Annotated in this window: 104 protein-coding genes, 3 tRNA genes and 1 riboswitch (2 of these 108 running past the window's edge); of the genes, 37 read left to right on the top strand and 70 right to left on the bottom strand. The window is 72.2% G+C overall.

Annotated features, from left to right (window positions below):
- The 5 genes in view from MTP10_RS10365 to MTP10_RS10345 are tightly spaced (at most 31 nt apart) and all read left to right on the top strand, a layout consistent with a single transcriptional unit that may run on beyond the window.
- On the top strand, positions 1-686 hold the 3' portion of the coding sequence (locus MTP10_RS10365) for an ABC transporter permease subunit (protein ID WP_310708884.1). 541 nt of this gene lie to the left of the window's left edge; 686 of the gene's 1,227 nt are visible here — the last part of the coding sequence; its start codon lies off the left edge, out of view; it ends in the stop codon at positions 684-686.
- On the top strand, positions 686-2,173 hold the full coding sequence (locus tag MTP10_RS10360; protein ID WP_310708841.1) for an FGGY-family carbohydrate kinase: 1,488 nt from the start codon (positions 686-688) through the stop codon (positions 2,171-2,173). The genes MTP10_RS10365 and MTP10_RS10360 overlap by 1 nt, the downstream gene beginning before the upstream one ends.
- Positions 2,174-2,204: 31 nt before the next feature.
- Positions 2,205-3,653: an FGGY family carbohydrate kinase gene (locus MTP10_RS10355; RefSeq protein ID WP_310708840.1), complete on the top strand. Its 1,449-nt coding sequence runs from the start codon at positions 2,205-2,207 to the stop codon at positions 3,651-3,653.
- Positions 3,650-4,264, top strand: coding sequence for a histidine phosphatase family protein (locus MTP10_RS10350; RefSeq protein WP_310708839.1), 615 nt, complete (start codon positions 3,650-3,652; stop codon positions 4,262-4,264). The genes MTP10_RS10355 and MTP10_RS10350 overlap by 4 nt, the downstream gene beginning before the upstream one ends.
- Positions 4,261-5,280 (top strand): 2-hydroxyacid dehydrogenase, encoded by a 1,020-nt coding sequence (locus tag MTP10_RS10345; protein WP_310708838.1) that lies wholly within the window; start codon positions 4,261-4,263, stop codon positions 5,278-5,280. Before MTP10_RS10350 ends, MTP10_RS10345 begins: the two co-directional genes overlap by 4 nt.
- 38 nt (positions 5,281-5,318) lie before the next feature.
- Here the strand turns inward: MTP10_RS10345 and MTP10_RS10340 are convergent, their stop codons facing one another.
- The 3 genes from MTP10_RS10340 to MTP10_RS10330 all read right to left on the bottom strand — a co-directional run bounded on the left by MTP10_RS10340 (position 5,319) and on the right by MTP10_RS10330 (position 8,438).
- The gene (locus tag MTP10_RS10340) at positions 5,319-6,176 is read right to left on the bottom strand and encodes a carbohydrate ABC transporter permease (RefSeq protein ID WP_310708837.1); all 858 of its coding nucleotides are present in this window, start codon (positions 6,174-6,176) and stop codon (positions 5,319-5,321) included.
- A complete protein-coding gene (locus MTP10_RS10335) occupies positions 6,173-7,054 on the bottom strand; it encodes a sugar ABC transporter permease (RefSeq protein ID WP_310708836.1) in 882 nt (293 codons plus the stop codon). Before MTP10_RS10335 ends, MTP10_RS10340 begins: the two co-directional genes overlap by 4 nt.
- Before the next feature lie 85 nt (positions 7,055-7,139).
- Entirely contained in the window at positions 7,140-8,438 is a 1,299-nt protein-coding gene (locus MTP10_RS10330) for an ABC transporter substrate-binding protein (protein ID WP_310708835.1), read from the bottom strand.
- A gap of 242 nt (positions 8,439-8,680) precedes the next feature.
- Here MTP10_RS10330 and MTP10_RS10325 point away from each other — a divergent pair, with 242 nt between their 5' ends.
- Positions 8,681-10,543: an ABC transporter ATP-binding protein gene (locus MTP10_RS10325; RefSeq protein WP_310708834.1), complete on the top strand. Its 1,863-nt coding sequence runs from the start codon at positions 8,681-8,683 to the stop codon at positions 10,541-10,543.
- Positions 10,544-10,701: 158 nt separating this feature from the next.
- Here the strand turns inward: MTP10_RS10325 and MTP10_RS10320 are convergent, their stop codons facing one another.
- Positions 10,702-12,135, bottom strand: a complete 1,434-nt coding sequence (locus tag MTP10_RS10320; RefSeq protein ID WP_310708833.1) for a penicillin-binding transpeptidase domain-containing protein — start codon at positions 12,133-12,135, stop codon at positions 10,702-10,704.
- A 36-nt stretch (positions 12,136-12,171) separates the two neighbouring features.
- Entirely contained in the window at positions 12,172-12,531 is a 360-nt protein-coding gene (locus MTP10_RS10315) for a MerR family transcriptional regulator (protein ID WP_310708832.1), read from the bottom strand.
- Positions 12,532-12,620: 89 nt separating this feature from the next.
- Here MTP10_RS10315 and MTP10_RS10310 point away from each other — a divergent pair, with 89 nt between their 5' ends.
- Positions 12,621-13,556 (top strand): aldo/keto reductase, encoded by a 936-nt coding sequence (locus MTP10_RS10310; protein ID WP_310708831.1) that lies wholly within the window; start codon positions 12,621-12,623, stop codon positions 13,554-13,556.
- 12 nt (positions 13,557-13,568) lie between these two features.
- On the opposite strand, the gene MTP10_RS10305 is transcribed toward MTP10_RS10310, so the two are convergent.
- A complete protein-coding gene (locus tag MTP10_RS10305; RefSeq protein WP_310708830.1) occupies positions 13,569-14,207 on the bottom strand; it encodes a TetR family transcriptional regulator in 639 nt (212 codons plus the stop codon).
- A 92-nt stretch (positions 14,208-14,299) separates the two neighbouring features.
- On the opposite strand from MTP10_RS10305, the gene MTP10_RS10300 reads away from it, so the two are divergent.
- Positions 14,300-15,649 (top strand): GH1 family beta-glucosidase, encoded by a 1,350-nt coding sequence (locus tag MTP10_RS10300; RefSeq protein ID WP_310708829.1) that lies wholly within the window; start codon positions 14,300-14,302, stop codon positions 15,647-15,649.
- Positions 15,650-15,671: 22 nt separating this feature from the next.
- On the opposite strand, the gene MTP10_RS10295 is transcribed toward MTP10_RS10300, so the two are convergent.
- Positions 15,672-16,568, bottom strand: a complete 897-nt coding sequence (locus tag MTP10_RS10295) for a hypothetical protein (RefSeq protein ID WP_310708828.1) — start codon at positions 16,566-16,568, stop codon at positions 15,672-15,674.
- A 301-nt stretch (positions 16,569-16,869) separates the two neighbouring features.
- Between MTP10_RS10295 and MTP10_RS10290 the strand changes: the two genes are divergently transcribed.
- A complete protein-coding gene (locus MTP10_RS10290) occupies positions 16,870-18,303 on the top strand; it encodes an aldehyde dehydrogenase (RefSeq protein ID WP_310708827.1) in 1,434 nt (477 codons plus the stop codon).
- A gap of 350 nt (positions 18,304-18,653) precedes the next feature.
- Here MTP10_RS10290 and MTP10_RS10285 read toward each other — a convergent pair whose 3' ends face one another.
- The 3 genes from MTP10_RS10285 to MTP10_RS10275 are packed head-to-tail and all read right to left on the bottom strand — an operon-like array spanning position 18,654 to position 24,327.
- Positions 18,654-19,415, bottom strand: coding sequence for an alpha/beta fold hydrolase (locus tag MTP10_RS10285; protein ID WP_310708826.1), 762 nt, complete (start codon positions 19,413-19,415; stop codon positions 18,654-18,656).
- A gap of 42 nt (positions 19,416-19,457) precedes the next feature.
- Positions 19,458-23,531 carry a LuxR C-terminal-related transcriptional regulator gene (locus MTP10_RS10280; protein WP_310708825.1) on the bottom strand — a complete coding sequence of 1,358 codons (4,074 nt, stop codon included), beginning with the start codon at positions 23,529-23,531 and terminating at the stop codon, positions 19,458-19,460.
- A gap of 52 nt (positions 23,532-23,583) precedes the next feature.
- Complete coding sequence (locus tag MTP10_RS10275) at positions 23,584-24,327, bottom strand: AMP-binding protein (protein WP_310708824.1); 744 nt, start codon at positions 24,325-24,327, stop codon at positions 23,584-23,586.
- Between the two features lie 232 nt (positions 24,328-24,559).
- Between MTP10_RS10275 and typA the strand changes: the two genes are divergently transcribed.
- Both typA and MTP10_RS10265 read left to right on the top strand, forming a co-directional pair.
- Positions 24,560-26,410, top strand: coding sequence for a translational GTPase TypA (gene typA / locus MTP10_RS10270; protein ID WP_310708823.1), 1,851 nt, complete (start codon positions 24,560-24,562; stop codon positions 26,408-26,410).
- 203 nt (positions 26,411-26,613) lie between these two features.
- Entirely contained in the window at positions 26,614-29,148 is a 2,535-nt protein-coding gene (locus MTP10_RS10265) for a hypothetical protein (RefSeq protein ID WP_310708822.1), read from the top strand.
- Positions 29,149-29,157: 9 nt separating this feature from the next.
- Here the strand turns inward: MTP10_RS10265 and MTP10_RS10260 are convergent, their stop codons facing one another.
- From MTP10_RS10260 to MTP10_RS10240, 5 genes are all read right to left on the bottom strand, one after another.
- Entirely contained in the window at positions 29,158-30,720 is a 1,563-nt protein-coding gene (locus MTP10_RS10260; RefSeq protein WP_310708821.1) for a DUF2079 domain-containing protein, read from the bottom strand.
- Entirely contained in the window at positions 30,645-31,298 is a 654-nt protein-coding gene (locus tag MTP10_RS10255) for a DUF2461 domain-containing protein (protein WP_310708820.1), read from the bottom strand. The genes MTP10_RS10260 and MTP10_RS10255 overlap by 76 nt, the downstream gene beginning before the upstream one ends.
- 42 nt (positions 31,299-31,340) lie before the next feature.
- A complete protein-coding gene (locus MTP10_RS10250) occupies positions 31,341-32,132 on the bottom strand; it encodes a polysaccharide deacetylase family protein (protein WP_310708819.1) in 792 nt (263 codons plus the stop codon).
- 61 nt (positions 32,133-32,193) lie between these two features.
- A complete protein-coding gene (locus MTP10_RS10245) occupies positions 32,194-32,499 on the bottom strand; it encodes a hypothetical protein (protein ID WP_310708818.1) in 306 nt (101 codons plus the stop codon).
- A gap of 243 nt (positions 32,500-32,742) precedes the next feature.
- Positions 32,743-33,330 (bottom strand): sigma-70 family RNA polymerase sigma factor, encoded by a 588-nt coding sequence (locus tag MTP10_RS10240; RefSeq protein WP_310708817.1) that lies wholly within the window; start codon positions 33,328-33,330, stop codon positions 32,743-32,745.
- Between the two features lie 242 nt (positions 33,331-33,572).
- Between MTP10_RS10240 and MTP10_RS10235 the strand changes: the two genes are divergently transcribed.
- Positions 33,573-34,646 (top strand): PLP-dependent cysteine synthase family protein, encoded by a 1,074-nt coding sequence (locus tag MTP10_RS10235; RefSeq protein ID WP_310708816.1) that lies wholly within the window; start codon positions 33,573-33,575, stop codon positions 34,644-34,646.
- A 4-nt stretch (positions 34,647-34,650) separates the two neighbouring features.
- Here MTP10_RS10235 and MTP10_RS10230 read toward each other — a convergent pair whose 3' ends face one another.
- The gene (locus tag MTP10_RS10230) at positions 34,651-35,643 is read right to left on the bottom strand and encodes an iron-siderophore ABC transporter substrate-binding protein (RefSeq protein WP_310708815.1); all 993 of its coding nucleotides are present in this window, start codon (positions 35,641-35,643) and stop codon (positions 34,651-34,653) included.
- A 103-nt stretch (positions 35,644-35,746) separates the two neighbouring features.
- Between MTP10_RS10230 and MTP10_RS10225 the strand changes: the two genes are divergently transcribed.
- Genes MTP10_RS10225 through MTP10_RS10215 form a run of 3 tightly spaced genes read left to right on the top strand, consistent with a single transcriptional unit; the run spans position 35,747 to position 38,627 of the window.
- Positions 35,747-36,778, top strand: coding sequence for an iron ABC transporter permease (locus MTP10_RS10225; protein WP_310708814.1), 1,032 nt, complete (start codon positions 35,747-35,749; stop codon positions 36,776-36,778).
- On the top strand, positions 36,775-37,842 hold the full coding sequence (locus MTP10_RS10220) for an iron chelate uptake ABC transporter family permease subunit (RefSeq protein ID WP_310708813.1): 1,068 nt from the start codon (positions 36,775-36,777) through the stop codon (positions 37,840-37,842). The genes MTP10_RS10225 and MTP10_RS10220 overlap by 4 nt, the downstream gene beginning before the upstream one ends.
- Positions 37,839-38,627 carry an ABC transporter ATP-binding protein gene (locus MTP10_RS10215; protein ID WP_310708812.1) on the top strand — a complete coding sequence of 263 codons (789 nt, stop codon included), beginning with the start codon at positions 37,839-37,841 and terminating at the stop codon, positions 38,625-38,627. The genes MTP10_RS10220 and MTP10_RS10215 overlap by 4 nt, the downstream gene beginning before the upstream one ends.
- Here MTP10_RS10215 and MTP10_RS10210 read toward each other — a convergent pair.
- The 7 genes from MTP10_RS10210 to MTP10_RS10180 all read right to left on the bottom strand — a co-directional run bounded on the left by MTP10_RS10210 (position 38,563) and on the right by MTP10_RS10180 (position 47,679).
- Positions 38,563-38,784: a hypothetical protein gene (locus tag MTP10_RS10210; RefSeq protein WP_310708811.1), complete on the bottom strand. Its 222-nt coding sequence runs from the start codon at positions 38,782-38,784 to the stop codon at positions 38,563-38,565. The genes MTP10_RS10215 and MTP10_RS10210 overlap by 65 nt on opposite strands.
- Before the next feature lie 3 nt (positions 38,785-38,787).
- Complete coding sequence (locus MTP10_RS10205; protein ID WP_310708810.1) at positions 38,788-40,458, bottom strand: tetratricopeptide repeat protein; 1,671 nt, start codon at positions 40,456-40,458, stop codon at positions 38,788-38,790.
- A gap of 335 nt (positions 40,459-40,793) precedes the next feature.
- Positions 40,794-41,975 carry a signal recognition particle-docking protein FtsY gene (gene ftsY, locus MTP10_RS10200; protein ID WP_310708809.1) on the bottom strand — a complete coding sequence of 394 codons (1,182 nt, stop codon included), beginning with the start codon at positions 41,973-41,975 and terminating at the stop codon, positions 40,794-40,796.
- Positions 41,976-42,160: 185 nt separating this feature from the next.
- A complete protein-coding gene (gene smc, locus MTP10_RS10195; RefSeq protein ID WP_310708808.1) occupies positions 42,161-45,838 on the bottom strand; it encodes a chromosome segregation protein SMC in 3,678 nt (1,225 codons plus the stop codon).
- 184 nt (positions 45,839-46,022) lie between these two features.
- Positions 46,023-46,217, bottom strand: a complete 195-nt coding sequence (locus tag MTP10_RS10190) for a hypothetical protein (RefSeq protein ID WP_055505123.1) — start codon at positions 46,215-46,217, stop codon at positions 46,023-46,025.
- A gap of 190 nt (positions 46,218-46,407) precedes the next feature.
- Positions 46,408-46,683 (bottom strand): acylphosphatase, encoded by a 276-nt coding sequence (locus MTP10_RS10185; RefSeq protein ID WP_310708807.1) that lies wholly within the window; start codon positions 46,681-46,683, stop codon positions 46,408-46,410.
- Between the two features lie 90 nt (positions 46,684-46,773).
- Entirely contained in the window at positions 46,774-47,679 is a 906-nt protein-coding gene (locus tag MTP10_RS10180; protein ID WP_310708806.1) for a LysR family transcriptional regulator, read from the bottom strand.
- A gap of 79 nt (positions 47,680-47,758) precedes the next feature.
- On the opposite strand from MTP10_RS10180, the gene MTP10_RS10175 reads away from it, so the two are divergent.
- Complete coding sequence (locus tag MTP10_RS10175) at positions 47,759-48,943, top strand: MFS transporter (protein ID WP_310708805.1); 1,185 nt, start codon at positions 47,759-47,761, stop codon at positions 48,941-48,943.
- Here MTP10_RS10175 and mutM read toward each other — a convergent pair.
- The 8 genes from mutM to MTP10_RS10135 form a co-directional block, all read right to left on the bottom strand.
- Positions 48,861-49,736: a bifunctional DNA-formamidopyrimidine glycosylase/DNA-(apurinic or apyrimidinic site) lyase gene (mutM, locus tag MTP10_RS10170; RefSeq protein ID WP_310708804.1), complete on the bottom strand. Its 876-nt coding sequence runs from the start codon at positions 49,734-49,736 to the stop codon at positions 48,861-48,863. The two genes, MTP10_RS10175 and mutM, sit on opposite strands and share 83 nt — an antisense overlap.
- Position 49,737: 1 nt before the next feature.
- Positions 49,738-50,457, bottom strand: a complete 720-nt coding sequence (gene rnc / locus MTP10_RS10165) for a ribonuclease III (protein ID WP_310708883.1) — start codon at positions 50,455-50,457, stop codon at positions 49,738-49,740.
- 212 nt (positions 50,458-50,669) lie between these two features.
- On the bottom strand, positions 50,670-50,849 hold the full coding sequence (gene rpmF, locus MTP10_RS10160; protein WP_033409409.1) for a 50S ribosomal protein L32: 180 nt from the start codon (positions 50,847-50,849) through the stop codon (positions 50,670-50,672).
- Position 50,850: 1 nt separating this feature from the next.
- A complete protein-coding gene (locus tag MTP10_RS10155) occupies positions 50,851-51,420 on the bottom strand; it encodes a YceD family protein (RefSeq protein ID WP_397334441.1) in 570 nt (189 codons plus the stop codon).
- Between the two features lie 53 nt (positions 51,421-51,473).
- Positions 51,474-51,950 (bottom strand): pantetheine-phosphate adenylyltransferase, encoded by a 477-nt coding sequence (gene coaD, locus MTP10_RS10150; protein ID WP_310708802.1) that lies wholly within the window; start codon positions 51,948-51,950, stop codon positions 51,474-51,476.
- Positions 51,951-51,976: 26 nt separating this feature from the next.
- Positions 51,977-52,600 (bottom strand): RsmD family RNA methyltransferase, encoded by a 624-nt coding sequence (locus MTP10_RS10145; RefSeq protein WP_310708801.1) that lies wholly within the window; start codon positions 52,598-52,600, stop codon positions 51,977-51,979.
- 296 nt (positions 52,601-52,896) lie between these two features.
- Positions 52,897-55,095: an ATP-dependent DNA helicase RecG gene (gene recG / locus MTP10_RS10140; protein WP_310708800.1), complete on the bottom strand. Its 2,199-nt coding sequence runs from the start codon at positions 55,093-55,095 to the stop codon at positions 52,897-52,899.
- A 91-nt stretch (positions 55,096-55,186) separates the two neighbouring features.
- Entirely contained in the window at positions 55,187-56,743 is a 1,557-nt protein-coding gene (locus tag MTP10_RS10135) for a DAK2 domain-containing protein (protein WP_310708799.1), read from the bottom strand.
- Positions 56,744-56,940: 197 nt separating this feature from the next.
- Between MTP10_RS10135 and rpmB the strand changes: the two genes are divergently transcribed.
- Complete coding sequence (gene rpmB / locus MTP10_RS10130; protein ID WP_253772968.1) at positions 56,941-57,126, top strand: 50S ribosomal protein L28; 186 nt, start codon at positions 56,941-56,943, stop codon at positions 57,124-57,126.
- Between the two features lie 74 nt (positions 57,127-57,200).
- On the opposite strand, the gene thiD is transcribed toward rpmB, so the two are convergent.
- The 3 genes from thiD to MTP10_RS10115 form a co-directional block, all read right to left on the bottom strand.
- Entirely contained in the window at positions 57,201-57,995 is a 795-nt protein-coding gene (gene thiD / locus MTP10_RS10125; protein ID WP_310708798.1) for a bifunctional hydroxymethylpyrimidine kinase/phosphomethylpyrimidine kinase, read from the bottom strand.
- Positions 57,996-58,103: 108 nt separating this feature from the next.
- Positions 58,104-59,972: a hypothetical protein gene (locus tag MTP10_RS10120; RefSeq protein ID WP_310708797.1), complete on the bottom strand. Its 1,869-nt coding sequence runs from the start codon at positions 59,970-59,972 to the stop codon at positions 58,104-58,106.
- Positions 59,973-60,098: 126 nt separating this feature from the next.
- A complete protein-coding gene (locus tag MTP10_RS10115; protein ID WP_397334443.1) occupies positions 60,099-61,010 on the bottom strand; it encodes a thiamine-phosphate kinase in 912 nt (303 codons plus the stop codon).
- Positions 61,011-61,120: 110 nt separating this feature from the next.
- On the opposite strand from MTP10_RS10115, the gene MTP10_RS10110 reads away from it, so the two are divergent.
- Together MTP10_RS10110 and MTP10_RS10105 are read left to right on the top strand one after the other, a co-directional pair.
- The gene (locus tag MTP10_RS10110) at positions 61,121-61,354 is read left to right on the top strand and encodes an Lrp/AsnC ligand binding domain-containing protein (protein WP_310708796.1); all 234 of its coding nucleotides are present in this window, start codon (positions 61,121-61,123) and stop codon (positions 61,352-61,354) included.
- 30 nt (positions 61,355-61,384) lie between these two features.
- Positions 61,385-61,810, top strand: a complete 426-nt coding sequence (locus MTP10_RS10105) for a DUF3515 domain-containing protein (RefSeq protein WP_310708795.1) — start codon at positions 61,385-61,387, stop codon at positions 61,808-61,810.
- A 5-nt stretch (positions 61,811-61,815) separates the two neighbouring features.
- Here MTP10_RS10105 and MTP10_RS10100 read toward each other — a convergent pair whose 3' ends face one another.
- The 4 genes from MTP10_RS10100 to MTP10_RS10085 form a co-directional block, all read right to left on the bottom strand.
- Entirely contained in the window at positions 61,816-62,913 is a 1,098-nt protein-coding gene (locus MTP10_RS10100) for a D-alanine--D-alanine ligase family protein (RefSeq protein ID WP_310708794.1), read from the bottom strand.
- A gap of 66 nt (positions 62,914-62,979) precedes the next feature.
- Positions 62,980-63,990, bottom strand: coding sequence for an NAD(P)H-dependent glycerol-3-phosphate dehydrogenase (locus MTP10_RS10095; RefSeq protein WP_310708793.1), 1,011 nt, complete (start codon positions 63,988-63,990; stop codon positions 62,980-62,982).
- A gap of 4 nt (positions 63,991-63,994) precedes the next feature.
- Positions 63,995-64,705, bottom strand: coding sequence for a lysophospholipid acyltransferase family protein (locus tag MTP10_RS10090; RefSeq protein WP_310708792.1), 711 nt, complete (start codon positions 64,703-64,705; stop codon positions 63,995-63,997).
- A gap of 126 nt (positions 64,706-64,831) precedes the next feature.
- Complete coding sequence (locus tag MTP10_RS10085) at positions 64,832-66,016, bottom strand: transposase (RefSeq protein ID WP_310708791.1); 1,185 nt, start codon at positions 66,014-66,016, stop codon at positions 64,832-64,834.
- Between the two features lie 135 nt (positions 66,017-66,151).
- Between MTP10_RS10085 and cofC the strand changes: the two genes are divergently transcribed.
- Positions 66,152-66,784, top strand: a complete 633-nt coding sequence (gene cofC / locus MTP10_RS10080) for a 2-phospho-L-lactate guanylyltransferase (RefSeq protein WP_310708790.1) — start codon at positions 66,152-66,154, stop codon at positions 66,782-66,784.
- On the opposite strand, the gene MTP10_RS10075 is transcribed toward cofC, so the two are convergent.
- Positions 66,726-67,967, bottom strand: coding sequence for an MFS transporter (locus MTP10_RS10075; RefSeq protein ID WP_310708789.1), 1,242 nt, complete (start codon positions 67,965-67,967; stop codon positions 66,726-66,728). The two genes, cofC and MTP10_RS10075, sit on opposite strands and share 59 nt — an antisense overlap.
- A 53-nt stretch (positions 67,968-68,020) precedes the next feature.
- Here MTP10_RS10075 and MTP10_RS10070 point away from each other — a divergent pair, with 53 nt between their 5' ends.
- On the top strand, positions 68,021-68,233 hold the full coding sequence (locus tag MTP10_RS10070; RefSeq protein WP_310708788.1) for a hypothetical protein: 213 nt from the start codon (positions 68,021-68,023) through the stop codon (positions 68,231-68,233).
- A gap of 60 nt (positions 68,234-68,293) precedes the next feature.
- On the opposite strand, the gene MTP10_RS10065 is transcribed toward MTP10_RS10070, so the two are convergent.
- The 4 genes from MTP10_RS10065 to leuC all read right to left on the bottom strand — a co-directional run bounded on the left by MTP10_RS10065 (position 68,294) and on the right by leuC (position 70,909).
- A complete protein-coding gene (locus MTP10_RS10065; protein WP_310708787.1) occupies positions 68,294-68,593 on the bottom strand; it encodes an HU family DNA-binding protein in 300 nt (99 codons plus the stop codon).
- A 100-nt stretch (positions 68,594-68,693) separates the two neighbouring features.
- Complete coding sequence (locus tag MTP10_RS10060; protein WP_310708786.1) at positions 68,694-68,945, bottom strand: hypothetical protein; 252 nt, start codon at positions 68,943-68,945, stop codon at positions 68,694-68,696.
- Positions 68,924-69,511: a 3-isopropylmalate dehydratase small subunit gene (leuD, locus tag MTP10_RS10055; protein WP_310708785.1), complete on the bottom strand. Its 588-nt coding sequence runs from the start codon at positions 69,509-69,511 to the stop codon at positions 68,924-68,926. The genes MTP10_RS10060 and leuD overlap by 22 nt, the downstream gene beginning before the upstream one ends.
- A 12-nt stretch (positions 69,512-69,523) precedes the next feature.
- On the bottom strand, positions 69,524-70,909 hold the full coding sequence (leuC, locus tag MTP10_RS10050) for a 3-isopropylmalate dehydratase large subunit (RefSeq protein WP_310708784.1): 1,386 nt from the start codon (positions 70,907-70,909) through the stop codon (positions 69,524-69,526).
- Positions 70,910-71,177: 268 nt separating this feature from the next.
- On the opposite strand from leuC, the gene MTP10_RS10045 reads away from it, so the two are divergent.
- A complete protein-coding gene (locus MTP10_RS10045) occupies positions 71,178-71,894 on the top strand; it encodes an IclR family transcriptional regulator (protein ID WP_310708783.1) in 717 nt (238 codons plus the stop codon).
- A 58-nt stretch (positions 71,895-71,952) separates the two neighbouring features.
- On the top strand, positions 71,953-73,686 hold the full coding sequence (locus MTP10_RS10040) for a hypothetical protein (RefSeq protein WP_310708782.1): 1,734 nt from the start codon (positions 71,953-71,955) through the stop codon (positions 73,684-73,686).
- 199 nt (positions 73,687-73,885) lie between these two features.
- On the opposite strand, the gene MTP10_RS10035 is transcribed toward MTP10_RS10040, so the two are convergent.
- The 4 genes from MTP10_RS10035 to MTP10_RS10020 all read right to left on the bottom strand — a co-directional run bounded on the left by MTP10_RS10035 (position 73,886) and on the right by MTP10_RS10020 (position 74,597).
- Positions 73,886-73,958: transfer RNA gene (locus tag MTP10_RS10035), tRNA-Glu, on the bottom strand.
- Between the two features lie 20 nt (positions 73,959-73,978).
- Positions 73,979-74,054 (bottom strand) — tRNA-Glu (locus MTP10_RS10030).
- Between the two features lie 238 nt (positions 74,055-74,292).
- The gene (locus MTP10_RS10025; protein ID WP_310708781.1) at positions 74,293-74,424 is read right to left on the bottom strand and encodes a hypothetical protein; all 132 of its coding nucleotides are present in this window, start codon (positions 74,422-74,424) and stop codon (positions 74,293-74,295) included.
- A 101-nt stretch (positions 74,425-74,525) separates the two neighbouring features.
- A tRNA-Gln gene (locus MTP10_RS10020) sits at positions 74,526-74,597 on the bottom strand.
- A gap of 150 nt (positions 74,598-74,747) precedes the next feature.
- Here MTP10_RS10020 and MTP10_RS10015 point away from each other — a divergent pair.
- Positions 74,748-76,715, top strand: coding sequence for a M3 family metallopeptidase (locus MTP10_RS10015; protein ID WP_310708780.1), 1,968 nt, complete (start codon positions 74,748-74,750; stop codon positions 76,713-76,715).
- A 133-nt stretch (positions 76,716-76,848) separates the two neighbouring features.
- Here MTP10_RS10015 and MTP10_RS10010 read toward each other — a convergent pair whose 3' ends face one another.
- Positions 76,849-77,892 (bottom strand): serine hydrolase domain-containing protein, encoded by a 1,044-nt coding sequence (locus MTP10_RS10010; protein ID WP_310708779.1) that lies wholly within the window; start codon positions 77,890-77,892, stop codon positions 76,849-76,851.
- Between the two features lie 401 nt (positions 77,893-78,293).
- Here MTP10_RS10010 and MTP10_RS10005 point away from each other — a divergent pair, with 401 nt between their 5' ends.
- The gene (locus MTP10_RS10005; protein WP_310708778.1) at positions 78,294-78,473 is read left to right on the top strand and encodes a hypothetical protein; all 180 of its coding nucleotides are present in this window, start codon (positions 78,294-78,296) and stop codon (positions 78,471-78,473) included.
- Between the two features lie 4 nt (positions 78,474-78,477).
- On the opposite strand, the gene MTP10_RS10000 is transcribed toward MTP10_RS10005, so the two are convergent.
- Positions 78,478-79,026 (bottom strand): PadR family transcriptional regulator, encoded by a 549-nt coding sequence (locus MTP10_RS10000; protein WP_310708777.1) that lies wholly within the window; start codon positions 79,024-79,026, stop codon positions 78,478-78,480.
- 55 nt (positions 79,027-79,081) lie between these two features.
- On the opposite strand from MTP10_RS10000, the gene MTP10_RS09995 reads away from it, so the two are divergent.
- A complete protein-coding gene (locus MTP10_RS09995) occupies positions 79,082-80,335 on the top strand; it encodes an MATE family efflux transporter (protein WP_310708776.1) in 1,254 nt (417 codons plus the stop codon).
- Here the strand turns inward: MTP10_RS09995 and gltX are convergent.
- Together gltX and MTP10_RS09985 are read right to left on the bottom strand one after the other, a co-directional pair.
- On the bottom strand, positions 80,229-81,602 hold the full coding sequence (gltX, locus tag MTP10_RS09990) for a glutamate--tRNA ligase (RefSeq protein ID WP_310708775.1): 1,374 nt from the start codon (positions 81,600-81,602) through the stop codon (positions 80,229-80,231). The genes MTP10_RS09995 and gltX overlap by 107 nt on opposite strands.
- A complete protein-coding gene (locus MTP10_RS09985) occupies positions 81,595-82,371 on the bottom strand; it encodes a fumarylacetoacetate hydrolase family protein (protein ID WP_310708774.1) in 777 nt (258 codons plus the stop codon). The genes gltX and MTP10_RS09985 overlap by 8 nt, the downstream gene beginning before the upstream one ends.
- Before the next feature lie 124 nt (positions 82,372-82,495).
- Between MTP10_RS09985 and MTP10_RS09980 the strand changes: the two genes are divergently transcribed.
- Positions 82,496-82,867, top strand: a complete 372-nt coding sequence (locus tag MTP10_RS09980; RefSeq protein WP_310708773.1) for an antibiotic biosynthesis monooxygenase — start codon at positions 82,496-82,498, stop codon at positions 82,865-82,867.
- Positions 82,868-82,879: 12 nt separating this feature from the next.
- On the opposite strand, the gene MTP10_RS09975 is transcribed toward MTP10_RS09980, so the two are convergent.
- Together MTP10_RS09975 and MTP10_RS09970 are read right to left on the bottom strand one after the other, a co-directional pair.
- Entirely contained in the window at positions 82,880-83,476 is a 597-nt protein-coding gene (locus tag MTP10_RS09975; protein ID WP_310708772.1) for an HD domain-containing protein, read from the bottom strand.
- A gap of 14 nt (positions 83,477-83,490) precedes the next feature.
- On the bottom strand, positions 83,491-84,903 hold the full coding sequence (locus tag MTP10_RS09970) for a hypothetical protein (RefSeq protein ID WP_310708771.1): 1,413 nt from the start codon (positions 84,901-84,903) through the stop codon (positions 83,491-83,493).
- 160 nt (positions 84,904-85,063) lie between these two features.
- Here MTP10_RS09970 and MTP10_RS09965 point away from each other — a divergent pair, with 160 nt between their 5' ends.
- On the top strand, positions 85,064-86,716 hold the full coding sequence (locus MTP10_RS09965; RefSeq protein WP_310708770.1) for a heparinase II/III family protein: 1,653 nt from the start codon (positions 85,064-85,066) through the stop codon (positions 86,714-86,716).
- Between the two features lie 66 nt (positions 86,717-86,782).
- Here the strand turns inward: MTP10_RS09965 and MTP10_RS09960 are convergent, their stop codons facing one another.
- On the bottom strand, positions 86,783-87,091 hold the full coding sequence (locus MTP10_RS09960; protein WP_310708769.1) for a hypothetical protein: 309 nt from the start codon (positions 87,089-87,091) through the stop codon (positions 86,783-86,785).
- A gap of 56 nt (positions 87,092-87,147) precedes the next feature.
- Between MTP10_RS09960 and MTP10_RS09955 the strand changes: the two genes are divergently transcribed.
- On the top strand, positions 87,148-87,690 hold the full coding sequence (locus MTP10_RS09955) for a helix-turn-helix domain-containing protein (protein ID WP_310708881.1): 543 nt from the start codon (positions 87,148-87,150) through the stop codon (positions 87,688-87,690).
- Here the strand turns inward: MTP10_RS09955 and cimA are convergent.
- The 4 genes from cimA to MTP10_RS09935 form a co-directional block, all read right to left on the bottom strand.
- Positions 87,650-89,227 carry a citramalate synthase gene (gene cimA / locus MTP10_RS09950; protein ID WP_310708768.1) on the bottom strand — a complete coding sequence of 526 codons (1,578 nt, stop codon included), beginning with the start codon at positions 89,225-89,227 and terminating at the stop codon, positions 87,650-87,652. The two genes, MTP10_RS09955 and cimA, sit on opposite strands and share 41 nt — an antisense overlap.
- A 183-nt stretch (positions 89,228-89,410) precedes the next feature.
- On the bottom strand, positions 89,411-90,055 hold the full coding sequence (locus MTP10_RS09945) for a thioredoxin domain-containing protein (RefSeq protein ID WP_310708767.1): 645 nt from the start codon (positions 90,053-90,055) through the stop codon (positions 89,411-89,413).
- Positions 90,056-90,209: 154 nt separating this feature from the next.
- Complete coding sequence (locus MTP10_RS09940; RefSeq protein ID WP_310708766.1) at positions 90,210-91,307, bottom strand: branched-chain amino acid aminotransferase; 1,098 nt, start codon at positions 91,305-91,307, stop codon at positions 90,210-90,212.
- A gap of 187 nt (positions 91,308-91,494) precedes the next feature.
- Positions 91,495-92,541 (bottom strand): 3-isopropylmalate dehydrogenase, encoded by a 1,047-nt coding sequence (locus MTP10_RS09935; protein WP_310708765.1) that lies wholly within the window; start codon positions 92,539-92,541, stop codon positions 91,495-91,497.
- Between the two features lie 98 nt (positions 92,542-92,639).
- Positions 92,640-92,785: riboswitch (cyclic di-AMP (ydaO/yuaA leader) on the top strand.
- A 1-nt stretch (position 92,786) separates the two neighbouring features.
- Here MTP10_RS09935 and MTP10_RS09930 point away from each other — a divergent pair.
- Complete coding sequence (locus tag MTP10_RS09930; RefSeq protein WP_310708764.1) at positions 92,787-93,488, top strand: C40 family peptidase; 702 nt, start codon at positions 92,787-92,789, stop codon at positions 93,486-93,488.
- 174 nt (positions 93,489-93,662) lie between these two features.
- Here the strand turns inward: MTP10_RS09930 and MTP10_RS09925 are convergent, their stop codons facing one another.
- Entirely contained in the window at positions 93,663-93,785 is a 123-nt protein-coding gene (locus tag MTP10_RS09925; RefSeq protein ID WP_310708763.1) for a hypothetical protein, read from the bottom strand.
- Between the two features lie 319 nt (positions 93,786-94,104).
- Positions 94,105-95,694, bottom strand: a complete 1,590-nt coding sequence (gene serA, locus MTP10_RS09920; protein WP_310708762.1) for a phosphoglycerate dehydrogenase — start codon at positions 95,692-95,694, stop codon at positions 94,105-94,107.
- 234 nt (positions 95,695-95,928) lie between these two features.
- Between serA and MTP10_RS09915 the strand changes: the two genes are divergently transcribed.
- Together MTP10_RS09915 and MTP10_RS09910 are read left to right on the top strand one after the other, a co-directional pair.
- Entirely contained in the window at positions 95,929-96,786 is an 858-nt protein-coding gene (locus MTP10_RS09915) for a hypothetical protein (protein ID WP_310708761.1), read from the top strand.
- An 83-nt stretch (positions 96,787-96,869) separates the two neighbouring features.
- Positions 96,870-98,231, top strand: coding sequence for an MFS transporter (locus tag MTP10_RS09910; protein WP_310708760.1), 1,362 nt, complete (start codon positions 96,870-96,872; stop codon positions 98,229-98,231).
- Here MTP10_RS09910 and MTP10_RS09905 read toward each other — a convergent pair.
- From MTP10_RS09905 to MTP10_RS09895, 3 genes are read right to left on the bottom strand one after another with little or no spacing between them, the layout of a single operon-like run.
- On the bottom strand, positions 98,191-100,776 hold the full coding sequence (locus MTP10_RS09905) for an ABC transporter permease (protein ID WP_310708759.1): 2,586 nt from the start codon (positions 100,774-100,776) through the stop codon (positions 98,191-98,193). The two genes, MTP10_RS09910 and MTP10_RS09905, sit on opposite strands and share 41 nt — an antisense overlap.
- Positions 100,773-101,453 carry an ABC transporter ATP-binding protein gene (locus tag MTP10_RS09900; RefSeq protein WP_310708758.1) on the bottom strand — a complete coding sequence of 227 codons (681 nt, stop codon included), beginning with the start codon at positions 101,451-101,453 and terminating at the stop codon, positions 100,773-100,775. Before MTP10_RS09900 ends, MTP10_RS09905 begins: the two co-directional genes overlap by 4 nt.
- Positions 101,450-101,962, bottom strand: coding sequence for a PadR family transcriptional regulator (locus MTP10_RS09895; RefSeq protein WP_310708757.1), 513 nt, complete (start codon positions 101,960-101,962; stop codon positions 101,450-101,452). The genes MTP10_RS09900 and MTP10_RS09895 overlap by 4 nt, the downstream gene beginning before the upstream one ends.
- 109 nt (positions 101,963-102,071) lie before the next feature.
- On the opposite strand from MTP10_RS09895, the gene MTP10_RS09890 reads away from it, so the two are divergent.
- Both MTP10_RS09890 and dacB read left to right on the top strand, forming a co-directional pair.
- Positions 102,072-102,623, top strand: a complete 552-nt coding sequence (locus MTP10_RS09890) for a DUF1707 and FHA domain-containing protein (protein WP_310708756.1) — start codon at positions 102,072-102,074, stop codon at positions 102,621-102,623.
- Between the two features lie 151 nt (positions 102,624-102,774).
- Positions 102,775-104,316 (top strand): D-alanyl-D-alanine carboxypeptidase/D-alanyl-D-alanine-endopeptidase, encoded by a 1,542-nt coding sequence (dacB, locus tag MTP10_RS09885; protein WP_310708755.1) that lies wholly within the window; start codon positions 102,775-102,777, stop codon positions 104,314-104,316.
- A 114-nt stretch (positions 104,317-104,430) separates the two neighbouring features.
- On the opposite strand, the gene MTP10_RS09880 is transcribed toward dacB, so the two are convergent.
- The 3 genes from MTP10_RS09880 to MTP10_RS09870 are packed head-to-tail and all read right to left on the bottom strand — an operon-like array spanning position 104,431 to position 107,191.
- The gene (locus tag MTP10_RS09880; RefSeq protein WP_310708754.1) at positions 104,431-104,826 is read right to left on the bottom strand and encodes a hypothetical protein; all 396 of its coding nucleotides are present in this window, start codon (positions 104,824-104,826) and stop codon (positions 104,431-104,433) included.
- Complete coding sequence (locus MTP10_RS09875; protein WP_310708753.1) at positions 104,823-106,130, bottom strand: hypothetical protein; 1,308 nt, start codon at positions 106,128-106,130, stop codon at positions 104,823-104,825. Before MTP10_RS09875 ends, MTP10_RS09880 begins: the two co-directional genes overlap by 4 nt.
- On the bottom strand, positions 106,127-107,191 hold the full coding sequence (locus MTP10_RS09870) for a hypothetical protein (RefSeq protein ID WP_310708752.1): 1,065 nt from the start codon (positions 107,189-107,191) through the stop codon (positions 106,127-106,129). Before MTP10_RS09870 ends, MTP10_RS09875 begins: the two co-directional genes overlap by 4 nt.
- A gap of 454 nt (positions 107,192-107,645) precedes the next feature.
- Between MTP10_RS09870 and MTP10_RS09865 the strand changes: the two genes are divergently transcribed.
- Both MTP10_RS09865 and MTP10_RS09860 read left to right on the top strand, forming a co-directional pair.
- A complete protein-coding gene (locus MTP10_RS09865; protein ID WP_310708751.1) occupies positions 107,646-109,046 on the top strand; it encodes an MFS transporter in 1,401 nt (466 codons plus the stop codon).
- Positions 109,047-109,155: 109 nt separating this feature from the next.
- Complete coding sequence (locus tag MTP10_RS09860) at positions 109,156-109,569, top strand: hypothetical protein (protein WP_310708750.1); 414 nt, start codon at positions 109,156-109,158, stop codon at positions 109,567-109,569.
- A 29-nt stretch (positions 109,570-109,598) separates the two neighbouring features.
- Here MTP10_RS09860 and MTP10_RS09855 read toward each other — a convergent pair whose 3' ends face one another.
- From MTP10_RS09855 to MTP10_RS09840, 4 genes are read right to left on the bottom strand one after another with little or no spacing between them, the layout of a single operon-like run.
- Positions 109,599-110,405, bottom strand: coding sequence for an ABC transporter permease subunit (locus tag MTP10_RS09855; RefSeq protein ID WP_310708749.1), 807 nt, complete (start codon positions 110,403-110,405; stop codon positions 109,599-109,601).
- On the bottom strand, positions 110,402-111,166 hold the full coding sequence (locus tag MTP10_RS09850; RefSeq protein WP_310708748.1) for an ABC transporter permease subunit: 765 nt from the start codon (positions 111,164-111,166) through the stop codon (positions 110,402-110,404). Before MTP10_RS09850 ends, MTP10_RS09855 begins: the two co-directional genes overlap by 4 nt.
- Complete coding sequence (locus tag MTP10_RS09845; protein ID WP_310708747.1) at positions 111,163-111,939, bottom strand: ABC transporter ATP-binding protein; 777 nt, start codon at positions 111,937-111,939, stop codon at positions 111,163-111,165. Before MTP10_RS09845 ends, MTP10_RS09850 begins: the two co-directional genes overlap by 4 nt.
- Complete coding sequence (locus MTP10_RS09840; protein WP_310708746.1) at positions 111,936-112,988, bottom strand: ABC transporter substrate-binding protein; 1,053 nt, start codon at positions 112,986-112,988, stop codon at positions 111,936-111,938. Before MTP10_RS09840 ends, MTP10_RS09845 begins: the two co-directional genes overlap by 4 nt.
- A 280-nt stretch (positions 112,989-113,268) precedes the next feature.
- Between MTP10_RS09840 and MTP10_RS09835 the strand changes: the two genes are divergently transcribed.
- Positions 113,269-113,305, top strand: the 5' portion of a protein-coding gene (locus tag MTP10_RS09835) for an amidohydrolase family protein (protein ID WP_310708745.1). The gene runs 1,160 nt beyond the window's last position; the window shows 37 of its 1,197 coding nt (coding positions 1-37); it begins with the start codon at positions 113,269-113,271; its stop codon lies off the right edge, out of view.

Genomic DNA, 113,305 nt, shown 5'->3' with positions numbered 1-113,305 from the left:
AGCTCGACTTCGTGCCCGCGTGGCTGTCGTACACGTTCGCGGTGCTCGCGGCGGCCGGGCTGTTCGCCACCGGCTACCTGCACGCCCGCGAGCGTCACCGGGCGGGGCTGTCGGCCAAGAGCGTGCCGATGCTGGCCGCGCGGAGCGTGGCGCTGCTCGTCGTGCTGCTGTTCGTGGTCTGGTACCTCGGCCAGACGCGCGGCGTGGGCTGGATGTTCGTGTTCTTCGTCGCGCTCGTCCTGATCATGCACTACATGCTGTCGCGGACGAAGTGGGGCCGGTCGGTCTACGCCGTCGGCGGCAACGTGGAGGCGGCCCGGCGGGCCGGCATCAACGTCAGGGCCGTCTACACCTCGGTGTTCGTGCTCTGCTCGTCCTTGGCCGCCGTGGGCGGCATCCTGGCCGCCGCCCGGCTGGCCGCGGCCAACCAGAGCAGCGGCGCGGGCGACGTCAACCTGAACGCCATCGCGGCGGCGGTCATCGGCGGGACGAGCCTGTTCGGCGGGCGCGGCACCGCGTTCGGCGCGCTGCTCGGCATCATCGTCATCCAGTCCATCTCCTCCGGCCTGACGCTGCTCAACCTCGACTCCTCCATCCGCTTCGTCGTGACGGGCGTCGTGCTGCTGCTGGCCGTGGTCGTGGACTCGGTGGCGCGCAAGTCCCGCACCTCTCACGGAAGGGCCTGATGGCGGCCATCTGCGTCGACGCCGGCACCACGGTGATCAAGGCGGTCGGCTACGACGAGGAGGGCGCCGAGGTCGCGGTCGCCCGCCGGGAGACCCGCGTGTCCCGGCCCCTGCCCGGGCACACCGAGCAGGACATGGACGACGTCTGGGACGCCGTCGCGCACACCGTGCGCGAGGTGGCGTCCCGGATGGACGGGCCGGTCGACTTCGTCGCCCTCACCGCGCAGGGCGACGGGGCCTGGCTCGTCGGCCCCGACGGCCGCCCGACCGGCCCGGCGGTCCTGTGGAACGACGCCCGCGCCGCCGCCGTGGTGGAGCGCTGGACCCATTCCGGGCTGTCGGAGCGGGCCTTCCGGATCAACGGCTCGTCGGCCGCCTCCGGGCTGCCGCACGCCATCCTCACCTGGCTGCGCGAGCACGACCCCGACCGGCTCGACCGCTCGGCCGCGCTCCTGACGTGCGGCGGGTGGATCTTCTCCCGGATGACCGGGGAGATCGCGGCCGACGAGTCGGACGCCTCGGCCCCGTTCATGGACCTGCGGACCCGCGCCTACTCCACCGAGCTGCTGGGGCTGTTCGGCCTGGAGTGGGCGGCGCGGCTGCTGCCGGAGGTGCGCGACGACGAGCACCGGGTGGCCGGGCTGACCTCCGAAGCGGCCGGGCCGCTGGGGCTGCCGGCCGGGACTCCCGTGGTGATGGCCCCCTACGACATCGTCTCCACCGCGATCGGCGCGGGGGCCGTGCGCGCCGGCCAGGCGTGCAGCATCCTCGGCACCACGCTGTGCACCGAGACGGTCGTGGCCGAGCCCGAGCTGGACGGGGCGCCCGTGGGCATCACCATCGCCGTTCCCGGTGGCTATCTGCGGGCCTTCCCCACCTTCGCCGGGGTCGAGGTGCTGCACTGGGTGTGCCGCATGCTCGGGCTCGCGGGCCCGGCCGAGCTGGGCGAGCTGGCCGCCGGCGCGCCGCCGGGCGCCGCCGGGCTGGCGTTCCAGCCGTACTTCTCGCCGGCGGGCGAACGGGCGCCGTTCTCCGACCCGCTGGCCCGTGGCGCCTTCCTGGGCATGTCGTTCGAGCACGGCCGCGAGCACGTCGCGCGGGCCGTGCTGGAGGGACTGACCCTCGTCGTCCAGGACTGCCTGGCCGCCACCGGCGCCCCGGCCCGCGAGCTGCGGGTGTGCGGCGGCGGCTCCGCCAGCGACCTGTGGGTCCGGATGATCGCCGACGTCAGCGGCGTGCCCGTGCTCCGCTCGGGCGACGCGGAGGTCGGCGCCCGGGGCGCCTACCTCGTCGGGCTGGCCGCCACCGGCGCCGCCTCCGGGATCGCGGCCGCCGCCGACCGGCACGTACGGCTGCGCGACGCCGTACGGCCCGAGCCCGGCGCGTACCGGACCGCGTACAAGGACTTCCTCGCGCTGCGGGAGACCACCGCCGGGTCGTGGCCGCTGCTGGCCGAGATGCGCACCCGCACGGGGAGCCGGTCGTGACGGGGAGCCTGGTGATGACGGGGAGTTCGACATGAGCGTGTGGATCGGCGTCGACCTCGGCACGCAGAGCGTGCGGGCGATGGCCGTCGCCGCCGACGGACGGGTGCTGGGCGCGGCCGGCAGGCCGCTGACCAGCCATCGCGACGGCCCCCGGCACGAGCAGGACCCCGAGCAGTGGTGGCGGGAGCTGGCCGCGGCCACCCGCGAGGCGCTGCGGGACGTCCCGCCGGAGCGGGTCAGGGGCGTGGCCGTGGACGCCACCTCTGGCACGATCCTGCTCGCCGACCGGGACGGCCGCCCGCTGACGCCCGGCCTCATGTACGACGACCGGCGCGCCGCCGACGAGGTGGAGCGGGTCAACGCGGTGGGCGCGCACGTGTGGGAGAAGCTCGGCTACCGGCGCATGCAGGCCAACTGGGCGCTGCCCAAGCTGCTGTGGCTGCTCCGCGACGCCCCGGAGGGCGCCAGGCTGGCCCACCAGAACGACTTCGTCAACCGCCGCCTGGCCGGCCGGGAGGTGGCCACCGACCTGAGCAACGCGCTCAAGACCGGCGTGGACCTCATCGAGGAGCGCTGGCCGCACGACGTGCTGGACGCGCTGGGCGTGCCCGCCGCGATGCTGCCCGGCGTCGTACGGCCGGGCGGGGTGATCGGCGAGGTGTGCGCCGAGGCGGCGGAGGCCACCGGCATCCCGGAGGGGACCCCCATCGTCGCCGGCACCACCGACGGGTGCGCGGCCCAGCTCGGCGCGGGCGCCCTGCGGCCGGGAAGCTGGAACTCCGTCATGGGCACCACGCTCGTCCTCAAGGGCGTCACCCCCGAGCTGGTCCACGACCCGCTCGGCGTCGTCTACTCCCACCGCGCGCCCGACGGCTCCTGGCTGCCCGGCGGCGCCTCCAGCACCGGCGCCGGGGTGCTGGCGCGCGACCTGCCGGGACGCGACCTCGACGCGCTCGGCGAGGAGGCCGCCCGCCGCTTCGGCCCCGGCGGCAGGAAGCCGGCGGCGACCACGTACCCGCTGGTGTCGCGCGGCGAGCGGTTCCCGTTCGCCGCGCCGGAGGCGGAGGGCTTCACGCTCGGCGAGGTGAGCGACGACGTGGACCGCTACGCGGCGATCCTGCGCGGCGCCGCCTACGTCGAGCGGCTCTGCTTCGACTACCTCGACCTGCTCGGCGCCCCCGTGGACGGCGAGATCATCCTGACCGGCGGCGCCACGCGGAGCGCCTACTGGAACCGGCTGCGCGCGAGCGTCCTCGGCCGCCCGGTGACGCTGCGGGAGAACGCCGAGCCCGCGCTCGGCATGGCCGCCCTGGCCGCCGGCCCCGGCGCGACCGACGGGATGGTCCGCACCCGCGAGATCGTCCACCCCGACGGCGCCGACCTGAGCGAGCACTACCTGCGCTTCGTCGAGGAGCTGGAGACCCGCGGCTGGCTGCCCGCCACGGCCGCCGCCCACGCCCGTGAGAGGACCACACCTTGACCCGTCTAGTTCTGGTGCGCCACGGCGAGACCGTCTGGCACGCGGAGAACCGCTACGCCGGGCTCAGCGACGTCGCGCTGACCCCGCTCGGCCACGAGCAGGCCGGCCGGCTGGCCGGCTGGGCCGCCACCGCGGGGCTCACCGGCGTCTGGGCGTCGCCGCTCAGCCGGGCCTCGATCACCGCCGCGCCCAGCGCGGAGGCCGCCGGCGTCGAGCTGCGCGTGGACGACCGGCTGCGCGAGATCGACTTCGGCAAGGGCGACGGCCTGACCTCGGCCGAGATGCACGAGCGCTTCCCCGAGGAGCGTGCCGCGTTCGAGGCCGACCCCGCCGCCCATCCGCTGCCGGGCGGTGAGGACCCGCACGCCGTGGCGGACCGCTTCGTGGCCGCGCTGGACGACGTCCGCGCCGCCCAGCCGGACGGCCGGGTGCTGGTGGTGGCCCACACGACCGCCATCAGGCTCGCCCTGTGCCGGCTCATCGGGGTGCCGCTCGGCTCCTACCGCCGGCTGTTCCCGCGCCTGGACAACTGCGCCGTCACGGAGCTGCGCCTCCGGGACGGGCAGGTCGCCATGCTGCAGTTCAACTCCCCGATTGGAGCCGACCGTTGACCATCCGAGTCCTCGCCGCAGGCGACCACTTCGTCCAGAACCGCCTGCTCATCGACGCGCTCAAGCGCGAGGTGCCCGGCGACCTGGACATCAGTGAGCTCACACTGCCGTGGCCGGTCGTGCCGTTCGGTCCCGTGGGCGAGGTGAACGAGGCGTCCGACGTGGAGGACGAGCTGATCGAGGCGCTGCGGGGCGTGGAGGTGTGCGTCACGCAGATGGCGCCGCTGACCCGGCGCGTCCTCGACGCCAGCCCCGGGCTGCGGCTGTTCTGCGTCAGCCGGGGCGGCCCCGTGAACGCCAACCTGGAGGCCGCCACCGAGGCCGGCGTCGCGGTCACGTTCGCGCCCGGCCGCAACGCCGTCGCCACCGCCGAGCACACGCTGGCCATGCTCCTCGCCGCCACCCGCCGCATCCCGCAGACGCACGCCGACCTGGCCGGGGGCGTGTGGCGGGGCGACTACTACCGGTACGACAAGGTCGGGCCCGAGCTGGACGGGAGCACGGTCGGGCTGGTCGGCTACGGCGCGATCGGGCGGCGCGTGAGCCGCATGCTGGCGGGGTTCGGCGCCGAGGTGCTGGTCCACGACCCGTACGTGGACGTGCCCGGCAAGGTGGAGCTGGAGGAGCTGCTGTCGCGCTCCCGGTTCGTGTCCCTGCACGCGCGGGCCACGCCGGAGACCACCGGCATGATCGGCGCCGCGCAGATCGCGGCCATGCCGGCCGGGTCGGTGCTGGTCAACTGCGCGCGGGGGGTGCTGCTCGACTACGACGCCCTGTGCGACGCGCTGGACTCCGGTCACCTGTTCGGCGCCGCCATGGACGTCTTCCCGGAGGAGCCGATCCCGGCCGGGTCACGCCTGCTGACCACGCCGAACCTGATCATGACCCCGCACCTGGCGGGGGCGAGCAAGGAGACGGCGGTCAAGGCGGCCCGCATCGTCGCGGCGGACGTGGCCCGCTACGTGCGCGGCGAGCCGCTGGCCCACTGCGCCAACCCGTCCCTGGCCTCCTCCTGACGGCGCCGTGTCCCCGCCGGTCGCGGCGGGGACACGCGTCAGCCCTTCAGCGCCCCGGCCATCAGGCCGCGCATGAAGAAGCGGCCCAGCAGCACGTAGATGAGCATGGTGGGGATGGACGACAGGATCGCCGCCGCCATCTGCTGGCTGTACGGCGTGGCCTGCGCGCCCGCGATGTTGTTCAGCATCACCGTGGCCGGCCAGCTCTGCGGCCCCGTGAGGAACACCGCGAACAGGAAGTCGTTCCACAGCGAGGTGAACTGCCAGATGACCACCACGGCGATGGCCGGGGCGGAGACCGGCAGCACCACCGACCAGTACGTCCGCAGCATCCCCGCGCCGTCCACCCGCGACGCCTCGATCAGCTCGTCGGGGATCGTGACGTAGTAGTTGCGGAAGATCAGCGTGCAGATCGGGATGCCGTAGACCACGTGCGCGAGCACGAGTCCCGGGATGCCGCCGTAGAAGACGCCCTGCAGCCCGGTCAGCTCGTTCAGGCCCACGAGCAGCTGCACCAGCGGGATCATCACGCCCTGGTACGGGATGAACATGCCGAACAGGAACAGCGTGAACAGCACGTCCGCGCCGGGGAAGCGCCACTTGGACAGCACGTACCCGTTCATCGACCCGAGGGCGCACGACAGCAGCGACCCGGGGACGGCCAGCAGCACGCTGTTCCACAGGCCCGGCGCCAGCTTCTCCCAGGCGACCCGCCACGCCTCCAGGGTCCACGTGCCGGGCAGGTTCCACGCCTGGCCGGGGTCGGCCTCGGTGAGCGGCTTGAAGCTGGTGACCAGCAGGACGTAGATGGGGATCAGGAAGACCACCACGAAGGCGACCAGCACGACCAGCCGCACCCCGGTGAACACCCGCCCGCGCGGGGCGACCGCCGTCATGAGCGCCTCTCCTTGCGCACGGACCAGACCAGGTACGGGATGACGAAGACCGCCACGCTGAGCACGATGTACGAGGCGATGGTGGCGCCCTTGGCCGGGTCGTGGGAGTCGAAGACCGCCACCCACATGAACACCGCCGGCACGTCCGTGATGATCTGCTTGCCCGACACCGCCACGATCAGGTCGAACACCTTCAGCGAGATGTGGCCGAGGATGATCAGCGCCGACAGCGTGACCGGGCGCAGCAGCGGCAGCACCACGTGCCGGTAGACGCCCCACTCGTTGCAGCCGTCCACGCGCGCCGCCTCACGCAGCTCCTCGGGGACGCCCCGGAAGCCCGCCAGGAACAACGCCATGACATATCCCGACATTTGCCAGATTGCCGGGAGGGCCATCGCGGCCATCCCCCAGTCCGGATCCCGGAACCACTGCCACTGCGGCAGCCCGATCGCGTCGAACAGCCGGTTCAGCCCGACCGCCCGCTCCTCCATGCCGGAGTTCATCAGCCACCGCCACACGATGCCGGTGGCGACGAACGAGATGGCCATCGGGAACAGGTAGACGGCCCGGAACGTGCCCTCGCCGCGGATCCCCTTCTCCATGAGGAAGGCGAGGAACCAGCCGAGCACCAGCGCGCCCAGCACGAACACGACCGTGAACATGATCGCGTGATTGACCGACAGGTGCCATCTGGGCTGGTCCCAGATGCTGACGAAGTTGTCCAGCCCGACGAACGTCCCCTCGGACACCTCGTCGTGCTTGTCCGTCATGGCCAGCCGGAAGTTCCAGCCCAGCATCCCGTACACGAACACGCCGATCGCCACGATCGACGGCGCGACGAGGAGCAGACCCGGCAGCCAGGTGCGTGCCCGTCTCACGACGACTCCCTCCAGAACCCTCTTCCGCACGGCCCTCTCCCGGCGGCACGGCGGGCGCCGGCCGGGCGCCCGCCGTACCCGTGACTCACTGGGCGTTGGCCTTGGCGGCGTCAGCCAGCGCCTTCTGGAGGGCGGCCACGTCCTTGCTGCCGATGAACAGCCCGACCGCCTCGGTGATCGCGGCCAGCCACGGCTGGTTGACGGACACGCCGTGCTGGATGGAGCCGGCGAGCTTGTCGCTCGACCAGTCCTTCAGGGCGTCGGCCAGGTAGTCGGTGTAGAGCGACTGGTCGGCGTCCTTGCGGGCCGGGATGGAGCCCTTCTTCGGGTTGAAGGCGTCCTGGCCCTCCTTGCTGGCCGCGACCTTGAGCCACGCGATGGCCCCGTCACGGTTCTTGGCGCCCTTGGGCAGGGTGAAGCTGTCGGACAGCCACAGGTAGGTGCCCTCGGTGCCGGGCGAGGGCGCCCAGTCGAAGTCCTTCTTCGACGTCTTGCCGAGGCCGCCGTCCGGCGGGTTGTGGAAGTAGCCGTAGGCCCAGTCGCCCATGATGTTGAACGCGGCCTCGCCGTCGGCCACCTGCTTGGCCGCGGGCTGCCAGTCGTCCTGCGGGTCGCCCGCGTACGACAGGATCGTCTTGAACGTCTCCAGGGCCTTGGTGACCTGCGGAGAGCTCCAGTCGGCGCCCGGCTTGAACAGCGCGTTGTAGGCGTCCGTGCCCAGCGAGCCGAGCAGGACGCTCTCCATCAGGTGCGTCACCGTCCACTCGGAACCGATCGAGAGCGGGATCTTGCCCTTGGCCTTGACCTTCCCCAGGTCGGCGACGAACTCCTCCAGCGTCTTGGGCGCGCCCGCGACCCCGGCCTCCTTCAGCACCGACGGGTTGAACCACAGCACGTTCGAGCGGTGGATGTTCACCGGCACGGAGTAGATCTTGCCCTGGACGCTGATCTGGTCCACGAGCTGCGACGGGAAGACGTCGCGCAGCTTCAGCTCGTCGTAGAGGGAGTTGAGGTCCTCCAGGTCGCCGGCCTTGATGTAGCCCTGCAGCTCGGCGCCCGCGTGGCCCTGGAACGTGTCGGGCGGGGTGTCGGCCTGGAGCTTCGACTGGAGCAGCGCCTTGGCCTTGTCGCCGGAGCCGCCCGCGACCGCCGCGTCGAAGAACGAGTACGACGGGTTCTTCTGCTCGAAGATCTGCCGCATCGCCTTGAGTCCGTCGGCCTCACCTGGTCCCGTCCACCAGGAGAACACCTCCACCTGTTTCTTGGCGTCGCCACCGCCCGTGGAGGGCTGTGCCGCCTTGTCCCCGCCGCCGCCGCAGGCCGACAGGGTCAGCACGCTCGCCAATGTGATCGCGACGGTGGCCGTCCACCTACGCCGCATCATGCACCGTCCCTTCGAGAAAAACCCCCGAGAACGCGTGTTGACGACGTGGTCAGATTGACAACGTTGTCAGTAGGCATCAACCCACTTCGCACTCGTGGCCGTCAAGGCGTGTGCGGTAACAGCTCCGCATACCCACTCGGACCATGAGGAACGTCGCGTAACACCTTCGCAAGATCGCTTTCTTTGCTTTCCCGGACCTTCGCGGAGGGGAGAACGTCGGTGCCGCCGGGCACACTCACCCCATGGCCGACGAGCCCCTCGAACTCGGTGAGATCGCCAACCCCGACTGGTACGCCCACACGGACACGATGAACCAGGTGAGCTTCCTCGCCATCGCCCGGCGGTTACCCTCGCTCGTCCGCCAGGCCATGGGCATGGCCTGGCGGGCCAGTCCCCGCGACACGGCGGCGACCGCCGTGCTCCAGCTCCTCGGCGGCGTCTTCACCGCGTTCGGGCTGCTTGCCACGACGGGAGTCCTGACAGCGCTGTTCCAGCAGGGGCCGACACCCGAGCGGGTGCGGGCCGCGCTGCCCAGCCTCGTGCTGGTGGGCGTGGCGGCGGCGCTGCGCACTGCCGTACAGGCCGGAGCGGGCTGGGCGCAGGCGCGCCTGGAGCCGCAGATCTCCCGCCAGAGCGAGGAGCGCCTGTACGGGCTGTCCAGCCGCGTGGAGCTGGTGGCCTACGACGACCCCGAATTCCACGACTCGCTCGATCGGGCCCGCTCGCGCGGCGTCGCCACGGCCGACAACGTGGTGTCCTCGGCCATCGACGTGATGACCGCCGCCGTCGGCATCGTCGCCGTGGCCGGCGTGCTCGGCGTGCTCCACCCGGTGCTCCTGCCGCTGCTGCTGCTCGCCGTGCTGCCCGACGCGTGGGCCGCCGTGCGCAGCGCCCGCATGCGCTACTCGACGATGTACGCCCTCATCCCGGCGCGGCGCCGCAAGTGGATCATCGCCGACCTGCTGGCCGACCGCGACCCGGCCGCCGAGGTCCGCTCGTTCACCATGCGCGGCTTCCTGCTGCGCATGTACGACGCGGTGGCGCGGGCCGAGCAGGAGGTGCTGCTACGGCTGGCCAAGCGGCAGGCCGTGGCCAGGGTCGCCGGCGAGGCGCTGGGCGGGCTCGGCAGCGGCCTGGTCTACGTCGCGCTCGGCGTGCTGCTCGCGGCCGGCGCGATCCCGCTGGCCGTCGCCGGCACGGCCGTGCTGGCGATCCGATCCGGCCAGAGCGCGCTGGCCCAGCTCATGCACTCGACCAACGGGCTGTACGAGGAGGGGCTGTACTTCACGGACTTCCTGGAGTTCTGCGCCGACGCCGAGCGCCGCCTCACCGGGCCGCGCCCGGCCGCGCCGCCGGAGCGCTTCCAGCGGATCGGCGCGCAGGACATCACGTTCACCTACCCCGGCGCCGACACGCCCGCGCTGCACGGGGTGTCCGTGGAGGTCAAGCGGGGCGAGGTCATCGCGTTCGTCGGCGAGAACGGCTCCGGCAAGACGACCCTGGCCAAGATCCTGTCCGGTCTGTACGAACCCGATCGCGGCGCCGTCACCTGGGACGACGTCGACTTACGCGACGTCGACCCGCGCGCGGTCAGGGAGCGTGTCGCCGTCATCGCCCAGGACCACACCCGCTGGCCGCTCACGGCCCGTTACAACATCACCATGGGCACCGAGCGGGGCGAGCCCGCACTGCACGCCGCCGCGGCGGTCGCGGGGGCCGCCGAGGTGATCGACGAGCTGCCCCACGGCTACCGCACCCTGCTCGACCGGCGCTTCAAGGACGGCCACGAGCTGTCGGGCGGCCAGTGGCAGCGCATCGCCGTGGCCCGGGGCTTCCACCGCGACGCCGAGCTGCTGATCTGCGACGAGCCCACGGCCGCCCTGGACGCGCGGGCCGAGCACGCCCTCTTCGAGCGCATCCGCGACCACTCCGAGGGGCGCACGGTCCTGCTCATCACGCACCGCCTGGCCTCGGTCCGCTACGCCGACCGCATCTACGTCCTCGACCACGGCGAAGTCGTCGAGCAGGGCGACCACGCCACCCTGCTCGCCCTGTCCGGCCTGTACGCCGACCTCTACACGCTGCAGGCCGCGGCCTACCGCTAAAGATCACCATCCTTTACGGCACAGCCGGCCCAGCCCGCACGCGCCGACGTCACTGTCCGGCTGTCATGGCCGGTCGTGAGGGCTCACGGGGTGCGCGCCGTTACGACGCGTCTTCTTGACCAGGGCCGTGGGCACCTCGACCCCCACGACCCTCGCGGCTATGACAGAGCCGCCTTCAGGATCGCGCGGGCCAAGGGCGCGGCCGCCGAGGGACTGGCGTCCTCCAGGACGACCCCTACCGCGACCTGGGGCGCGTCCGCCGGGGCGAAGGCCGTGCAGGCCGATGGGCCGGGGCCCGTGGTCGTCTTGGCGGCCACCTCCACCCCCGGCAGCGCCACCCCCGCCGCCGGCCCGCGCGGGACCGTGGTGGTGGTCATCATGGCCGCGAGCTGCCCCGCCGGCAGCGACGGCATGACCGTCCGGTACGGCGCCGGCTCGGCCCGGTCCGTGACCGAGCCGTCCGGCAGTCGTACCTCCTCCACCAGGTAGGGCCGCATCAGCAGCCCCCCGTTGGCCACCGCCGCCGACAGCATGGCCAGCATGAGCGGCGTGGCCCGGACCTCGTCGCGGCCGATCGCCGACAGGGCCGCGCGCGACTGGTCGAGGTCGCCCGGGTACGTGCCGGTCCGGGCGGGGAGCGGGACGGAGAGGTCGTCGGCGTTGAAGCCGAACGCCTCCGCCTGGTCGCGCAGCAGGTCCGGGCCGAGCTGGAGCCCGAGGTTGGCGAGGGCGGTGTCGCAGGAGAGCTGGAAGGCGTACGCCAGGGAGGGCCGCCCGTCGCCGCACGGCCGGCCGGCCGAGGCGGTCAGGTAGGCGGGCGGGCCGGGCAGCGCCAGCCGGGCCGGTGCGCCGACCCGCGAGATGACCGTGTACTCCCCCGAGTCGAGGGCGGCCGCCGTGGTGACCAGCTCGAAGACGGACCCCGGCGGGTACGCCCGGGCGAGGGCCCGGTTCAGCAGCGGCCGCCGCGGGTCGGCGCGCAGCCGCCGGTCGGCGGCGGCCGTGGCCCGCGGGTCGCCGGGGATGTAGACGCCGGGGTCGTAGGACGGGTAGCTGGCCAGCGCGAGGACCGCGCCGGTCTCCGGGTCGAGCGCGACCGCGGCGCCGGGCCGCCCGGTGGCCTTCAACGCCTCGTACGCGGCCCGCTGCACCCGCCCTCTGATCGTCAGCCGGACGTCGGCGCCCCCGTAGGCGCGGTCCTCGACCAGCGTCCGCACGCGCACCTTCGGGTCGCTGCCCGACAGCACCGCGTCGCTCGCCCCCTCCACGCCGGTGGCCCGCTGGAGCGAGGCGTAGCCGGTGACGTGCGCGTACATCTCGCCGTGGTCGTAGACCCGCAGATGATCGTACGGCCCGCCGTCCGCGCGTCGGCTGGTGGCGACGACCGCGCCCTCGTGGGTGAGGATGTCGCCGCGCGGATGGCCGAACCTGGCGAGCAGCGCCCACTCGTTGCGCGGGTCGGCCTCCAGGTCGTACCGGCCGAACGCCTGGAGGAGCGTGAGGTCGGCCAGCAGCACGAACAGCATCGCGGCGCAGGCCAGGCTGACGCGGCGCAGCGGGATGTCGATGCGTCGCGCCCTGGACCCGGCCATGGCTCCTGGTCTAGCAACCGCGGACCCAAGACGGGGCTAGAGGACGCTGCGGTAGTAGGAAATCTTGTGGTGGATGTAGCTCTGGCGCTCGGTGAGGTTGGCGATCTGCCCCTGGACGCGGCGGTCGTGCTCCTCCAGCAGCCTGATGCGGTCGGGGATCGTGTGCTGACCGGCCCGCACCAGCTCGGCGAAGCGCAGCATCTCGGCGATCGGCATGCCCGTGTCGCGCAGGCAGCGGATCATGCCGAGCCAGCTCAGGTCCTCCTCGCTGAAGCGGCGCTGTCCCGCCGCGTTGCGCTCGACGGGCTCCAGCAGGCCGATCTTCTCGTAGTAGCGCAGGGTGTCGAGGGTGAAGCCGGTCTCCTCGACGGCTTCGGCGGGTGTGTAGACGCTCACGCGGTAGAGCATCTCACCTGGAGCCGACTCCAGGTCAAGGTCAAACCCCGCTTGACATGGAGCGCACTCCAGGTCTGAGAGTCGTGCCCATGAACACTGGCTTGAACATCGTTCTCGGCACCATCCCGTTCGGCACCGCCGTCAGCGAGGAGGACTCGTTCGCGCTGCTCGACCGCTTCTTCGAGGCGGGCGGGCGCATGCTCGACACGTCGAACAACTATCCCTTCTGGGTGGAGGGCGCCACGGGCGACGAGAGCGAGGCGACGCTGGGCGCGTGGATGGCCGCCCGCGGCAATCGCGACGAGATCTTCCTGAGCACGAAGGTGGGCGCCCGGCCCACGGTCCCCGGCGACACCACACTGGCCTCGGCCGAGGGACTGTCGGCGGCGGCCGTCGCACGGGGCGTGGAGGGCAGCCTGCGCCGCCTGCGGACCGACCGCGTCGACCTGTACTGGTCGCACATCGAGGACCGGTCCGTGCCGCTGGAGGAGAGCCTCGGGGCGTTCGGGGAGCTGGCCGCGCAGGGCAAGATCCGCGAGCTGGGCGCCAGCAACATGCCGGCCTGGCGGCTGGAGCGGGCGCGCGCCGTGTCGGCCGCGCACGGCTGGATCCGCTACACGTACGCGCAGCAACGCCACACGTACCTGCGCCCGCGCCCGTTCACGAAGCTCGCCGAGGGCGGGCACATGCTGGCCACGGACGACCTGCTCGACTACCTGCGCTCCGAGCAGGACCTGACGCTGTGGGCCTACAACACGCTCATGTCAGGCCGCTACACCCGCGCCGACCGGCCGCTGCCGGAGTCGTACGACCATCCGGGCACGGACCGGCGGCTGGCCACGCTCCGTGAGGTGGCCGCGGAGGTGGGCGCGACCGCCAACCAGGTGGTGCTGGCCTGGCTGATGGCCGACGGGCACGTGCCGATCGTCGGGGCGTCCACGGCCGCGCAGCTCGACGAGGCGATCGGCGCGGCCGAGGTCAAGCTGGACGACGACGTCCGCGCCCGCCTCGACGCCGCCTGCTAGGGACTCCCGGGGTCAGGGGAGGTGCTCGGACAGGTAGCGGCGGACGAGCTGCTTGCACTCGGCGATCATGCCGGTGTCGCCGGCCGGGTCCATGCGGAAGGCCAGCTTCAGCACCGCGTCCGTCGCCTCCACCGCGACGAGCAGCGCCCGGTCGAAGCCCTCGCCGGCGGGGGCGCCCAGCAGGTCGCGCGCGAGCGTCCGCAGCCGGTCGGCGACGATGGCGTTGTTCTCCAGCACCGAGTCGAGCATCCGGTTGGTGCCCTCCAGGGCGGGCCCGCCGGGCGTCACCAGCACCTCCCCGAAGTCCACCACCCCGAACCCGGGCGTGGTCCGCTTCATCGCCACGAACTCGTCGATGGACAGGTCGATCAGGTCGGTCCAGTGGCCGGGCCGCGCCGCGGAGATCCGTTCGGTCACCCGGCGCAGGAAGGCGTCGAGGTTGCGCCGGGCCAGCGCGCGCACCAGTCCCTGCTTGTCGGGGAAGAACTGGTAGAACGTGCCGATCGGCACCTCGGCGCGCCGGGCGACCTCCTTGGTGGTGAGTGCGTCGTAGCCGATCTGGTCGAGCAGCACGGCGCACTCGTCGAGCATCCGCTCCACCCGCTCAAGGCTGCGGCGTTGGGCGGGACGGCGCCGCAAGGTACTGGTCATGCCCTCCATCCTGACCCATTACCGGTAGGTAGAGGATCTCGCTTTGCCGTCAGTTAACATGAGCTGCACTCGCAAAGTACGGAGGAGCCGGCATGTTCCTGTGGGGTACGGCCACGGCCGCCTACCAGATCGAAGGAGCCGTCGCCGAGGACGGCAGGGGTGCGTCCATCTGGGACACGTTCTCCCACGACCCCGGCCGCACCCGCGACGGGCACACCGGCGACGTGGCCTGCGACCACTACCACCGCTGGCGCGAGGACGTGGCGCTCATGTCGGGCCTGGGCGTCAACGCCTACCGCTTCTCCGTCGCCTGGACCCGCGTCCTGCCCGACGGCTCCGGAGCCGTCAACGCCAAGGGCCTCGACTTCTACGAGCGGCTGGTGGACGGGCTGCTGGAGGCGGGCGTCACGCCGGTGCCGACGCTGTTCCACTGGGACCTGCCGCAGGCGCTGGAGGACCGCGGCGGGTGGTTGAGCCGTGACGTCTCCGGCCTGTTCGCCGAGTACGCCGCCGTGGTGGGCGAGCGGCTCGCCGACCGCGTCCCGATGTGGATCACGCTGAACGAGCCGTTCATCCACATGGCCTTCGGCTACGGCCTGGGCATCCACGCGCCCGGCCGGGCACTGCTGCTCGACGCGCTGCCCGTGGCCCACCACCAGCTCCTCGGCCACGGCCTGGCCGTGCAGGCGCTGCGGGCGGCGGGGGCACGCGAGGTGGCGATCACCAACAACTGCACGCCCGTCTGGCCGGCCTCCGGCGCCGAGGAGGACGTGGCCGCCGCCGCGGCCTACGACACGCTGCACAACCGGCTGTTCAACGACCCGGTGCTGCTGGGGGCGTACCCGGACCTGACGGCGTTCGGCATCCGGCCGGACGGCGCGGCCGGCGAGGGGCCCGAGCTGAGCTCCGTGCTGGGCGTCCGGGACGGCGACCTGGCCGTGATCTCCGCCCCGCTCGACGGCCTCGGCGTCAACTACTACAACCCCACCCGCATCTCCGCCCCGGCGGACGACGGCCTGCCGTTCACCGACGCGGGCGTCACCGGCTACCCGACCACCGCGTTCGGCTGGCCCGTCGTGCCCGACGGCCTGCGCGAGCTGCTGACGGGGCTGCGCGACCGGTACGGCGAGGCGCTGCCGCCGGTGTACGTCACGGAGAACGGCTGCTCCCAGGCGGACGAGCCGACCCCGGAGGGCGTCGTGGACGACCCGGAGCGGATCGCCTTCCTCCGCGACCACATCGCCGCGGTGGAGCGGGCCCGCGCGGAGGGCGTGGACGTGCGGGGCTACTTCGTGTGGTCGCTGCTGGACAACTTCGAATGGGCGGAGGGCTACCACCAGCGCTTCGGCCTGGTCCACGTGGACTTCGCCGGCGGGAAGCGCACCCCCAAGGCGTCCTACCACTGGTACCGGGAGCACATCGCCGCCGCGCTCCGCCCGTGAACGCCGCCCCCTGACCCGCTGGTCAGAAGACGGACACGTGGACGTGGTCGTAGTGGTTGGCGGTGACGCCGCCCCGGTCGGACATGGGGTCCCAGCCGCCACCGGACCGGATGTCGTAGTACCGCTGCTTCCAGATGATGTACATCACGCCGATCCGCGAGCCGTTCTGGATCAGCCACTCCGCCAGCGCGTCGCCGCGCTCCTCGTCGGCGCCGGAGGCGGCCCGGCCGCCGCTGGACATCATGAAGTCGCAGGCCCGGCCCTTGCCGTGCTCTCCGGGGTCGCCGGGGCGCAGGCAGCCGACCCCGTACGGCATGGGGAAGTTGGACATGACGGCGGCCCGGACCGCGACCATGCGCGCGGTGAGCCCGTCGGAGCCGCCGGGCTGCTGGAAGCCGTACTTGGCGAGCAGGCGCTCGATCTCGCGGCGCCTGCCCTGCATGTTCTTGATCTCGCGCCTGAGCTTCTCCACCTTGTCGTCGGCCGCGACCTCGGCCTTCTTGGCGTCCTCGATGAGCCGCTGGATGGCCCGGACGCGGCCGGCGCGCTCCTCGGCGATGTAGGACATGGTGGCCGCCTGGCCGAGCGCCACTGACGGGTCGCCGTCGAGGCCGAGAAGCTGCGTGCCGTCGATGGGGCCGTTGATGTACGCGTGCCGCGCGATGGCGGACACGTCGGCCTTGGCGCGGTCCAATCGGGCCTTCAGGGCGCCCGAGGTCGTGATGGCCTTCTTGACCTGGACCTTGATCTCCTCAAGGCTCTGGATCTGGCCGCGGTAGCGCTCGTTGAGCTGCTGCGCCTGCTTGGTGAGCTTGCGCAGCTCGGCGGGGTTGGGCGCGGCCGTCGCCGCCTGCGGGACGGGGAGCAGGAGCAGGCCGGAGAGAGTGGCGACGAAAAGGGCGATGCGACCGACTCTCACGCCCGTCCTCCCTCCATAGACGGTCCGAAACTATAGAAGATGATCTTGAATGCTGTCATCCGAACGACCGAACCTGCGCCCCCTTGGCGAGCTATATCGCCATAAATCACTGTTTGTCGGTTCTAAGGAGCAGATAAAAGAGCGGTCACTGAAGCACCTGATCGGCGGCCCGCCGAGACGCCACGGGAGGGTTGCCGCGGTGCCGCCGCACCCCTCTTGCGCGTACGCACAGAACATGATTCGGTCGCCTTGAGGACCGCCCGAGTCAACCAAGCATCCGGTCAAGCAGGAGGCTCACGACATGCGCCAGCACGACACGCTGTTCATCGGAGGCGAGTGGGTGACCCCGGCGGGCACCGGGACGATCGACGTGGTCTCCCCCCACACCGAGGAGGTCGTCGGCCGGGTGCCCGACGGCACGGCCGCCGACATGGACCGCGCCGTGGCCGCCGCGCGGCAGGCGTTCGACCGGGGCCCGTGGCCGCGCCTGACCTTCGCCGAGCGCGCGGCGGCGATCTCCCGGCTGGCCGAGGTCTACGCGGCCCGGCTGGGCGAGATGGCCGATCTCATCACCGAGGAGATGGGCTCGCCCATCACCTTCTCCCAGCTCGCCCAGGCACCGCAGCCGCTCGGCATGCTGCAGTACTACGCCGAGCTCGGCACGACGTTCCAGCAGGAGGAGCAGCGGCCCGGCCTGTTCGGCCCGACGACCGTGCGGCGCGAGCCGGTGGGCGTCGTGGCGGCCATCGTCCCCTGGAACGTCCCCCAGTTCGTCGCCATGACCAAGATCGCGCCCGCGCTGCTGGCAGGCTGCGCGATCGTGCTCAAGCCCGCCCCCGAGACGCCGCTCGACGCGTACCTGCTGGCCGAGATCGCGCAGGAGGCCGGCATCCCGGCGGGCGTGCTCAACATCGTGCCCGCCGGACGTGAGGCGGGCGAGCACCTGGTGTCCCACCCGGGCGTGGACAAGGTGGCCTTCACGGGCTCCACCGCGGCCGGCCGGCGCATCGGCTCCATCTGCGGTGAGCAGCTCAAGCGGGTCAGCCTGGAGCTCGGCGGCAAGTCGGCGGCCATCATCCTCGACGACGCCGATCTGGCCGCCAGTGTCGGCATGCTGGCGATCGCCTCCCTGATGAACAACGGCCAGGCGTGCGTCGCGCAGACCCGCATCCTCGCCTCCCGCAACCGCTACGACGAGGTCGTGGAGGCCGTGGCGGGCATGGTCACCTCGCAGCAGGTCGGCGACCCGGCCGACCCGGCCACCGGCATCGGCCCGCTCGTCGCCAGGCGCCAGCAGGAGCGCGTCGAGGGCTACATCAGGATCGGCATGGAGGAGGGCGCCAAGGTGGTCGTCGGCGGCCTCGACCGGCCGTACGACCGCGGGTGGTACGTCGCGCCCACGGTCTTCTCCGGCGTGAGCAACGACATGCGGATCGCCCGCGAGGAGATCTTCGGGCCGGTGCTGGCGGTCATCCCGTACGAGGACGAGGCCGACGCGATCCGCATCGCCAACGACAGCGACTACGGTCTGGCCGGCTCGGTCTGGACGGCCGACGCGGACCACGGCATGGACGTCGCCCGCCAGGTGCGCACCGGCACGTACGGCGTGAACTGCTTCATGCTGGAGGCAAACGCGCCCTTCGGCGGCTACAAGTCCAGCGGCGTCGGCCGGGAGCTGGGCCCGGAGGGGCTGGCCGGCTACCTGGAGCACAAGTCGATCACGCGCCTGGGCTGAGCGGACTCCCGTTCCGTCCGGCACCACGGACGACCGGCACCACGCGACGACCGGCGCGACGCGGGGCCCCGGCACTCAGGTGCCGGGGCCCCGCTCCGGTCGGATGGCACCCAGCGCGCCCCCGCAACGCTAGGTGCCGCTCACGCGGCTACCTGTGGAGGCCCGCTGAACGCAGGCCACCCCAGGTCCCCACTCCGTCCACCCGCGGCGACCCGCCGAACGCGGACCACTCTGGGCGACCAACCGGATACAAGAAGTATGTCCTACGGATACCGCCGAAGGCGGTTTCCTTCCCCAAGGACTTTCTCCCGGCGGATTTCTTCCTTACGTCCTAGGTAGACGCTTGTTACTCACGAAAGGTTCGTTCTAATCCACTTTCCGATTCGATGGATTAGTTCGGGCGTCGCCGCGGACTCCGCGTGGCCGTATCCGGGCTCGATCCAGAGCTCCTTCGGCTCGCGCGCGCCGTCGTAGATCTGATGGGCGTGCTCCAGGGGGAAGAACGCGTCGGCGTCGCCGTGGACGACCAGCAGCGGGACGGGTGAGATGAGCGCGGCGGCCTCGTACGGCGGCATGGGGATCGGGTCCCACTGGCCCCGGGCGATCCTCGTGCGCTTGGCCACGCGCGCCGCCCACCGGCCGAGCGGCCGCTCGATGGCCCAGTGGACCTGGCGCATCGGCTTGGTGCCCCGGTAGTACCAGCGGGCCGGGCCGCTCACCGACACCACGGCGCCCACGCCGCCACGCAGACCCGCGTGGCGCAGCGCCACCGACGCCCCCATCGAGAACCCCACGACGGCGATCCGCTCGTAGCCGACGACCCGGGCGTGGCGCACCGCCGCCTCCACGTCGAGGATCTCCAGGTCGCCGACCGTCGTCTCGCCGCCGGAACGGCCGTGGCCACGGAAGTCGAACGCCATCACACCGCCGTACCCGCTCAGCACGTGCACGATCCGCCGCGCGGTGCGATCCCGCCACGACCCGGTGAACCCGTGCGCCATCACGATCCCCAGGCCGCCGCCCGGTCCGGCGGCGGGCGGCGTGTGGGCGGCGTCGATGCGGACACCGTCCTCCGTGCGGAGCATGACGGGGAAGTTGGGCGCGAACGGCATGAGACCGAGCCTACGACCCGCGACCACCGTCCCCGCAGGTCGCTAGAGGGGTGTCCCCAGATGTCGCGTCGCCCAGACCGCGATCTGCGCTCGGGAGCTGTGGCCGAGCTTGTCCATGATGTTGGCGATGTGCCGGGCCACGGTCGCCGGGCTGATCACCAGCTCGGCGGCGATGGCACGGTTGGACAGGCCACGGGTCAGCAGCGCGGCGATCTCCCGCTCACGCGCCGTCAACGGCGCCCGCTGGACCGTCCCCTTCGGCGAGGCCGCGACCGGCGCACCTGACGGGGACGCGACCGGCGTACCTGACGGGGACACGACCGTCCCGCCCGACGGGACCGCGACCACGGCGCGGCCGGCGCCCTTCACGACCCGACGACCACCGCCGTCCAGAACGTGACGAGCCACATCCACCGGGTCCATGGCGGCCCCGTGCACCCACAGCAACGCGGCGCGGCCCGCACCCAGCGCGGCACGGGCCCGGCCGAGCAGCTCTTCGACGCGGGCGCCGTCGGGGCCCTGGTGGATCACCTCGCGCAGCGCGACCGCCGCCCCGGCGGCCAGGACCGCGCCCTCCAGGTCGCCCTCGGCCTCGGCCAGCACCGACAGCCCGACCAGGCAGCGGGACAGGCCCCGGTGCTCGCCGGATCGCGTGCTCAGCGCCAGGCTCGCCGCCAGCCGGTCCCGCGCCGACTCGAACTCCCGCAGCATGGCCGCCACCCGCCCCAGCCGCGCCAGGCAACGGGACAGCGCGACGCCGGTGCCCGGCCCCTCCCCCAGCTCCCGCAGCCAGGGCACGGCCGCCTCGTAGTGGGCCACGGCCGTCACCAGGTCGCCGCGCGCCTCGGCCCCCGCGCCGAGCTGCACCGCCGTACGGGCCATGATCCAGCGATGGCCGTGCTCGCACGCCCGCCGCAACGCCTCCTCGCCGTGCCGCTGCGCCTCCCGCAGCCGGCCGCGGACCAGCGCCACCGCCGACAGGCCGGCCAGCGCGGCGGCCTCGTTCCAGGGGTCACCGCAGGCACGGGCCAGCGCCAGGCCGTCCTCGGCATGACGCTGCGCCTCGTCCGCCCGTCCCAGGCGCAGCAGCACCAGGACGGACAGGCTGTGACTCACCCCGGCGGCGAACGGCCCGGCGCCGTCGAGCCGCCCCACGCTCTCCGTGAGCAGCTCCAGCGCCCGGACCAGCTCGTCGCGCTCCTCCAGCCCGTAGGCGAGGTACGCCTTGGCCCGCGCGACCTGCTCGGCCGGCACCTCGTCCAGGTCGAGGGCGAGCAGCCTCTCCACCCAGCCGACGACCTCGGTGGGGCCGCTCACGGGGAGCAGGCTCGTGCTGTGGAAGCACAGCCACAGGCCGCGCCGCGCGTCAGCGGACTCGATCGCCCAGTCGAGCGCCGCCCGCTGGTCGTCGGCCAGGGCGCGGCAGGCGTTGAGCGCGGCCAGCCGCCGCCCCCACGGCAGGCGCGGCTCGACCAGCTCCTCCCTGAAGTGGCGCTCCTGCAGCTCACACAGAACGCCGAGATGGCGGTCGCGCACCATCTCCCGCTCCCCCGCCTCGCGCAGCCGCCCGGCGGCGAACCGCCTGATCGTCTCCAGCAGGTGGTAGCGGACCCCGTCGTCGCCGCGCAGCACCAGCGACTTGTCCACCAGCCCGCCGAGCAGCTCCACGATGTCGGCCGGAGCGATGGGCTCGTCCGCGCACACCCGCTCGGCCAGCTCCAGATCGAACGCCCCGGCGAACACCGACAGCCGCCGCAGCAGCACCCGCTCGTGCGGCGACAGCAGGTCGTGACTCCACTCGATCGCGGCCAGCAACGTGCGCTGGCGCGCCGGGGCGGTACGCCCGCCCGTGGTCAGCAGCGAGAACCGGTCGTCGATGCGGTCGGCGATCTGGCCGGGGGTGAGCAGGCTGGTACGGGCCGCGGCCAGCTCCAGGGCGAGCGGGAGACCGTCGAGGGCCCGGCACAACCGCACCATGTCGGGCAGGCTCTCCAGGCCCAGCCGGGTACCCGCGGCAGCGGCCCGCTCGCGGAACAACCGGACCGCCTCGGCGTCGTACGCGCTCCGCACGGCCCACCGCCCGCACCCCGGCCCCTCCCAGGCCGCGGACCGAACGCCCTCTCCGAGAAGGGCGCCCTCTCCTCCGGCCCCGGCTCCGGCCCCGGCCGCCGGCTCCACCGGCCCGGCGAGGGCATCCCCTTCAGACGACTCGGTCCCCGGCGACATGGTGATCCGTCCGGGCCAGGCATCCCACTCAGGCCCGTCGGCCCCCGCGGGCGTGGCGGCCCGCCCTGACCACGCACCCCACGGAGACTCCTCACCATCCGCAGGCTCGGCCGCCCCGCAGCGAACCGCGCGCCCGGACAGAGCGGTCGGCTCGGACGGAGCGGTCGGCATGGACAGAGCGGTCGGCTCGGACGGAGCGGTCGGCTCGGACGGAGCGGTCGGCTCGGACGGAGCGGTCGGCTCGGGCAGGGCATGCTGGCCGGACGCGGCGCGACATCCCGACAGGGCGTCCCCCTCGGACAGCTCAGCCCCCGCGGAGCCGGCGGCACCCGCGGCCGGTGGTGCCGGCTCAGGCATGGCGTGCCGACCGGCCGCGGCGGGGCGTTCGGGGAGAGCAGAGAGACCGGGGACGGCATGCCGTGCCGGGGAAGCGCCTGGGCCGGCCGTGTCCGGCCGTTCGGGGGAAGCGGGTAGGCCAGGCGTGTCCGGCCGTTCGGGGGAAGCGGGTAGGCCAGGCGTGTCCGGCCGTTCGGGGGAAGCGGGTAGGCCAGGCGTGCTGCCGGACGCGGGCGAGCCGCCGGACAGGGACGGAATGCCGTACCAGGTCGACCAAGAGGGCCAGGCGGGGCAGGAAAGGGCATCCGGGCATGGGGGCCGGGCGGGTATCGGGTCTCGTTCCGTCTCGGCGGCTCCTCCCGGAGGGGAGGCGTCCAGGGGGTGGGTGGCGTCGAGGGGCGAGGCCGGGTGAGGGAGGCGGAGGGCGTCGGCCGGGGGAAGGGCGAGTGGCGGCACCCGCCATACGATCTCTCCGGCGATGCGGAGCGGCTCGCGGCTGGTGGCCAGGATGCTGACCAGCCGGCAGGAGGCCACCAGCTCGGCGCTCACCCGGGCGCACGCGTCGATCAGGTGCTCGCAGTTGTCCAGCAACAGCAGGCAGCGGGTGTCGCCCAGCCGGGCCGCCACGGTGTCCAGCAGCGGCCGTCCCGGCTCCTCGCGTACGCCGAGCACCCTGGCGATCTCGCCCGTGACCAGCTCGGGCCGGTTGATGCGGGCCAGCTCGACCAGCCACACGCCTCCCGGGTACGCGGGCACGAGCCGGGCGGCCACGCGCAGCGCCAGCCTGGTCTTGCCGATTCCGCCGACCCCGCACAGGGTCACCACCCGCGCCCCGCCGACCGCACACCCCGCCCAGCCACGACGTCCGCCCGTGTTCGCTCGCTCCGGCTTCCGGATCGGCTCGATCCCGTCGTCCCGCTCGCCCGGAGCGAGTCGATCACCCTGGTGCGGCAGGTCGAGCCGGCCGTCCGTACGTGACAGGAGGTCCGGATCGCCTCTGTGAGGGAGATCCAGCCAGTCGTCCCACCCGGCCAGGTCGAGCGGGTCATCCCGCCCGGCCAGGTCCAGCCGGTCGTCCCGCCGGGGCAGGTCGAGCCGGTCGCCGCCGCCCTGACGCGGCACCGCGACCGTTCCTCCGGCCGCCCGGACCACCGCCTCCCCGCCGCCGGACACGCTCCCGCTCCCGGTCCCGATCTGGCCCAAGGCCCTCAGCCGGGCCCGAGCGAGCCCTCCCACACCCGGCCCCGATCCGAGATCCTCCCGCTCGGGTCCCGCCGGCCCAGCCCGTTCCCATCCCTCCGGGGCGGGCCCGTCCAGGCGGGTCAGTGCGCGCGCGTCGTCGGGGACCCATTCCGCCGGCCCGCCGGCCCCCGCCCCGTCCCCCGCCGTCCCGTCCCGGCACCCCGCGCCCGCAGGCGCCCCGTCGGGGCACGCCTCATCTCGGGTGGGTGGGGGTGCGGCCGCGAGGAGGGCGCAGAGGTCGGCGAGGTCGCGCTCGCGCCCCACGAACCGGTTCGGCTCGGCCGGAAGGTTGTGCATGAGGGAATGCGGCATGTGGTCACCCTGCGTCGCGGAAGGATCACACTTTTGCATAGTGTTGCACTTCTCACAGGGCCAGCGCTCTCACGATCGCTCTTTCGTCCAGAACGCGTAGATCCGGATCGCAGGCCAGCCTGCGGGCCAGCTCGGGCGCGGCCACGGTGAGCGTGACCTCGTGCTCCTCGATCAGCACCCGGCACCCGATGAGCGACGGCTCGTGCGCGATCACCACGCTGGAGGCGGCCATCATCGCGATGTCGAACGCCCGCAGCCCCCTGAACGTGTCACTCACCGCGGCGAGCACCACGTCCTCCTCCTCCAGCAGCAGCTCCTCGTCGATCTGGCGCAGGTCCTCGGTCAGCTCCTCCAGCCTCAGCGTCCGCCCGCCGTACAGGACCAGCGCGGGCCCGGCCAGCGGGCCGAAGTCGACCGCGCGCTCGCCCATCAGCTCGGCGAACTGCTGCGCGCCCGGCGAGGGCTCCACGGTGAAGACGCGCTCCACGTCGGTCCTGACGGGGCCGTGGGCGCGCTGGGCGATCAGCATGCGGGCCGGTCCACGGGTGTGGAGGGCCGCCACGCCGCCCGCCCAGACGACGGCGTGGACGGCGGTGGCCAGCTCGATGCCGAGCGGAAGGTCGATCAGCACCTGGTCGCCGTAGCGGAGCCCCTGGCCTCGCAGCCCGCCCGCCACGCGCGTCACGCGTCGCGCGAACGCGGTGCGGGTCAGGACCTGGCCCGTGCGGACGTCAGTCATCGTCGGGTCGCCGTCGTGCTCGTCCGCGGCCCCCATAACCAGCTCCGTCCAGGTCATGGCGACAATGTAGGGACCCCAGACCTCCCTGGCATGCGCACAATTGTGCATCCTGATATGTACATCCGCCCGACGGGCGTTGAACGCGTTCCCAACCTGTCCTGGTACGCCCCGGATGGGGGTCTACGTCCTTCAGCTGCCGTCCGCACGTGCCATGAGCTGGGATCAACTAGACTTGACTGAGCCGCGACATCGCGCGGCGGCCCCCACCGACACAGAGCGAGACGTCATCATGCCCTTGAACAGCCGCGACGACCTGCGGAACATCGCGATCATCGCGCACGTCGACCATGGCAAGACCACGCTGGTCGACGCCATGCTCTGGCAGTCCGGGGCCTTCCGCGCCAACCAGGACGTGGACGACCGGGTCATGGACTCCAACGACCTGGAGCGCGAGAAGGGCATCACCATTCTCGCCAAGAACACCGCGGTCAAGCACGGCGGCATGACCCTCAACATCATCGACACCCCGGGCCACGCCGACTTCGGTGGCGAGGTCGAGCGCGGCCTGTCGATGGTCGACGGTGTCGTGCTGCTGGTCGACGCGTCGGAGGGGCCGCTCCCGCAGACCCGCTTCGTGCTGCGCAAGGCGTTCGGCGCCAAGATGCCGGTCATCCTCTGCATCAACAAGGTCGACCGCCCCGACGCGCGCATCAAGGAGGTCGTCGACGAGGTCTACGAGCTCTTCATGGACCTCGACGCGACCGAGGAGCAGATCGACTTCCCGATCGTCTACGCCTCGGCCAAGGCCGGCCGCGCCTCGCTCAACCGTCCCGAGGACGGCGGCATGCCGGACTCCGAGGACCTGGAGCCCCTGTTCGACATCATCAAGTCGACGATCCCGGCCCCGACCTACGACCCGAACGCCCCGCTGCAGGCTCACGTCACCAACCTCGACGCGTCCTCCTACCTCGGCCGCATCGCGCTGTGCCGCATCCACCAGGGTGTGATGCGCAAGGGCCAGCAGGTGAGCTGGTGCCGTACCGACGGCACGATCCAGCGCGTCAAGATCACCGAGCTGCTGATGACGGAGGCGCTGGAGCGCAAGCCGGCCGAGGAGGCCGGTCCCGGCGACATCATCGCCATCGCCGGCATCCCCGACATCATGATCGGCGAGACGCTGGCCGACCCCGAGGACCCGCGCCCGCTGCCGCTGATCACGGTCGACGAGCCCGCCATCTCGATGACCATCGGCACCAACACCTCGCCGCTGGTCGGCAAGGTCAAGGGCTCCAAGGTCACCGCCCGCATGGTGAAGGACCGCCTGGAGAAGGAGCTCGTCGGCAACGTGTCGCTGCGCGTGCTGCCGACCGACCGGCCCGACGCCTGGGAGGTGCAGGGCCGCGGCGAGCTGGCGCTGGCCATCCTGGTCGAGCAGATGCGCCGCGAGGGCTACGAGCTGACCGTCGGCAAGCCGCAGGTGGTCACCAAGCTCGTCGACGGCAAGGTCCACGAGCCGGTCGAGCGGCTGACCGTCGACTGCCCGGAGGAGTACCTCGGCGCGGTCACCCAGCTCCTGGCCGTCCGCAAGGGCCGCATGGAGCACATGACCAACCACGGCACCGGCTGGATCCGGATGGAGTTCGTGGTGCCGGCGCGCGGCCTGATCGGCTTCCGCACCGAGTTCCTCACCGAGACGCGCGGCACGGGCCTGGTCCACCACGTGTTCGACTCGTACGAGCCGTGGTTCGGCGAGCTGCGCACCCGTAACAACGGCTCGCTGGTGGCCGACCGGTCCGGTCCCGTCACCGCGTTCGCCATGCTCAACCTCCAGGAGCGCGGCACGCTGTTCGTCTCGCCCACCACCGAGGTGTACGAGGGCATGATCGTCGGCGAGAACTCCCGGTCCGACGACATGGACGTCAACATCACCAAGGAGAAGAAGCTCACCAACATGCGCTCCTCCACCAGCGAGGAGACGGAGAAGGTGATCCCGCCGCGCGTCCTGTCGCTGGAGCAGGCGCTGGAGTTCATCCGCGAGGACGAGTGCGTGGAGATCACGCCCGACCACGTGCGCATCCGCAAGGTGGTCCTCGACGCCGCCACCCGCGGTCGCGCCGTCGCCCGCGCCAAGCGCTCCTGACACAGCGACCTGACACAGGGGCCTGACACAGAGGCTTCTCCCGCGACGCCTCCGCGCGCGCCCACCGGGTGGGCGGCGCGGGGCCGGTCCGGGCAGGGCCGGTCCGGGCGGGACCCGTTCGGGCGGGTGTTACCACACAGGTGTGACCACACCGTTACCGCACCGCGGAGAACATCCGGCCGTGCCCGTGGATCATCCACACTGTGGGAAAGCTCCGGATCGTCGTGGCGTTCGGGCTGGCCATGGTCTCGCTGGGCGCGATCCTCTGGTGCCTCGTGGCGGCCAGACCGGTCGAGTGGTCCACGCGTACCCCGAGCCCCGAGGTGCCCGACGCCTGGGAGCTGACCGCCGGGCGCACCGCGGCCGGCTACGCGGCCGAGCGTGAGGCCACGACCGAGGTCGTGGTGGGGCGGGCGAGCCGCGCCGACCTGACCGGGGTGCCCGCCGGGCGCATCGACGAGCGGCTGCGCCAGGTCAAGGTCACGGTCAGGCACCGGCTGCGGATGCGCGCCGAGGACGAGCTGGCCGCGACGCTGCGCCAGGGCAGCGAGTTCCCCGGCGGGATCCAGCGCTTCACCGACGACGGGTTCGGCGCGATCAAGGTGCTCGGTGCCGTCCTGGCCCCGACGAAACGGCTAGCGCCGGTCCTGACCACCTCCGCCGGGCACACCACCGTCGAGTTCCAGGTGACGATGCTGCGGCAGTTCCAGCAGGGCGAGCTGATGGAGCTGGCGTTCCAGGAGCCCGCCGGCCGCCCGCTGATCGTGCTGCGGCGCGCCGTCACGGTGCTCCCCGGCGAGTGGACGCCGCTGCGCGTCCAGGGCGTGCGGCCGTCGCGGGAGGACCCGGAGCGGCTGGAGTTCGCCGTCGGGTTCTACCCGGTGAGCGTGACGCTGGCCCAGGACTCCTACGGGTTCCCCGACCGCCAGGAGGAGGACGACTTCTCCTGGGCGACGGCGCTCGGCATCGGGACCGCCGTGGTGCTCGTGTGGTACCTCGTGCGGGCCATGGGCATGGCCTGGTGGCAGCGGACGGCGAACCGCGAGTTCGCCATCGGCCTGCTGCTGGCCGCACCGACCCTCCTGATCCCCCTCGTGGCCAAGGATTTCACGCCGTTCGCGTACGTGATCCTGTTCGGCGCGGTGCCGGCGCTGGCCGTGTGGCATGCCGGTCGGGTCCTGCCGACGAGCCCGCCGTGGACGGCGCGGGAGGTGCTGGGCGTGACCGCGCTCGGCGTGCTGCTGAGCCTGGGCATGCTGACCTGGTCGTGGCTGCACGAACAGCTCCCGTCCGGCACGCTGCTGACGGGCTCCGCCATCGCGGCGCTGGCCGCCGCCGGGTCCGCCGTGGGGTTCAGCTCCGACCTCGGCATCCGCATGGTCGCGGTACGGCTGGCCGCGTTCGCCGCCGGGTCGGCCGTCGCGCTGCTGGCCCTCGCGCTGTGGACGCGGGCGCTGGTGGACGGCGTCTACCCGCCGGACAGCGTCCGGCTCGTGCTGGGCCTGGGCTGGGCGCTCATCCCCGTCACCGCGGTCGCCGTGGCCACGCGGCGATGGTCGCGGCGGGCGGTGGTGGTCGCCGTGGTGGCGAGCCTGCTCGTGCAGGGCTGGCCGACCGAGTGGCTGGACGCCGGGTCGTGGAGCCTGCCCCTGGCCCCGCCGGCGGAGCCCAAGCTGGGCGACCTGCCGCTGAGCCCGCTCATGCGTGGCGTGCTGGGCCTGCTGCTGCTCGGGTTCGGGCTGCTGCTGCTACGGCTGTGGCGGCTCGGCGGGTCCATCGAGGCGATCAGCCACCCGGCTGCCGAGGCCACGATGATCGCCGGACTGATGGTCCTGTACCTCACGCCCCGGGGCAGCATCACGATCGCCGACAGCGACGTGCCGCTGCCGCTGCTGTCGATCACCTCGATCGTCGCCTGGCTCGCGGCCCGCTGGCTGCTCGTCACCCCGCACCCGTCCGTGGTCGAGCCCACCTCCCCCGACGAGCACCGCGAGCTGATCAGATCCGCCCTGCACAAGCGGCTCCTGCTCATCTCCGAGCAGGAGCTGTACCGGCTCGGCCGGGGCAGGATCGGCGCGGGCGAGATGACGATGGCCGACTTCGACGAGCGCCGGCAGGCCCTGGAGGAGGCGCTCCGCCGGCACGGGCGCGACCCGGAGACGGCCTTCGCCACCGCCGCCGGCTGCCCGCCGTGGGTCAACGGCGTGTACGGCTTCGCGGTGAGCCTGCTGCTGAGTGTGCCGTTCGCGCTCCTGTACGGCAGTCCCGCCGGGGTGGACCTGAGCAGCTTCGTGTTCGACATGCGCTACCTGCTCACCCTGCCCGCCTTCGGGTTCCTGTTCGGGTACTTCTACCCCCGCGTCCGCGGCACCCAGCCCATGACCAAGGCCCTCTACCTCATGGCCGCCGCCCTCGCCACCGAGCTGTCCGGGTACCTGTCGGCGCTGGTGGAGCCGGACATCGGCGGGCTCGACAAGGTGCAGGTGGTGGCGATCGTGGGGGGCGAGGTGGCGCTGGTCTGCATCGGGCTGGGGCTGTACTGGGAGTGGCGGCTCATGCACCTGGCCGGGGAGCCGTGGGCGCGGGTCCGCAACATCCGCAGCGTCCGCAGCCTGGCCACGCCGCTGCTGGCGGTGGTCATCGCGGCGGTCACCACGGCCGCGACCTCGGCGGCCGGCCAGACGGTCGACCGCATTCTCCAGGGCGACGAGCAGGTCACCACCACGGCTCCGAAGTGACCGCCCGCCCTAACGGGACCCGCCGCCGGTCCTCTCCGTGCTCAGCACCCCGCTGTTCTCCGTGCTCAGCACGAGGTAGCCGTCGCGGGAGAACCGTACCCGGTAGCCGTGCTGGAGGAGGGTACGCACGCGGGCCCGCTGCTCCTCCACGCCCGGGAACGGGAACGTGCGGCGGCCCACGTCGGCCACCACCCACGGGGCCCAGCGCGGGGTGCGGTCCCACAGCAGCACCGTGTCTCGGCCGGACAGCGCCGGGGCGAGGTTGTTGGCCGCCTCCACCAGCACCCCGCCGGGCACGGCCGACACGGCCGCGGCGGCGGCGCCCTCGCGCCCGTCGCGCCGGTAGGACGCGGGGTCGGCCAGCTCGGCCAGCGCGAAGAACGGCACGGTCGCGACCGCGAACGCCACCACGCCCGCCGCCCACCACCGCACGATCCGCCCGCCGCGCTCCTCCCCCAGGCGGTCGCGCAGGCGGCGGACCCCGTCCACCCCCGCGGCGAGCACGACGACAACGACGAACGCGTTGTAGTGGTACCCCGGCACCCACCAGTTGGGAAAGGAACTGGCCAGCATGCGCTCGGCCAGCAGGGGCACCGCCACGAGCAGGAGCGGCGAGCCCAGCGCCGCCAGCAGCGTGGTGCCGAGCAGCAGGGCCAGCGTGAGCAGCTTCACCGGCGGGCTGCCGAGCTGCGCCACCACCGCCAGCGGGTCCGTCAGCGCGGTGCGGGCGGCGGCCCCCGCGTCGGCCCCCAGCGCGCCGTACGCCCAGTAGTAGTCGGGCCGTCCCCCGAACAGCGGGATCAGCACCTGCGAGGCCAGCCACGTGTGGACGGTGCCGCCCACGACGAACGCCCCGCCCATGACCCGCCGGCCGCGCTGCCCGAGCAGCACCAGCCCGAAGCCGGCGACGAGCAGCCCCATGTCCTCCTTGACGCACAGCAGCGCCAGGGCGACGAGCACGACGTGGACCCGCCGCCCGGCCTGGTGGCGTTCGAGCAGCAGGCCGGTGAGCAGCGGCGCGAACGCGGCCTCGTGGAAGTCGAACGCCGCCGCCTCCACGACCGGCCACGACAGCGCGTACGCCACCGCGACGAGGTGCGCGGCGCGGACGCCCAGAGCCCGCCTGGTGAAGACCCACAGCGGCACGGTGGCGGAGGCCAGCAGCACGGCCTGCGCGGCCAGCAGCGTGCCGGGGCCGTCGTGGATCCAGTAGAGAGGCGCGAGCACGGCCAGGATCGGCGACCAGTGGTCACCGAGGACGGTGAAGCCGGGCCCGAAGTCGTTGTGGACGCCCTTGACGACGGCCACCGGCAGGCCGAACCGTGAGTAGGACCGGACCGCCTGATCGAAGATCACCAGGTCGTACGCCCCGGCCCGGAACCCGGCCAGCCGCACGAAGGAGACGGCGCCGTACAGCAGGGCCGCCACGGCGGTGATGACGGCCAGAACGCCCCGCTCCCGCCGCCCCCCGGTCTCGCCGTCCAGCCCGCCGCCGGTCAGCGGCGGCGGGGCAGCTCGCTGCCCCGGACGTGCGTGGCCAGCCAGTCCACCAGCGGACCGTAGGCCCGCCACGTCTCCCGCACCCGCTCCACGACGTCCTTCGTGTGGACCCACGGCTCCGGCGGGAAGCGGCGGCCGGCGTGCAGGGAGCGGTGGCGGAGCAGGTCGATGCGGGGATGGTCGGCCGGGTAGTCGCGGGGCCTGGTCTTCAGCCGGTCACCCGCCGGCTCGTAGCCCGCGGCCCGGAGCTCGGCCATCACCGCCTCCAGCGGCTCGCCCGACAGGTCCTCGGCGACCGCCGCGCGGTAGCGGGCGATCTGGTCGGGAGCCTGGGTGTAGCAGCCGCCCGCGGTGTAGAGCCCGTCGGCGCCGATCTGGACGTACAGCCCGATCCCCGGCATGCGGTCGACGAAGGCGCCCTGGTGGGTCTTGTACGGCGACTTGTCCTTGGCGAAGCGGACGTCCCTGTGCGGCCGGAACAGGTGGGCCTGCCCGAACTCAGCGGCCAGCTCCTCGGCGAGCGCGAGCATCGGCGCCCGCACCGCCTCCTCGTAGAGGTCCCGGTGCCGGGTGAAGTACGTCTTCGTGTTGTCCGCCTCCAGGCCCTCGTAGAAGACGAACGCCTCGTCGGGGAAGCCGGTGAAACCCATACGGGCCAGCCTGCCATGTCGCACCGACAACATGGCACGCGGTCACCGGGCCTCCGCCGGCTCGGCGGACTCGTACGTCCGGCCCGGCAGCAGCGCCCTGCCGTACAGCTCGGGCACCGTGACGAAGTGGTAGCCCTTCCTGGCCAGCGTGTCGAGCAGCCGCGGGACCGCCGCGACGCTGGTCGGGTGGATGTCGTGCAGGAGCACGATCGCGCCGGGAGGGGCCTGGCCGGCGCGCCGTGCCACGATCTCGGCATTCCGGTCGCGCCAGTCGAGTGTGTCGACGCTCCACAGGATCTGCGCCAGCCCCTCATGGCGCGCCTGCTCGGCGACGCGGGCGTTCGTCGCCCCGTACGGCGGCCGCATGAGCCGCATCCGCACCCCGGTCGTCCGCTGGACGATCTCCTCGGTGTCGGCCAGCTCGCGCCTGAGCCGCTCGTCGGACAGGGCGGTCAGCGGCGGGTGGCTCCACGAGTGGTTGCCCAGCTCGTGCCCGTCCTCCACGATGCGGCGGGTGAGGCCGGTGTGGTCGGCGGCCACCATCTGCCCCAGGACGAAGAACGTGGCCCGCACCCGCCGCTCGCGCAGCAGGTCGAGCAGCTTGCCGGTGTACTCGCCGGGGCCGTCGTCGAAGGTGAGGGCGACGCACTTGCGCCGCCGGCAGTCGACCACGCGGCGGGCGGGCCAGTCGGGCTGGACGGCGGCCAGCCGCCGGGCGAGCACGCCGGGGTCGATGACGGCGGGCGGGCGCGGCGCCGCGACGGGCGTCGTGGAGGTCGTGTGCGTGGTGCCGCATCCGGCCATGGCGGCGGCGAGCGCGGCACAGGCCGTCACGACGGCCAGGCGGACCGAGTCCCGGCGGGCCGGCCCACCGGCTGGGCCCGCTGTGACACCGCTACGGGTAGTCCTGCGCCAAGTGCCCGCGCAACTCTTTGGCCAGGTCATTCCACCACAGTGGTACATCAGCCTGGAGCTCTGCGAAGCGACGCGCCACCCTTATGGCACATCCGACCGCATCCGTACCCAAATGTCGACGTTTCACCGGTCCTTCCTGCCAGCGGTAAAAACCGTGCCGGTAGCGGACGACGAGGCCGATCCAGACGGGAAGTGTGGCGTCGTCACCCAGCTCGTACGCGGTGGTGACGCCGAGCTCTCGCAGCTCGGCCCGGAGCTTCTCCGTCGCCGCGCGGGCCTCGGTCACGCGTCACCCCCTGCCGGTGCTCGAACGCACACACAGGGATGTACCCACCCACGGGTCACAACCGACAATGACATGCCGTCATCATGGGACTCCGTTGGGTGACAGCGGGGGCTGTTCCGCGTTATTGGCACCATCGGGCAGGGTCCGACCGCCCGATCCGGGGCCGCACAGCATCAGAGCCCGAATCCCCACGGGGATCGGGCTCTGGATCAGCCGCGTCAGGGGCGAGGACGGGGTGCGGGCTCAGGCCGCCGTGCGCTGCGCCGGAGGGCGGAAGGCGCCCTCCTCCATCGCGTACGGCTCCAGCATGGTCCGGAGCTGGCGGCGGCCCCGGTGGAGGCGGGACATCACGGTCCCGATGGGGGTGCCCATGCGCTCGGCGATCTCCTTGTACGCGAACCCCTCGACGTCGGCCAGGTAGACGGCCACGCGGAAGTCCTCGGGCAGGGAGCGGAGCGCGTTCATCACGACGTTGTCGGGCAGGCGCTCCAGCGCCTCGGTCTCGGCCGACTTCAGCCCGGTCGAGGAGTGCGACTCGGCGGCGTGCAGCTGCCAGTCCTCGATCTCCTCGGCGGCCGACAGCTTCGGCGAGCGCTGCCGCTTGCGGTAGTCGTTGATGAAGTTGTTGGTCAGGATACGATGCAGCCACGCCTTGAGGTTCGTGCCCTCGCGGAACTGGTGGTAGGAGGTGTACGCCTTGGCCACCGTCTCCTGGACGAGGTCCTCCGCGTCGGCGGTGTTACGGGTCAGGCGCATGGCGGAGGCGAACAGCTGCGACGTCACGGGCACGACATCGCGCTCGAACCAGTCCTGACGCTGCTCTTCGGTCATAGTGATCAAGTTTCCCCCTTGCGCTATCCCATCTCGGCACAGGTCGGCCCGCATCGAAGTCCATGGTGTCAACACCCACGTAAGGGCCGCGTTAACGGTTGCGCCTGGTCAGAGAGGTGAGAAGTCCGTCTGCTCGCGGCGTGCGTTATCACGTCCACGGCTGGACTTGTCTCAGTACCATAACACTATCCACCCAATTTCGTGGAAAAAGTGGCCAGAGTCACATGAGATAGCGTATGAGCATGGATTTTGTGGATCGTCATAACACGAGGACGCGCCACTGGGTGGCCGAGGCCATCCGCACAGTGGAGGCCGACGCCAACCGGAGTTGTGACACGCACCTTCATGTCTTTCCGCTGCCCCCGCAGTGGGGGGTAAACCTCTACTTGAAAGACGAGTCGGTGCACCCCACCGGTTCACTCAAACACCGGCTGGCCCGCTCGCTCTTCCTGTACGGCCTGGCCAACGGCTGGATCGGCCCCGACACGACGATCGTCGAGGCGTCGAGCGGATCGACGGCGGTCAGCGAGGCGTACTTCGCCCGGCTGCTCGGCCTGCCGTTCATCGCGGTGATGCCGGCCTCGACCTCGCCGGAGAAGTGCCACCTCATCGAGTTCTACGGCGGCAAGTGTCACCTGGTCGACGACCCCACCACGATCTACGAGGAGTCGCGCCGCCTGGCCGCGGAGTCCGGCGGCCACTTCATGGACCAGTTCACCTACGCCGAGCGGGCCACGGACTGGCGGGGCAACAACAACATCGCCGAGTCCATCTTCGCCCAGATGGCCTTGGAGCCGCACCCCGTGCCCGCCTGGATCGTGGTCGGCGCCGGCACCGGCGGCACCTCGTCCACGATCGGCCGCTACATCCGCTACCGGCGGCACTCCACCCGCCTGGCCGTGGCCGACCCCGAGGGGTCGGCCTTCTATCCGGCCTGGGTGTCCGGCGACGCCTCGGTCACGGCGCGGGGCTCGCGGATCGAGGGCATCGGACGGCCCCGGGTGGAGCCGTCGTTCCAGCCGTCGGTGATCGACCGCATGCTGGCCGTACCTGACGCCCGGTCGATCGCCGCCATGCACTGGGTGCGCGAGGTGACCGGCCGCGACGTCGGCGGCTCGACCGGCACCAACGTGGCGGCCTGCGTGGAGCTGATCAAGGAGATGCGCGCCGCGGGCGAGCGCGGCAGCATCGTCACCCTCATCTGCGACGGCGGCGAGCGTTACCGGGGCACGTACTGCGAGCCCGCCTGGCTGGCCGCCCAGGGCCTGGACATCCACCCGCACCTGGACGACCTGCGCGCCTTCCTGGCGGGCTGAGCCGTCAGGCGGTCCTGGCCGGGTCCACCGAGAAGAACCCGGCCAGGTCGTCCAGGATCGCGTGCGCGCCCTGGATGCCGACCGCGGTCATCCACGTCTGGTCCTCGACCTCGTGCTTCTCGCCCTTCAGCCTGCCCCACAGCGGGTTGGCGGCGAACTTGTCCTTGTACTCCGTGGCGGCGGGGTCGCCGTAGGTCGCCACGAAGATGTGCTGGGCGTCCAGGTCGGCGATGCGCTCCTGGCTGACGTCCACCACGATCGAGTCCTCGACGGTGGGCTGGCCCTTCGGGCGGGGGAAGCCGACGTCCTTCAGGACGATGCCGGAGTAGGACTTCTCGACGTACAGGCGGGCGGTCGGCTCGCCGGCGAAGCGGACGATCGAGACGGTGGGCAGCTCGCCGCCCTCCTTGGCCTTGACCGCCTCGCCGATCTTCGCGGCGCGGGCCTCGTACTCCTTGATCCGGGTCTCGGCGAGGTCCTCCTTGCCGAGCGCCTGGCCCATGAGCCGGACGTTGTCCTTCCAGATGGCGCCGGTCGTCTCGCTGAAGACCGTCGGCGCGATCTTGGAGAGCTTGTCGTAGAGCGCCTCGTGGCGGACCTTGGCGGAGACGATCAGGTCCGGCTTGAGCGCGATGATCTTCTCCAGGCTGGGCTGCTCCAGCGTGCCCACCGCGACGGCCTCCTTGCCGTACCGGGCGGCCACCGCGCCGAGGTAGTCGGGCAGCTTGGTCTCGATCGAGCGGTAGGTGGTGTAGCCGACGACCGGCGTCTCCAGCGTGAGGACCGCGTCGACGAAGCTCTGGTCGAGGGCGACCACCCGCTTGGGCTGGGCCGGGATCACGGTCTCGCCCATCGCGTGCTTGACGGTGCGGAACGGCGTGCCGGCCTGGCTGGACGCCGGGGCGCCGGCTCCGGTCGACTCCGTGCCGGCCGAACCGCAGCCGGCGGCGAGCCCCGCCACCAGCATCGCGCTCACCAAGGCGCGCAACCGTCTCATCGAAACCCCTCCCAGGGCAAAAAGTTAGGCAACCCTTATTTAGGTTAGCCCTGCCTAAGCTGGCATACTTCAGCGGGACGGGCAACTGCCGGAAGGGGTCAATGTGAGCGCAACCGCCGTCGCGCCGCGCCTTCACGGCATCCGCCGGCGCCGCGGCCTGCTGCTCGCCGCCCTGCTCGCGGCCGTGTGCGTCGCGGTGCTGCTGAGCGTCACGATCGGCGCCAAGGCCGTTCCGCTCGGCGACGCCTGGCAGGCGCTCACCGCCCCGACCGGCACCGAGAACGACATCGTCATCCGCTCCCTGCGCGTGCCCAGGACCGCCCTCGGCGTGCTGGCCGGGCTCGCGCTCGGCGTGGCCGGGGCGCTCATGCAGGGCCACACCCGCAACCCGCTCGCCGACCCCGGCCTGCTCGGCGTCACCCAGGGAGCCGCGTTCGCGATGGTCGCCTCGATCATCCTGCTCGGCACCCAGAGCCTGCTCGCCTACATCTGGTTCGGCCTGGCCGGCGCGCTGGTGGCCAGCGTGGCCGTGTTCGCGCTCGGCATGGTCGGCGGCCGGGGCGGCCCCACGCCGGTGACGCTCGCGCTCGCGGGCACCGCCGTCAGCGCCTTCCTGTACGCCCTGACCTCCGCGATCGTGCTCCTGGACGAGCAGGCCATGGACGTGTTCCGGTTCTGGCAGGCCGGCTCGGTGGCCGGACGCGGCCCGGACGTGGTCTGGCAGGTGCTGCCGTTCATCGCGGCAGGCCTGGTGCTGGCGCTGGTCAACGCGCCCGGCCTCAACGCGCTGTCCCTCGGCGAGGACGTCGCGCGCAGCCTCGGCCAGAACATCGCGCTCACCCGGGGCATCGGCGTCGCCGCCGTCACGCTCCTGACCGGGGCGGCGGTGGCCGCCTGCGGGTCGCTGGCGTTCGTCGGGCTGCTGGTGCCGCACCTGGCCCGCCCGCTGTCGGGCACCGACCACCGCTGGCTGCTGCCCTACTCCGGCCTGATCGGCGCGGCGCTGCTGCTGCTCGCCGACGTGATCGGCCGCGTCATTGCCCCCGGCGAGCTGGAGGTCGGCGTGGTGCTCGCGCTGATCGGCGCGCCGTTCTTCGTGGCGCTGGTCCGCCGCAGGAAGCCGGTGCGGCTGTGACCCGGACCTCCGCGCGAGTGAAGCCGTCGTTCCCGCTGCGCGCGGGCGGCCTGTCGTGGCGGGTCCGGCCCCGCGGCGTCGCCGTGACCGTGGCCGGCCTGGTGCTGCTCGCCCTGCTCATGGCCCTGAACATGCGCCTCGGCGACCTCCCCCTCGGCCTGGCCGACGTCGTGCGGGCCACGTTCGACCCGTCCGTGCCCGAGCATTTCGTGGTGATGGAGCTGCGCCTGCCCCGCGCGCTGACCGGGGCGCTCGTCGGCGCCGCGCTCGCCCTGTCGGGCGCGATCATCCAGTCCATCGCGCGCAACCCGCTGGCCAGCCCCGAGATCCTCGGCGTCACCACCGGCGCCTCGGTGACCGTGGTGGCCGGCGTCGTCATGAGCGGCAGCGCGTACGGCGGCGCCAGCGGCCTGTTCTCCGCGCTCGGCATCCCGGCGCTGGCGCTGCTCGGCGGCCTGGCCGGAGCCGCGGTGGTGTACGCGCTGGCCTGGCGGCGCGGCCTCGACGGCTACCGGCTGGTCCTGGTCGGCATCGGCGTGGCCGCCGTGTTCACGAACGTGAAGTTCTGGCTGCTGACCGTCGGCGACGTCAACGACACCACCCGTGCCATGGTGTGGATCAGCGGCTCGCTCAACGGCCGCGGCTGGGAGCACGTCGTGCCGGTCGGCCTGGCCCTGGCCGCGCTGATCCCGCTGACCCTGCTCGGCACCCGCTCCCTCGACGCGCTGCGCTACGGCGACGACACCGTCACCGCGCTCGGCGTCCGGGTCAACCTGTCGCGCGCGCTCATGCTGCTCGCCGCCGTGCTGCTGGCCGCCGTGGCGACCGCCTCGGCCGGGCCGATCGCGTTCGTGGCGCTGGCCGCGCCGCAGATCGCGCTGCGCCTGGTCCGGTGCGCCCAGCCGCCGCTGCTGTCGTCCGCCGTGACCGGCGCCGTCCTCACGACCGGGGCCGACCTGATCGCGCGCACCCTGTTCTCCCCCATCGAGCTGCCCGTGGGCGTCGTCACCGCGGTGCTCGGCGCGCCGTACCTGATCCACCTCATCTGGAAGGCACGCGCATGAGGCTCCAGGCCGCCGGCGTCACGCTGGGCTACGGCGACCGGGTCGTCGTCGACGGGCTCGACCTCGGCGTCGAGGCGGGCACGGTGACCACGATCATCGGTCCCAACGGGTGCGGCAAGTCCACGCTGCTGCGCGCCCTCGGCCGGCTGCTCAAGCCGCGCGGAGGCGAGGTACTGCTCGACGGCCGGCGCATCGACCGGATGCCGACCCGGGAGGTGGCCAAGGTGCTCGGCGTGCTGCCGCAGTCCCCCACCGCGCCCGAGGGGCTGACCGTGGCCGACCTGGTCGCGCGCGGCAGGCACCCCCACCAGACGTGGTACCGGCAGTGGTCGTCCGACGACGAGACGGCCGTGGCCCTCGCCCTGGAGCTGACGGGCCTGGCCGACCTGGCGGAGCGCCCGCTGGACGAGCTGTCGGGCGGGCAGCGGCAGCGGGCGTGGATCTCCATGGCCCTCGCCCAGGGCACCGACCTGCTGCTGCTGGACGAGCCCACCACGTTCCTCGACCTGGCACACCAGGTGGAGGTGCTGGAGCTCGTACGGAACCTGCATCAGGAGGCGGGCCGGACCATCGTGATGGTCCTGCACGACCTCAACCTCGCGGCCCGCTACGCCGACCGGCTGGTGGCCATGCGCGCCGGCCGGGTGGTCGCCGCGGGCTCCCCGGAGGAGGTGCTGACCGAGGAGCTGATGCGCGAGGTGTTCGAGCTGGACGCCAAGGTCATCCAGGATCCCGTCGCGGGGACTCCGCTGGTGGTGCCCATCCGGCCGCTGTCCCGGTCCTGAGATCACCGGCGGCCAGCCGCCGCACGCCCGGCGTCACCATCGTGGCCGGCACCAGCGTGACGACCCCGGACACCACGTCGCCCAGCACCAGCAGCCGCCCGCGGTCGAACCGGTCCGCGAGCACCCCGCCGAGCAGGAGCCAGTAGGACCGGCCCACGCCTCACGCCTCCGCGAGCGCCCGCCGGATGTCGGGATCTCCGGGCGCCAGCCGCGCGGCCCGCAGGAGATCGCCTCGCGCCGCCTCCGGCCGTCCCGCGGCGCTGTGCACCAGGGACCGGTTGAACAGCAGTTCGGCCGTCTCCTCCAGCTTCAGCGCCTGCGTGAGGTCGGACAGCGCGGCGTCGTGGTCGCCCTCCTCGTACGACACGGCGGCCCGGCCCGCCCAGGCGGCCACCAGGTCCTGGTCCAGGTCCAGCGCGGCGTCGAACGCGGCCACGGCCTCCGCAGGCCGGCCCTCGGCCGCCTCGACCTGCCCGAGCACGCACCTGAGATGCGGGCTGCGCGGGTCGAGCGCGAGCCCCCGCTCCACGTCGCGCCGGGCCGCGGCGTGCTCGCCCGCCGCCGCGAGGAGCCCCGCGCGGTTGACGTACGCGGGGGCGAAGTCCGGGTCGAGGTCGAGCGTGTGGTCGAGGTCGGCGAGCGCGCCGTCGAGGTCGCCGGTCGCGTAGCGGACCTCCGCCCGGTTGTAGTACGCCTCCGGGAACGGCGGGCTGAGGCGGATCGCGGCCTCGAAGTCGGCCCTCGCGTCCTCGTGGCGGCCCAGCTTGTGCAGCAGGGTGCCGCGGTCCAGGTAGTAGTCGGGGTAGCCGGGGTCGGTGCCGATGGCGATCGCGTAGTCGGCCAGCGCCTCCTGGGTGCGCCCGGCGGCGGCCAGGAGCTGGGCGCGGTTGGCGTACAGGACGAGCCGGTGGATCGGGTGCGTGCCGCCGAGATGCGCCTCGGCCAGGTCGATGGCCTGGCGCACCAGGTCGAGCGCCGCCGCCAGGTTGCCCCTGCGCACCTCGACCAGGGCCTTGCCGTTGAGGTCGAAGCCCAGGTGGAAGGCGCGCTCGCGGGCGTCGGGCAGCAGCGAGGTGATCGTGACGGCTTCGTTGACCCAGGCCAGGGCCTCCTCCGGGTCGCGCCGCGCGAGGTCATGGTGGCGTACCAGCAGCATGGCGGTGGCGTACGCGATCGTGGCGCGGTGCTTGGGGTCGGTGCTCAGGCGGCGGGACCCGTCGTACAGGGCGCGGGCCTCGTCCTCCCGCTCGATGGCCTCCAGCGCGGCGCCCACCCGCTGCACCAGCAGCCGCCGGCCCTCCGGGTCGCCGTCCTGGGAGAGGCCGCGCAGCGCCTCCAGGCCGGCCTCGGCCATGGCGTGGTGGAATCCCTCGTCGCGGAAGCGGTCGAAGTCGGCGTTCAGCGGCTTGTCCGCGGGCGCGCGCCGGCCGGCGACGACGCGCAGCAGGCCCGGGTCCACCCGCCTGCGCAGCACCTCGACCAGCTCGGCGTCGGTCGGGTCGGCCTCGCCGAGGTTGTCGGCGGTGACGGTCAGAGGACCGGTCCGGCTCAGGTGGTCGCGGACGAACTCGGCCAGCCCGTTCGCGACGCGCAACGTCCGGCGGGCGCCGGGGATGAGGATGCGCTGCGCCCTTGGCAGGGTCTCGGCCAGGGTGCGCCTGCTCCGTGGGATCGTCAGGTGCGGCGCCGCGACCCCGATCTCGATGTCGTACGCGGCGACGAGGTCGGGCCGGTGGGCCAGCGCCTCGGGCACGAGGTGGTCCAGCAGCGCGGCTGCGAGCGTGTAGGGGCCGTGGAGCCTGCGGTCGGCGTCCAGGACGATCGTGTCCACCCGAACCTTCTTCCGTGATCCGTCTCCGATCGCGCCTCGGCCGGCGCCCCTCGTGGGGGCGCCGGCCGGGTGGGAGTCAGGGGGTGTGTCGCGGAGCGGCCGCGCCGGAGGGCTTCACGGTTCCGGGCTTGTGGACGACGACCTTCTTCATCGGGTGCCTCTCGTGTTGCATGACGAGACCGTCGCGAACCGTCGCGGGGCGATCTCTCGGGTGACCGGTTCATGTGAACACACGCCAAGTCCGGCGATCAAGGCTTTTCCGGGTAAATCAAATTTTCTATCCATTTTCGGAAGCCGTCATAATTTGGGCGGCTATATCCGAAAATATTGGGCCTTTATTCCCCGATGATCGCGTCCACGAACACCTCGGGGTCGAAGGGCGCCAGATCGTCGGGCCCCTCGCCGAGACCCACCAGCTTGACCGGAACCCCCAGCTCCCGCTGGACCGAGATGACGATGCCGCCCTTGGCCGTGCCGTCGAGCTTGGTCAGCGCGATGCCGGTGATGTTGACCACCTCGCCGAACACCTGGGCCTGGCGCATGCCGTTCTGGCCGGTGGTGGCGTCGAGCACCAGCAGCACCTCGTCGACCGTGGCCTTCTTCTCGATGACCCGCTTGACCTTGCCCAACTCGTCCATCAGGCCCGTCTTGGTGTGCAGACGGCCCGCCGTGTCCACGATGACGACGTCGGCCTTGTCCGCGATGCCCCTGGCCGTGGCGTCGAAGGCCACCGAGGCGGGGTCGCCGCCCTCCGGGCCGCGCACGACCTCGGCGCCGACCCGGTCGCCCCAGGTCTGGAGCTGGTCGGCCGCGGCCGCGCGGAACGTGTCGGCCGCGCCGAGCACGACCTTCTTTCCGTCGCCGATGAGGACGCGAGCGAGCTTGCCGGTCGTGGTGGTCTTGCCGGTGCCGTTGACGCCGACCACGAGCACCACCGCGGCCCGCTCACCGTGGGGCTGGACGTGCAGGGTGCGGTCGAGGTCGGGGTTGACCTGGACGAGCAGCTGCTCGCGCAGCAGCGCGCGCACCTCGTCGGGCGTACGGCTGCCGAGCACCTTGACGCGGGTGCGGAGCTCCTCCACGATCGCCTGGGTCGGCGCGACGCCGACGTCGGCCTTGATCAGCAGCTCCTCGACCTCGTCCCACACGTCGTCGTCGAGCCGGTCGCGGGACAGCAGGTCGAGCAGGCCGCGGCCGAGCGCGCTCTGCGAACGGGCCAGCCGCGAGCGCAGCCGCACCATCCGCCCGGCGGACGGCGGCGGGATCTCCACCTCCGGCGTGACGACCATCGGCTCGGCCGGCTTGACCGGCGGAGGGAGCGTGGTGGTCGCTCCTTCGCCCTCCTCGGCCCCCGTGGCCGGGCGCTCCTTCTCCTGGTCCTCCGGGAGGGGCGCCGTCTCGGGCGGCTCGACCGGCGGCGCCGACCTGCCGCCCGGTCTGAAGAGCAGGAAGAGGCCGCCGGCCGCCACGAGGGCGACGACGACCACGATCACTATGACGCCGAGGTAACCATCCACAAGAAGTCAGTTTTCCAGATCGTCCGTCGTGGTCATGACCAGGGCCACGCCGATCGCGTCCCGGGCCGGGCGACCCGCCCGTGCCAGGCCGCGATCACGCCGCCGGCGAACCTGGTGCCCGCTCCGGGCGCCGTCACACCTGCCGCGAGGGCCGGATCACCTGTCCTGTGGGAGAAGAGGCGGGCTCAGGCGGGTTCGCGCTCGCGCATGCGCTGGCTGATCACCTGCGTCACGCCGTCGCCGCGCATCGACACGCCGTACAGGGCGTCGGCGATCTCCATCGTCCGCTTGTTGTGCGTGATGACGATGAGCTGCGAGCTCTGCCGCAACTCCTCGAAGAGCGTGAGCAGCCGCTGCGTGTTGGTGTCGTCGAGCGCCGCCTCGACCTCGTCCATGACGTAGAAGGGCGACGGCCGCGCCTTGAAGATCGAGACCAGGAACGCCACCGCCGTCAGCGACCGCTCGCCGCCCGACAGCAGCGACAGCCGCTTGACCTTCTTGCCCGGCGGCCGGGCCTCCACCTCGATGCCGGTGGTCAGCATGTCCTCGGGGTCGGTGAGCACCAGCCGGCCGTCGCCGCCCGGGAAGACCCTGCCGAAGATCTGCTCGAACTCGCGCGCCACGTCCTCGTAGGCGGAGGCGAACATCTGCTCCACCCGGTCGTCGACCTCCTTGACCACGGTCATCAGGTCGCGCCGCGTCTTCTTGAGATCCTCCAGCTGGGAGTTGAGGAACGCGTGCCGCTCCTCGAGCGCCGCGAACTCCTCCAGCGCCAGCGGATTGACCTTGCCGAGCTGCTGCATCTGCCGCTCGGCCGCGCGGGCCCGCTTCTCCTGCTCCTCCCGCACGTACGGCACGGGCGGCTCGCCCGGCACCGGGGCGTCGGGGTCGTACTCGGAGATCAGCGTCTCGGTCTCGACGCCGAACTCGTCCATCGCCCGCTGCTCCATCTGCTCCAGGCGCAGCCGCTGCTCGGTGCGGGCCATCTCGCTGCCGTGGACGCTGTTGACCAGCTTGTCCAGCTCCTGGGTGAGCTCGCGCACCCGCAGGCGGACCTGCTTGAGCTCGGCGTCGACGGCGACGCGGGCCAGGTCGGCCTCGTCGCGCTCGCGCGCCGCCAGCTCGACGGAGGCGGCCAGGGCGGCCAGCACCTGCCGGGCGCCCTTGCTCACGGCCTCCGCCACGCTCGCCTGACGGCGGCGGCGGGCGCGCTGGGCGGCCGCCTGGGCCCGCTCCTGGCGCTCCCGCTGCGCGGCCCTCAGCAGGCCGTCCGCGCGCCCCTCGATGCCCTTGACCCGCTCCTCGGCCGTGCGCACCTGGAGGCCGGCCTCCATCTCCCGCTGGCGGGCCGCCTGGCAGGCCGCCGCCAGCTCGTCGCGGGCCTCGGTGGTGGGCTCGGTCTCCAGCTCCTGGGAGTACTCGGCCTCGGCGAGCCGCATCTCGAGCTCGGCCAGCTCCTCCAGGCCCTCGGCACGGGCCTCCTCGGCGGTCGTGACACCGCGCGCCAGGCGCTCGGCCTCGTCGTGCGCGGCCTTGGCGGCGGCTTCGAGCTGCGCCAGCCGGCGGGCGGCGTCGGCGTTGCGCCGGTCGGCCTCCCGCTGGCGGGCGCTGACCTGGTCCAGCGCGCCCTGCGCGGCGCTGACGCCGGCCTGGGCGGTGTCGGCGGCGGTCTGCGCCTCGGCGACGCGCGCCTGGGCGGCCTCCACGGCCGCCTGCGCCTCCTGCTCGGCGGCCAGCGCGTCGTCCAGGCCGGTCGCGGTCCGCTCCGCGCGGGCCTCGGCCTCCTCCAGGTCGGCCAGGGCGTCATCGAGCGCGGCCCGTACCTGGAGGACCGAGGTGCCGCCCTCGGAGCCGCCGCTGGCCAGGTGGGCGGCGACGAGGTCGCCGCCCCGGGTGACGGCGCGCAGCCCGGGGTGCCCCTCGACGAGACGGCGCGCGGCGGCGAGGTCGTTCACGACGACGACGCCGTCGAGCACCCGGGCGACGGAGCCCCTCAGCGGGCCGGGCACGCCGACCAGGTCGGCCGCCCACTCCCCGCCCTCGGGCGCCGCGCCCCGCTCCTCGGCCTCTCCGGCCCCCGCCACGAGCAGGGTGGCCTGGCCGGCCTCCTTGCCGCGCAGCAGCTCCAGCGCCTCGACCGCCGCGCCCACCGACTCGACCGCGATGGCCTCGGCCACCGGCCCGAGCACGGCGGCGACGGCCGTCTCGGCGCCCGGCGCGACCTGGAGCGAGGCCGCCAGCGGGCCCAGCACCCCCGACATGCCCGTCTCCACCAGCGCCGCGCCGCCGTCGGCGCCTCGGGCCAGGCCCAGCTCCAGCGCCTCGGCGCGGGCCCGCAGCGCGGCCACGGCCCGCTGGGCCTCCTGGTCGGCGGCGCGGGCCGTGCCGACCCTCGATCGCGCGGCCTGGAGCGCGTCGCGCGGCCCGCCGAGCTCGGCCCTGGCCTGCCCGACGGCCGCGCGGGCCTCCTCCGCCGCGGCCCGCGCCTCCTCGACCAGCGCCTGCGCGGTCGCCAGCTCCTCGGCCAGCGCCGGGTCGGCGGCGGGCTCCTCGCTCCGCCGCTCCTCCAGGTCGTCGAGGGCGCGCCGCTCGCGCTCGGCCGCGTCGGCGACCGCCTTGGTCAGACGGCCGATCTCGTCCTCGGCGGCGCGTGACCTGCTGCGCGCGGAGTCGACCCGGCCGCGCAGCCGCGCCAGGCCCTCGCGCCGGTCGGCGGCGGCGCGGGCGGCCATCGCCAGCCGCCGCTCCTCGGCGGCCAGCTCGGACTCGGTCTCGGCGCGCCGCTCGGCCGCGGTGTCGAGCAGCTCCTGCGCCTCCTCCAGCTCGGCCCGCAGCACCAGCTCGCTCTCGCGCGCCTCGGCCGCCTCGCGTTCGAGGTCCTCGGGGTCACGGCCGCGGCGCTCGATGGCGGCGGCGTCGAGGGCGTGCCGGTGGCGCTCGGCGGCGAGCTGCTCCAGCCCGGTGATGCGCTCGCGCAGCGACGACAGCCGGAACCAGGTCTGCTGCGCGGCGGTCAGCCGTGGCTGGGCCTCGGCCTCGGCCGTCTCCAGCGCCGCCTCCCGCCGCTGTCCCTCGGCCAGCTCGGCCTCCACCTGGGCGCGCCGGGCGAGGACCGCCGCCTCGTCGGCCGCCTCCCGCTCCAGCGTGACCCGCAGGACGCACACGTCGTCGGCCAGCAGCCGCAGCCGCGCGTCGCGCCAGTCGGCCTGGATGACCGCGGCCTTGCGGGCGATCTCGGCCTGGCGGCCCAGCGGCTTGAGCTGGCGGCGCAGCTCGGTGGCGAGGTCCTGGACGCGCGTCAGGTTGGCCTGCATCGCGTCGAGCTTGCGCAGCGCCTTCTCCTTGCGCTTGCGGTGCTTCAGGACGCCCGCGGCCTCCTCGATGAACGCCCGGCGGTCCTCCGGCCCCGCGTGCAGCACGGCGTCGAGCTGGCCCTGCCCGACGATGACGTGCATCTCCCGGCCGATGCCGGAGTCGGACAGCAGCTCCTGGATGTCGAGCAGGCGGCAGGTGTCGCCGTTGATGGCGTACTCGCTCTGGCCGGACCTGAACATCAGCCGGCTGATCGTGACCTCGGTGTAGTCGATGGGCAGCGCGCCGTCGGTGTTGTCGATGGTCAGCGTGACCTCGGCCCGGCCCAGCGGCGGCCGTGACGAGGTGCCGGCGAAGATGACGTCCTCCATCTTGCCGCCGCGCAGCGACTTGGCGCTGTGCTCGCCCATGACCCAGGCCAGGGCGTCGACGACGTTGGACTTGCCGGAGCCGTTGGGACCGACCACGCAGGTGATGCCCGGCTCGAACCGCAGGGCGGTCGCCGAGGCGAAGGACTTGAAGCCGCGCAGGGTCAGGGTCTTCAAATGCAAGAACAGGCCCCCTTCTCCCTGAACGGACTTCGGGAAAGCCTACTGGTCCGAGCGCCTCGTCGCTGGCCACAACGGTGGCGTCGGCGGCCGGACGCGGAAAGGGGGCGCAAAGACATTCCGAACGAGGGCAAATAACAAGGGACGCCTCGCCGAGACGTCCCTCAATCTTGCGTTCCGATCACTCTCAGGTGAGTGCCGGCTCGCGCTCCTGCATGCGGCTGAGCGCCTCATCGCGGGTTTGCGCCGCAAGAGCGTCATTCTGAGCCTGAAGCCGGATGAGTTCTGCCTCCAGGTCACGGATCCGCTGCTGCAAGCGCCGCATCTCCGAGACCATCCGAGGGTCAGGACCACCGACGTGGCCGAGTAGAGCCTTCGCCATGGTAAAGGGTCCTCCACGCTGAGTGACCAGACTGGTTCGCGCACTTCTTATTCCGCGGGAGGGGTGCGCGTGGTACTTAACAAGAGTCGCACCGGCAGTGTGGGCGGTCAAGTCGAACGAACCGCCACACCCCTCGTGGGGCACTCCCGACATATAACTATACCCCATTTGGCCCGTTTCGCGAAAGCGGCTACCGCTCCCGGAAACCACCCAAACCACCTCGGACTTCGCTCCACCTCTCCACTACTCCATCGACCCTGCCCGGCGTGTCGCAACCCCTGAGCAGCTCCAGCAGCTTGACGCACGCCTCACGCGGCCCCTCGGCGACCACCTCCACCCGGCCGTCGTCCGTGTTGCGCGCCCAGCCCTCCAGGCCCAGCTCCAGCGCCCGCGCCCGGGTCCACCAGCGGAACCCCACGCCCTGCACGCGCCCCCTGACCCAGGCGGTCAGCCGTACGTCCTCCATGCCCCACCCCTTCCGGTCATCCCCGGCCACCCGTTCCGGCCATCCCGGCCGCCGCTTTTCCGGGCATGCCTCCGGGCCTCCGCGGCCGTTTCACGCCACCCTGCGGGCCGCCTCGAGGCCCGCCACGCCCGCGGCCGTCTCACCGAACGCGCGCACCGCGGCCGTCGCGCCGGCTCTCGGCCACACCAGCCCGAGCACCGACGCGGGCAGGCCCGTCACCGGCACGAACACCACGTCACCACGCTCGTGGTAGGCCGCCGTCGGCGTGCAGAACAGCATCCCGCCGCGACCCAGCGCCACCAGCGTGATGCCCTCCTGGCTGGTGGCGACCGTACCTCCTCGGGGGATGGGCCGGCCCGCCGGGGTGCCCGCCGGCGCGAGCAGCTCGCGCCAGGCGCGCGGCGCCGGTCCCCCCGGCTCGATCAGCGGCAGGTCCGCCAGCTCCTCCGCGTCGACGGCGTCCCGGCCGGCGAGCGGATGGCCGGCGGGCAGGCCGAGGCGGACGGGCACCCGGTTGAGACCCGGGCCCGTCTCCAGGTCCGGCTCGTCCACCGGCAGCAGCGTGAACGTCACGTCCACCAGACCCGCCCGCAGCTTGCCGAACGGGTCGGACAGCGGCACCTCCACCAGCCGCACCTCGCACGACGGGTACAGCGCCTCGAAGGCCCGCACGGCCTCGGTCACCAGCTCCGTCGGCGTGCCGAGGAAGCCGACGCGCAGCACGCCCGTCACCTGGCGGGCCGCCGCCCGGGCCCGCTCCACCGCGTCGCGCAGCCCGTCGTACGCCGGGCGCAGGTCCGTCAGGAAGCGCTCGCCGAGCGGCGTCAGCCGCACCCGCCTGCTGGTCCGGTCGAACAGCCGGGCCCCGATCCGCGTCTCCAGCGACCGCACGAGCTGGCTCACCCGCCCCGGCGACAGGTACAGCCGGTCGGCGGCCCGCGCGAAGTGAAGCTCCTCGCTGAGGACGACGAAGCACTCCAGCTCCCTGAACTCCATGTCACCCCTTAGTCCAGCTAAACCAAGCCTGAGCGTCCCGTCATTGTTCCCCCGGCGCCACCACCGAAAGGTGGAGGCCATGACCATCACACCTGAGACCACGACCGTGTCGCACCGGCTCGCCGTGCCCACGGTCGCGGCGGGCACGTTCGCCATCGTCACCAGTGAGATGCTGCCCGTCGGCCTGCTGACCCCGATCGGCGCCGAGCTGGGCGTGTCCGACGGCACGGCGGGGCTCATGATGACCGCTCCGGGCCTGGTGGCGGCCGTGTCCGCGCCGTTGATGACGCTGGCCGCGCGGCGCCTGGACCGCCGGACGGTGCTGTGCGCGCTGATGGCCCTGCTCGCGGCCGCCAACCTGGTGGCCGCCCTGGCGCCGGCCTACCCGGTCATGCTGGCGGCGCGGGTCCTGACCGGGGTGAGCATCGGCGGGTTCTGGACGTACGCGATGGGACTGCCGGTACGTCTGGTGCCGGGGCCGCGGATCGGCCGGGCGGCGGCGACGATCGCCTCGGGGATCGCGGTGGCCTCCGTGCTGGGCGTGCCCGCCGGGACGCTGGCCGCCTCCGCCGCCGGGTGGCGGGTGGCGTTCGGAGCCGTCGCCCTGCTCGCCGCCGTCCTGTGCGTGGTGCTGGCCAGGCTGCTGCCGCCGCTGCCCGCCGAGCGGGCCGCGCGCCCGTCCGACCTGTGGGCGGTGTGGCGGACCGGGCCGTCCAGGATCGTGCTGATCGTGACCGCTCTCGTGGTGACCGGCCACTTCGCGGCCTACACCTACGTCCGGCCGTTCCTGGAGCAGACCTCGCGAGACGGTGCGGGCGCGAGTGCCGCCGCCGTCGGCGCCGTCCTGCTCGGGTACGGCGTCGCGGGCGTGGCGGGCAACTTCGCCGCCGGCGCGCGGGCGGCCCGGCACCCCAGGGGCACGCTGGTGACGCTCGCCCTGCTCATCGGGGGCGCCACCGCGCTCCTCGCCGCCGTGCCGGGCTCGATCGGCCCGATGGCGGCCCTGCTCCTGCTGTGGGGCGTCGCCTACGGGGGCGTGTCGGTGACGGTGCAGATCTGGATCGTCAGGGCCGGCGGCGGGGAGGCGGGCACGGCCATGCTGACCGCCGTCTTCAACGCGGCCATCTCGCTCGGCGCGCTCACCGGCGGCCGGGTGGTGGACGGGATGTCGGTCTCCGCCGTCATGTGGCTCGGCGCGGGGCTGTCACTGGCCGCCGCGGCCGCCGCTGGCACGTGGGGCAGGAGAAGGACGAGCGGTTCATGAACGCGTCACGGACGATGGGGCTGCCGCAGCGGGAGCAGGGCCGGTCACGCCGGCCGTACGCCTCCAGGGAGCGTTCGAAGTAGCCGCTCTCGCCGTTGACGTTGACGTACAGGCTGTCGAACGACGTGCCGCCCTGGCGCAGCGCGGCCGTCATCACCTCGCGGACCGCGGCGAGCAGCTCGGCGATCTTCGGCCGGGTGAGCGTCCGGGTGGGGTGCGCCCAGTGCAGCCGGGCCAGCCACAGGGCCTCGTCGGCGTAGATGTTGCCGACGCCGCTGATCAGCGTCTGGTCGAGCAGGGCCCGCTTGATCTCGGTGTCCTTGCGGCGCAGGGCGGCGGCGAACCGGTCGTCGTCGAACGCCTCCTCGAACGGGTCCGGCGCGATGTGCGAGATCGGCGCGGGCACGCCGCCCTCCAGCGGGGTCAGCATGACGTGGCCGAACGTGCGCTGGTCGACGAAGCGCAGCTCGGGGCCGCCGTCCTGGAAGGCGAGCCGTACGCGCAGGTGCTTCTCCGGCGGCGAGTCCGGCTCCACGACGAGGAGCTGGCCGCTCATGCCCAGATGGGCCAGCAGAGCCTCCTCTGCGCCCGACAGCGGGAGCCACAGGTACTTGCCGCGCCGCTCGGCGGAGAGCACGACACGGCCCTTCAGCCGCGCGGCGAACTCCTCGGCGCCCGGCACGTGCCGGCGCACCGCCCGCGGGTGCAGCACCTCGGCCCAGGCGATCTCCCGCCCGGCCACCCACTGCGCGAGGCCGCGCCGGACGACCTCGACCTCCGGCAGCTCAGGCAACCTAGCCCGCCGGCTGGCTCTCGCGCTGCTCGCGGCGGGCCCGGATGCGGGTCCACGCCGCCTCGGCCGCCTGCTGCTCGGCCTCCTTCTTGCTGCGGCCGTTGCCCGCCCCGTAGGACTCGCCGCCGACGCGCACCTCCGCCGTGAAGGACTTGGCGTGGTCGGGGCCGCTCTCCTCGACGTGGTACTCGGGGACGCCGAGCGCCTCGGAGGCGGTGAGCTCCTGCAGGGAGGTCTTCCAGTCGAGCCCGGCGCCGAGCGAGGCCGAGCGCACGATCAGCGGGTCGAACAGCACGTGGACCACCCGGAACGCCTCGTCGAGCCCCTTGTCCACGTAGACGGCGCCGATCAGCGCCTCCAGGGTGTCGGCCAGGATCGAGGACTTGTCGCGCCCTCCGGTGCCCTCCTCGCCCCTGCCGAGCCGCAGGAACCGGCCGAGACCGAGCCCACGGGCCACGTCGGCGAGGGCGCGCATGTTGACCACCGCGGCCCGCAGCTTGGCGAGCTGCCCCTCGGGCAGGTCGGGGTGGTTGCGGTAGAGGGTGTCGGTGACCACCAGGCCCAGCACCGAGTCGCCGAGGAACTCCAGGCGCTCGTTGGTGGGCAGACCGCCGTTCTCGTACGCGTAGGAGCGGTGCGTCAACGCCCGCTCCAGGATGTCGGAGTCGATGCTGATCGACAGCACTCGCTCCAGCTCTGCTCTGGCGACCTCGACGGCCACCGGCTTGGGACCTGCGCCCACGGGTTTTCCTCCTCGGACACCTTCACATGCCGCGTCGGCCGCGGAGGATGCCCGAAAACGTGGTGGGCGTCGGGGGGTACAGAGCCCCGGCGTCCACCACGACCGCGGGCGAGCCGCCGCCGTGCGCAACTGAGACGTTCACGCCGACCGGGGCACAATGGCACCCGGTCGGCATCACGTCAACTGCGAGATCAGGCGGACGGCTCGATGACCTGACGACGGTTGTAGGTGCCGCAGGTGGGGCACGCGATGTGCGGCTGCTTGGGCGAACGGCACTGCGGGCAGCTCACCAGGGCGACAGCAGTCGTCTTCCACTGGGAGCGACGGGCGCGGGTGTTGCTCCGCGACATCTTTCGCTTCGGGACGGCCACGTCACTTCTCCTGATCGTTATCGTTCTCGGAAACCAGACCTTGCAACGACGCCCACCGAGCGTCGATCTTCTCGTGCCGGTGATCGTCGCCGGCCTCGGCCAGCTTGATCCCGCACTCCGTGCAGAGTCCCGGGCAGTCGTCGCGGCAGACCGGGCTCAACGGCAGTGCGAGCACCACCGCGTCACGGAACGTCGGCTCGAGGTCGAGCAGCTCCCCGTCCATCAGCGAGTCGTCCTCCGAGGCGTCCTCGTCGGAGTAGAAGAACAGCTCCTGCAGATCGACTTCGAGGTCCGAGGACAACGGGTCGAGACACCGCGCGCACTCCCCGCCCAGCGGGGCCTGCGCCGTGCCGGACACGAGCACGCCTTCCATCACTGCTTCAAGCCGGAGGTCCAGCTCGACTTCGGCGTCCTTGGGAACGCCGATCATGTCGACGCCGAGATTCGCCGGAGCCGGGAGGGACAGAGTCATCTGCCTCATCGTCCCCGGCCGCTTTCCCAGGTCGTGAGTGGAGATCACCCAAGGCGAGCGGGGGTCGAGGTGCTGAGTCATCCTGCTCTCGCTAGGCATGGCGGAACTGTCGCCGTCGTACAAGGCCGAAATGAAAGGATACCAGGTGGCGGTCAGCCCCTGAGCCGCTCGACGAGCAGCTTGTGCACCAGGTCGGGGACCAGGCCGGACACGTCCCCACCGTACCGCGCGATCTCCTTCACCCGGCTGGAAGACAGGAACGAGTACTCGGGATTGGTCGGCATGAACAGCGTCTCGACCCCGGACAGCCGGTAGTTGAGCTGGGCCATCTGGAGCTCGTAGTCGAAGTCGCTGACCACGCGGATGCCCTTGACGATGGCCGGGATGTCGTTCTGCTTGCAGAAGTCGACGAGGAGCCCGTGGAACTTGCGAACCGTGACGTTCGGGAACTCCTTGGTCACGGTCTGGAGGACCTCGATCCGCTCGTCGACCGTGAAGAGGCTGCTCTTCTCCACATTGATGAGCACGGCCACGGTGACCTCGTCGTACAGCCTGGCGGACCGGGCGATGATGTCGAGGTGACCGTTGGTGATGGGGTCGAAGGACCCCGGGCAGACAACGCGGCGCAAGACGCCTCCCTGGTCAGCGGGCAGGTCTACGGATTACCGGCGGCGCGACCGTACCAAACGGACGCTTCGCCATAACGGCGAACCCTCTCCTCAACGTAACCTTCCGGCCATACCAGGGCTTTTCCCCGGCTCTCCCTCTCGAACGCCACCACCGCGTCCTCCGCCAGCCACCCGTGGTCGCGCAGCAGCTCCAGCACCCGCGTGACCTCCTCGTCCGACACCGCGTACGGCGGATCGGCGAACATGATGTCGTACGGCTCGACCGGCCCGACCGGGTCGGTGTGAGTTTCCCCACCCCGGCCCTGCCCCGCGACGTCCCCGCCCGGCCGGCTCAGGAACCGCTCGACCTTGTCCGCCACCACCCGCGCCCCTGGCAGCCCCAGCTCCCGGACGTTCGTCCTGATGGCCCGGACGGCCCTGGGATCGGACTCGACGAGCAGCGCGTGCTCCGCGCCCCGCGACAGCGCCTCCAGCCCGACGGCCCCCGACCCGGCGTACAGGTCCATCACCCGGGACCCCCTCACCCCGCCCAGGGAGTCGAGCGTCAAGAGGATGCCTTCCCTGGCCCTGTCGCTGGTCGGTCTCGTGCCGCGCCCCGGCGGGACCGCCAGGCGTCGCCCGCCCGCGCTGCCCGCGATGATCCGAGTCATGTGAGCCATTCTCGCGCACGTCGGCGCAGGTCAAGAGTGGACAAGTGTCGGCCTCGAAGACGCAAGGGTGATTCCCATCGCCCCACCGGCCACGCATGATGGGTCTGCGGCCTTCGAGGTGACCCATCAGAAGGCCGACCGGCGTGGTCGTGAGCCCTTCCGCACGCCGGTTCCCTCGGCACCTGACCCGAGGGGTGGGCCCAGCCGGGGACGGCATTCGGGGGGAGGCCGTCCCCATGGCTGGGCCCAGCACCTGTTTCCGCCGCTCCCCCGCGGCGCCCCGGTTGCCCAGGTGGTTACGTCTTCTCCAGGTATTCGGCGCGTTCGTCGGCCAGCAGCCGGTCGATCTCCGCGCGCAGCGCCTCGTGCGCCGACAGCTCGGGATCGACCGCCAGCAGCCGCGCCGCCTCGTCCCGGGCCGCCTCGATCACGTCCTCGTCGCGCAGGAGCTGGAGCAGCTTGAGCGACGACCGCTTGCCCGACTGGGCCGCGCCCAGCACGTCGCCCTCACGCCGCTGCTCCAGGTCCACCCGCGACAGCTCGAACCCGTCGAGCGTGGCGGCCACCGCGTCGAGCCGCGCCCGCGCGGGCGTGCCCTCCGGGAAGTCGGACACCAGCAGGCACAGCCCCGGCAGCCCGCCCCGGCCGACGCGGCCGCGGAGCTGGTGGAGCTGCGAGACCCCGAACCGGTCGGCGTCCATGATGATCATGACTGAGGAGTTGGGCACGTCGACGCCGACCTCGATCACCGTCGTCGCCACCAGCACGTCCAGCTCGCCCCGGCTGAACGCCCGCATGATCGCGTCCTTCTCCTCCGGCGGCAGCTTGCCGTGCAGGACGCCTAGCCGCAGGTCGTGGAACGGCCCCTCGGACAGCAGCTGGGCGACGTCCAGGACGGCCAGCGGCGGCCGGCGCTCCTCCCCCGACGCTTCCGCGCCGGACTCGCCCGGCCGAGCCTCCAGGTCGCCCTCGTCGCCCTCCAGGTCGCCGATGCGCGGGCAGACGATGTAGGCCTGCCGGCCCAGGGCGACCTCCTCGCGCACCCGCTCCCACGTGCGCTCCAGGAAGTGGGGCTTCTCGGCGGCCGGCACCACGTGGGTGGTGATGGGCGCGCGCCCGGACGGGAGCTGCGACAGCGTGGAGACCTCCAGGTCACCGAAGACGGTCATGGCGACCGTGCGCGGGATCGGGGTCGCGGTCATGACGAGCACGTGCGGGCGCCCGCCGCCGGCCTTCTCGCGCAGCGCGTCGCGCTGCTCCACACCGAAGCGGTGCTGCTCGTCGACCACCACCAGACCGAGGTCGGCGAACTGGACGTGCTCCTGCAACAGGGCGTGCGTGCCCACGACGACGCCGGCCGTGCCCGAGGCCGCGTCGAGCAGCGCGGCTCGGCGGGCGGCGGCGCCCATGGAGCCCGTGAGGAGGGTGACGGCCGTGCCGCCGAACATGCCGCCCTGCGCGAGGTCGCCCAGCATGGCGGTGATCGAGCGGTGATGCTGCTGGGCGAGCACCTCGGTGGGCGCCAGCAGCGCGGCCTGGCCGCCCGCGTCGACCACCTGGAGCATCGCCCGCAGGGCGACCACGGTCTTGCCCGCGCCGACCTCGCCCTGCAGGAGCCGGTGCATCGGGTGCTCGCGGGCCAGGTCGGCGGCGATCTCCTCGCCGACCTGGGACTGGCCCTCGGTCAGCTCGAACGGCAGCCGCGCGTCGAAGTCGGCCAGGATGCCGTCGCCGCGGCGCGGGCGGGCCTTGGCGGGCCAGGCGGTCGCCGCCTGCCGGCGCTGGAGCAGCACGGCCTGGAGCACGAACGCCTCGTCGAACTTGAGCCGGTCGCGGGCCCGCTGCACGTCGCCGAAGTCCTTCGGCCGGTGCACCGCCTCCAGCGCCTCGGCCAGGTCGCGCAGGCCGTGGCGGGCGCGCAGGGCGCCGGGCAGCGGGGCGGCCAGCGGCCCCAGCGTGTCGAGCACGACGCCCACGGCCCGCCTGATCACCCACGGCGTCAGGTCCTTGCCGGCCGGGTAGATCGGCACCGGCGCGGCCGAGAACTCCTCGGCGCCGGCCTCGTTCTCCTCGAACAGCTCGAACTCGGGGTGCGAGAGCTGCCAGCGCGGGTGTGTCCGGGAGCCGAAGAGGCCGACCTTGCCGGCGAACATGCCGCGCCGTCCCGGCTTGAGCCGCGATTCGGCCACGTGGGAGCCCTTGCCGAAGAACGACAGGTAGATCTTGTTGCGGGCGGCGTCGACGACCTCGACCTCCAGCCAGGTGCCGCCGCGGTTGCGCATGGGCTTGCGCATGAGCCGGCTCACCTCGCCGACCACGGTGACGTGCTCGTCGACCTCCAGCGCGTCGAGCGCGGTCAGCTCGCCGCGCTCGGCGTAGCGGCGGGGGTAGTGGCGCAGCAGGTCGCCGACCGTCTCCAGGCCGAGCACGCTGTGCAGCAGCTTGGCGGTCTTCGGGTCGAGCGCCTTGGTCAGCGGCTCGTCGAAACGGCTCACGGCACTATGTTCTACCGCCTGCGACCGACAGGAACGCATGTCGCGCCCCCCGAATCGCCGCGCCGCCCCGCCCGCTCACCGGCGCCACCGCTCACTCCACGCCGATGAGGAGCGGGTAGCCGCCCTGCTCCCCCGCGTACACCACCAGGTCCACGTCCGGCCGGGTGGCCCGCAGGTGCTCCCCCACCGCGCCCGCGAGGTCCTCGGGCGCGTCCGCGCCCGTGACCAGCGTGACCATCTCGCCGCCGCCCGCGACCATCCGGTCCACGACGGCGACGGCCACCTCTCCCAGCTCACGGCCGATCACCGCCACGTCGTCGTCGATCAGCCCGAGCACGTCACCGGGCCGGCACACGCCCGCGCTGGTGACCGCCTCCCTGCGGGCCGTCACCAGGTGACCGTGACGCGTGTGCCCCGCGGCGCCGGTCATCGCCACCACGTCGTCGTCGAAGCGGCGCAGCGGGTCGTGGACGGCCAGCGCCGCCAGCCCCTGCACCGTCGCCCGGGTCGGCAGCACGCTGACCACGACGCCGTCCTCCCGGGCGATCTCCGCCGCCGCGGCGGCGACCGCCTGGGCGCCCTCGTCGTTCGGCAGCACGGCGACCTCGCCGCCCGCCTGCCTGATCGCGGCCAGCATGACCGGCAGCGACGGCCGCGTGCCCGGCTCCCGCCGCACGACCACCGCGCCGCACTCCTCGAACAGCGCCGCGATGCCGTCGCCGGCGGCGACGGCCACCACGCCCCTGCCCGCGTCGCCGCGGTGGGTCCGCTCGGCGAGGTACGTGATCCTGATCCGGTACGGCCGCCCCACCCGCAGCGCCGCCTCCACCGCGGGTCCGGCCTCGTCCACGTGGACGTGGACGTTCCACAGCCCGTCGCCGCCCACGACCACCAGCGAGTCGCCCATCGCGTCGAGCTCCTCGCGCAGCCTGGCCACCGCGGCGTCGTCGGCGTCCAGCAGGTACATCACCTCGTAGCCCGCGCCCACCTCGGTCATCGGCGACACGCGCGCCGTCGGCGCGGGCACCTCGTACCGCTCGCCGTACCGATCGCCGGAGGAGCCCGTCACCACGGCCGCCAGCGACTCCAGGATGATCGCCAGCCCGGCGCCGCCCGCGTCCACGACGCCGCTGCGCGCCAGCACGTCGAGCTGCCCGGGGGTGCGGCGGAGCGCGGCGCGGGCCTCCCGCGCGGCCCGCCGCGCGATCTCGGCCAGGTCGCCGTCGGCCTCGCGCACGGCTCCCGCCACCGCGCCCAGCACGCTCAGGACCGTGCCCTCGACGGGCCGGGCGACCGCCTCCCTGGCCAGCGACGACGCCCTGACCAGGCCGGCCCTCAGGTCGGAGCCGTCCTTCAGCTCCTCGGCCAGCCCGCGCAGGGCCTGACTGACGATGACGCCGGAGTTGCCGCGCGCGCCCACCAGGGCGCCGTACGCGAGCGTCTGCCATACCACCGCGCGGTCCACGTCGTCGGGCAGCGCCTCGACGGCCTCGGCGGCGGCCAGCATGGTCAGGTGGAGGTTCGTGCCGGTGTCGCCGTCGGCGACGGGGAACACGTTGAGCGCGTCGATCTCCGCCCGTGACCTGCCCAGCGCGTCCGCGGCCAGGCGGGCCCAGCGGCGTACCCGGGGCGGGTCGAGAACCTCCATGCGGTGCTACGACCTCCCGAGTGCGCTACCGTTGAACGAGGAGGATATCGCCGCATCTGTCCCAGTCCAGTGCTCCAGTTCGCACCTGGTGGCGTGGATCGGATATCCTCGTCTGGCTGGCCGGTTGTCCCGGCATGCCCTCCGCCCGACGAACATCAGCGGACAGGGCTACATCGACTGTTTTAAGGAGCGATACCGTGGCTTCCGTCTGCGATGTCTGCCGCAAGGGCCCGATCTTCGGCAACAACGTTTCCCACTCCCACCGCCGTACCCGTCGCCGTTGGAACCCCAACATCCAGACGGTTCGCGCGGTCGTCGGCGGCACGCCGAAGAAGCTGAACGTGTGCACCTCGTGCATCAAGGCGGGCAAGGTCACCCGCTAGTACCGATCTTCGCGAAAGCCCGCCGCTCCCGGCCGAGCGGCGGGCTTTCGTCATGCCCGAGGAGCGACGGGCGATCAGCGCCACCGCCAGGCGTGGTCCACCGGGCCGATGCCCTCGCCGAGCGGGAAACCCAGCCGGATCGCCCCCGTGACGTACTCCTTGGCCTTGCCCACCGCCCCCGGCACGTCCTCGCCCATCGCGAGGTGGGAGGCGATCGCCGAGGCGAGCGTGCAGCCCGTGCCGTGGGTGTGGCGGTTGTCGAGTCGCTCGGCCGTGAAGCGGTACTCGCGGGCGCCGTCGGTCAGCAGGTCCACCGGCTCGCCGGGCAGGTGCCCGCCCTTGATGAGCGCCCAGGCGGGGCCCAGCTCCAGCACCGCGTCGGCGGCCCGCCGCATGCCGTCCTCGTCCTCGACCTTGACCGAGGTGAGCTGCTCGACCTCCCACAGGTTCGGCGTGACGACGGTGGCGACGGGCAGCAGCCGCGTGCGCATCGTCTCGACGGCCTCGGGCGCGAGCAGGGAGTCGCCGTGCTTGGACACGCCCACGGGATCGACCACGACCGGCGCCTCGTACGCGCCGAGCGTCACGGCCACGACCTCGACCAGTTCGGGTGAGGCGAGCATGCCGGTCTTGACCGCCTGCGCACCGATGTCGCCCAGCACGGAGTCGAGCTGGGCGCGCACGGCCTCGGCGGGCAGCTCCCAGTAGCCCTGGACGCCGACGGAGTTCTGGGCCGTCACGGCGGCGATCACGCTCATGCCGTGCACACCCAGGGCCAGCATGGTCTTGAGATCGGCCTGGATGCCCGCACCGCCGCCGGAGTCGGATCCGGCGACGGTCAATACACGCGGAGGGGTCGTAGCGGTCATGTCCCCATCCAACCATTCCGCCGTCCGCGCCCTCCGCGGCCGGCAGGGCGCCGTGGGAGGGGCGACGGCAGGAGGCGGGCGACCCTTGCGCCGCCCGCCCTGGGCACGTCAGTCGACGGCGCAGTCCCCGCCCACGAGGCCGCAGTTCCGCGGCTCGGTGGCACGGCCCGTGGCGGTGAAGGTGATCTCGGTCGAGTCGCCCTGGTCCAGCGAGTCCGGCAGGTCGATGATCAGCAGATCGCCGTCCTGCGTCCACTCCGCGCCCGTCATGTTCAGCACGCGCCCCTTCACCGGCACCGACACCGTGAGGGACTTGAGCGCCTGCGGCGAGGCGTTGGCCACGTCCAGGTGGGCCGTGTAGCCGGTCAGCCGCTGGCTGACCACGCTGAAGCCGAGGCTGACCGAGCCGCCGCCCATGGGCGCCGCCGTCTCGGTGGCCGGCGCCGTCGGCGCCGGGTTGCCCGAGGTGTTGTCCGCGGGGTCCGTGACCGTGATCGTGGCGACCTCCTCCGGCAGGGTCGTCTCGGTCGCCTGGAAGCTCGTCGGCAGCGGCTCCTCGGTGGCCCTGGCCGGCTTCTTGGTCTTGGTGGGCTTCGGCTGAGGCGAGGCGGTCCGGCGAGGGACGCGGGTGCCGGTCGTGGCCTGCGGGCCGGGAGTCCCGGAGGGCTGCGCCGTCTTGCCCGTGGGCTCCTCCGTCGGCTCCTCGGTCTCGTCCTCCGCCGGCCCGGTGTCCTCCTCGACGGGCTGGGAGCCCTGCGGACCGGACTGGTTGGTCGCCTGTACGGCGACGCAGCCGTCGCCGGGGCAGCCGGACGGCTGCGACCCTCCGCTCATCAGCTTCACGCCCGCCACGGTGCCGCCCAGCACGACGGCCACGGCCGCCACGGAGAGCAGCGCGAGGCGGCCCCGGCCCTTGGCCGGCGGCTCGGCGAACGGGTCGGCGTCACCGGACGGGGACTTGCGGCGCCCGCGGCGGCGCGGCTCGGGCTCACCGTCCCGCCCGCCGTCACGCTCCCCGTCACGGCCCCTGCCGCGCTCGGCATCGCGTTCTCCCGCGGGCTCGTCGTCGCCGGACCAGCCGGAGCCGAGGAACCCGTTGTCGGGCCGCTCCGACCACTCAGGGCCCTGCAGGTCCATCATGGTCGGGCTGCCGTACACCTTGACGTCGCCGGGCGCGGGCGGGCCGCCCGCCGGAGACTGGAGCGCCTGCGTCTGCCCGGACGCGTCCCGGTCCTGCCCGAACACCTGCGTGGCGTCGGCCCCGGACGGTCGCCGGCCCGCGGCTCCGAACGGGTCTGCGGCTCCGAACGGGTCCGCGGGCCCGAACCCGTGCGGCGCCCCAGGTGCGGCCGCGTGCGGGTCGGCGGCCCCGAACGCCTGCGGGCCCGAAGGAGCGTCGCCGCCGAACACGTTGGGGCTCGACGGACGGCCACCGCCCAACCCATGCGGGCCCGAAGGAGCGTCACCCCCGAACACGTTGGGGCTCGACGGGCGATCGCCGCCGAAGTCCTGCGGCATGCCGAAGGTCTGTGTGCTGTCTCCGACCTCGCCGCGTGCGGGCGCGTCCCAGACCCCGGGCTCGTCCCAGTTGGGAGGCCGTACGAAGGCACCCGTCGTCTCGAACGGCTGCTCCGCGGCCGGTCCCGGGCCGGCCGCGCCCCGCGGGGGCGGCTGCAGGGCTCCGGTGGTCTCGAACGGATCGTTCTCCGGGCGGCGGACGGCGGGGCCGGGCTCCTGCTTGGGCATCGGCGCCCACTGACCCGTCACCCCCACCTGGTCCGGCGGCTCCGGCCAGCCTGGCGGCTCGGCCTGCTGGTCGTCGGAGTCCCAGAAGGAGCTCCTGGCGGTCGGATCCGGCGCGGCGGCCCACTGCGCGGAGCGGTCGGTCAGTCCGAAGTCCTCGTCCTGAGAGTCGTCGGACCTGCCGTTCCCCCGTTCGCTCGCGTCGTCGGATCCACCTGTGCCGTGGCGGCCCATGGCTGCCCTTTCTTGCCGGTTACAGTGGCCGCCAATCTTCATAACACCTTCGCTACGACTTTGTCCCAGTATTCCCGTGAGTCACATCTCATATTGGGGAAATATCCTGCAAAACGGGACATCATGTCACTGAAAGTGATCCCAGCCACCCTGTCCAACGACACGTCCCCGTACGGTCACGCCTTCGCCGGCCACGACGGCCCCCACGACAAGCCACGCCGACCCGAGCCGTGCCCCGGCCGGGAACACGGCCGCGAGCGCGTGGTCCTCACCGCCCGTGAGCACCCAGTCGAGAGGATCGGCCCCGAGCTCCTCGGCGGCGGCGGCCACCGGCTTCCCCACCACGAGGGCGTCCGGGTCCACCTCCACCCGGACCCCGCCGGCCCGGGCGATGTGCCCCAGGTCCTGCAGCAGCCCGTCGCTCACGTCCAGCATCGCGGTGGCGCCCAGCCGCGCCGCCTCCGGTCCCTGCTCGTACGGCGGGCACGGCCGCCGGTGCGCCTCCACCGCCTCGAACAGCGCCCCCGCCTCCCGCGGGACGTCCCGACCGGCCTCCAGGAGAGCGAGACCCGCCGCGGCGTGGCCGAGCCGCCCCGCCACGGCCACCACCTGGCCGGGACGCGCCCCGGACCTGGTCACCGGAGCCCGCCCGCCCAGGTCGCCGAGCGCGGTCACCCCGAGCACCACCAGGTCGCTGCGGGCGATGTCGCCCCCGACCACGCTCGCCCCCACGACCGCGCACTCCTCGCGGAACCCGTCGGTCAGTGCGTCGAGCCAGCTGACCGGCAGATCCGCCGGCATGCCCAGCCCGACCACCAGAGACGTCGGAACCGCGCCCATGGCGGCCACGTCGGCGAGGTTCTGGGCCGCCGCCTTCCGGCCCACGTCATAGCCGCTGGACCAATCGCGCCGGAAGTGCCTACCCTCAATCAAGAGGTCCGTTGACACCACGACGCGCCCGTCCGGCGCACCGACCATCGCGGCATCATCGCCCGGTCCGAGTAGAACAGTGGCTCCTTGCGGTAGACGTCCGGAAATACGCCTTACCGCTCCGAATTCGCCGAGATCTCCGACTCTGATGACACACCTCCTGACCCACACAGGGTACGGTGGCCCTTCGGCGTGATCCAATCGCCCGGGAGGACGTAATGGTGCAGGCCTACATCCTTATTCAGACCGAAGTCGGCAAGGCGGCGAGCGTGGCCGGCGAGATCTCCGGCATCCCCGGAGTCACGCAGGCCGAGGACGTGACGGGACCGTACGATGTGATCGTGCGCGCGGAGGCCCGCAACGTCGATGAGCTGGGCAAACTCGTCGTGGCCCAGATCCAGGGCGTCGAGGGGATCACACGGACCCTGACATGCCCGATCGTGCACATCTGAGGTAGATCTTTCCGGGAGAACTCGCCGTCCATGCGTGCCGCCGCCATAGCGCCGCTGCTGCTCGCGCTCGCCGCGTGCGGGGCCGTCCAGGTCGAGCCGCCCACCCCGCAGGGCGAGGCGGCCTCGGCCTGCCAACGGTTGTCCGGGGTGCTGCCCCGCACGCTGGACGGCGCCGCACGCGGCACGTCCGTCCCCGAGTCGCCGTACGTGGCCGTCTGGGGTGAAGGGGAGATCGCGCTGCGCTGCGGCGTGCCGCGACCGGCCCGGATGGCGCCGACCGACCAGCTCCAGGAGATCGACGGGGTCGGCTGGTTCGCCGACCCCGACAAGCCCACCCTCTACACGGCCGTCGCGGCCCCGCTGTACGTGGAGGTGACGATCGCCGGGACGCACGTGGCCCCCCAGGTGCTCGCCGACCTCTCGGACCCGATCGGCCAGGTCACGCCGAAGCCCTGAGCGGGTCAGCGCAATCCGGCCGGACGGTTCAGGGCGAGCTGGACGAGCCGGTCCACCAGCTCCGGATAGCTCATCCCGGAGGCGGCCCACAACTGCGGCGCCACCGACAGCGACGTGAACCCCGGCATCGTGTTGATCTCGTTGAAGACGATCCGGCCCTCGGGCGTGTAGAAGAAGTCCACCCGCGCGAGCCCCTCGCACTCCAGCGCCTCGAACGCCCGCACGGCCATCGCCCGCAGCTCCTCCGCCACCTCGCCCGGCAGGTCGGCGGGCACGGTCAGCGACATCTGGTCAGGGTAGTACTTGGCCTCGAAGTCGAAGAACTCCTGACCGCCCTCGACCCTCACCTCGCCGGGCAGCGACGCCCGCGACGGCTCGTCGCCGAGCGACTGGAGCACCGCGCACTCGATCTCGCGCCCCTCGACCGCCGCCTCGACCAGCACCTTGGGGTCGTGCCGCCGGGCCGTCTCCACCGCCTCGGCCAGCGTCGCCCGGTCGTGCGCCTTGGAGATGCCCTGCGACGAGCCGGCCCGCGCCGGCTTGACGAACACCGGCCAGCCGAGCAGCTCCTCGGCCTCCTTCAGCACCCGCTCCCGGTCGAGCCGCCAGTCGCGGTCGCGCACCACCACATACCGCCCGACCGGCAGCCCGGCCGCGGCCATGACGGTCTTCATGTACGCCTTGTCCATGCCGACGGCGCTGGCCAGGACCCCGGAGCCGACGTACCGCACGCCGGCCATCTCCAGCAGCCCCTGGATCGTGCCGTCCTCGGCGAACGGCCCGTGCATCACCGGGAACACCACGTCCACCGTGCCCAGCTCGACCGGGATGCTGCCCGGGTCGTAGGCCACGAGCGAGCCCTGGCCGGGCGGCACGGCGAGCGCGGCGCCGGAGGTGTCGACGCTGGGCAGCTCCCCCTCCTCGATGGCGAACCGCTGGCCGGCCGCGGCGAGCACCCACCTGCCGTCCTGGGCGATCCCCACCGGGATCACCTCGTACTTGTCCTTGTCGATCGCCTCCAGCACGCTGCCCGCGCCCATCAGGGACACGGCGTGCTCGGAATTACGACCCCCGAAAACGACGGCGACACGTGGCTTGCTCATGACGTCCGAATCTACCGGCGTGTCCGCACCACAGCGAGCCAAGCACGCCGGTGTTGTCCGCAATGGTCAGACCCCATAACGCTCAGGCTTCGGCGAACGGGACATCAACAGCATGCCCGCCTCGCTGGGCGACATGCCGTCGTGGACGACGCCCACGACCACCTCGGTGATCGGCATCTCGACGTCGTGCTTCCTGGCCAGCTCCAGCACCGACTCGCACGACTTGACGCCCTCGGCGGTCTGCTTGGTGGCGGCCACGACCTCCTCCAGCGTCATGCCGCGGCCCAGGCGCTCGCCGAACGTGCGGTTGCGCGACAGCGGCGAGGTGCAGGTCGCCACCAGGTCGCCCATCCCGGCCAGCCCGGCGAACGTGTGCGGGTCGGCCCCGAGCGCGGCACCCAGCCGCGAGATCTCCGCCAGCCCCCGGGTCATCAGCATCGCGGCGACGTTGTCGCCCATGCCCATGCCCACCGCGACGCCGACGGCCAGCGCGATGACGTTCTTGACCGCGCCGCCCAGCTCCACGCCCACCACGTCGGTGTTGGTGTAGGGGCGGAACCACGGCGGCAGGTGGCAGGCGCTCTGCAGGCGCGCGGCCACGCTCTCGTCGCTGCACGCCACGACGGTGGCGGCGGGCTGACGCTGGACGATCTCCTTGGCGAGGTTGGGGCCCGAGACGACCGCCACCCGCTCCTCGGGGACGCCCGCCACCTCGCGGATCACCTCGCTCATCCGCTTGGTGGTGCCCAGCTCGACGCCCTTCATCAGGCTGACCAGCACCGCGTCCGGCGGGATGTGCGCGCGCCAGGCGGCCAGGTTGGCCCGCAGCGTCTGCGACGGCACGGCCAGCACCACGAAGTCGGCCCCGTCCAGTGCCTCGGCCGGGTCGGTCGTCGCGCGCAGCGAGGCGGGCAGCGTCACACCCGGCAGGTAGTCGAGGTTGATGTGGGTACGGTCGATCGCCTCGACCAGCTCCGGCCGCCGCCCCCACAGCGTGGTCTCGTTGCCCGCCTCGGCCAGGATCATGGCGAACGTGGTGCCCCACGAGCCGGTGCCGAACACCGCCGCCTTCGTCATCGGGTCACCGTCCGGCCGGGTCGTAGGGAGTTTCGGGCGCCTTCTCGCCGCGCAGCTCGGCGAGCTGCACGGTGATCGCCGCCATGATGTCGGCGGTCGCGTCGCGCAGCACCTCCCCCTGCGGCGGCTTGCCGGAGTACCGCGACAGGTCCACCGGCGGCCCCACCGACACGCGGAACGTCTTGCGCGGGAACAGCCTGGGCCTCTTCTCCCCGTACGGCAGCAGCTCCTGCGCCCCCCAGTGGGCCACGGGGATCACCGGGGCGCCGCTCGCCAGGGCCAGCCGGGCAGCGCCGGTCTTGCCCACCATCGGCCACAGGCCGGGGTCGCGGGTGCAGGTGCCCTCGGGGTAGAAGAAGATCGCACCGCCGTCGCGCAGCCGCTGCTCCGAGGCCTCCAGCGACCTGGCCGCCTCGCTGCTGCCCCGCTCGACGGGGATCGCGCACAAGGAGCGCACGGCGTGGCCGAGCAGCGGCACCCGGAACAGCGCCGCCTTGGCCAGGATGACCGGCCAGCGCCCGTTGTTGTACAGGAAATGGGACAGCAGCACGGGGTCGGACCACGACAGGTGGTTGGCGGCGATGATGACACCGCCCGCACGCGGGATCCGCTCCCCATGGCGCCAGTCATGCCTGACCAGGAGCAGCGACAGTGGCTTCACGATCACCACGGCCAGGGTCTCCCAGAAACGCGATGGTCGCGTGAGGCGCCTCATGCTCTCCTCCAACCCTCCAACACGAACGTATCGCGCCCCAAGTCTCCCGGTTGGCCGCGTGGGATGTCGAGGCGCGATGCTTAACCCTTTGGCCTCTCCCCCAGCCACTGCCTGGGGATCCACCACTCACGAGGTGGCTTCCTGCTTCACCGAGCCGAGCCCTCGCCGCTCTCGCGAGTCGGGTCTTACCGTCCCTCCACAGGCGTTTCGCCTCTCCGCCAGCCCGGCGGCGAGGATGTTGCGGGCCGCGTTCACGTCGCGGTCATGGGAGTCGCCGCAGGCGCACCGCCATACCCGAGCATCTAACGGCATGCGCGGCCCTATCGTTCCGCAACCGGAGCACAATCTGGACGAAGGGAACCAACGGTCCACCACGATCAGCTCTCTGCCACGCCAGGCCGCCTTGTACTCCAACATGCTTCGCAGCATCCGCCAACTCGCATCGGAGATGGCGCGCGCCAGACCACGGTTCTTGACCATGTTCCGCACCGCGAGATCTTCAACGGCGATCACTTGGTTCTCGCGAACAAGCCGTGTGGAGATCTTGTGGAGATGGTCTCTTCTGCGGTCGGCGATCCGACCATGAAGGCGCGCCACCCGCAACCGTGCTTTCTCCCGGTTGGCCGACCCCTTCTGTTTGCGAGCGAGGGCACGCTGGGCTCTGGCGAGCCTGCGCCGATCCGCCTGCTCATGCCGGGGGTTGGGAATCTTCTCGCCAGTGGATAACGCCGCCAGCGCCGAGATGCCGACGTCCACCCCCACCACATGCTCTGTCGGACAGAGCCCCTGGATGGTGTCCTCACAGAGGATCGACACGAACCAGCGCCCCGCCGCATCCTTCGATACCGTCACCGTGGACGGCTGCGCCCCCTTTGGCAGTGGGCGCGACCACACGATGGCCAATGGCACGCCCATCTTCGCCAGCGTCAGCGCTCCGTCGTGGTAACGGAACGCACTACGGGTGTACTCCGCCGACAGACGTGACCGCCTACGCGACTTGAATGTCGGATGCCCGGCGTGTCCGGCGAAGAAGTGCGAGAAAGCAGCCTGGAGATGCCTGAGCGCTTGCTGCAACGGCACACTGGACACATCCCTCAGGAAGGCCAATCCCTCGGTGCCTTTCCACTGCGTGAGCGCCGCCGAGGACTCCGCGTACGAGATGCGGCGGCCTTCCGCGAAAGCGCGGGTGCGTTCCTCCAGCGCTCTGTTGTAGACCAGGCGAACACAGCCGAACGTCCGGACGAGCTCCTCGGCCTGCTCGGCAGTGGGATAGAAGCGGTATTTGAAGGCCCGCTTCACCGTCCGCGCCATGCGCAGACACTAGTGCAAGCCCCAGCCGACTATCGTACGAACGTTCGGACTCATGCCCGCGCGCTGAGCCTCCTGTCCTGGGGCTTACGGTTGAGCAATGCCCGACAGCGGAATCCACAGCTCAGGGGAGCGGCTATGAGCAACCGCTGGTCACTGGTCGTCCCGGTGAAGACGCTGGTCGCGGCGAAGACGCGGCTGGCCGCCGCGACCGGTCCGCATCGTACGCGGCTGGCCGTCGCCGTGGCCTGTGACACCGTGTCGGCCGCGCTGGCCTGCCCGGCCGTGGCCCGGGTGGTCGTCGTGACCGCCGATCCCGCCGCCGCCGGGCCGCTCGCCGCGCTGGGCGCGGACGTGGTGCACGACCCCGACCGCGGGCTCAACACCGCGCTGCGCACGGGCGCCGCCCATGCGGTACGCCTGGCCCCCGGTGACCCCGTGGGAGCGCTGCAGGCGGACCTGCCCGCGCTGCGGCCCGCGGAGCTGGCCGTGGTGCTGGCCGCCGCGGCGGACTTCGACCAGGCGTTCGTGCCGGACGCGCTGGACGTGGGCACCACCTTCTACGGCGTGCGGGCCGGGCTGCCGTTCACGCCCCGCTTCGGCGGGGAGTCGCGGGCCAGGCACCTGGCGGGCGGGGCCAAGGAGCTGTGCCTCGACGGCGTCGACTCGGTGCGGCGCGACGTGGACACCCCCGACGACCTGCGCGCGGCCGTCAGGCTGGGTCTCGGTCCGCACACCACGGCCGTGGTGGCGGAGCTGTGGCCGTCCTGAGCCGGGGCGCGGTGACGACCGCCAGGTGGGAGAGGCCGAGCGCGGCCACGCCCGTGGCGAACACCGTGTGACCGCCCGCCCGCTCCCCCAGCGCCCCGCCGAGCAGCCCGCCCAGCGGCACGGCGCCCCACATGAGGAAGCGCATGGCGGCGTTGACGCGGCCCAGCAGGTGCCCGGGGGTGACGCGCTGCCGGTGGCTCAGCTGGGCGACGCCGAAGACCGAACTGGCCGCGCCGAACAGCGCCCCGGCCACGGGCAGGAACGCCAGGCGCCACCCGGGCCCGGTGCCCAGCGCGGGCAGGTAGAGCACCGTGGCCAGCGCCGCCGAGCCGTACAGGGTGGCGCCCGTGCCGAAGCGGGCGGTCAGCCGCGGCACCAGCGCCGCGCCGGCCAGCGCCCCGCAGGCGGAGGCTGACAGCAGCAGTCCGTACGCGCCCGGCCCGACCCCGAGCTCCTTGACCAGGTAGAGCGGGAAGCCGACCGAGCAGACGCTGTTGGCCGCCATGGCCAGCGCCCCGCCGGCGGCGACGCGGCGCAGCACCGGCTCACGGGCGACGAAGGCCAGGCCCTCGGCCATCTCCCGGCGCAGCCGCCGCCGTTCCCGCCGTACCGGCCGCTCCTCGGCCCGTACGCGGGACAGGAGCAGCGCGGAGACGAGGTAGCTGGCGGAGTCGGCGAGCAGGGCGACGGGAGCGGTCAGGGCGTTGACGAGCCAGCCGCCCACGCCGGGGCCGGCCAGGAGGGAGACGTTGCGGGTGACCTCCAGGGCGCCGTTGCCGCGTTCGAGCCGGTCCTCGGGCACGACGGCGGGCAGCAGGCTCATGTGGGCCACGTCGAAGAACACCGTGCCGAACCCGACGACCAGCGCCACCGCGTAGAGCTGCGGCAGGGTGAGGACGCCCGCCCAGGCCGCGAGCGGGACCGTGGCCAGCGCCAGGCCGCGCACGAGGTCGGACCAGACCAGGATGGGCCGCCGGCGCACGCGGTCCACCCAGACGCCGGCCGGGAGACCCACGAGGAGGAAGGCGACCATCTGGGCGGCGGCGAGCAGCCCCAGCTCCAGGGCGCCGGCGTCCAGGGTGAGGACGGCGGCCAGGGGCAGGGCGACGGTGGTGACCTGCGTGCCCATCTGGGTCACCGCGTTCGCCCAGACGAAGCGCTGGAAGTCAGGGTTCGACCGCATAGGTGGAAATAGTTCCGTTCGGCGGCCCGAGCAAACGGAATAGGCTGGGACGCGTGCAGGCCACGGTGCGTACCTTCGACGAGGTCACCCGCTCCGGCACGGTCTTCCTCGACGACGGGACCGTGCTGCCCTTCGCGACGCACGCCTTCGACGCGGGCCCGCTGCTGCTGCTCCGCTCGGGTCAGCGGGTGCGGCTGGCGATGACGGACGGGGAGATCAGCTACGTCACGCTGTCCACGTTCCCCGTGCCCGAGCCTCCCGGGTGAGGAGGTCCGGGCAAAGGAACGCCCGGCCCCCGAGACGGGGACCGGGCGGGTGGGACGTCGTTACTTCTTCTTCGCGGCCTTCTTGCCGCCGGCGTTCACCAGCTCCTTGAAGTCCGACCCCGGCCGGAACTTCGGCCCCCAGCTCTCCTGGACCTTGATCTCGGCGCCGGTCGACGGGTTCCTGGCCGAACGCGCCGGCTTGTGGACCATCTCGAAGGCACCGAAGCCGGTGATCGAGACCTTGTCCCCACCGGCCACGGCCTTCTGGACGACGTCGATGATCGCGTTGACCGCCTCGGTCGCCGTCTTCCGGTCGCCGACCCGTTCTACTATGGCGTCAACGAGCTCTCGCTTGTTCATGTAAGTTGTGCTCCCCCCGTTACGGCTCGGGGTTCCAGCTAACGAAGTTCGACGTAGAAACCCCTTACACTCCCGAAACTAGGCCGGATTGCGGGCGAACTCAATCACCCGGCGTGCTTTCGGGTGCGCGTGGCGTGTCGGAATCGCCGTTCAGGGAGGCCAGAAGAAGATCCAGGCGGGCCGCGGCCCGTACCGGATCGCGCTTCGCGAGGTCGCAGATCGTCAGATATCTGCGCGCCAGCCGCTCTTTCCGGTCGGCGGGAAGCCCGGCCAGCACGGCGTTGACGCGGCGGTGCGCCTCGCGCAACCGCCGCGCCAGCTCGTCGTCCTCTAGACGGTCGTCGGCAGCCATGGCTGCCGCTCATTCTCGTACGCCGTCACGTCCTCCGCGTGCCGCAGGGTCAGGCCGATGTCGTCGAGCCCCTCCATGAGCCGCCAGCGGGTGTAGTCGTCGATCTCGAAGCCGACGGCCTCGCCCGCCCAGCGGACCTCGCGGCCGTCCAGGTCGACCGTCACCTGGAGCGTCGGGTCGGCCTCCACCGCGGCCTGGAGCTCCTCCACCTTGTCGCCCGGCAGGATGACCGGCAGCAGGCCCATCTTGGTGGAGTTGTTGCGGAAGATGTCGCCGAACCGGGCGGCGATCACGACGCGGAAGCCGTACTGCTGGAGCGCCCATACGGCGTGCTCGCGCGAGGAGCCGGTGCCGAAGTCGGGCCCGGAGACGAGGATCGAGGCGCCCTGGTAGGCGGGGTCGTTGAGGACGAAGCCGGGGTCCTCGCGCCAGGCGGCGAACAGGCCGTTCTCGAAGCCGGTGCGGCTGACCTGCTTGAGCCAGACGGCCGGGATGATCTGGTCGGTGTCGACGTTGCTGCGGCGCAGCGGCACCGCCGTACCGGTGTGGGTGGTGAACGCGTCCATGGTCGGGATCTCCTAGAGGTCGGCGGGAGCCGTCAGGCGGCCGGTGACGGCGGTCGCGGCGGCGACCTGCGGCGACACCAGATGGGTGCGGCCACCCTTGCCCTGGCGGCCCTCGAAGTTGCGGTTGGAGGTCGAGGCGCTGCGCTCGCCCGGCTGGAGCGTGTCGGGGTTCATGCCGAGGCACATGGAGCAGCCGGCCTCGCGCCACTCGGCGCCGGCGGCCTTGAACACCTCGTGCAGCCCCTCCTGCTCGGCCTGCAGCTTGACCAGCATCGAGCCGGGCACGATGAGGGTGCGAGTCCTCACCTGCCGGCCGCGCAGGATCTCGGCGGCCGAGCGCAGGTCCTCGATGCGGCCGTTGGTGCAGGAGCCGACGAACACGGTGTCGACCTCGATCTCGCGCAGCGGCGTGCCGGCGGTCAGCCCCATGTACTCCAGGGCGCGCTCGGCGGCGGAGCGCTCGATCGGGTCGGCGAAGCCCGCCGGGTCCGGGACGGACGCGTCCAGGGGCAGACCCTGGCCGGGGTTCGTGCCCCAGGTGACGTACGGCGTGAGCGTCGAGGCGTCGATCTCGACGACCTTGTCGAACTCGGCGTCGTCGTCGGTGCGCAGCGACGTCCAGTACTCGACCGCCTGGTCCCACTGCTCGCCGGAGGGGGCGTGCGGGCGGCCCTGGAGGTAGGCGAACGTGGTCTCGTCCGGGGCGATCAGGCCCGCGCGGGCGCCGGCCTCGATGGACATGTTGCACACCGTCATCCGGCCCTCCATGGAGAGCTTGCGGATGGCCTCGCCGCGGTACTCGACGATGTAGCCCTGGCCGCCGCCGGTGCCGATCTTGGCGATGATGGCGAGGATCAGGTCCTTGGCGGTGACGCCGACGGGCAGCTGGCCGGAGACCTCGATGGCCATGGTCTTGGGCCGGTAGGCGGGCAGGGTCTGCGTGGCCAGCACGTGCTCGACCTCGGAGGTGCCGATGCCGAACGCGATGCCGCCGAACGCGCCGTGCGTGGAGGTGTGCGAGTCGCCGCAGACGATCGTCATGCCGGGCTGCGTCAGGCCGAACTGCGGGCCGATGATGTGCACCACGCCCTGGCCGGCGTCGCCCATGGGGTGCAGCCGGATGCCGAACTCGGCGGCGTTCTTGCGCAGCGTCTCGACCTGGGTCTTGGACACCGGGTCGGCGATGGGGCCGAGCACCGTGGGGACGTTGTGGTCCTCGGTGGCGATGGTGAGGTCGGGCCTGCGCACCTTGCGCCCGGCGAGCCGGAGCCCGTCGAACGCCTGCGGGCTGGTCACCTCGTGGATGAGGTGCAGGTCGATATAGAGCAGGTCGGGCTCGCCGTCGGCGCGGCGCACGACATGCTGCTCCCAGACCTTCTCCGCCAGTGTGCGGCCCATGATCTCCTCCTGGTCAAGGCGATGCTCCGCCTGCTTGTGGCGATGCTCCGCATCGCAGCTCGGTCGCTCCTCAGTCCAGAGACCGGCGCTCCCTCGCCTGCTTGTGGCGATGCTCCGCATCGCGGCTCGGTCGCTCACGTCCGGTCTCTTCCCTCGTCGCTCCGGTCGCTTCGCTCCCTTCGCTCCTCAGTCCAGAGACCGGCGCTCCCTCGCCTGATGGCTTCGCTCCGACTTGCCTTCTCATATGTCGAGACGGCAGTATCGGCCTATGGACAACTCTAGCGGAGTCGGAGTACTCGACAAGGCCGTTCTGGTGCTCAATGCCCTCGAAGCCGGCCCGGCGTCGCTGGCGCAGCTCGTTCAGGCCACCGGATTGGCCCGCCCCACCGCGCATCGGCTCGCCGTCGCGCTCGAACACCACCGCATTGTGAGCCGTGACACACAGGGCAGGTTCGTCCTGGGTCCGCGCCTCTCGGAGTTGTCCACGGCCGCCGGCGAGGACCGGCTGCTCGCGGTGGCCTCGCCGGTGCTGATGCACCTGCGGGATCTGACGGGCGAGAGCGCGCAGCTCTATCGCCGCCAGGGTGACGAACGGGTGTGCGTGGCCGCCGCCGAACGCTCCAGCGGCCTGCGTGACACCGTGCCCGTGGGATCGGCGCTGCCCATGACGGCGGGCTCGGCGGCGCAGATCCTGCTGGCCTGGGAGGAGCCGGACCGGCTGCACCGCGGCCTGCGCGGCGCCAAGTTCACCGCGGCGACGCTCGCGTCGGTGCGACGCCGGGGCTGGGCGCACAGCGTGGGCGAGCGCGAGCAGGGCGTGGCGAGCGTTTCGGCGCCCATAAGGGGCAGCGGCGGCAAGGTCATCGCCGCGGTCTCGGTCTCGGGCCCCATCGAGCGGCTCACCCGGGCCCCCGGGCGGTTGCACGCCGTACCCGTGATGGCCGCCGCCGAGCGGATCACCGAATCGATGCGCCGCACGTCATGATCAGCAAAAGCACGCATTTGGGGGGCCGAGTGCGCCGCTGGCGCACTAGCCTGAGTGCGTGACAGATCGCATCGAGGTAGCCGCCACTGAGCTGCGACCCCTGCTCGAAGAGTTCATCATGTGGGCACGTGTCAACGCGCCCGACAGCGACCCCGAGCTCGTCGGGCCCGCCGCCCTGTGGCACCGTCTCGCCTTCTCCAGCGACCTCGGCACGTGGAAGCGCCCTGACCTGCGCAACCTCCTGCTGGACCGCATGCCGAAGGTCGTGGAGGACCCCGACGCCGCGGCCGACGGGATGCTGCCGGCCGTGGACGCCTACCTCACCTTCCTCTCCGAGACCGGGAGGCTGACCCAGGGCTCCGACACCCTGGACGGCCTGCGGGAGGAGCTCGACGACGTCGAGGACGAGTTCGTCGAGCTCATGGAGGAGCTCCTCGACGACTCCGAGGGCGGAGACGAGGACGAGGAGGAGACCAGCGATCTGGGAGACTTCGAGCCGTTCGCCGACGAGCTCGCCGCCCTGCCCACGATCCGGCTGCGGCCCGACTCCGAGCTGGCCGCCGCCGCCCGCGAGGTGCCGCTGATCGCCAAGGCCCGCGATCTGGCCCTGTGGGTCGGCTCGGGCCGCCGCGTCGGCGAGGACACCCTGCTGTCCGACGCCGAGGTCGAGGAGGCGCTGGCCGCCGTCGGCCTGGCCAGGCCGGAGACCGACGGCTCGCTCGCCGAGGCCGTCCCCCAGCTCTGGAACGTCTGGAACCTCGCCGTCGACCTGGAGTTCCTTGAGCCGGGCGAGGGCAACACGGTGGCGGTCCAGGACGACACGTCCGAGTGGCCGTTCGACGACGACGAGGACGTGCTCGACGCCTGGATGCTCGGCCTCCACTCGGTCGACTACGGCGACCCGGAGCTGCCCGACGACGACCTGACCATGGCCCTGTCGGGGCTCACCCGGGGCGTGCTGGTGCGGCTGCTGCTGGCCGGCGGCGCGCGCGAGCTCGACGGCCTGCGCCAGGAGCTGGCCGAGGCCGCGGCCGACCTGGACGAGCTGGGCTCCGACGCGTGGGAGGCGGCGGGCGACCCGCTGGCCCCGGCGATCGACTGGCTGACCGGCTACGGCATGGTCGCCCTCGACCCCGCCGAGGGCGCCGGCGGCACGCTCAGCCTGACGGCGCTCGGCACCGAGGGCGTCATCCACCTGGTGGACGACGCCGACGTCGAGATCGACGCGCGGCCCGCCATCGAGTCCATGAGCGCCCACGAGCTGCTCGCCCTCAGCGCCGAGCTGCCCGAGGAGGAGGCCGACGCCGAGTTCGCCGCGTGGATGCGGCTGCGCGAGCCGGCCAAGGCGGCCGAGGAGCTGCTCGACGCGGCGGCCGAGGACGAGAGCGACGCGCTCATCCGGGTCCAGGCCGCCAGCGTCGTGGGCACGCTCGGCGAGGCCGCGATCCCGGCCTGGGAGGCCGCGCTCAAGGAGCCGTCGCTGCGGCCGTACGCGGCCACGCACCTGAGCCAGCTGGAGATCGAGGGGGCGCCCGAGCCGACCGAGGACGACACCCACTGGCTGATCCTGGACATGTGGACCATCTCCGCCGGGCTCGGGCGGTCGGAGTTCGTCAGCAGCCTGCGCGACATCGGGCCGGAGCTGCTGAACAACCTCCTGGAAGTGATCTGGAAGATCCCGCACTCCCACGTGGAGGAGCTGCTGGACCTGATCTCCCAGGTGCATCCGGACAAGCAGGTCGCCAAGGCGGCCCGGCGGGCGCTGTTCAAGGCCCGCTCCAACGCCTCCTAGCCGCCGTGCCCGGGACCGCTGCCTGCGGTCCCGGGCCACAGGGCTCATCCGTCCGCGCGGCCGTCAGTCGAGGACACGCCTCCAGAACGGCCCGCCGCTCGCCATGGGCCATCACCGTGGCCGGGGCCGGCTCCATGCAACTGCCCAACGCGAAAACGCCCCGGCGCAGAGGCGCTCGGGGCGTGGATGAGAAAGAACGTAGTCCCGACCGGATTCGAACCGGCGCTACCGCCTTGAGAGGGCGGCGTCCTGGGCCACTAGACGACGGGACCTTCGCTGACTTGTGTGACTGTGGTAGTCCCGACCGGATTCGAACCGGCGCTACCGCCTTGAGAGGGCGGCGTCCTGGGCCACTAGACGACGGGACCATGTCCCACAAGTGATCCGCCGGGCTGCCCCGGCGACGGACGTAACTCTACCGCACCCCGGAGACCACAACCAAACTGCGATCACGCGCCGGTAGATCGCGGCATGGGTCCCGGTCCGCGCCCGCCCCCGGCCGCCGGCGCCGGTCGCCCAGCAGTCCGCGGCGGTACGCCTCCGCCACGGCCTCGCGGTTGGTCGCTCCCCCGGCGACCAGCCGCAGCACCTCCAGCTCCCGGGGGCTCAGCGTGCCACGGGCGGCCCTGAGAACCCGCTCGGGCAGGCGGGGCCCATGGCGGCGGGCTCGAGGACCGTCTCGGCGTTCTCGGCCATGGCGGCACGCAGCTCGCCGATCAACCGGCGATCGCTACCCATGCGCCCACCGCGGCGGCGTGCCGGCGGATCGCCGAGATCCGCGACAGTCTGGTGAAATGAAAAACGGACGCCTCGATTTCCGAGACATCCGCTGCTCACTGCTGGGGTACCAGGACTCGAACCTAGACTAACTGAACCAGAATCAGTCGTGCTGCCAATTACACCATACCCCACCGCTCCGAGCCCCGGGAGGCGCGTTCGGCGACGTCCGAAAGAATAGCCCAGCTTGGGGCCAGTGCCAAAACGATTCCCCCGGAACACCCGGCGGGCTTCTCCCCGTGCCAAGCTGAGGGGGACAAAACACCACGTGAGGAGCCCGAGCGTTGGCCGAGAACCCCTTGTTCGCCCCCAGTCCCCTGCCGTACCAACTGCCGCCTTTCGCCGACATCCGCGAGGAGCACTACCCGCCCGCGTTCGAGCGCGGGATGGCGGAGCAGCTGGCCGAGGTCGACGCGATCGCGGGAAGCGAGGAGCCGCCGACGTTCGACAACACGATCGCCGCGCTCGAACGCTCCGGCCGGCTGCTCGACCGCACCGCCACCGCGTTCTTCTCGGTCGCCGCGTCCGCCTCGACCGACGGGATCATGGAGATCGAGAAGCGGATCTCTCCCGAGCTGGCCAAGCACAGCGACGCCATCCGCCTCAACCGCGCCCTGTGGGCCCGCGTCAAGCAGGTCACCACCGAGGACCCCGAGGAGGCGTGGCTGCTGGAGAAGTACCGCGAGGACTTCGTCCGGGCCGGCGCCGACCTGTCCGAGACCGAGCAGGAGCGGCTCAGGGAGCTCAACGAGGAGCTGTCGCGGCTGTCCACCGAGTTCGCCCAGAACCTCATGCGCGCCTCTACCGAGTCCGCGCTCGTGGTGGAGGACCCCAAGGAGCTCGACGGGTTCGACGAGGACCGGATCGCGTCGCTGAAGCGCGAGGGCACGTACGTGCTGCCGCTGCTGAACTTCACCAACCAGCCCGGCCTCGCCCAGCTCACCGACCGCGACGTGCGCCGCCGGCTCTACACGCTGAGCGTGGAGCGGGCGCCGGCGAACTTCGGCCTGGCGATCCGCACGGCGACGCTGCGCGCCGAGCGGGCCAGGCTGCTCGGCTACCCGAGCCACGCCGCGTACAAGGTGGCCGACCAGACGGCCAAGACCGTGGAGGCGGTCGAGGAGATGCTGGGCCAGCTCGTCGGCCCGGCCGTGCGCAACGCCCGCAAGGAGGCGGAGGCGCTGGCCGAGCAGGCCGGCTTCGAGATCGAGCCGTGGGACTGGTCGTTCTACGCCGAGAAGGTGCGCCGGGCCCGCTACGACCTCGACGCGAGCGCGATGCGGCCGTACTTCGAGCTGGACCGCGTCTTCCGCGACGGCGTCTTCTTCGCGGCCACCCGTCTGTACGGCATCACGTTCACGCCGCGGCCGGACCTGCGCGGCTACCACGAGGACGTGCGCGTCTTCGAGGTGTTCAACGAGGACGGCGGCGCCCTCGGCCTGTTCGCGCTCGACCCGTACGCCCGGCAGGGCAAGCGAGGCGGCGCCTGGATGAACAACCTGGTCAACCAGTCGCTGCTGTTCGGCGAGAAGCCGGTGGTGCTCAACAACCTCAACCTCACCAAGCCCGCCTCCGGGCCGACCCTGCTCACCTACGACGAGGTGAACACGGCCTTCCACGAGTTCGGGCACGCGCTGCACGGGCTGTTCTCGGAGGTGCGCTTCCCGCGGGTCTCCGGGACGAGCGTGCCGCGTGACTTCGTCGAGTACCCGTCGCAGGTCAACGAGATGTGGGGGACCTGGCCAGAGGTGCTGGCCAACTACGCCCGCCACCACGAGACGGGCGAGCCGATGCCGGCCGAGCTCGTGGCGAAGATGAAGGCGGCCGAGCAGTTCAACCAGGGCTTCATGACGGTCGAGTACCTCGCCGCCACCCTGCTCGACTGGGCCTGGCACAAGCTGGAGCCCGGCCAGACGGTGGAGGACGCCGAGGCGTTCGAGCAGGCGGCCCTGGAGGCGGCCCAGATCGCCTTCCCGCCGGTCCGGCCGCGTTACCGGACCAACTACTTCGCGCACATCTTCTCGGGCGGCTACAGCGCCGGGTACTACTCCTACATCTGGAGCGAGGTGCTCGACGCGGAGAGCGTCGAGTGGTTCAAGGAGAACGGCGGGCTCAGGCGCGAGAACGGCGACCACTTCCGGCGCACGCTGCTGTCGAGGGGCGGCGCCACGGACCCGCTGACGGCCTTCCGCGAGTTCCGCGGGCGCGAGGCGTCCATCGAGCCGCTGCTGAAGCGCCGCGGCCTCGTCTGACCCTCTCCGGGCCTCGTGTACGGGGGCGAGGGTCGGGCACGGCCCCCGCTTCCCCGGTGGGGGACCTCCCGGTCCCTCACACCCCCCGGGTCCGGCCCGCGTGGACGGCGGCCGCCCTCCACGCCGCAGCGACTCAGGACTTGGTCGCCCAGGCCGGCCTGCAGAAGGACGTCTCCGAGAGCCGGGTGAAGGTCTTCAGGTAGTCGCTCCAGTCGCCGTTGATGTTGCTGACCAGCATGTGGGTGCCGTGCCGGTCGCCCATGGCGTATGACGTCGAGCCCTGGATGGAGCCGCCGCCGCCCCAGAGCGTGACCCCGCACGGGAGCTGCTGCGCGTAGACACCGAGGCCGTATCCGGTGTTCGGCAGCCAGTCCGCTCCCTCCGTCGAGACGGTGGTGAACATCTCCTTCTGCTGGGCCGGCGGGAGGAGACCTCCGCGCAGCAGGCTCTGCAGGAACCGGTGCAGGTCCGAGGTCGTCGAGATCATGCCTCCGGCGGCCCCGGCCCAGCTCGTGTCGATCTGGGTCACGTCGTGGATCGGCGTTTCCTGGCCGATCTCGTCGAACTTCGAGTAGTGGCGAGCGTGCGGGTCGCGGAGCTTCTCATCGCTTTCCGGCAGATACGTTCCCGTCAGGTGCAGCGGGCGGGCGATGCGGCGCTCGATCTCCTTCGCGAGCGTCGAGCCCGTCGCCTTCTCGACGATCATCCCGGCGAGGTTGTAGTTGACCTTGGAGTAGATGAAGCGCTTCCCGGGCTCCTCGGGGCGCGGGGTCTCCTGGCCGGGGACCGCGTCGGGGAGCCCGCTGGTGTGGTTGAGCAGCCGCCTGATGGTGATCTTCCGGCCGTCCGCGCCGAGGTGCTCCTCCACCACCCCCGGCAGCCACGCCGCCACGGTGTCGTCGAGGGTCAGCTCGCACTCGGCCGCCAGCTGGAGGACCACCGTGCCGGTGAAGGCCTTGGTGATGCTTCCGATGCGGAAGTGCTCACCCGGTCGCCGCTTGCGGCCGGTCTCCATGTCGGCCACTCCGGCCGTGCCGAACCACGGTGCCCGGCGACCGTCTCTGAGATCGGCGACGATGCCGGGCCCGCCACCGCCGGCCACGGCCTCGTCGAGCGCACGCTGGATCTCCGCGTGCTCCCTGTCGCGGTCGGCTGCGGCGGCATCGGGGATGGTCATGGTGGCTCCTACGGCAGTCAGGGCTACGGCGAGCAGGGCTCGGGCCCCCGAAATGGAGGCTCCGCCCGGCATGCAAGCAACCGTAGTTGACTAATCGCGAGATAGTCAACTGAGGTTGCTATTGCGGCGCTCGCCCGGCGAGAGAACCCGCGCCGGCCGGCTTCAGGTCGGGCGTGATCCCACCGCCGGTGACGCAGATCACAGCTCGTAGCGTGAACTCCTGCCTGCCGTCCGGGCGAAAGCCGGTGAACCAACGCGCAGCGACGGGAGCACCATGTGACCGCCGAAGATTCCGGCAGAGTCGACGAAGCCGAGTTGATACGGCGCTCGGAGCGCGATCCGACGCCGCCGGACGCAGCGGGCTGGGCGTGTGACTGGAGGGAGCCGATGACGCGCGGCCCATGCGCGGGTACGACATTCTCGATCCGGGCACCTGCCGTTACCTGGGAACCCGGACGGTCTGGCTGCGCGACCCGTTCCCGTTCGGCCGCGGCGGCGAGCCCATCGCCCGCAAGGGCGCGGCGTGGAGCACGGCCCTGATGTCGTCGGTGATCGTGGATCGCCCGGGGCAGCGAGGCTGAGCGGTCAGCCCGGGTCGGCGGGCGACTCCGCGAGCCGCTCGCGGAGCCATTCCTTCTCCGCCCGGCTGATCGCCCGCGCGACCAGCAGCATCCCCCGCCGGTACGGGTCCGCCTCCTCCTCCGCGCGCACCGGCCGGCCGCCCTCGTAGAAGAAGCTGGCCGGGGCCTCCAGGAAGGCGAGGCGGCGGCGGAGCACGGCGGCGCGGTCGGCCGGGTCCGGCAGGGCCGACAGGAACGTCAGCAGGACGAAGAACCGCGCCTGGTCGCTGATCTGGAGGTCCGAGGGGGTCCGGAGGCGGGCCAGCAGCTCCTCGCGGCCCGCCGGGGTGAGGGTGAGCACCTGCCGGCGCGCGGCCGCGGCGCCCGCCTCCTCGTGCCGCTCGACGAGGCCCGCCGCTTCGAGCCGTGAGATGGCCGGGTAGAGGGCGCCGTCGCTGACCGGGCGCAGGTGGCCGGAGAGCGCCGCGAGGCGGGTCTTGAGCTCGTAGCCGTGCATCGGCCGTTCGTTCAGGAAGCCCAGGATCGTCAGGGCGAGGTCTCCTCCGCTTGCCATGGGCCGCATCGTACCGTTATACCTCTAGACGAGATACAACGAATCGAGGTAGACGATGATCCGGCTGGCGGTTCCCGTGTACGTGGAGCTGGTGACGGCGGTCGTGGCGGTGGGGCTGATCGACCTGCTCTGGGTCTCCGGCCTCGGCGAGGGGGCGATCGCGGCCGTGACCGTGGGCACCACCGTCGAGTACCTGGCCTACGGGCTGTTCCTGGCGGTCCCCACGGGCGTCACGGTGCTGGTCGGCCGGCGCGACGGGCGCGCGCCCATCGCGCCGGTGGTCCGGGCCGGCTGGGCGCTGTGGGCGGTCCTGTCGGCCGCGATCACCGTGCCCGGCGTGCTGCTGCGCGAGCCGCTGGCGGCGCTGTTCACCGACGAGTGGCGGCTCACGGCCGGGTTCTTCCTGGTCTCGCTCGGCGGGCTGCCCGTGTTCTTCGCGCAGACCGTCGTGGACGGCATCCTCAAGGGCCGGGGGAACACCCGGCGCCCGATGCGGCACGCCATCATCTGCAACGTGCTCGTCATCGCGCTCGACCCGCTGTTCGTCTACGGGCTCGGGATGGGCGTCCAGGGCGCGGCGCTGGCGACCGTGGCGGCCAGGCTGGTGACCCTGGCCTTCGCCCTCGTGACCTCACGCCACCTCATCACGGAGCGGGGACCGGGCGGGCGCGCGGCGTGGGAGGTGGTGCGGACCGGGCTGCCCATGTCCGGCGACTTCCTCGCCCGCTCGGCCGTGGGCATGGCGCTGGTGGACCTCGTGGCCGGGTTCGGGACGCGGGAGCTGGCCGGGTACGGCATCGGGCAGAAGATCATGCTGGCCGGCGTCATGGTGTTCTACGCGCTGCGGCAGGCCGCGATGATCCGCACCGCGCGCTCCGAGCCCGCCGGCTCGCCCCTCCTGCTGGGGCTGGGCGCCGGCGCGGCCGTGGCGCTCGCCCTGAACGTCGTGGCGGCGCCCGTCGCCGCGCTCTTCACGGCCGACGTCGAGCCCGCCGTGGGCTTCCTGCGCTGGATGACGCTCTACCTGGTGCCCTTCGGCGGGCTCATCGCCGTGGGCGGGGTGCTCCAGGCGAGCGGCAGGGGCGGCCGGCTGCTCGCCGCCACGCTGGCCGGCTTCGCCGTGCAGGTGCCGCTGGCGTACGGGCTGAGCGCGTACGCCGGCGTCACCGGGGTGTGGCTGGCGATGGCCGCCGGGGCGGCCGTCAGCCTCGCAGGCGCGCTAGCGCCGCGCGGAGGCGATCCTGGGAGCGCTCGCGGCCGAGCACCTCGATCGACTCGAACAGCGGCAGACCGACCGTCCGGCCCGTGATCGCGACGCGGACCGGGGCCTGCGCCTTGCCGAGCTTGAGGCCGTGGGCGGCGCCGACCTCCTCCAGCGCCTCCTTCAGCGACTCGGGGTCCCAGCTCACCCCGTCCAGGCGCTCCAGGTAGCCGGTGAGGATCTCCACCGGGGCGTTCTTCATCGCCTTGTCCCACGACGCCTGGTCGAACACCGGCTCGTCGAGGAAGAGGAAGTCGACGTTCTGCCGGATCTCCGACAGCACCGCGATGCGCGTCTGGGCGAGCGCCGCGACCTTGCTGAAGGTCTCACGGTCCCAGTCAGGGTCGAGGTACGGCGAGCAGCGCTCCTCGAAGACGTGGACCGGCAGCGCCCGGATGTACTCGCCGTTGAAGGCGCGCAGCTTCTTCTCGTCGAAGAACGCGCTGGAGCTGTTGACGTCCGTCAGCCGGAACAGCGGCACCATCTCCGACCACGGCATGATCTCCCGGTCGTCGCCGGGGCCCCAGCCGAGCAGCATGAGGTAGTTGACCATGGCCTCGGCCAGGTAGCCCTCCTCGCGGTAGTCCTCCAGCGCCACCTTGTCGCGCCGCTTGGACAGCTTCTTGCGCTGCTCGTTGACGATGACCGGCAGGTGCGCCCACACGGGCGGCGTCGCGCCGAGCGCGGGCCACAGGAGCTCCTGCTTGGCCGCGTTGCCCAGGTGCTCCTCGCCGCGCACCACGTGGGTGATGGCCTGGGTGATGTCGTCGACCGCGTTGGCCAGCACGTAGAGGGGCGAGCCGTCGGTGCGGGCGATGACGAAGTCCTCCTGGGCGTCGTTGGGGAACTCCACCCGCCCCCGGATCACGTCGTCGACCACGGTGACGCCCTCGTCGGGGGTGCGGAAGCGGACCGCGCCCTCGCTCAGCCCGCGTTCGCGGCAGTGGCCGTCGTAGCCGCGGTGCTCGGAGCCGGTGCGGGCGACGAGCTGCTCGCGGGTGCAGTCGCAGTAGTACGCCTTGCCGTCGGCCAGCAGCTTGGCCACGGCCTCGCGGTGCTGCGGCTCGTACGCCGACTGGAAGTAGGGGCCCTCGAACGCCGGGTTGGTGCCGTTGATGCCGATCCAGTCGAGCGCCGAGATGATGCCCTCGGTCCACTCGGGCCGGTTGCGGGTGGCGTCGGTGTCCTCGACGCGCAGCACGAACCGGCCGCCCGCCTGCTCGGCCAGCGCCCAGTTGAACAGCGCCGTGCGGGCGCCGCCCACGTGGAACATGCCGGTGGGGGACGGGGCGAACCGCACCCGGAGATCAGTCACGAGCGACCACCTTGTTCGTCAGAGTGCCGATGCCTTCGATGCCGACGCTGACCTCGTCGCCGATCTCGACCGGGCCGACCCCGGCGGGGGTGCCGGTCAGGATGACGTCGCCGGGGATCAGGGTCATGACCGCGCTGACGTAGGCGACGAGCGCGGGGATGTCGTGGATGAGCTGGCTGGTGCGGCCGCTCTGGCGCACCTCGCCGTTGACCGTCGTGGTGAGCGCGAGGTCGCTCGGGTCGAGGTCGGTGCGGATCCACGGGCCCAGCGGGCAGAACGTGTCGAAGCCCTTGGCGCGGGTGAACTGCACGTCGCGCTTCTGCAGGTCGCGGGCCGTCACGTCGTTGGCGCAGGTGTAGCCGAAGATGACGTCCTTGACCCGCTCGACCGGCACCTCGCGGCACAGCCGGCCGATCACCACGGCCAGCTCGCCCTCGAAGTCGACCCGGTGGGACAGCGAGGTGGGGTAGGCGACGGCCTCGCCGTGGCCGATGACGGAGGTGGACGGCTTCATGAAGATCAGCGGCTCGTCCGGCACCTCGTTGCCCATCTCGCGGGCGTGCTCGGCGTAGTTGCGGCCGATGGCCACCACCTTGCTCGGAAGCATGGGGGCGAGCAGCTTCACCTGGCTGAGCGGGAACCTCTCGCCGGTGAACTGGACCTCGCCGAACGGGTGGCCGGAGATGGCGGAGACGAACTCCTCGCCCGGGCCGCCCTCTACCACGCCGAACGTGACGCCTTCGCCTGTGGAGAACCTCGCTATACGCACCCGACAAGGCTATCGTCGCCGCCGAGCCGGTCCGTCCCCCGGTGGGGGCGCGGGTTAGCCTGGCAACGGCACCGGCTCGCGACGGGGCGGCCGGTGCGGTGAGACTGCCGCGAGAGGGGTCGCGTTGTCCGTCGTGAAGATCAATGTGCTGAACGTTCCCGCTGAGATGCGGGAAGAGCTGGAGCGCCGGTTCTCCAACCGGGCGGGGATGGTGGAGTCCTCCGACGGGTTCGAGTGGTTCGAGCTGCTGCGGCCGGTGGAGGGTACCGACCGGTACCTCGTCTACACGCGCTGGCGCAGCGAGGAGGACTTCCAGGCCTGGCAGAAGGGGCAGGCGTTCCAGCGCGGCCACGCCCAGGCCGCCGCCGAGGCCGGACAGCAGGGCGGTGACCAGAACCAGGGGGCCGGTCAGGGGCACGGCCACGGGCATGGTCCGGCGGCGTCCGGCTCGGAGCTGTGGTCGTTCGAGGTCGTCCAGACCGCCGGCCCCAAGTAGGAGAGCGCGGGGTCAGGAGTCGAGCGGGTTGCGGGCGATCCGCTCGGCGATCCCCGACCGGACGAACCCGCCCGCCAGGCTGGACGGCTTGCGCTCGCCCTGCTCGGTGACGCAGGCGGCGAACTCCTTCGCGATGTCCAGCCGCGGGTAGCGGCCGAGGACCTCCTCCCGCAGGTCGGGCGGGATCTCGTCGGTGCGCCGGCCGGAGATGTCCATGCCGGTGGACAGCTCCAGCAGGTGTCCCTCGGGGTCGTCCGCCAGGGGCACCTCGTCCCACATGTGCCGGACGATCACCTCCAGGGCGCGTTGCCTGCGCTCGCGCGACCAGCCGGCGCCCGCGCAGAAGGCCCAGGCGACGTGCCCGCCCGCCTCCTCGAACGGCACGGTGTGGCTGTCGAACTCCGCGGTCAGGCCGAGGTCGTGGAGCATGGCCGAGACGTAGAGCAGCTCCGCGTCGAAGGCGATGCCGTGCTTCCTGGCGTGGGCGGCGGCCCACAGGTAGGCCCGGACCGAGTGGTTGAGCAGCGAGGGCGAGTGGTACCTGGTCGCCACCTCCAGCGCGCCGCGGCAGGCGGCGGTGTCGGGGATCACCAGATCGTTCAGCTTCATGAGGCCATCATGGCTCAGCCGGCCCGCCCGACCGGCTCAGTGGGCCGCTCGTGGGTCGCCGCGTCGTCCCCGCGGGAGGGCGACGGCGTGCGGCGGGCGACGGCCAGACCCGCCGCGAGGCAGGCGAGGGGTACGGCGGGCAGCACGTACCGGTGGTCGAAGGCGGCGATCAGCACGGGCAGCAGGAGCAGCGTCACGGAGGCCGCCCACGGCAGCAGCACCGCGCCGCCCAGCGACCGCCACCTGAGCGCCACCCCCGCCAGGCCGACGAGGAGCAGCGCGCCGAGGAACGGCCCGCGCAGGAAGCCCTGGCTCTGGTAGCCGCGGATCCAGCCCGCGTACGGGTCGACGACCGCCGTCTGGCCGGAGGCGCCCTGGTAGTCGGTGGTGATCTCGGCGGCGGTGCGGTCCTTGGAGGCGGGCACGTCCTTGAACGGCGGGATCCGCTCGGGGAAGGAGTAGGCGCTCTGCTCCCCGTCCACCGGGTACACCCAGCGCTCCCAGCTGAAGACGTGGGCCGCGTCGGCGAGCCCGGCGGCGAGGAAGTCGAGCGGCTGGGCGAGGATCGCCTGACGGGCGAAGCGGCCCGCGGCCTCGTCGCGCGCGGCGTTGCCGCCCTTGATCGCGTTGATCGGCGAGTCGGCGTCCCAGATGTACTCGGGCGGCTGCCTGCGCTGCCCGAGCGGCTCTTTCGGGCAGAGGCGCGGCAGGTCCGGCTGGATGCGCGCGCAGTCGGCGAAGGTCAGCGTGCGCGCCCACAGGAACGTGTTGCCGCGGCTCAGCTGGTACGTGCCGTGGACGGAGGCGAACCACGAGGCGTAGCCGGCGAGCGGGATCGCGGCGGCCACGGCGAGCGCGGCGACGGAGCGCCAGCCGGCGCGGCGCAGCAGCAGCGCGACGGCGACGACGGCGATCAGCGGCAGCCCGATGGTCCGGGTAACCGTGGCGGCGGCCAGCAGGACCCCGGCCGCGGCGGCCGTGGCCACCGTGGGGCGGGGCCGCCACAGGAGCAGCGTGACGGCCGCCATGACGAGGAACACGAACAGCAGATCCGCCATGATCATGTGTTCGAGCTGGATCTGGTACGCGTCCAGGAGGACCGGCAGGGCGAACAGGGCGGCGGCCCAGGCGGGCAGGCGGCGGCGCAGCAGCGCGTACACGAGGACGCCGATGCCGAGCCCCAGGAGGTGCTGCACGACCACGACCGCCTCGACGCTCGCCAGCGGGCGCAGCGCCCACAGGAAGAACGAGTAGCCGGAGGTGCGCGACTCCAGCGGGCGCAGGTCGAGCGCGGCGTTGAGGTAGGCGAAGGAGTCCGCCCAGAACCAGATCGCCGGCCGGTAGCCGAGCAGGGCCAGGCCGCGCAGCACCACCCCGGCGAGGAGGACGAGGAGCAGCGGCCAGTGCCGGCGCACCAAGGACATCATCGGCCTCCTCTGCCTCCGGACGAGCAAACAGGATACAAAGGACGAACAACTATCGGGCCGCTAACGATCTGGCACCTGGCAAGCCACCCGACTTGACCGGTTGATCGCGATTCGGACAGCATGTTCCGCCCCCATCTTCACGGCCCGGAAGGAAACCGGCGTGCGCCGCCTCGCGATCCCCCTTGCCTCCCTGCTCCTTCTCTGCGGGTTGGCGGGCTCGGCGCGGGCCGACACCCCCGCCACCGGGCCGGAGAAGGTGAAGCGCACCGCCCAGTGCCAGGGCGACTGGCTGCCCGCCACGCCCACGGCCGACGAGGTCATGCGGGGCGAGATCTCCCTCGTCGGCCTGCCGCCGTACAAGCTCGGCAGCAGGATCAACTGGGCGGCGAGCCCGTACAAGAACCGCTCCTGGGAGTTCGTCTTCCAGTCGCTGCGCTGGATGGGCACGCTCGTGGTGGCCTACGAGAACAGCGGCGAGGAGCGCTACCTCGACCGGGCCAAGGAGATCACCAAGGACTGGGTGGCCCACAACCGGCGCGGCGCCCGCGGCACCGCGTCGTACGTCTGGAAGGACCACCCCGTCTCCCTGCGCTCGCAGGCGCTGGTCTGCCTGAGCATGCACGTCAAGGACGCCTGGCTGAAGGACAGCCTGGCCGACCACGCCCGGCTGCTGGCCGACCCGAGGCTCTACAAGAAGGGCCACAACCATGGGATGGACCAGGACATCGCGCTCATGGGCATCGGCTGCCGCTACGGCCGCTCCGACTGGGCGAGCCTGGCCTCCCGGCGCCTGACCGGCACCGTCAAGCTCGACGTGGACGCGCAGGGCGCGCTCATGGAGCAGGCGCCGCGCTACGCCGTCTACGTGTACGGCCGGCTCCAGGTGGCCATCGCCAACATGAAGGACTGCGGGCGCAAGGTGCCGGGCGAGATCTCCCAGCGGGCCGACGCCCTGAAGGACTTCATCGCCCACTCCACCATGCCCAACGGCTACATGGTGCCCCTCGGCGACGGCAGCGCCGAGACCGAGCCCCGGGTGGACACCGGCACGCCCAAGCAGGAGGTCAAGGTCTACCGCGCCGGCTACGTGTACGGCCGGACGGCGTGGAACAAGCCGGACTCCACCTTCTACTCGATCCGGTTCGGCCCCGGCCTGAAGTTCCACGGCCACGAGGACCACCTGGGCGTGACCTACTACGCGCACGGCCGCGACATCCTCATGGACGCCGGCTTCCACTCCTACGAGAAGAGCGCCTACCGCTACTGGACGCTCTCCCCCGAGGCGCACAACGTCCCGACGGTCGTCGGCAGGAGCTTCCGCCCGCGCACGGCCAGCAAGCTCACCAAGTCGGCGATCGGCGACGATCGGCAGGCGTTCCGTCTGACCGACAAGGCGTACGGCACGGCCCGCACCCGTTCGGTGCTCGTCAACCACGGCGAGGACCTGATGGCGGTGCTCGACACGGCGGCGGGCGGCGCGAAGGTGCGCAACCTGTGGAGGTTCGCCCCGTCGCTCAAGGTCGTCTCGAACCAGGGCGGCCGGGTGGTGCTGGGAGACGGCAAGTTCCGGGTCACGCTGCTCCAGCTCGACTCCTCCTGCCGCCCGGTCGGCGGGCAGAGGGTCGAGCGCGGCGGGAAGCTGGGCTGGGTGTCGCCGACCTACCTGTCCAAGGAGCCGGCCGCCGTCGTCGTCTCCCCCGCCGCCGCGTCGCTGCTGACGGTCGTCGTGCCGGGCACGGACGACCCGAAGGTGTCGTGCTCGGGCGGCAAGGTCAAGGTCGAGGGCGTGTCCTTCTCGGCCGGCCTCCTCTGACCGGCCCGCACGATCGCGGGCTCGTCGCAGCTCGCCTCAGCCTGTCTCAGCTCGTCTCAGCTCGTCTCAGCTCGTCGCGGCGGCGAGCCCGGTCCGCAACGCCTCCGCGTTGGCGGCCGCGAACTGCGCGAACGTACGCGGCGGGCGGCCCGTGAGCTCCTGGACGGCCGTCGTCGTGGCGGCCAGGTAGCCGGTCGCGACCTGCCGGGACAGCTCGGTGACGTCGTCGGCGAAGGACGCGGGCAGCCCTCGGGCCCGCAGCGCCGCGGCCAGCTCGGCCGGAGGCAGCGCGACGCACTCGACGGTCCGGCCCAGCACGGCCGAGAGCTCCTCCGCGATCTGAGCATGAGTCAGCCCCCGCGGTCCGGTCAGCACGTGCGTCTCCCCCCGGGCCGGGTGATCCGGTGAGCAGCGCGGCGGCGCAGGCGGCGATGTCGTGGCAGTCGATGTACGACACCTCCCAGTGCGCGCCCTCGGCCAGCCGGCCGCCGCGCCGGGCGTGCCAGACCGACACCTTCACCACCCGCCGGCCCCGCGCCGACGCCCGCCGCAACTACGAACGCCTGCTGGCCGAGGCCGACGCGGCCTTCCGGGAAGGAGGCGTCGAGTCCAGCCTGGAGAGCGTCGCCCGCCGCGCCGGCGTCGCCATCGGCACCCTCTACGGCCACTTCCCCACCCGCCGGGCACTGGTCCGCGGCCACCATGGGCTCTCTCCCCGCCGTGTTCCCCCGGCTCACTCCATGCCGTGCTACCGCCGCCCGGAACGTCTTGGCGCGATCGGGCGTACGGCCGGGGTCTGGGGGTCGGGAGACCCCCAAGGTCGGGGTGTGGGGGCTTGCCCCCACAGGGCGCTGCCCGGAGCCCCATGGCGCGAAGCGCCCCTTGCGGAGGACCGTGCTTTGTGCCCCGGAGCTTCCCAGCCCGAAGCTCGTCTCAGCCGGTCTCGTGGCCCGCGCGGAGGAGGCTGTAGGTGACCGCCTGCTCCAGTGCCTGCCAGGAGGCGTCGATGATGTTCTCGGCGACGCCGACCGTGGCCCACTCGGCCGTGTCGTCGCTGGAGGTGATGAGCACGCGGGTGATGGCGCCCGTGCCGTGGGTGCCCTCCAGGATGCGCACCTTGTAGTCGATGAGCTCCAGCCTGGCCAGCTCCGGGTAGAGCTGCTCCAGCGCGAGCCGCACGGCCCGGTCGAGCGCGTTGACGGGGCCGTTGCCCTCGCCGGTGGCGACCATCCGCTCGCCCTTGGCGTGCAGCTTGACCGTGGCCTCGCTGACCAGGTCGCCGCCCTTGGTGCGCTCGACGATCACCCGCCACGACTCGACCTCGAAGTGGCGGCGCCGCTCCCCCTGGACGGTGTCGCGCAGCAACAGCTCGAAGGAGGCGTCGGCCGCCTCGAACGTGAAGCCCTGCGACTCCAGGTCCTTGACCCGCTCGACCAGGGACTTCGTGTGCTCCGGGGTGAGCTCGTAGCCCAGCTCGCGGCCCTTCAGCTCGACCGAGGCGCGCCCCGCCATGTCGGAGACCAGCATCCGCATGTCGTTGCCCACCTGGGCGGGGTCGATGTGCTGGTAGAGGTTGGGGTCGACCTTGATGGCGCTGGCGTGCAGGCCGGCCTTGTGCGCGAACGCCGACGTGCCGACGTACGGGGCGTGGGAGTTGGGGGTCACGTTGGTGACCTCGGTGATGGCGTGGGCGATGCGCGTCATGTCGGCCAGCGCCGGCGGCGGCACGAGGTCGAAGCCGCGCTTGAGCTGGAGGTTGGCGACCACGGTGAACAGGTTGGCGTTGCCGGAGCGCTCGCCGTAGCCGTTGGCGCAGCCCTGCACGTGGGTGGCGCCGGCCTGGACGGCGGCCAGGGTGTTGGCGACGGCGCAGCCGGTGTCGTCATGGCAGTGGATGCCGACGCGGGCGCCGGTCTGCGAGGCCGCGTGGACGATGTCGGCCAGCTCGTCGGGGAGCATGCCGCCGTTGGTGTCGCACAGGGCGACGACGTCGGCGCCGGCCTCGGCGGCGGTCCTGAGGACCTCCAGCGCGTAGGCGGGGTTGGACCGGTAGCCGTCGAAGAAGTGCTCGGCGTCGAGGAAGACCCTCTGGCCCTCCGCGCGAAGATGGGAGACCGTGTCGCGGATCATCGCGAGGTTCTCCTCAAGCGTCGTGCGGAGGGCCAGATCGACGTGCCGGTCGTGACTCTTGGCGACAAGGGTCACCACCGGCGCCCCGGATTCGCGCAGTGCGGCCACCAGTGGGTCGTCGGCTGCCTTCACACCGGCCCGGCGGGTCGCGCCGAACGCGGTGAGCTGCGCGTGCTTCAGGTCGAGCTCGGTCTGGGCCCGCCTGAAGAAGTCCGTGTCCTTGGGGTTGGCGCCCGGCCATCCCCCTTCGATGAAGCCGACGCCCAGCCCGTCCAGATGGCGCGCGACGGCGAGCTTGTCGGCAACGGTGAGGTTGAGCCCCTCCTGCTGTGCGCCGTCACGCAGCGTCGTGTCATAGACGTGGAAGCGGTCGTCGGCCATGGTGTCGTCTCCCTGGAAAACAAAAAGACCCCTCACGGGCGTGAGAGGTCTGCGCGCTGGCTCGGTCCCTGCGTCAGCCAGCGCGCCTGCCGATAATGAGCAGACCGTAGAACATGGTGCCTAGGAGTCTGCCATACGGACTCACCATTCGGCACATCGGTCTCACCTTATGGACACAAAGAGTCACACGGTGACGCCCGAGCCGCCGGTGATGGCCGTCTCCAGGGCCTTGGGGTCGAACGCCTCGTCACCGAGCAGCCGCCCGTCGAGCACGACCGTGGGCGTGCCCTCCAGACGGACTCTGGCGCTCTGCTTCAGGTGGTCCTCGGCGTACGTCTGGGAGGTGACGCACTGGTCCACCGACGCGCCGGCCTGGCGGGCGGCCCTGACCAGCTCCTCCAGCGTGAAGCCGGAGGCCTCGCCGTGCGGGGCGGGCTGCATGCCGTACAGCTCGTCGCGGAAGGCCAGCCAGTTGGCCTCGGGCACGCAGCGCGCCGCGGCGGCGGCCCGGATGGAGTTCGAGCGCATCGGCTCGTCCTGGAAGATCGTGATCGGGTGGTAGACGACCTTGACCTTGCCTTCGGCCGCCAGGCGCCGCATCGTGGCGTCCACCCTGCTGTGCAGGTCCTTGCAGACCGGGCAGTCGAAGTCCTCGTACAGGTCCAGCACCGGCGCCGTGGCACTGGTGTCGGCCAGCACCATGCTGCCGTCGGCCTGCCGCAGCAGCCGCACACCCGGCGACGACCCGTCGCCGCCGCTCGTCTGGAACACCACGAGCGCGGCCAGCACCGCCAAGGCGGCCAGCACGGCCGCCACCCTCTTCGTCATTCGTCCCGTCCCTCGATCCGGTCGCGGCGACCTTACCGGAATCACCTGTGAACGCCGCGAACCGGGCATCCCGGGAGGCCGCTTCACGGCGACGCGGCCCGCCGGGAGACGGGCCGCGTCGCCGCCACGGGAGAGGACTGCGCGGGAGCGGGGGCTAGAGGACCTTGTGGATCCAGCCGTGCTGGTCGGGGCGGGAGCCGTACTGGATGCCGAGCAGTTCCTCGCGGACCCGCAGGGTGACGGGGCCGGGGGTGCCGTCGGCGACCGTCCAGGAGCGGTCGGCGCCCTTGACGGAGCCGACCGGCGTGACGACCGCCGCCGTGCCGCAGGCGAACACCTCGCTGACCTCGCCCGACACGCACCCCTCCTGCCACTCCTCGACGCTGACCAGGCGCTCCTCGGCCTCCAGGCCGAGGTCGTCGGCCAGCGCGAGGATCGAGTCGCGGGTGATGCCGGGCAGCAGGGTGCCGGTCAGGGAGGGAGTGACGAGCTTGCCGCCGATGACGAAGAACAGGTTCATCCCGCCCATCTCCTCGACGTACGCGTGCTGGGCCGCGTCGAGCCACACCACCTGGTCGCAGCCGTTCTCCACGGCCTGGCGCTGGGCGACGAACGCGGCGGCGTAGTTGCCGCCGCACTTGGCGAAGCCGGTGCCGCCGGGGGCGGCGCGGGTGTACTCGGTGGACAGCCACACCGAGACGGGCTTGACGCCGCCGCTGAAGTACGAGGCCGCCGGCGAGGCGATCACCATGTACGTGTAGGTGCGCGACGGGTAGTTGACGCCCAGCCCGACCTGGGTGGCGATGATGAAGGGCCGCAGGTAGAGGCTGTGCCCCTCGGCGGTCGGCACCCACTCGCGGTCGGCCTGCACGAGCTGCTCCAGCGACTCGACGAACGTCTCCTCGGGCAGCTCCGGCATCGCCATGCGCACCGCCGACTGGTTGAAGCGGGCCGCGTTGGCGTACGGCCGGAACGTCACGACGGAGCCGTTGATCTGCCGGTACGCCTTGAGCCCCTCGAACAGCTCCTGCGCGTAGTGGAAGACCGCCGTGGCCGGGTCGAGGGAGAGCGGCCCGTACGGCTGGAGCCGCGCGTCGTGCCAGCCCTCGCCCTCGGTGTACTGGATGGAGATCATGTGGTCGGTGAAGGTCTGCCCGAAGCCCGGACTCGCCAGTACCTGCTCGCGCTCCGCCGCGGTGCGAGCGTGGTCGGATAGCTGCACGTCGAAGCTGAGCTTCTGAGCGATGGTCATGACGATTGGTCCTTCTCTCTACGACTCGGTGATGCCGGCGGCACTGCGCGCCGGCACTCCACGTACTTCCTAGTGTCTCGCTATTTGGGATGGCAAGGGGTCACTGGGATGGTATGACCCCGAACATGCGAAAAGCGCCTGGCAGGTCCGGTTCGGACCGCCAGGCGCTTACGGAGCTGGGGCGGCCCTAGCCCGATACTCGCGCGGTGATGTCGTCACCGATCTCGCCGGTCGTCCGGCTCGCCCCGCCGCTCAGCCGCTCGATGATGTCGTCGGCGACGGCCTGCTCCACCTTGGTGGCCTCGGCGTGCAGGCCGAGATGGTCGAGGAGCATGGCGACGGACAGGATCGTCGCGGTCGGGTCGGCCTTGCCCTGGCCCGCGATGTCGGGCGCGCTGCCGTGGACCGGCTCGAACATGCTGGGCGCGGTGCGCTCGGGGTTGATGTTGCCGCTGGCGGCCAGGCCGATGCCGCCCGCGATCGCCGCGCCCAGGTCGGTGATGATGTCACCGAAGAGGTTGTCGGTGACGATCACGTCGAACCGCTCGGGCTGCGTGACGAAGAACATCGAGGCCGCGTCGATGTGACTGTAGTCGGTCGTGACCTCGGGGAACTCCTCGGCCACCCGGTTGACCGTGCGCTGCCAGAGGTCTCCGGCGTAGGTCAGCACGTTGGTCTTGTGGATGAGCGTGAGCTTCTTGCGCGGCCTCGACTGCGCCTTGGCGAAGGCGTAGCGCACCACGCGCTCCACGCCGTGGGCGGTGTTGAGCGACTCCTGGGTGGCGATCTCGTGCGGGGTGCCGCCGCGCATCACGCCGCCCGTGCCCGCGTACAGGCCCTCGGTGCCCTCGCGGATGACGATCATGTCGATGTCCTCGGCGCCGGCGCGGGCCAGCGGCGTCTCCACTCCCGGGTAGAGCTTGACCGGGCGCAGGTTGACGTAGTGGTCGAAGACGAAGCGCAGGCGCAGCAGCAGGTCGCGCTCCAGGATGCCCGGCGGCACGCTGGGGTCGCCGACGGCGCCGAGCAGGATCGCGTCGTAGCCGCGCAGCTCCTCCAGGACGGAGTCGGGCAGGGTCTCGCCGGTGCGGTGGTAGCGGGCGGCGCCGAGATCGTAGTGGGTGGCCTCGATCTTCGTGCCGACGGCTTCGAGCACCTTGAGCCCTTCGGTCACGACCTCGGTGCCGATGCCGTCCCCAGGGATCACTGCCAGGCGAATGTCGCGCGAATCCATGGCCGTACCCTACCGGCTCGTCTCGACTGCCGAACACACCATCTCACGTACCGGACATCCGTTTTGCCAGGTATTGCGGTCGTTTGACCGTTTCGTTAGAGTCCGTCGAGCCGAATCCGCGCAGCAGTTGCGTGGAGCCGGGGACCCATTCCCCTTTTCGGGGCGAATCGGCAGGTCACCGCCGTAGGGCCACTTCCAGGCCCGAGCCCGTCAGCTAACCCGGTAGGCCGTATGGAAGGACCTTCGTGTCTCGCATCGCCATGCTCGCCGCCGTCGCGACCGCAGGGGTCGCGCTCGCCGCCCCGGCCAGCGCCTCCCTCGCCTCCTCCCAGCCGTCGCGGCAAAGCACCCCCCTTCCCCCCATCACTTCTGGAACGTTCCAGAACGCGTCCTCCTCGCTGCCGGGCAGCGCCAAGGAGGAGACCACGACGGCCCGCCTGACCTCGCCGATCGTCATGTTGACCGCCGCGGACGTCCAAGCCGCCCGCGACAAGAAGACCCCTCTCCCCGCCTGGAAACGGGCACTCAAGTTCGCCCTCGACAAACGCGGCACCCCGTACGTGTGGGGCGGCACCACCCGCAAGGGCTACGACTGCTCCGGCCTGACCTTGAAGGCCTACCAGCACGCCGGCATCCAGCTCCCCCGGACCGCGGCGGAGCAGTACCGGGCGTTCTCCCGGAAGATCTCCTGGAAGAACCTCAAGCCCGGCGACCTCGTCTTCTTCCACAACCTCGGGCACGTCGGGATGATCTCCAAGCCCGGGTACATGGTGCACTCCCCGCAGACGGGTGACGTGGTCAAGGTGGAGCGCCTGTCGGCCTGGCGCCGCGCCTCCTTCGTCGGCGCCGTCCGCCCCGACCCCAAGGGCGTCAAGGCGTGGGCCGCCATGAAGGCCGAGCGCAAGACCCCCGCCCCGGCCAACATCCCCGCGGCCACCATCCTGTGACACCCATCAAGTGACGCCCATCAAGTGACACCTGTCCTGTGACCCACTGCCGGTGGGCCGGGCGCGGCCGGAGCTCGCGCCCGGCCCACCGGCATGACGGGGATCAGGACAGGGTCAGGGACCGGCCGGCCGGGTCAGGAAACAGCCGGCCGAGTCAGGAGCGGCCGGGGAAGGTCAGCGCTGGTCGGCGGCCTGCGGGGCGCCGCCGTTGTCGCGGCGGTCCAGCGCGGTCTGCACGGCCTCGGCCGCCTCGTCGTCGCGCTCCTCGGCACCGTTCCAGGAGTACATCTCATACATGTGGTTCATCTCGTTTCGCGGGGCGTCGTACAGACGGGAGTCGAATCCCGGCCGAGCATGAGCTCGCGGCACGGGAACACGGACCAGGCGATGGGACTGACGGCCGACGCGACGCCACACCGCGGCGGGTCGCCGGCCTGCCCTAACAGGCCCCGCCGCGGCAGGTAATGAGTACGAGAACCTGGCGCATTGCTAGCAATGTACCTTCCGGTCTCCCGGCTGTCTCCTAGGACGTCCTAATATCTCGCATCGTGAGACAAAAACGACCGCCGCCGGACAGGTGCTGTCCGGCGGCGGTCTTCGGGAAGGGGACGGTCCGTCAGCCGTCGAGGTCGACCGAGCGGCCGCTGTCCGCGCCGATCTCGGCGACGATCTGCTCGACCACGTCGGCCGGGATGGCCGTGTCGACGGTCAGCGCGATCAGCGCCTTGCCGCCCTTGACGTCACGGGCCACCTGCATCGAGGCGATGTTGACGCCGTGCTCGCCGAGGAGGCGGCCCACGACGCCGACCACGCCGGGCCGGTCGGTGTAGGTGAAGAACGAAAGGTGCTCGGTCGGCTCGATCTCCATCTCGTAGCCGTTGACCTCGACGATCTTCGTGATCTGCCGCGGGCCGGACAGCGTGCCGGACACGGAGACCTGCCGGCCGTCGGCCAGCACGCCGCGCACGGTGACGACGTTGCGCCAGTCGGGGCTCTCGGAGCTGGTCACCAGCTCCACCGTGACGCCGCGGTCCTTGGCCAGCAGCGGCGCGTTGACGTACGTCACGGAGTCCTCGACCACGTCGGTGAAGACGCCCTTGAGCGCGGCCAGCTCCAGCACCCGCACGTCCTGCGAGGCGATCTCGCCGCGCACCTCGACGTCGAGCTTGGTGGCCACCTCGCCGGCCAGGGCGGTGAAGACGCGACCGAGCTTCTCGGCGAGCGGCAGGCCCGGCTTGACGTCCTCGGCGACGGCGCCGCCCTGGACGTTGACCGCGTCGGGCACGAACTCGCCCGCCAGCGCCAGCTTCACGCTGCGCGCCACCTGGGTGCCGGCCTTCTCCTGGGCCTCGTGCGTGGAGGCGCCGAGGTGCGGCGTCACGACGACCTGGTCGAGCTCGAACAGGGGGCTGTCGGTGCAGGGCTCCTTGGCGAAGACGTCGATGCCGGCGCCCGCCACGCGACCCTCCTTGATCGCGGTGTAGAGCGCCGCCTCGTCGACGATGCCGCCGCGGGCCACGTTGACGATCCGCACCGAGGGCTTGACCTCGTGCAGCTCCTTGTCGCCGATGAGGCCGACGGTCTCCTTGGACTTGGGCAGGTGGACGGTGATGAAGTCGGCCTGCTTGAGCACCTCTTCGAGGCTGAGCAGCTTGACGCCCATCTGCGCGGCGCGGGCCGGCGGCAGGTAGGGGTCGTAGGCGATCAGCTCGACGCCGAACGGCTGGAGCCGCTGCGCCACGAGCTGCCCGATCTTGCCGAGGCCCAGGATGCCGACGACCTTCTCGTCGAGCTCGACGCCGGTGTACTTGGACCGCTTCCACTCGCCGTTCTTCAGCGCGGCGTGGGCCTGGGCCGTGTTGCGGGCGCTGGCCAGGATGAGGGCGATGGTCTGCTCGGCGGCGCTGGTGATGTTGGAGGTGGGCGCGTTGACGACCATCACTCCGGCCTTGGTGGCCGCCTCGACGTCGACGTTGTCGAGGCCCACCCCGGCGCGGGCGACGACGCGCAGCTTGGGCGCGGCGGCGATCGCCTCGGCGTCCACCTGCGTGGCGGAGCGGACGATCAGCGCGTCCACGTCGGCGAGCGCGGGCAGCAGCTGCGAGCGGTCGGCGCCGTCGGTGTGGCGGACCTCGAAATCGGCGCCGAGCACGGCGAGGCCGGCCTCGGACAGCTCCTCTGCGACCAGGACGACGGGCTTTGTCACGGATGGATCCTTAAGGCGAGCGGCGGGCTAGGGGCACGTCGGCGAGCCCCTCGGAGTCCCACAGAGTGTATCCGCGCTTGTGAACGCGTTCACGAGGGACCCGGCATGTGAGACGGACGCCGCCCTACCCGCGGACGGCCAAAGTCATCCACGTCGCATCCATCTTTGTCTTGATAGGGGGATTTCTTCGCCATTAGCCTGATAAGCCGTGGCCCACTACCTATGGTTCGTCATATGAGCATCGGGAATCCTGCGCTCGCCGACGTGCTCGTCCAGCATGGTGCCCCGCACCGCCTGCTCGCGGCCCTGGCCGAGGGCGGAGTCCTGGTGGCCGTGCGACCCGACCGGTCCGTCGTCCTGGGCACCACGCAGGCCGGCGACCGGGTCCTGCTCGGATACACCGGCCCTGGGACCTACGCCAGGCACCGCGGTTGCCATGCCCTGTCGGCCTGCGACGCCGACACCATTCTCGACATCCAGCGCGTCACGGGTGTGCGGGAGATCGTCATCGACGCCGCCGGGCCGGCCGCGGCCGCCGTGCCGATCGACGACCTCCAGCGGTTCCTGACCTCGACGCGCACCGGGCCGACGCCCGTCCTGTCGGGCGCCGCCCCCGCCGCCTACGCGACCGGCGCCATGGCCATGGTGTCGCGCGGTGCCCCCGCGCTCGCCCAGGTGGCGCCGCCGGCTCCCGAGGCGCCGCAGATGCCGTGGATCCCCGCGCCGCGCCCGCACCTGTCGGGCCCGATGCAGCAGGTCGATCCCGGCTACCGGCGCTGCACGCACCCCATCCTGCCCGCGCTGCGGCGCGCCATCGCGCACCTGCTGATGGACTACCCGCTGGTCCACCACGTCTGGATCTCCGAGGCCCGCACCGCCTCGGGCGTCCCCGGCATCATGCTGCACGTGAAGGTGCACATGTCGGCGGCCGAGGACGTCGTGCGCGACCTGCACCGCGGGGTGCGCGCCCGGCTGCCGCAGTTCGCGGCCAGCGGGGCGCCGATCCTCATGGCCCGCGTGGCCGACGCGCGCAGCGAGCGCCGCATGATCGAGATCGGCGCGCACGTGGTGTGCGCGAGCGTCACCGACTAGCCGTACGGGCGCCGCCTCCGGCTCGGCGGGCACGGTGGAAGTGGGCCCTACCGAACAAGGGCTCGCTCGGTTTAGATGAGGGCATGATCGCGAAGCCCTCGGGCGTGCCCACGGTGTCCAGGGGTGTGCGCCTCGGCTACGGCGTCGGTTCGTTCTGCACGGCCACGTTCAACGCCGTGCCCGGTCTGCTGCTGCTGTACTACATGACGAACTTCCTGGCCGTGCCCGCGTGGCTGGCCGGGACCGTGGTCGCCGCGCCCAAGGTCTGGGACCTGGTGATCAACCCGCTCGTCGGCCGTTGGTCGGACCGCACCACGTCGCGGCTGGGCCCCCGGCGCCCGTGGCTGCTGGCCGGCGCCTGCACGCTGCCGGTGGCGTTCTTCCTGGTCTTCGCCGGGCCGCCGCTGACCGGGCTGCAGGCCGCCCTGTACGTCGGGGCCTGCTTCATGGGCGCCGCGACGGCATACGCGCTGTTCGAGGTGCCGTACAAGGCGATGCCCGCCGAGATGACCGGCGACTACCACGAGCGGACCTCGCTGCTGCAGTGGCGGATGGTCTTCATCGGCGCCGCCACCGTGATCAGCGGCATCGTCGCCCCGGCGATCGTCAACAGCGACGGCCCCAGGGGCACCCTGGACAGCTACCGGCTGATGGCGGTGACCATCGCGGTGGTCCTGCTCGCCTCGATGCTCGGCTCCTTCTTCGGCACGGCCCGCGCCCCCATGACCGGGGCGCCGGCGCCCGACGCGGGCAGCCTGCGCGAGCAGTTCGCCGCGGCCCGGGGCGACTCCGCGTTCGTCTGGCTGCTGGGGCTGAGCTGCGCGCAGATGGCCGCGGTGAGCATGCTGCTGGCCGGCGCGCCGTACTTCGCCTCGTACATCCTGGGCGATCCCAAGGCGACGAGCACGCTGTTCGCGGTCATCGTGGGCCCCATGCTGCTGGCCATGCCCGCCTGGGTGTGGCTCGCCAAGCGGTACGACAAGCGGGGGGCGATGATCCTGGCCGGGCTGCTGTTCGGCGGCGGCACGCTGGCCGCCGCCGCCACGCCGGTCTTCGGGTCCTGGTACGCGCACGCGGCCATGCTGGTCGTGGGCATGGGGTACGCGGGCGTCCAGCTCCTGGAGTTCTCGATGCTGGCGGACGTGATCGCGGCCGACGCCGAGCGGACGGGCAAGCGGCGGGCGGGGGTGTTCACCGGGCTGTGGACGGCGATCGAGAGCGGGGTCAGCTCGTTCGGGGCGTTGCTCTTCGGCGGCGTCCTCTCGCTGGGCGGCTTCCTGGAGTCCGACGCCAGCCGGCCGGTCCGGCAGCCGGACGGCGCCGTGACCGCGATCCTCATCGGGGAGACCGCGGTCCCGGCGCTGGTGCTCTTCCTGGCGGTGCTGATGACGCTGAAGTACCGGCTCAGGCCAGGCGGCGTGCCGGCGTCCAGCGCGTCCGGGTGAACAGGCCCGCCACCAGGGCGGCCAGCAGCGGCAGCCCGAGCACGATCGCGGCGACGTAGAGCCACGGGACCGCGACGGCGTCGGGTGGTCCCACGATCGTCCAACTCCGTGAGGAGGCGGCGTAGGTCCGGGGGAAGGTCACCGCCAGCCCGGTGACCAGGCCCGCCACGAGACCCACGAGGGCCCCCGTCCCCGCGATGAATCCGGCCTGGGCCGCCACGACGAGCCGGCGCGTCCGTGGCGCGGCGCCGACGGCCGACAGCGTGTCGAGGTCGCGGCGCATGTCGGCGGCCGCGAGCCCGGTCGCGGCGAAGGTGCCGCCGAGCACCAGGACCAGGGCCAGGCCGAGGGCGGGCACGAGCACGGAGGTGTAGCTGCTGAGTCGGCCTGTCTCGGTCCATGCGCTCGCCCGCCGGTCCACCGCGGACAGGTCCCGCCGGAACCGCTCCTCGTCGGCCGGACGGTAACGGAGGTACAGCTCCCGCTCCTTCAGCGTGAAGCCCGCCTTGGTGAGCACCGCCGAGGGGACGACCGCGCCGCTCTGCCGCGCGTGGGCGCCCCGTGCCACCACGGCCGCCACCCGGAGCGGCTTGATGCGGACAGAGTCCATTTCCTGGCGTACACCGATCTCCAGCATGCCGTCGCGAACGAACCGCTCGTCGAAGACCACCGCCTTGCCCTGCGCCAGTGCCGACGCCGCGCGGGCGTCGCGCCGCCCCATCTGGAGCGCGAGCAGCCGCTCGTCTCCGATCATCACCTCTTCTCCGCCGCATGCTCCGATCCGGCACAGCTCCGGCCTCGACATGAGCAGCGGTGTCAGACCGTTGCCCTTGGCGTCGATCACCTCCTGCCCGGGGACCGCTTCCACGCCTGGAAGCCGCTCGTGGAGGGCGTCCTTGATCCTGGCCCAGGCCACGTAGTCGATCGGCTCGGACACGCCCACCCGCGTGGTCCCGACGGGCATGGGGGGTCGGTAGCGCGCCTCGTTGCTCGCGTCCGCGCTGGCGGCGCCGACGCCCACCGCGACCGCCGCCATGGTGGCGGCCATGACCGCCGCCGCCGCCGAGGCCGTTCGCATGCGGTGGCGGACGGCGTCGCGCACGGACAGCCGCGCCGGCAGGGGCAGCCTCGGGGCGAGCCGCCCCAGGAACCGGACCACCCACGGCATCAGCGCGACCAGCCCGAGCACGACCAGGACCGAGGCCATCACGATGGGCAGCGCGCCCCGGTGCACGACCAACGCCGCCGCCCCCGTCGCCCCCAGACCGAGCAGCAGCAGGACGAGCCCCAGGACGGGCCGGCCCCCACGGCCGCGGATCTCGCCCACCTCGCCTTCGCGGGCCGCCAGCACCTGGGCCGGGCTCTGCCGGGCGGCATGCACCGCCGGCACCACAGCCGCCACCAGAGCGCTGACCAGGCCCAGCGCCGCGACGCCGAGCACCTGCGCCCACGGCACGTCCAACGGCCCCAGCGAAAGCCCAGACCGCGCGACGAAGGGGGTGGCGAGCCAGGCGCCGCCGATCCCGGCGGGGACGCCGAGCAGGATGGCCGCGCCGCCGAGCACCAGGCCGTCCGCCAGCACGATCGTCCTGAGGTGGGCGGCCGACGCGCCCTGGGCGGCGATCACGGCCAGCTCCCGCCTGCGCCGCCGCAGCCCCACGGCGAAGGCCGGGCCGGCCAGCAGGACGGTCTCCATGACGACGAGGATCACGTCGGTGGCGATCCAGAGCAGCGTCTCCTCCTCCAGCCGCTGGTCCCGCATGAAGGCTCCCCTGGGCGGTTGGGGGGCCTCGATGACGGCGCGGGACGACACCCGCAGCCCCTCGGCGTTCAGCCTGCGCACGTCGGCCCACCGTAAGGGCGCGGACGTGTCGGCGAGCCAGGAGTTGGGGGCGTTGTCCCGGCTCAGGACAGCGCCGGGAAGGGCGAGGATCTCCATGTCGCCGGGCCTGTTCGGGTTCTCGGCGATGCCGACCACCCGCCGGGGCCGGTCCCATCGGGTGACCTTGAGGGTGTCGCCCACCCGGACCCCCGCATCCGCGAGCGGCGGCGTGATGGCGATCTCGTCCTGCGTGGCGGCGAACCTGCCCTCGACGAGCAGGCGAATGCCTCGCGTGAGCGGATCGCGCAGATCCCCCTCAAGGAGCCTCACCCGGTCGTAGCCGTCGGCCAGCCGCGCCTCCACCTCGTCGGCGCGGAGAGGGACCAGCCGGGCGCCGCCGACGACGGTGCGGAGCGTGTCCGTCGTCCACTGCCTCGGCTCGCGCTCCTCCGCGTCCGCCGTGTCGGTGACCGACCAGTTGTCACCGGAGGCGTCCTGGGTGATGGCGGTGGCGGATCCCACGGCGAAGATCCGCGCGTCGGCCGCGCCGAGCCGCGTGGTCAGCCCTTCGAGCGGGCTCACATCCAGCGTGCGCAAGCCGGTGAACAGGGCGCTGAAGACGAGCACCGGTAAGCCGATCATCACCATGACCAGGGCGCTGCGTCCCTTGAAGCGCAGGGCGTCCCTGCGGGAGATGCGCAGCGCGGCGGTGAAGGAGCTCATCGGGCGCTCTCCAGCCGTACGGCGGCGGCGTCCGCGATCGCGCCGTCGCGCAGGTAGACGACCCGGTCGGCCCAGCCCGCGTACCTGGGCTCGTGGGTGACCAGCAGGACCGCCGCGCCCCCGTCGCAGCGCTCCCGCAGCAGCCGCATGATCTCGTCGCCGGTCGCCGTGTCGAGCGCCCCGGTCGGCTCGTCGGCCAGCAGCAGGCTCCGCTCCCCCGCCAGCGCCCGCGCGATGGCGACCCGCTGCCGCTGGCCGCCCGACAGCTCCTCGGGGAAGCGGTCGGCGACGTCCCCCACGCCCACCTCCTCCAGAACGGCCAGCGCCTCGGCCCGCGCCTGGCCCGTGCGCACCCCGTCGAGCTCCCGGGGCAGCATCACGTTCTCGGCCGCCGTGAGCGACGGGATGAGGTTGAGGTCCTGGAAGACGTAGCCGACCTCGCGGCGGCGCAGCGCGGCCAGGTCCTTCACGGCGGCGAGATCGGTGCCGCCGATGGTCACGGTGCCGGAGGTGGGACGGTCGAGGCCGCCCGCCACATTGAGCAGCGTGGACTTGCCCGAGCCGGACGGCCCCATCACGGCGACCAGCTCGCCGCGCGAGACGTCCAGGCTCACCCCCTTCAGGGCGTGCACGTCGCCGTGGACGCGTGTCACGTCCCGCAGCTTCACCACAGTCATGCCTTCTTCTCCCTCAGAACGGCCTCGCAGTGGTCCAGCCAGCGCTGTTCCGCCTCGGCCTTGAAGATCAACGAATCGAGGACGAGCCGTTCGGCGAGCCCGCCTGACGCGGCCCGCTTGGCCCGCGTGAGTTTCTGCAGCGCCCCCATGGCGGCCATGCGCTGGGCCAGGACGACCGCGTGGACGTCCACGCTGCCCGTGGCGACGGCCATGGCGAGCTTGATGGCGAGCTCGTCCCGAGGCCGGTCGGCCTGGTCGACGGGGGTGCCGAACCATCGCTCCAGCTCCTCCCGACCGGCCTCGGTGATCGTGTAGACGGCCCGGCCCTGGTCGTCGGCGCCGCCCGGGGCGACCAGGCCGTCGCGTTCCATCCGGGAGAGCGTCGTGTAGACCTGGCCGATGTTGAGCGGCCAGGTCGCCCCTGTCGACGCCTCGAATTCCACCCGGAGCTGGTAGCCGTATCGCGGCCCCTTGCTCAGCAGTGCCAACAGTCCGTGCCTGATCGACATGAATACTGAGTATGCATACCGAGTATGCTCATCGCAAGGCGAACGCCGGAACTGCCGTGGAATCCGCGGTTTCTGGACACGGAACGCGGAGTAGGCCGATACTCGGGGCATGAGCTCGACGCATCCACCGTTTCGCGCGTCCGACGGGGAACGCGATCGCGCGATCGGCGAGCTTCGCGACCGGGCCGTGGAGGGACGCATCTCCCACGACACCTTCGTCGGCAGGGTGGACGAGGCCCTGCGCGCCCGCAGTCGCGACGAGCTCGACCGCCTGGTGGCCGACCTGCCCCGGCGCCGGTCGCTGCGGCAGCGCGTGACCGACATGGTGTCCTCGGCTTCCGACTTCACCACCGGCCTGCGCGCCGCCTGGCGCAAGCCGCGCCTGCCCCGGCTGGCGCTGCCCGACGACGACCGCGCCCGCTACGTGGTGGGCCGGGGCGCGGCGTGCGATCTCGTCCTGTCCGACCTCACCGTCTCGCGCGTGCATGCCGAGCTGCGGCGTGAGGAGGGCGGCGGGTGGATGCTGGTGGACCTCGGCTCGCTCAACGGCACGCGGCTGAACGGCTGGCGGCTCGTCGGGCCGGCCCGGGTCACGTCGGGCGACGAGATCTCCTTCGGCGACTGCGGCTTCCTGGTCACCTCCGGCCCCCCGGCCGCCTGACCCGCTGTCCGCCGCTCCACCGCTCCTCCGCTTCCGGTACGGCGTTCCGCCGCTTCCGGTACGGCGGCGAAAGATACGGATATTTGCGGATTACACGGCGTCTGCGCTGCTTGATGATCCAGGGCGAGACCCCCAGCCCTTTGGAGACTCCATGCGGCGCACCTCAGCCTCCCTCGTCGCGGGCGCGCTCGTCGCGGCCCTCGCGTGGGCGTCCAGCCCCAGCACGTCCGCGATCGCGCTCGAACCGTCGCCCGGCGTGGCCGACCTGGCCCAGGACATCAACCAGATCCTCGCCGACTCGCGGCTGACCATCGCCCGGGCCGGCGTGGTGGTCAAGAGCGCCACCACCGGCGAGGAGCTCTACTCCACCGACGCCGGCAAGCAGATGATCCCCGCCTCCAACACCAAGCTGTTCACCTCGGCCGCCGCCGCCGAGACGCTCGGCCTCGACTACCGCTTCCCCACCACGGTCCTGTCCGCCGGGCGCAAGATCGGCTCCGCGCTGACCGGCGACCTGGTGCTGCGCGGCACCGGTGACCCGACCATGCTGGCCGAGGACTACGACGCGCTGGCCGCCAAGGTCGCCGCCGCGGGCATCAAGGTCGTCAGGGGCAAGCTGGTCGCGGACGACACCTGGTTCGACTCCACGCGGCTCGGCAGTGACTGGGCGTGGGACGACGAGACGGCGTACTACGCGGCGCCGATCTCGGCGCTGACCGCCTCGCCCGACCGCGACTACGACGCCGGCTCGGTGATCGTCTCGGTGGCCGCCGACGGTGACAAGGTCAAGGTGTCGACCACCCCCGAGACCGACTACCTGAAGATCGTCAACAAGGCGACGGTCGGCTCGTCCACCGATGTCCTCATCGAGCGGCAGCACGCCGGCCGCACCGTCGTCATCACCGGCACCGTGGCGGACCCGTACCAGGAGTGGGTGGCCGTCGACGACCCGACGAGCTACGTCTCCTCGCTGTTCCGCAAGGCGCTGACCAAGCACGGCGTGCGCGTGCTCGGGCCCACCGTGACCGGCGCCGCCCCGTCCGGCGCGGCCGAGCTGGGCAAGCACGAGTCGATGCCGCTCGGCGAGCTGCTCGTGCCGTTCCTGAAGCTGAGCAACAACATGCACGCCGAGATCCTCACCAAGGCGATGGGCCGCAAGGTCTCCGGCAAGGGCACCTGGGCGGCCGGCCTCAAGGTGTCCACGGACTTCGCCAAGGCGAACGGCGTCCAGGTGATCAACATGCGTGACGGCTCCGGCCTGTCGCGGCGTGACGGCTTCTCGCCCGGCTCGATCGCGCAGCTCCTGACCGCCGTACGCGGCAAGCCGTGGTTCAAGACCTGGTACGAGGCCCTGCCCATCGCCGGCAACGCCGAGCGCTTCGTCGGCGGCACCCTGCGCAGCCGGATGCGCAACACCCCGGCCGCCGGCAACGTCCACGCCAAGACGGGCTCGCTGACCGGCGTCACGTCGCTGTCGGGGTACGTGACCAGTGCCGAGGGCGAGCCGCTGGTCTTCTCGATCATGCTCAACCAGTTCCTGTCCGGCTCGCCGAAGGACATCGAGGACAAGATCGCCATCCGCCTCGCCCAGTTCTCCCGCACCGCCACGGTGGACGCCACCGCGCAGCTCCGCCAGGCCGCGGTGGACGCCCCGGACCTCGAGTGCTCCTGGCTCAAGCCCGCCGAGTGCTGACCCGGCCCGGAACGTAGTCACCCACCCCGGCCCGAGCCTCCGTCCGCGTGACGAGGCTCGGGCCGAGGCGTTCTGGAGCGCCTCGGACGCTTTCCCCGAGACCGCAGGAAATCGCTATCTGGTGATCAGTGTTTTGACGGCGAGTTGCTCCTCCCCCGCGGGGCCGTCGAGGCGGATCGCCAGCTCCCAGACGCCGCTCATCGGGAACAGCTCGCCCACGGCCACGAAGCGGCCGGGCTCCCGCTCGGTGGCGGAGATCTCGGGTGTGGAGTGTCCCATCTCGGCCATCACCGCCGACACGGCCACGGTGTCGGCGTCGCCCTTGCTCACCTTGATCTCCACGGTGACCCGGCCGGGAGCCGGGTCCGCGATGAGGATGGTGGCGGCGTAGCGGGTGCCCGTGGTCGTCACGTCGACCGGCTCGGCGGCCGTGCTCCTGCCCACGACGAACAGCGCCACCGCCGCGACCACGAGCGTGGCCGCGGCCAGCACGTGCCACCTCCTGATCACTGGGTCTCCGATGCTGTCACGTTCACGGTCAGAGGTACGGTCACGATGCGGTCGGCGGTGGCGTACTGGATCCAGGCGAGGTAGCGGCCCGGCTCGGGGAAGCTGAAGGTGAAGCGCACCCGGGACCCCGGGGTGCCCATCTCGTGCACGTGGCCGAAGAAGTCGCCGTCCTGGCTGCGTATGAGCAGGTGGCCGGTCATGCCGAGCCAGGTCCGCACGCCGGCGGGGGTGTCCAGCTCGATCGTCGTGGGCCGGCCCGCGACGGGCGCGACGGGTTGCAGCCGCGGCGTGGCGGTCGTACCGGCCTGCGCGGCGGGTGCGCCGGCACCGCCGGGCTCCGTGGCTGTGCCGGACTTCACCGGTGCCTGGGCCGTCCCTCCGACGGTGAAATCCGCGGCGACGAGTTGCCCGCCCGAGCCCTCCCGTTCGAGCTCGGCGTGCGCCAGGTACCGGCCGGGGCGGTCGGCGCTCAGTCTGACCTCCAGGTGCCCGGGTGCCGTGCGCAGGGGGTGCACGTGGCGGAAGTAGCGTCCGTCCTCGCTGGTGACGATCACGTGGGCGAGCGCCTCGTGGTGCGCGGTGAGGTCGTCGACGGGCCGCCCGGTGGAGCCGTCGATGAGATCGGCTCGCAGGGTGAACTCCTCCCCCGCCAGCGGCCGGGCCGGGACCGTCTCCATGCGGACCTGCGCGTACGGCCGCCCCTGCGCGGTCGTGGAGGTGGGCGCGGCGCCGGCGGGCGCGGGCGGCGGCACCTGCGAGGCGAACACGACGACCATGGCGGCGACCGTCACCCCGGCCGCGGCGCCCGCGGCCAGCGCCATCGCCGGTCCGGGGCGGGCCAGTGCCCCGGTGAGCAGGCCGCCCACCAGCAGGATCGCGGCCACGAACAGGCCGCCGTAGATGAGGAAGTCGCCCGCCGACTGGCGTTCGACGAGGACGCGGAACGGGATGACGGCGACCTCGTCCCCGGCGCTCAGTCTCAGCTCGTGCGGCCCGGCCCGCTCCACCTGGAGCTGCGTGAACTGCGGGTTCGCCGTGGCCTGGGCGGTGCCGGTCACCGTGTGGCCGTCGTCGACGGAGCGGACTTCGAGACCGACGCGCAGGCCGGACACCGGCTGGTAGGCGACGACGCCGATCCGCAGCGGCCCCGGCACCCGGGTTGTTCCTTTGACCACCACGGTGACCTCGGCGCCGGCGATCGTCTGGGCGATCCGCAGGTCCGCCCCCGCCGTGACGTTGTGCGCCGCGGCGGGGGCGGCCATCGCCAGCACGAAGGCGGCGGCGAGGCACAGAACTCGGATCATGCCCGCTCGGCGTCGGCCGCGCCGGGCGGAACCGCCTCGACGCTGACTGCGCTCGGCGGTACCGGCGCGGCGGTGACCGCGTTGGGCAGGAACAGCGCCCCGAGCGCCAGCCCGATCAGCCCGGCGATGATCGGCGCGCCGGTCCACAGCTCGGGCACGGCGGGCAGGCCGCCCCCGGTGGCCGAGGCGACCCCGATGTACAGCGACCAGGTGGCGAAGGCCGACAGCCCGGCGAAGGCCCAGTACGCGGCGCGCCGCTCACCCGACGGCCGCAGCCGGCGGATCAGCAGGTCGCTCACCAACCCGGCGGCCACGAACGACAACAGGATCGGCACGTTGCGGAACGCCGTCTGGGCCCCCGGCATGAGCACCATGATCGCGTACATGACGGTCACCGAGCCGAACGGCAACATCCAGCGGCGCACCAGGAACAGCACAGGGCTGAGCATGATGACGTTGGTGACGACCATCGCGACGGCCACCCGTTCGGCGCCCGAGTCCTCCAGCATGGAGAACGCCTGGACGATCCGCTCGGGGCGGTACTGCAGGGCGTCGCCGTACGACAGGAACAGCGACACCAGCGTGGTGGCGAACGCGAGCCCGATCAGCGCGGGCAGCAGGCGGCCGAGCGAGGGCCGGGCGCCGAGGCCGGGGGCGTTCCACGCCGAGCGCAGCGGTGTCGTGATGATGAGCATCATCGTCACGATGAGGCCGAGATGTGACGGGCTGAAAAGAATGTTGATGGTCGTCTCGATGCCGAGGATGGTGTGCCACATCATGTCGGCGAATCCGAAGGCGGCGAACGCGGGAATCGCCACCAGCCCGGCGAGATAACCGGTGGGAACGGCCGCCAGCCCCTGACGGCCGGCGCGCATGTTGCGCCACACCTGCCAGATTATCCAGCCGGAGACCACGGCGAACCCGGAATAGAACACCGCGTGCCATGGCGTGAAGAAGGTCTCCAGGCCTGCCAGGTTGGTGTGCGCCCAGGCGTCGATCATCAGTCCGACCCCGAACCAGATCCCGAGCAGCGCCATCACCAGGTCTGTCCGGGGGGACACCCATCCGCGGGGTTCCCCCGTATCCACCATGAATCGCCGAATGCCGGCGGCTAATGCCACGTCATGAATCCTTTCCGTCACATCACATCTCTTTTTCGAGACATCGGGGTGGCGGTGAGAACCGCGTCATGAGCCCCAAACGGCGTTGATCCTAATGGCTGCCGGCCGCTGTGTGCCGACATGGCTTTCATGAATCTGCGGCAGTCGTAATTCCGGTCGGACGCAGAATTTCGCCGGCCGATGAACCCTGGCGGCCGGCCCGGCGGGCCCGGCCGCGCCCCCCCCGCACACGGACCGCGGCCGGGCCCCGCCCCTCTTTCCTCCGCTATGCTGCTGATCCGTAAGGTGCGGCGAGGCACGCCTGGGCGTGGTCTCGTGCCGGGACTTCCGGCCGGCACGACGTCCCCACAGCGGGTGAACGTCTGAGTCTCTCGAGAACAGAGAGTGCTTCGCCATGCCGCAAACCGGCACCGACGTCCGCGTCTCCGCCCGCTGGCGGATCTTCGCCGTCATTCTCGTCGCCGACGTCCTCGACCTGCTGAGCACGACGGTCACCAACATCGCCGCCCCGTCCGTCGTGCGCGACCTGCACGCCCCGCCCTCGCTGACGCCCTGGCTCGGCTCCACCTACGCGCTGGCGCTCGGCTCGATCCTGGTGATCGGCGGCCGGATCGGCGACCGGTACGGACAGCGACGGGCCTTCCTGACCGGCACGGCCGGGTTCGCGGCCGCGTCCCTGCTGTGCGCCCTCGCCTGGAGCCCCGAGTCGATCATCGGCGCGCGCCTGGCCCAGGGCGTGTTCGGCGCCCTGCTCATCCCGCAGGGCTTCGGCATCCTGCTGCGCGTCTTCCCGCGCGAGGAGCTGGGCCGCGTCTTCGGGCTGTTCGCGCCGCTCATGGCCGTCGGCTCGATCAGCGGCCCGGTCGTGGCCGGGCTGGTCATCCAGGCCAACCCGTTCGGGCTCGGCTGGCGCGGCATCTTCGCCGGGAACGTGCTGCTCGGCCTCGCCGTGCTGCTCGCCGGCGCGAAGGAGCTGCCGCCCGACCGGGAGCGCCGCGCCGTGGTGATCGACCCGCTCGCCGCGGTCCTGCTGATGCTGGGCGTCCTCGGCGTGCTGGGCGGCCTCGTCCAGAGCGGCGACGGCGGCTGGAGCCCGGCGACGCTGCTCGCCGTCGCCGGCGGCGCGGCCTGCCTGGCCCTGTTGGCCGTCCACCAGGTACGCGGCGGCAACCCGCTGCTGGAGCCGTCGCTGTTGCGCAACCGCGGGTTCGTCGCCGGAGTCCTGGTCGGCGCGCTGTTCTTCGCGGCCGTCTCGGGCCTGCTGTACGTCTCGTCCCTGTACCTGCAGGACGGGCAGCGGCTCGAACCGCTGACGACCGCGGGGACGATGGCGCCGCTGTCCGTCGGCATCATCGTGGCCTCGTTCTCGGCACGCGGCCTCATCACCCGGCTCGGCCGCCGGCTGGTGGCGATCGGGCTCGCGCTGACCGGCGCCGGGGTGCTCTGCTACCTGGCCGTCGTGGTGGCTCCGGGGCTGTCCACGTGGGCGCTGACGGCGCCGCTGTTCGTGTGCGGGCTGGGGATGGGCTGCTGCTTCGGCTCGATCTTCGCGGTGGCGCTCGGCGACGTCGGCGTCGACGAGTCCGGCAGCGCCGGCGGGGCGCTCAACGCCGTGCAGCAGCTCGCCAACGCGTTCGGCGCGGCCGGCGTCTCCACGGTCTTCCTGACCGTCAGCACCGGCCACGACGCGCGGTCGGGTGCGCTGCTCACACTGTGCGGCGTCCTCGGGGTGATCGTGCTCTGCGCGCTGTGCCTGCCACTGCTGCCGAGAGCCGCGGCGGCCGGCCACCACTGACGACCGGACCGCCCGGGTCGCGGGTCGCTCCCCCGGCAGGAGGTGAGCGACCCGGACCCGGGCGGGGAAGGAACCCTGATGGGAGTTCCATGACCGTGGGGGGTGGCCGGTGCACTGGCATGCCTACGCCTGGGTCGGCGACGGCGCGGAGCGCGAGCGGGAGGAGGAGCGGCGGCCCGGCTCGCCGGAGTTCGGCGCCTCGGACCTGCCGCCCATGCTGACCGGCGACTGGCTGGCCCGCCCGGCCTCCCGCATCGCCGCGACCTTCCACGAGCCCGGCCCGGCGCTGGAGTGGCTGGCCGCCCGGTACCGCCGGGCCGCGAGGTCCTTCCCCCGCCCGGACCGGGTGGGCCTGCGGGCCCGGCTCGACGGCGCCGCCGACGCGCTGCCGCGCGGGGTGGACGTGGTGTGGGGCGAGTGGCTGACGGGCGGGCGGTTCGCGAGCATCGCGATGATCTGCTGCCCGAACCGTCACACCGCGCATCCGTGCCCGATCCGCCGCCCCGCCGCCCACCGCGGCTGACCGCGGGCCCGGAGACCCGGTGACGCGGGTCAGGGGCGCTGGTCGGAGAAGCGGGCCAGGACCAGCGACTCCACCACGCCCACCACCGCGTACGCCAGGATCGACACCGCCGTGACCACCACGATGTCCGCCCACACCTCGTCGTACCGGAAGCCGCCGATGGCGCGCAGGATGCCGGCCCCGATGCCCTCGCCCGTGGCCAGCCACTCGGCGATGAGGGCGCCGATGATCGAGGCGGGCACCGAGATCCGGGCCGAGGCGAAGACGGAGGGCATGGCCGTCGGCACCGCGACCTTGCGCAGCACCGTGAGCCGCCCGCCCCCGTACGCCAGGACGAGGTCCGTGGCCTGCGGTGAGGCGGAGCGCAGCCCGAAGGCGATGTTGACCAGGGCGGGGAAGAACACCACGATCCCGCCGATGACGGCCACGCCGGCCAGGTCCCGGCCGAAGACGAGGGTGATCAGCGGTGTCATGACGACCAGCGGCACCGACCGGAGCAGCATGGCGACCGGCATGAACGTCTGCTCCACGGTCCTGAACAGCACGAACGCGACCGCCACCGCCATGGCGGCGACCATCCCGGCGGTGAAGCCGATGGCCGCGTCCCGGATCGTGACGCCGAGCGCCCCGAACACGGCGTCGCGGTGCGCGGCGGCGTCCGGGGCGAACAAATAGTCCCAGACCTGCGGTGGCCGCTTGCCGACGAGCGGGCTGATGCCGAACGCCTCCAGGAACAGCCACCACCCGGCGACCACGATGAGCACGGCGGGCGCCAGCGGCCCGACGACCCGCAGCCCGGTCCGCAGCCCGCTTCTCAGCCCGGTACGTCCCGTCACAGTGCCGACCCCGATTCCGTACGGCCGGACGACCACGGGGTGACCACCCGCGCGACCAGCGCGACCACGGCGTACCCGAGCCCGGCGACCAGCCCGGCCACCAGCGCCAGCCCCCACGTGCGGGGCACCTGGAACTGCTGCTGGGAGATCATGAGCGACACCCCGAGCCCCTGGTCGTTGCTGCCCAGGTACTCCCCGATGATCGCGCCCAGCAGCGCCGACGGGGCCGAGATCCGCAGCCCGGCGAACGTGCTCGGCAGCGCCGCGATGACCTGCACGTACCGGAGCCTGGCCAGGCGCCCGCCCCCGTACACGGTGACGAGGTCGAGGCTGGCCCGGTCGGCCGAGCGGAGCCCGAGCAGGGCGCCGATGAGCGTGGTGAAGAACACCGAGACGGCGGCGAGGAACACCACGGTGGCGGGCCCGCCGAAGACGACCAGGATGATCGGCCCGATGGCGAGCAGCGGGATGCAGTAGCTGATCACCGCGAGCTGGGTGGCCACGGCTTCCAGCCGGGGGACGAGCAGGACGAGCACGGCCACCACGACGGCCAGGCCGTTGCCCCACAGGAACCCCTGGAGGGCGGCGCCGACGGTGGCGGTGACGTTGGGGCCGTAGAAGGCCCAGCCGTCGCGGGCCATGCCGGCGAGGACCTGCCACGGGGTGGGCACCGCGCCGCCGTCCGCGAAGAGGGTCGCGGCGAGCAGCCACCAGAGGCCGATGAGGGCGACGACGCCGGCCGGCCCGTGGACCCGCCTCATGTGCCGCGCCCGAGGGGCTCGGTCCGGCCGCCGCCGAACAGCAGGGCGCTGAGGTGGTCGTGGATGGCGTGGAACTCCGGCGTGCGCATCATCTCGGGCGTGCGCGGCCGGGGCAGGTCGATCTCCACCAGCTCCACGACGCGGCCGGGGCGCGGGCTCATGACGGCCACGACGTCCGACAGGAAGATCGCCTCGCCGATGCCGTGGGTGACCATGAGCGTGGTGGCGGGCTTCTCGGTCCAGATGCGCAGGAGCTCCAGGTTGAGCCGCTGCCGGGTCATGTCGTCCAGCGCGCCGAACGGCTCGTCGAGCAGCAGCACGCTGGGCTTGACCACGAGGGCGCGGGCGATGGACACGCGCTGGCGCATGCCGCCGGACAGCTCGGCCGGCCGGGCCTTCTCGAAGCCTTCGAGCCCGACCAGCTTGACCAGGTCCTCGACGGCCCCGGGCTCGGGCCGGATCCCGGCGACCTCCAGGGGCAGCCGGATGTTGGCGGTGACGCTGCGCCACGGCAGCAGCGCCGAGTCCTGGAAGGCGATGCCGAGGTGGTGGCCGCGGCGCAGCTCCTCGGGCGTCTCGCCGTTCACGCGGATCTCCCCGGTCGTGGGCCTCTCCAGACCGGCCAGGATGCGCAGCACCGTGGACTTGCCGCACCCGGACGGGCCGAGCAGCGACAGGAACGAGCCCCTGGGCGTGCTCAGGTCGACGTCGTCGACGGCGGTCAGGCCCTTGGCGAACGTCTTGCTCAGCCCCGAGATCGCGATTCCGGTCATGAGAGCTTCAGGCTCGGGTCGGCCTTGTAGACCTCGTCCAGGATCGTCAGGTCGAACAGCTGCTCGGCCTTGACGGCGAGCCCGGCCTTGCCGAGCGAGGCGATGTTCTGCTCGATCAGCTCGGGGGTCATCGTGAACAGCCCGTTGGCCTTGGCGTCGGGGGTGACGACCAGCTCGTTCTGCATCTTGGCCTCCTCGGTCTGCTCGGCGACGTCGAGGTTGAGGTCCTTGCCGTAGGTCTTGGCGGCCATCTCGGCGGACTTGGCGGGGTTGGCGACGGCGTCCTTCCAGCCCTTGATCTCCGCGGTGAGGAACGCCTTGAGCTTGTCGCGCTCGGTGTCGATGGTCTGCTGGGTGACGGTGAACGTCTCGGCGACGAGCGGCAGGCCGTGGTCGGCGAACAGCAGGTGGGCGGCGTCCACACCCTGCATCTTCAGCCGTACGGGGCCGCTGGTGACGAAGCCGACGTAGCCGTCGAGCTGGCCGGAGGTGAGCATCGAGGGGTCGGACTGGAACGGCACGCGGGTCACACTGGCCGGGTCGATGCCGTTGGCCTTGAGCAGCGCGTTCCAGACCAGCTCGTTGGAGTCCTGGACGCCGATCCTCTTGCCGACCAGCGCCTTGGGGTCCTCGATGGGGTTCTTGGACAGGGAGACGACCGCGAAGGGGTTCTTCTGGAACGTCGCACCGACGATCTTCAGGGGGGCGCCCTGGAGGACGGCGGGCGCGGTGATGGTGGGGGCCGACAGCCCGATCCAGCACCGGCCGGTGGTCAGGCCCGACTCGACCGAGGTGCCGGAGCCGCCACCGGACAGCAGCTCGACCTGGGAGAACCCGGCCGCCTTGAAGTAGCCCTTGCTGTCGGCGAAGTACTCGCCGGCGAACTCGACGTTCTTCTTCCACGAGAGCTGGAGCTTCACCGAGCCGAGACCACCCTCGCCGCCACCGCCGCCGGTGGAGGCGGAGTTGTCGCCACAGGCGGCCAGACCGAGCGCCAACCCGGCCAGACCGGTCGTCCGCAGGAACGCGCGACGGTCGAGGGGAGCCATGATTCTCCTTGGAGCGAGGGAGGTGCGGCGGGTGAATCCGCAGGTCAGGACGGTATACATCGATTATTACCATCATGTGACGGAATTTCGGTCATCCGGTGGTGCGTCGGGCCCTCTTTGACCGCTACGGACCGCTCCGGCCGTGCACGCAGGGGAAACCGCTCCGCGCCCGGTGCCGTGCCCTGTAGGTCCCTACGAGAGCGTCCGGGCAGGTCCGTAGATCCCTCCAGCCGCTGAAGGGCTCCGGTAGCGTCGGCGAGGAGATGAGGCTGGGACGAGAATGAGACTTGACGGAATCCTGCTCTGGGACGGCACCG

It is taken from the genome of Nonomuraea sp. 3-1Str (genome assembly GCF_031570565.1).
In the GTDB taxonomy this organism is placed as follows: Bacteria; Actinomycetota; Actinomycetes; order Streptosporangiales; family Streptosporangiaceae; genus Nonomuraea.
Note: the sequence above shows the minus strand (reverse complement) of the source record. Positions and strands in the feature narration are given on the sequence as shown.

Bases quoted from the DNA above. Each gene is read 5' to 3' on its own strand.
- MTP10_RS09905 (WP_310708759.1), bottom strand. From the start codon at position 100,776: ATGAGCTCCTTCACCGCCGCGCTGCGCATCTCCCGCAGGGACGCCCTG.
- typA (WP_310708823.1), top strand. From the start codon at position 24,560: ATGCCCTTGAACAGCCGCGACGACCTGCGGAACATCGCGATCATCGCG.
- MTP10_RS10000 (WP_310708777.1), bottom strand. From the start codon at position 79,026: ATGGCAAGCGGAGGAGACCTCGCCCTGACGATCCTGGGCTTCCTGAAC.
- MTP10_RS10230 (WP_310708815.1), bottom strand. From the start codon at position 35,643: ATGAGACGGTTGCGCGCCTTGGTGAGCGCGATGCTGGTGGCGGGGCTC.
- MTP10_RS09895 (WP_310708757.1), bottom strand. From the start codon at position 101,962: ATGTCGATCAGGCACGGACTGTTGGCACTGCTGAGCAAGGGGCCGCGA.
- MTP10_RS10175 (WP_310708805.1), top strand. From the start codon at position 47,759: ATGACCATCACACCTGAGACCACGACCGTGTCGCACCGGCTCGCCGTG.
- MTP10_RS09925 (WP_310708763.1), bottom strand. From the start codon at position 93,785: ATGTATGAGATGTACTCCTGGAACGGTGCCGAGGAGCGCGACGACGAG.
- MTP10_RS10235 (WP_310708816.1), top strand. From the start codon at position 33,573: ATGGATTTTGTGGATCGTCATAACACGAGGACGCGCCACTGGGTGGCC.
- MTP10_RS10095 (WP_310708793.1), bottom strand. From the start codon at position 63,990: ATGACGAAGGCGGCGGTGTTCGGCACCGGCTCGTGGGGCACCACGTTC.
- MTP10_RS10280 (WP_310708825.1), bottom strand. From the start codon at position 23,531: ATGCCGCATTCCCTCATGCACAACCTTCCGGCCGAGCCGAACCGGTTC.
- MTP10_RS10060 (WP_310708786.1), bottom strand. From the start codon at position 68,945: ATGGCTGCCGACGACCGTCTAGAGGACGACGAGCTGGCGCGGCGGTTG.
- MTP10_RS10310 (WP_310708831.1), top strand. From the start codon at position 12,621: ATGAACACTGGCTTGAACATCGTTCTCGGCACCATCCCGTTCGGCACC.
- MTP10_RS09875 (WP_310708753.1), bottom strand. From the start codon at position 106,130: ATGATCCGAGTTCTGTGCCTCGCCGCCGCCTTCGTGCTGGCGATGGCC.
- MTP10_RS10340 (WP_310708837.1), bottom strand. From the start codon at position 6,176: ATGACGGCGGTCGCCCCGCGCGGGCGGGTGTTCACCGGGGTGCGGCTG.
- MTP10_RS09910 (WP_310708760.1), top strand. From the start codon at position 96,870: ATGATCGCGAAGCCCTCGGGCGTGCCCACGGTGTCCAGGGGTGTGCGC.
- MTP10_RS09890 (WP_310708756.1), top strand. From the start codon at position 102,072: ATGAGCTCGACGCATCCACCGTTTCGCGCGTCCGACGGGGAACGCGAT.
- MTP10_RS09995 (WP_310708776.1), top strand. From the start codon at position 79,082: ATGATCCGGCTGGCGGTTCCCGTGTACGTGGAGCTGGTGACGGCGGTC.
- MTP10_RS10275 (WP_310708824.1), bottom strand. From the start codon at position 24,327: ATGACCTGGACGGAGCTGGTTATGGGGGCCGCGGACGAGCACGACGGC.
- MTP10_RS10190 (WP_055505123.1), bottom strand. From the start codon at position 46,217: ATGGCGAAGGCTCTACTCGGCCACGTCGGTGGTCCTGACCCTCGGATG.
- MTP10_RS09900 (WP_310708758.1), bottom strand. From the start codon at position 101,453: ATGACTGTGGTGAAGCTGCGGGACGTGACACGCGTCCACGGCGACGTG.
- MTP10_RS09940 (WP_310708766.1), bottom strand. From the start codon at position 91,307: ATGACCATCGCTCAGAAGCTCAGCTTCGACGTGCAGCTATCCGACCAC.
- MTP10_RS10005 (WP_310708778.1), top strand. From the start codon at position 78,294: ATGCGCGGGTACGACATTCTCGATCCGGGCACCTGCCGTTACCTGGGA.
- MTP10_RS10045 (WP_310708783.1), top strand. From the start codon at position 71,178: ATGGACAACTCTAGCGGAGTCGGAGTACTCGACAAGGCCGTTCTGGTG.
- MTP10_RS10110 (WP_310708796.1), top strand. From the start codon at position 61,121: ATGGTGCAGGCCTACATCCTTATTCAGACCGAAGTCGGCAAGGCGGCG.
- MTP10_RS10255 (WP_310708820.1), bottom strand. From the start codon at position 31,298: ATGGGTTTCACCGGCTTCCCCGACGAGGCGTTCGTCTTCTACGAGGGC.
- cofC (WP_310708790.1), top strand. From the start codon at position 66,152: ATGAGCAACCGCTGGTCACTGGTCGTCCCGGTGAAGACGCTGGTCGCG.
- dacB (WP_310708755.1), top strand. From the start codon at position 102,775: ATGCGGCGCACCTCAGCCTCCCTCGTCGCGGGCGCGCTCGTCGCGGCC.
- MTP10_RS10155 (WP_397334441.1), bottom strand. From the start codon at position 51,420: ATGCCTAGCGAGAGCAGGATGACTCAGCACCTCGACCCCCGCTCGCCT.
- MTP10_RS09975 (WP_310708772.1), bottom strand. From the start codon at position 83,476: ATGAAGCTGAACGATCTGGTGATCCCCGACACCGCCGCCTGCCGCGGC.
- MTP10_RS10355 (WP_310708840.1), top strand. From the start codon at position 2,205: ATGAGCGTGTGGATCGGCGTCGACCTCGGCACGCAGAGCGTGCGGGCG.
- MTP10_RS10185 (WP_310708807.1), bottom strand. From the start codon at position 46,683: ATGGAGGACGTACGGCTGACCGCCTGGGTCAGGGGGCGCGTGCAGGGC.
- MTP10_RS10100 (WP_310708794.1), bottom strand. From the start codon at position 62,913: ATGAGCAAGCCACGTGTCGCCGTCGTTTTCGGGGGTCGTAATTCCGAG.
- MTP10_RS09915 (WP_310708761.1), top strand. From the start codon at position 95,929: ATGAGCATCGGGAATCCTGCGCTCGCCGACGTGCTCGTCCAGCATGGT.
- MTP10_RS09865 (WP_310708751.1), top strand. From the start codon at position 107,646: ATGCCGCAAACCGGCACCGACGTCCGCGTCTCCGCCCGCTGGCGGATC.
- MTP10_RS10290 (WP_310708827.1), top strand. From the start codon at position 16,870: ATGCGCCAGCACGACACGCTGTTCATCGGAGGCGAGTGGGTGACCCCG.
- MTP10_RS10330 (WP_310708835.1), bottom strand. From the start codon at position 8,438: ATGATGCGGCGTAGGTGGACGGCCACCGTCGCGATCACATTGGCGAGC.
- MTP10_RS10240 (WP_310708817.1), bottom strand. From the start codon at position 33,330: ATGACCGAAGAGCAGCGTCAGGACTGGTTCGAGCGCGATGTCGTGCCC.
- MTP10_RS10065 (WP_310708787.1), bottom strand. From the start codon at position 68,593: ATGAACAAGCGAGAGCTCGTTGACGCCATAGTAGAACGGGTCGGCGAC.
- leuD (WP_310708785.1), bottom strand. From the start codon at position 69,511: ATGGACGCGTTCACCACCCACACCGGTACGGCGGTGCCGCTGCGCCGC.
- MTP10_RS10320 (WP_310708833.1), bottom strand. From the start codon at position 12,135: ATGGCCGGGTCCAGGGCGCGACGCATCGACATCCCGCTGCGCCGCGTC.
- MTP10_RS10120 (WP_310708797.1), bottom strand. From the start codon at position 59,972: ATGGGCCGCCACGGCACAGGTGGATCCGACGACGCGAGCGAACGGGGG.
- MTP10_RS10075 (WP_310708789.1), bottom strand. From the start codon at position 67,967: ATGCGGTCGAACCCTGACTTCCAGCGCTTCGTCTGGGCGAACGCGGTG.
- MTP10_RS10105 (WP_310708795.1), top strand. From the start codon at position 61,385: ATGCGTGCCGCCGCCATAGCGCCGCTGCTGCTCGCGCTCGCCGCGTGC.
- MTP10_RS09840 (WP_310708746.1), bottom strand. From the start codon at position 112,988: ATGGCTCCCCTCGACCGTCGCGCGTTCCTGCGGACGACCGGTCTGGCC.
- MTP10_RS10085 (WP_310708791.1), bottom strand. From the start codon at position 66,016: ATGGCGCGGACGGTGAAGCGGGCCTTCAAATACCGCTTCTATCCCACT.
- MTP10_RS09970 (WP_310708771.1), bottom strand. From the start codon at position 84,903: ATGATGTCCTTGGTGCGCCGGCACTGGCCGCTGCTCCTCGTCCTCCTC.
- MTP10_RS10145 (WP_310708801.1), bottom strand. From the start codon at position 52,600: ATGACTCGGATCATCGCGGGCAGCGCGGGCGGGCGACGCCTGGCGGTC.
- MTP10_RS10135 (WP_310708799.1), bottom strand. From the start codon at position 56,743: ATGGAGGTTCTCGACCCGCCCCGGGTACGCCGCTGGGCCCGCCTGGCC.
- MTP10_RS09935 (WP_310708765.1), bottom strand. From the start codon at position 92,541: ATGGATTCGCGCGACATTCGCCTGGCAGTGATCCCTGGGGACGGCATC.
- MTP10_RS10285 (WP_310708826.1), bottom strand. From the start codon at position 19,415: ATGCCGTTCGCGCCCAACTTCCCCGTCATGCTCCGCACGGAGGACGGT.
- cimA (WP_310708768.1), bottom strand. From the start codon at position 89,227: ATGGCCGACGACCGCTTCCACGTCTATGACACGACGCTGCGTGACGGC.
- MTP10_RS10215 (WP_310708812.1), top strand. From the start codon at position 37,839: ATGAGGCTCCAGGCCGCCGGCGTCACGCTGGGCTACGGCGACCGGGTC.
- MTP10_RS10180 (WP_310708806.1), bottom strand. From the start codon at position 47,679: ATGGAGTTCAGGGAGCTGGAGTGCTTCGTCGTCCTCAGCGAGGAGCTT.
- MTP10_RS10300 (WP_310708829.1), top strand. From the start codon at position 14,300: ATGTTCCTGTGGGGTACGGCCACGGCCGCCTACCAGATCGAAGGAGCC.
- leuC (WP_310708784.1), bottom strand. From the start codon at position 70,909: ATGGGCCGCACACTGGCGGAGAAGGTCTGGGAGCAGCATGTCGTGCGC.
- MTP10_RS10305 (WP_310708830.1), bottom strand. From the start codon at position 14,207: ATGACCAGTACCTTGCGGCGCCGTCCCGCCCAACGCCGCAGCCTTGAG.
- MTP10_RS09945 (WP_310708767.1), bottom strand. From the start codon at position 90,055: ATGACGAAGAGGGTGGCGGCCGTGCTGGCCGCCTTGGCGGTGCTGGCC.
- MTP10_RS10010 (WP_310708779.1), bottom strand. From the start codon at position 77,892: ATGACCATCCCCGATGCCGCCGCAGCCGACCGCGACAGGGAGCACGCG.
- MTP10_RS09845 (WP_310708747.1), bottom strand. From the start codon at position 111,939: ATGACCGGAATCGCGATCTCGGGGCTGAGCAAGACGTTCGCCAAGGGC.
- thiD (WP_310708798.1), bottom strand. From the start codon at position 57,995: ATGACCGCTACGACCCCTCCGCGTGTATTGACCGTCGCCGGATCCGAC.
- MTP10_RS10090 (WP_310708792.1), bottom strand. From the start codon at position 64,705: ATGAGGCGCCTCACGCGACCATCGCGTTTCTGGGAGACCCTGGCCGTG.
- MTP10_RS09850 (WP_310708748.1), bottom strand. From the start codon at position 111,166: ATGAGGCGGGTCCACGGGCCGGCCGGCGTCGTCGCCCTCATCGGCCTC.
- MTP10_RS10360 (WP_310708841.1), top strand. From the start codon at position 686: ATGGCGGCCATCTGCGTCGACGCCGGCACCACGGTGATCAAGGCGGTC.
- MTP10_RS10325 (WP_310708834.1), top strand. From the start codon at position 8,681: ATGGCCGACGAGCCCCTCGAACTCGGTGAGATCGCCAACCCCGACTGG.
- MTP10_RS09955 (WP_310708881.1), top strand. From the start codon at position 87,148: ATGTCGTGGCAGTCGATGTACGACACCTCCCAGTGCGCGCCCTCGGCC.
- MTP10_RS10025 (WP_310708781.1), bottom strand. From the start codon at position 74,424: ATGGGTAGCGATCGCCGGTTGATCGGCGAGCTGCGTGCCGCCATGGCC.